Raw genomic sequence first — 109479 nt, 5'->3', positions numbered from 1 at the left:
GCTGCCTCGGCCGGCGCCATCGGCGCGTGGGCCACCATCCATCGTCTGACCGGATTGCGGGTGGCGGGCGACCGCCGGACGATCTTTTGGGACGATGGACACAGATGAAGAACAGGATTTCTGGCGCCCTGCTGGGCGCGATGCTTGCGACGGCCAGCAGCCCGGCTTTGGCGCATGTCACGCTGGAACAGCCCGAGGCGGCGGCGGGTGGCGGCTATAAGGCCGTGCTGCGGGTCGGGCATGGTTGCGGCGACAAGGCCACGCGCACGCTGCGCGTCACCATTCCCGATGGGTTCTATGACGCCAAGCCCATGCCCAAGCCGGGCTGGCAGCTGCAAACCACGACCGGCGCATATGCCAAGCCATTCAACAATCACGGCACGCAGATGACCGAAGGCGTGCGCGAGATTGTCTGGACCGGGGGCGAATTGCCTGACGAATGGTATGACGAGTTCACCTTTCGCGGCACTGTCGGACCCGAGCTTGCGGCGGGCAGCACGATCTTTTTCCCGACCGTGCAGGAATGCGATGGCGCAAAGGAAAAATGGGTGGACGTGACCGGGGCCGCAGCCGTGCCGAACCCTGCGCCCGCGCTGGTGATCACGCAGGCAAAGGGCGATCAGCACGCGCATGGTGGCCATGACGCGCCGGGCGCGGTCATGCTGGGTGATATTGGCATTTCGGGGCAGTTCACCCGCGCGACGCCGCCGGGGGCCAGGATCGCGGGCGGCTTCATGGTGCTGAAGAATGACGGGGACACGGATGACCGTCTTGTCTCGGCCACCAGCCCCATCGCCGGAAGTGTCGAAATCCACGAGATGACGATGCAGGGCGACGTGATGAAGATGCGGCAACTGCCCGATGGTGTGCCGCTGCGCGCGGGCCAGACGGTCGAATTGAAACCGGGCGGCTATCACCTGATGCTGATGGACCTGACACAACCGCTGGCCCAAGGGGAAACCGTGCCCCTGACGCTGGTGTTCGAACAGGCCGGGCAAGTCGATGTGACGCTGCCCGTCGGCCCGATCAACGCGAAAGGAGCGGAACATGCCCACCACTAACGATCCCAAGGGCGGCAATCCGCTGCGCATGATCCGTCTGCTGCTGTGGTCGCTGGTCGCGCTGGCATTGATGGCGGCGGCGTGGTTCCTGCTGATCTCACCACGCCTGCAGACGCTTTCCGAATCGGGCATCGACAGCCTTGGCCGCGGTGATTATCAGCTTGTCGCCTCGGACGGGACGCCTTTCACGCAAGACACGCTGAAAGGTGCGGCCTCGGCTGTGTTCTTCGGCTTTACGCATTGCCCCGATGTCTGCCCCACGACGCTGGGCGACATCGCTGGCTGGCAAGAGGAGCTGGGCGAACAGGGCAAAAGCCTGCGCGTCTTTTTCGTCACCGTCGATCCCGAACGCGATACACCCGAAACGCTGGGCGAATACGTCTCATGGGTGCCGGGCGTGACGGGTGTTTCCGGCTCGGCCGAGGAAGTCGCCAAGGCCACGCGTGCCTTTCGCATCTATGCCAAGAAAGTCCCGACCGAAGGCGGCGATTACACCATGGACCATTCCGCAATGGTTCTGCTGTTCGACGCCAACGGCAACTACGCGGGTCTGATCGGCTATCAGGAAGACCCGGAGAGGGTGCGCGACAGCCTGAACCGCCTGCTGGCAAGCTGAAACAGGAAACGCCGCCCGAATGGGGCGGCGTTTTCCATGAAGGGCTGGGGACAATGGCGACCGGGCCTGTGGCTGGGTGGCGATGTGCCGGGCTTTTCATTGCGCGGTCTTGGTGGCTGGGAAATGACCCATGGCTGCCTTGTCGCGCGGAAATGTCAGAGATGACGGAGGGCTGGCTGGCGTGATCGCTTGCTTGCTGTTCCGTTGCAGCCTGAATATCGGCCACAAGCAGGGGCGTCAAGGAAAATCCTTGCAAATCAAATAGTTGATATTATTTGTCGGAAATTAAGTGCTGATTTTTCCGCATCTGACATTTTACAGCGTTCCCGCATACTTGACCCGCCGCGCCCCATCGCTAGCCTTTGCGCAACCAGCGGAGGACGGCAGATGGATTTGATGGCAAAGGCGGTGCAGGCGGTGGGTGCGGTGATGGTCGCGCTGCGCAAAAGGCACCTTCCGCCGCAGCAGGCGATGGGCGATTCGCCCTCGATCCCGCAGGCGCGGGAACAGGGGATCATGACGCTGAAGATGCCGACAGCGCGGGGATGGGCCTTGGGCGAAAAGCCCAAAGCCGCCGCCGGGTTGCAGGTCAACGCCTTTGCCACCGAATTGCAGCACCCCCGCTGGATCGAGGTGCTGCCCAATGGCGACGTGCTGGTGGCCGAGGCATTGCAGCAGGAACGCAAGCCCCGCGACCTGATGGATCACGCCATGGTCGCCACCATGCGTCGTGCCAAAGCCACAGGCCACAGCGCCAACCGCGTGACCCTGTGGCGCGACAGCGATGGTGACGGTGTGGCCGAAACACGCGAGGTTTTTGTCGAGAACCAGCACCAGCCCTTTGGCATGGCTTTGGTCGGCGACACCTTTTATCTGGGCAATACCGATGGGATCGTGTCGTTTCCCTATGTTCCGGGCGCGGTGCGGCTGGAAGGGGCGGGCAAGCGTCTGGTCGAATTCAAACCCGGCGGGCATTGGACGCGCAGTCTGCTGGCGTCCCCCGACGGCAAGCGCATCTATGCGGGCGTCGGCTCGCTTTCGAATATCGGTGACAGCGGGATGGAGGTCGAAAAGGGCCGCGCCGCCATCTGGGAACTGGATCTGGAAACCGGCAATGCGCGCATCTTTGCGGGCGGTCTTCGCAACCCCGTGGGCCTTGCATGGGAGCCGCAGACAGGCGCGCTGTGGACCGTCGTGAACGAACGCGACGGGCTGGGCGATGAAACGCCGCCCGACTATCTGACTTCGGTCAAGGATGGCGGTTTCTATGGTTGGCCCTATTGCTATTGGGGCCAGACCGTTGATGACCGCGTGCCGCAGGATGCCGGGCTGGTCGCATCGGCGTTGCAGCCCGACTACGCATTGGGCGGGCATACCGCGTCGCTGGGGCTGTGCTGGATGCCTGCAGGGACGCTGCCCGGATTTGGCGATGGGATGGTGATCGGTCAGCATGGCTCGTGGAACCGTTCGGTCCTTAGCGGCTACAAGCTGATCTTCGTGCCCTTTGCGAATGGCCGCCCCTCGGGTCCGCCGCGCGACATCCTTTCGGGCTTCCTGTCCGAGGATGAGAAGTTTTCGCGGGGCCGCCCGGTCGGTGTCGCGATCGGACCGGACGGCAAGTCGCTGCTGATGGCCGATGACGTGGGCGATGTCATCTGGCGGGTGTCTGCGGCCTAAAAGCTTAGCGTGAAATGTTCGCCGATGTCGGGCTTGGCGCCGGTGATATTGGCCTTGGCGACCTGATACAGGAAGCCCAGGCCGCCCGTCGTAGACCAGACCTCGGCCCCGGTCAGGGTGAATTTCAGCAGGCGGACATCGGAATCCTGCTCACCGTCCTCGAACCAGGCCGATGCGACGGCACCCCAGATTTCGTCCAGCTTTTCGCGGTCGTCGGACAGTTCGATCTGCCCCTCGATCCGCGCCCAAAGCTTGCCCGAGGCATCGCCCACAATGTGCATCGCGTCATAAGGGCCGGCAGTGGCCAGCTTTTCCAGATCGGTGCCATGCGCGGTGATGAACCACAACGCGCCCTGATCGGGGTCGGCATAATGTGACATGGGCACGAAGTTCAGATGTTGGGTGCTGCCCAGCATTCCGGCGTTGATTCCGTCAAGGCGCTTCCAGAAGGTCTGTTGGTCGGTCATCTTGATCCTCCGTATCGACCTAGGCCAACGTGGCGGGGTGGGCGCGGTTCCGGGATTTGACATTTGTCAGCCGCGCAGGTTCAAGCGTCCGAAATGACGAAGGAGCGCGGCATGACAGATTTTCCCGAACTGGCGCAATTGCGCGCGCTGGCAGAGCCCGAGAAAGCCGCGCAGGCTGCCGATTATCACAAGACGCCCCGCGAATATCTGGGCGTCGCGGTCCCGGTGATCGACGAGCTGGCGCGCGGCTGGCGGGACGGGCTGGACCTGCCCGCGCGGCTGGATCTGGCATCGCGCCTGTGGGACAGCGACATCCACGAAGGCCGGGTCGCTGCGGCCAAGCTGCTGACGCAGGCGCGGATCCGCCCCGATGATGCGGTCTGGCAGCTGATCGCCGGATGGGTGCCGCAATTCGATGGCTGGGCGATTGCCGATCACGTGATGAAGGCCGGGGAAAAGCGGCTGGTCGCCGATCCAGCGCGTCTGGATGAGGTTCAGGGCTGGCTGGAGCACCCCGATTTCTGGGTGCGTCGCGCGGCTTTGGTCGGAACCTTACCCTGGACCCGCATCCGCAATCCCAAGCCCGCCGATCTGGCGCAGCGCGAACAAGTGCTGGGCTGGCTGTCGCGCCTGGCCGATGACCGAGAGAATTTCATTCAGAAGGCCATCGGCTGGTGGTTGCGCGACCTGTCCAAGCACGATCCGCAGCGCGTGCGCGACTGGCTGGCGGCGGACGGTGCGCGGTTGAAACCCTATGCCCGGCGCGAGGCATCGCGCTGGTTGCCGGAAAACCGCAAGGATCAGCCGGAATAAACCTCAAGCGTGGGCAGGTCAGTCAGGCTGACGCCCAGCATTTGCAGGGCGGGCAGCGATACCTGACTGCCGCCACTGGCCGGACCACCCAGCGGGATAAGCTGCACATTGGCCGATTTACCAGTGGCGGGGTTCACGATCCGGCCGTTGGTTTCGGACTGCACCAGGGGCGTCTTCATCCAGAATCCGGCCTGCGAAGGATCGCCCAGCGATGCGACAGTGGTGCCCAGACGCTGGCCGCCGGTTTTTGGTGCCGCCGCCTCGGCCTTTTCGGTGCGGGTGGTGGTGTCCAGATTGGCCACCGTCTGCGCCGCCGAAGCCCCGATGGTCGAGGCGGATACGACTTTGCCCGGCGTGCGCGGCGCAGTTCCCGTCAGATCCGGCCCGGCAATCACCGGCTGGCCGGTCGCGGGATCAGTCTTGGGCGCGGATTGAGTGGCGCTGTTCGTGCCGGTCTGGTTGCAGGCCGCCATCGCAAGCAGTGCTAATGCACCCAGAAACCGCGGAAACGAATTGATCATGACGGCTGCCCCCTGATTGGTCTGCCGACAGGCTAAGGGTGGGCGCGGGGCGATGTCCACCGCAACCACGCAACTTGGTTACGACACTATTAACCTTTCGGCTGGCTTGTGCCGATGCGGGCGCGGTCTTACATTCCAAGGATGGATGCGCTGGCCCCCCTTGTCGATCCCTTCCACCGCCCGATCAGCTATCTGCGGGTTTCGGTGACGGATCGTTGCGATTTCCGCTGCACCTATTGCATGGCCGAACATATGCAATTCCTGCCCAAACGCGACTTGCTGACGCTTGAGGAGCTGGACCGGCTGTGCAGCGCCTTTGTCGGCCTTGGCGTGCGCAAGCTGCGCGTGACCGGGGGCGAGCCGCTGGTGCGGCGTAATATCATGGAGTTCTTCCGCGCCATGTCGCGCCATCTGGGGCAGGGGCTAGACGAGCTGACGCTGACCACGAACGGCAGCCAACTGGCGCGTTTTGCCCGCGAACTGGCCGATTGCGGGGTGCGGCGGGTCAATGTGTCGTTGGATACGCTGGACGCGGACCGTTTCGCGCAGATCACGCGCTGGGGCCGCCTGCCGCAGGTGCTGGAAGGTATCGCCGCCGCCAAGGCTGCGGGCCTGCAGGTCAAGATCAACACCGTCGCGTTGAAGGGCTTTAACGAAGATGAGCTTTTCGGCCTGCTGGACTGGTGCGCGGGCGGAGGCCACGACCTGACCTTTATCGAGGTCATGCCCATGGGTGACATGGGCGAGGAGCAGCGGCTTGACCAGTATTGGGCGCTGTCCGACCTGCGCCGCCGGATCGAGGAACGCCACGCCCTGACGCCATTGGCCGAGCGGACAGGCGGCCCCGCCCGCTATGTCCGCGTGAACGATACCGGGCAAAAGATCGGCTTCATCACGCCCTTGACGCATAATTTCTGCGAAAGCTGCAACCGCGTCCGGCTGACCTGCACGGGTGAGCTGTTCATGTGTCTGGGGCAGGAGGACCGCGCCGACCTGCGCGCGCCCTTGCGCGCCAGTGCCGATGATGGCGTGGTCCGCGATGCGATCCGCGAGGCGATCACCCGAAAGCCCAAGGGCCATGATTTCGACTATTCGCGCCGCCATGTCGCGGGTCAGGTCACGCGCTTCATGAGCCATACCGGCGGCTAGCGGTAGTCCAGCGTCACGATGTCCTTGATGTGACGCGCCCCGCGCATGTCGCCGGGCACCACCATGCGCAGCCCGTCGGGAATGGGCTTGCCGTTCATCTCATAGGCCAGCAGGATCGGGCGGGCGCCGAATTCCGGGGCGATTTCGCCGACCGAAAAGGCGATCTGGTGGCCGTCGCCGGCACTGACCAGGATCGTGTGGCGCATCGCTGCCTTGGGATCATCGACCAGCCCCTTGGCCGAGAGCAAATCCCACAGCAGCACGCCCTTGTAGACCCCTGTCTCGATCCCCTTGGAACTGCGAAAGGCCGAGGCAACTTCGGTCACAGGCAATTGTGACAGCGCGGCCATGTCAATCACTTCGGCCTCGTGACCGGGGACCGTCAGTTGCGCGGTTTCGGCCGCGGCGGCGGGCATGGCCAGCAGAGCGGCCAGAAAGACAGGAGCGATTCGATATGACCAGCTTTGCATATCGCAAACCTAGCATCGCCCCGCCCGACCGCAAAGCCCTAGTAGCTGGCGCCGTCCACTGCCTGACTGGAAAGCGCGCGCGGGTTCACGCCCGACAGGCAATTGACGTTCACCGCCACCATATCCGCCCCGTCCTTGCCCTTGCCAAGCGCATAGGATTCGACGCCGCAGGTCGGACAGAAGCGATGCTGGATGGCCTTGCGGTTGAACAGATATTCCGTCACCGGCCCGTCGCTGGTGAGGTGAAATTCGGCCCGCGGCACCATGGTCAGCACGAAACCCATGCGCTGGCAGCGCGAGCAGTTGCAGGTGAAGGTCTGGTCCAGATCCGCCTGAACCTCATATGCGATGCTGCCGCATTGGCAGCTGCCGGTGTAATGCGCCTTGGTCATGCCATGCTCTCCTGACGACTCAACGGGCATCGTCTAATGGCGTGGCGCGGCGCGCAAGCGGAAATGTTCGCATTTTGTCCCATTGGCGGTTGCCATTTTACCGTCAATGCCTATCTGATGCGCTTGGCGGAATCAGAACGTGATCGGGCAAGATGGAACAGAAGTTCATCGAGGTTCGCGGTGCGCGCGAACATAATCTGAAGAACGTGGATATGGACATTCCGCGCGACCAGTTGGTGGTGATCACCGGCCTGTCGGGCAGTGGCAAGTCCAGCCTTGCCTTTGATACCATCTATGCCGAAGGCCAGCGGCGCTATGTCGAAAGTCTGTCGGCCTATGCCCGGCAGTTCCTGGACATGATGGGCAAGCCGGATGTGGACCACATCAGCGGCCTGTCCCCGGCGATCTCCATCGAGCAGAAGACGACCTCGAAGAACCCGCGTTCAACCGTCGGCACCGTGACCGAGATCTATGACTATCTGCGCCTGCTGTTCGCACGGGCGGGCACGCCCTATTCGCCCGCGACCGGCCTGCCGATCGAGGCGCAGCAGGTTCAGGACATGGTGGACCGCGTGATGGAGATGCCCGAGGGCACGCGCGCCTATCTGCTGGCCCCCATCGTCCGCGACCGCAAGGGCGAATATAAAAAGGAATTCCTTGAGCTGCGGAAGCAGGGCTTCCAGCGCGTCAAGGTGAACGGTGAATTCCACGAGTTGGATGAGCCGCCGACATTGGACAAGAAGTTCCGGCACAACATTGATGTGGTGGTGGACCGTATCGTCGTGCGCGAGGGGATGGAGACGCGGCTGGCCGACAGTTTCCGCACCGCGCTGGATTTGGCCGACGGCATCGCCTTGCTGGAAACCACCGACGAGGAACCGCAGCGCATCACCTTCAGCGAAAAATTCGCCTGCCCTGTCAGCGGTTTCACCATTCCTGAAATTGAGCCTCGGCTGTTTTCGTTCAACGCGCCTTTCGGGGCCTGTCCGGTCTGCGACGGTCTGGGGGTCGAACTTTTCTTTGACGAACGCCTGATCGTGCCCGACAGCGCGCTTTCGGTCGCGCAGGGGGCGCTGGCGCCTTGGGCCAAGTCGAAATCGGCCTATCTGACGCAGACGGTCAACGCGCTGGCAAAGCATTACGCTTTTGACAAGAAGACGCCCTGGAAAGACCTGCCCAAAGAGGTGCAGGACATGTTCCTGCACGGCTCGGGCGCCGAGGAGATTCCCTTTCGCTTCGACGATGCGGGCCGCGTCTATGAAATCGCGCGCACCTTCGAGGGCATCGTTCCGAACATGGAACGGCGCCTGCGCGAAAGCGACAGCCAATGGGTCCGCGAGGAGTTCGAGAAATATCAGAACAACCGCCCCTGCGGTGCCTGCGCCGGCTATCGCCTGAAACCCGAAGCCTTGGCGGTGAAGATCGCAGGCACCCATATCGGCAACGTCACCGAGCTTTCGATCCGTGAGGCGCTGGCCTGGGCCGAAGCCGCGCCGGAACACCTGACCAAGCAGAAGAATGAAATCGCCGCCGCAATCCTCAAGGAAATCCGCGAACGGCTGGGCTTTCTTGTGAATGTGGGTCTGGATTACCTGACGCTTTCCCGCGCGGCAGGGACGCTTTCGGGCGGGGAAAGCCAGCGCATCCGGCTGGCGTCGCAGATCGGCAGCGGCCTGACCGGGGTGCTTTACGTGCTGGACGAACCCAGCATCGGCCTGCATCAGCGTGACAACGACCGCTTGCTGGACACGCTGAAAGGGCTGCGCGATCAGGGCAATTCGGTCATTGTGGTCGAACATGATGAGGACGCGATCCGCCATGCGGATTATGTGTTTGACATGGGGCCGGGGGCAGGGGTGCATGGCGGCCAGATCGTCGCCAAGGGCACGCCCGCCGAGATTGCATCGGGCGGCAGTCTGACGGGGCAATATCTTTCGGGTGAGCGTGAGATCTCGGTCCCGCGCAATCGCCGCAAGGGCAATGGCAAGGCGATCAAGGTCGTCGGCGCCACCGGCAACAACCTGAAGGACGTCACCGCCGAGTTTCCCTTGGGCAAGTTCGTCTGTGTCACGGGCGTTTCGGGCGGCGGCAAGTCCACGCTGACGATTGAAACCCTGTTCAAGACTGCCAGCCTGCGCCTAAACGGTGCCCGCCAGACCCCCGCGCCCTGCGAGACGATCAAGGGTCTGGAGCTGCTGGACAAGGTCATCGACATCGACCAGCGCCCCATCGGCCGCACGCCGCGGTCGAACCCCGCGACCTATACCGGCGCCTATACCCATATCCGCGACTGGTATGCGGGCCTGCCGGAATCCAAGGCGCGGGGCTACAAGCCCGGCCGCTTCAGTTTCAACGTCAAGGGCGGCCGTTGCGAGGCGTGTCAGGGCGATGGCGTCATCAAGATTGAGATGCACTTTCTGCCCGATGTCTATGTCACCTGCGAGACCTGCAAGGGCAAACGCTATAACCGCGAAACGCTGGAAGTGCAGTTCAAGGGCAAGTCCATCGCCGACGTGCTGGACATGACGGTCGAGGATGCGCAGGAGTTCTTCAAGGCCGTGCCTTCGATCCGCGACAAGATGGACGCGCTGCTTGAAGTGGGGCTGGGCTATATCAAGGTCGGCCAGCAGGCCACCACGCTTTCGGGCGGCGAGGCGCAGCGCGTCAAGCTGTCCAAGGAGCTGTCGCGCCGCGCGACCGGCAAGACACTGTATATTCTGGACGAACCGACGACCGGCCTGCATTTCGAAGATGTGCGCAAACTGCTTGAGGTGCTGCACAGCCTTGTAGATCAGGGCAATACGGTCGTGGTCATCGAACACAATCTGGATGTCATCAAGACTGCCGACTGGATCATCGACATCGGTCCCGAAGGTGGCGATGGCGGTGGGCGGATTGTGGCGACCGGCACGCCCGAGGACGTGGCCAAGGTCAAGGAAAGCCATACGGGACGCTATCTTGCGCCCATGCTGGACGCGGCGCGCAAACGGGCGGCGGAATGACGCAAGGTCGTGGCGATGCCCCCGCACGCGGCTGGCAGCAGCTGGAAGGGGCGGGCATGGCGATTGGCGGTCTTGCCATTGCTGGCATCGCGGCGCCGGGCGGACCGTGGTGGGCATGGATCATCGCGCTGATCGCCCCGGATATTGGATTGCTGGGCTATCTGGTGGGGCGCCGTGTCGGCGCGCTGACCTATAATATGCTTCACATTTATGCGACCCCATTCCTGCTGATGATGATCGGCGTAGGTGCGGGATCGACGGTGTTGATCGCGGGCGGGGCATTGTGGCTTGCGCGCGTCGGTCTGGACCGCGCATTTGGGCTGGGCCTGAAGCTGCGCGGGGGGTATCGCGAAAACCATCTGGGGCAGATCGGTCGCGAATAAGCTGCGATTTGTGCCGCAACGCCGCATCGAAGCGAAATGCTCGGAATTTCCCATGAGCAGCATCGCTGCGGTGCAGCAATAATACAATGCGTTACATCGTCGCACCTACCGTTGACCCCGCCGCCCGGCAGGGATAAACGGGCGGCAGCCAAACCCATCGCGGGCGCCACAAGGGTTCCCGCGAGCGAAAGGGAGCCCAACTCCAGTGGAATACCTGCTGCAAGAATACCTGCCGATCCTGGTCTTTCTGGGAATGGCCTCGGGTCTCGCCATTGTGCTGATTCTGGCCGCTGCAATTGTCGCCATCCGCAACCCGGATCCCGAGAAGGTCAGTGCCTACGAATGCGGCTTCAACGCCTTCGACGACGCGCGGATGAAATTCGATGTGCGATTCTATCTCGTCTCGATCCTGTTCATCATCTTCGACCTTGAGGTGGCGTTCCTGTTCCCTTGGGCCGTGGCCTTTGGCGGGCTGTCGGAAGTGGCCTTCTGGTCGATGATGGTCTTCCTGGGTGTCCTGACCGTTGGCTTTGCCTATGAATGGAAGAAGGGGGCACTGGAATGGGCGTGATGACCGGAGCCAATACCGCTGGTCCCGACCGTGAATTCGCCACGGCCGAGCTGAACCGCGAATTGCAGGACAAGGGCTTCCTGCTGACCACGACCGAAGACATCATCAACTGGGCGCGGAACGGTTCGCTGCACTGGATGACCTTCGGCCTGGCCTGCTGCGCGGTCGAGATGATGCAAGTTTCCATGCCGCGCTATGACGTGGAGCGCTTCGGGACCGCGCCGCGCGCCTCTCCGCGCCAGTCGGACCTGATGATCGTTGCGGGCACCCTGACCAACAAGATGGCCCCGGCGCTGCGCAAGGTCTATGACCAGATGCCAGAGCCGCGCTATGTCATCAGCATGGGCAGCTGTGCGAATGGCGGCGGGTATTACCACTATTCCTATTCCGTTGTGCGTGGCTGCGACCGTATCGTTCCGGTGGACATCTACGTCCCCGGCTGCCCGCCCACGGCCGAGGCATTGCTTTATGGCATCCTGCAACTTCAGCGCCGCATCCGGCGCACCGGCACGTTGGTGAGGTAAGCCATGACCGATACCGCCGCCCTTTCGGAACTTGCCGAACACATCACCCTGCGCCGCGAAAGCGACGTCGTTTCGACCGAGATCGCCTTTGGCGAGCTGACGGTGAACGTCACGCTGTCGGGCCTGATCGGCATGATCGAGTTTCTGCGCAATGATGCGACCTGCCGTTTTTCGACGCTGATCGACATCACGGCAGTGGACAACCCGCAGCGCCCGGCGCGCTTCGATCTGGTCTATCACTTCCTGTCGATGTATCAGAACCACCGCATCCGCGTTAAGGCCCAGATCCGCGAGGATGAGGTCGCGCCCAGTCTGACCGGCGTGTTCCCCGGCGCGAACTGGTATGAGCGCGAGGTTTTCGACATGTTCGGGATCCTGTTCTCGGGGCACCCGGACCTGCGCCGCATCATCACGGATTACGGTTTCCGCGGCCATCCGCTGCGCAAGGACTTCCCGACCACCGGCTATGTCGAGGTGCGTTGGAACGACGTCGAAAAGCGCGTGGTCTATGAGCCGGTGAAGCTGGTTCAGGAATACCGCCAATTCGACTTCCTGTCCCCGTGGGAAGGCGCGAAATACGTGCTTCCGGGCGATGAGAAAGCCCCGGAGGCGAAGAAGTGAGCGCCCGGACGCAGCGCGCCCGTGCCACGCAGCGCAGTGAGGGATGACCATGGACGGCGACATCCGCAAGAACAGCTATGATGACCGCTCGCAGGACTTCCTGACGGGCGAACAAAGCATCCGCAACTTCAACATCAACTTCGGTCCCCAGCACCCGGCAGCGCATGGTGTGCTGCGCATGGTTCTGGAACTGGACGGCGAGGTGGTGGAACGCGCCGACCCGCATATCGGCCTGCTGCATCGCGGCACCGAAAAGCTGATGGAAAGCCGGACCTATCTGCAGAACCTGCCCTATCTGGACCGGCTGGATTACGTCGCGCCGATGAACCAGGAGCATGCCTGGTGTCTGGCGATCGAGCGGCTGACCGGCACGGTCATCCCGCGCCGCGCCAGCCTGATCCGGGTGCTGTATTCGGAAATCGGCCGCATCCTGAACCACCTGATGGGCCTGACCACCGGGATGCTGGACATCGGCGCACTAACGCCTCCGCTTTGGGGCTTCGAGGCGCGCGAGCAGTTGATGGTGTTCTATGAACGCGCCTGCGGAGCGCGGCTGCACGCCGCCTATTTCCGTCCCGGCGGCGTTCATCAGGACCTGCCGCCCGATCTGCTGGACGATATCGAGGAATGGTGCGAGCAGTTCCCGAAACTGGTCGATGACCTGAACACGCTGCTGACCGAAAACCGCATCGTCAAGCAGCGTCTGGTCGATATCGCCATCGTCACCGAAGAAAACTGCCTTGAATGGGGCTATAGCGGCGTGATGCTGCGTGGCTCGGGTCTGGCATGGGATCTGCGGCGGGCGCAGCCTTACGAATGCTATGACGAATTCGACTTTCAGATTCCGGTCGGCAAGAATGGCGACTGTTATGACCGCTACCTGATCCGTATGCAGGAAATGCGCGAATCGACCCGGATCATGCAGCAGGCCATCCAGAAACTGCGCGCGGAACCCGCGGGCGACGTTTTGGCGCGAGGCAAGCTGACCCCGCCCAAACGCGGCGAGATGAAGCGCGACATGGAAAGCCTGATCCATCACTTCAAGCTTTACACCGAAGGCTTCAAGGTTCCGGCAGGCGAGGTTTATGCCGCCGTCGAAGCGCCCAAGGGTGAATTCGGCGTCTATCTTGTCGCGGATGGCACCAACAAGCCGTGGCGCGCCAAGCTGCGCGCCCCCGGTTTCGCGCATTTGCAGTCGATCGACTGGATGTCCAAGGGCCACTTGCTGGCGGACGTTCCGGCCATCATCGCGACCCTTGATATTGTTTTCGGAGAGGTTGACCGCTGATGTTGCGCCGTCTGTCCCCCATCCAGCCGGAATCCTTTGAATTCCTGCCTGCGAACCTTGAATGGGCGCGTGCCCAGATGACCAAATATCCCGAAGGTCGCCAGCAATCGGCGATCATCCCGGTGCTTTGGCGCGCGCAGGAACAGGAAGGCTGGCTTAGCCGTCCCGCCATCGAATATTGCGCGACGCTGCTGGGCATGCCCTATATCCGCGCGCTGGAAGTGGCGACCTTCTACTTCATGTTCCAGCTTCATCCCGTTGGAACGGTTGCACATATCCAGATTTGCGGCACCACGACCTGCATGATCTGCGGGGCTGAGGATCTGATCCGCGTCTGCAAGGAAAAGATCGCCAACGCACCGCACACCCTGTCCGCCGATGGGCGTTTTTCGTGGGAAGAGGTCGAATGCCTTGGCGCCTGCACCAACGCGCCCATGGCCCAGATCGGCAAGGATTTCTACGAAGACCTGACGGTCGAGAAACTGGCCGCGCTGATCGACAGCTTTGCGGCTGGCGAAGTGCCTGTGCCGGGTCCGCAGAACGGCCGCTTCTCGGTCGAGGCTTTGGGCGGTCCGACCGCGCTGGCCGATCTGAAAGGCACGGACGAACAGTATAATGGCAGTGTCGGTCTGGCGGTTCGCCTGAATGACACGATCAAGCGCATTGATGGCACCGAGGTTCCGATCACCACGCCCTGGCTGGGCAAGCAGGACGGGACCGGGACGGCAAAGGATGGTATCAACGGCTAAGGGATAGCCGAGGTTTGGGAGCTGGTTACGATGGAACAATCGGTCTGCAACAGAAACTGCTGGATCTCGGGGGCGATCGCCGGGGTCGTGGTCCTGCTCTTTACCTCGGGGATCGGGGAACGGGGCTGGGCGGCAGGTTTGTTTCTGGGGCTTGTGACCTTTGTTCTGTTCGGCGCGCTGATGTCGTGGCTGGTCTGCCATGAACGGCCCCAGCTTGCTGCAACGGGCGATGGGATGACCTCGTCTGACTGGGAACGTCAGGTGGTCGAGCGTCAGCCCGAAGCTCTGCTGGTCTCGGCCCCGCTGGGCGGTCCAGAAGGTTACAGCTCGGGGGCGCAGATGCCGATCGTCGCGGGCGCGCTGCCCAGCACACCTGCCAGTATCTCGCCGCGCGAAGCCGAGCCGCAGCCCAAGCCGGTGGCAAAGATCGCCGCAACTGCCGACGCCGGGACCGCCGAAGACGATCTGCGCCGCATCAAGGGCGTCGGTCCCAAGCTGGCCGATTGGCTGAAGGAAAACGGCGTGACGCGCTTTGCGCAGATCGCAGCCTGGCAACAGGCGGATATTGCCGATTTCGCCCAGCGTCTGGGCCGGATGGGCAGCCGGATCGAGGCGGATGATTGGGTCGGTCAGGCCCGCATCCTCGCCTCTGGCGGCGAGACGGAACATTCGCTCAGAGTTGAGCGGGGCGAGTCGACCTGATGACCCGCCCGAACGGGAACAATGCGCCCGCAGGGGCCGATACGGGGCAGATGCGGCTGGTGGCGGTGGTGATCACGGCGACCATGCTGCTCTGGCTTGGAGTGCAGTGGTTGGGGGGTCAGCAGGGCTGGCCCACGAAATACGTCTTTCTCGCCGATCTTGTGGCGATGGGGGCATTGATCTGGTCGCTTCTGGTGACCTGGCGGATCTGGCGGCGGCGCAATGCGTCGTCGCGGGGACAAGGATAAGACGACGATGCTGAACGATCAGGACCGGATCTTTACGAACATCTACGGCATGGGCGACCGCAGCCTTGCCGGGGCCAAGAAGCGCGGCCATTGGGATGGCACGGCCAGCATCATCCAGCGCGGCCGCGACAGCATCATCAATGAGATGAAGGCCTCGGGGCTGCGCGGTCGTGGCGGCGCGGGCTTCCCGACCGGCATGAAATGGTCGTTCATGCCCAAGGAATCCGACGGTCGCCCGGCCTATCTGGTCATCAACGCCGACGAATCCGAACCCGCGACCTGCAAAGACCGCGAAATCATGCGCCACGATCCGCATACGCTGATCGAAGGCGCGCTGATTGCCAGTTTCGCGATGGGCGCCCATGCGGCCTATATCTATATCCGCGGCGAATTCATCCGCGAGCGCGAGGCGCTGCAAGCCGCCATCGACGAATGCTATGACGATGGGCTTCTGGGCCGGAACGCCGCCGGTTCGGGCTGGGATTTCGACCTGTATCTGCATCACGGCGCCGGCGCCTATATCTGCGGCGAAGAAACCGCGCTGCTGGAATCGCTGGAAGGCAAAAAGGGTATGCCCCGCATGAAGCCGCCTTTCCCGGCGGGCGCGGGTCTGTATGGCTGCCCGACCACGGTGAACAACGTCGAATCCATTGCCGTCGTCCCGACCATCCTGCGTCGCGGCGGTGAATGGTTCGCGGGCTTCGGTCGTCCGAACAATGCGGGCGTCAAGCTGTTCGGCCTGACCGGCCACGTCAACACGCCCTGCGTCGTCGAAGAAGCCATGTCGATCCCCATGCGCGAGCTGATCGAAAAGCATGGCGGCGGCATCCGCGGCGGCTGGAAGAACCTGAAAGCCGTCATCCCCGGCGGCGCGTCCTGCCCGGTCCTGACCGCAGAGCAGTGCGAAAACGCCATCATGGACTATGACGGGATGCGCGAGCTGCGCTCCAGCTTTGGCACTGCGTGCATGATCGTGATGGATCAGGACACCGACATCATCAAGGCGATCTGGCGTCTGTCCAAGTTCTTCAAGCATGAAAGCTGCGGCCAATGCACGCCCTGCCGCGAAGGCACCGGCTGGATGATGCGCGTCATGGACCGTCTGGTCCGGGGCGAGGCCGAGGTCGAAGAAATCGACATGCTGTTCGACGTGACCAAGCAGGTCGAAGGCCACACCATCTGCGCGCTTGGCGACGCGGCGGCCTGGCCGATCCAAGGGTTGATCCGCAACTTCCGCGAAGAAATCGAAGACCGTATCAAGGCCAAACGCACCGGGCGCATGGGCGCCATGGCGGCGGAGTAATCAGGCATGACGCAGGCGCTGACCCATCTGGCACGGCAGACCCCCACGGGGGTTGCCCGCGCTTGCGCGCGCCGGGTCACGCGTCGCTCACCCTTTGGTGTCGAACCCAGCCATCAGCCCGGTGTTATGAATTGGACCCTGCAGAAGGAGACCAATACCATGAAACCGATCTGTTTTGCACTGGCACTAGCGACGCTGGCCACGCCTGCCGCCGCGCTTGAGCCGCTGGCTCAGGAAAAATACATCAACGACCGTCTGGTTGCGGCGCGGGTCGCAGACCGGATCCGGCGGACCTGCCCCTCGATCGACGCGCGGCTGCTTTACGCCTATGGCGAGGCGCGCAAGCTGAAGCGTTATGCCCAGCAAAAGGGCTATTCCAACGCCCAGATCGACGCCTTTCTTGACAGCAAGGAAGACAAGAAGCGCATCTATGCCGTGGCCGAGGATTATTTGACCCGTAACGGCGCGCGCAAAGGTGATGCGGAAAGTTTTTGCCGCCTCGGCCGGGCCGAAATTGCCAAAAAGAACGTGATCGGCAGCTTGTTGGTGGCGAAATGAAAAAGTGGATGAACCGTATCGGTCTTGCGCTGCTGGCCGCCGCAGCCTTCGCGATGGTCGCAGGCGATCTGCTGGCCGGAGAGCCGTCGCGCGACACGCAGGGCACGCCACAAAAATTCTATCTGACCTTCGACATCTTTTCGCCCGCCGACATCACCTGCGATGCGACCGGGCCGGGGGTGCGGACAAGGTTCCAGCGCAATCTGGCGGGACGTCCGATCCTGCGCGTGACAGGCAATGCCGAAGCGGCGCAGATCACCTGCGCGCGGCCCGATGGCAGCCGTTTCACCACGACCGCCAATCGCAGCGAATTCTACAACACCGCCGAGCCGCTGCATGCGACCGTCCTGTTCCGCGAGGGACTGGACGCGATGCAGGTGCTGCTGACGCGGGGCGACCGCGACATCGGCACGCCGCAACGCAATTTCGTCCGGGTGCAGTGATGATCGCATCCGGGGCATCGAAACAAAGGCCAGCCTTCGGCCAGCAATCGCATCGCGCCGGTCGTTCCGGCATGGGCGCGAAATAAGGGAAGACAAGATGGCAGATCTTCGCAAGATCAAGATCGACGACAAGATTATCGAAGTCGATCCGAACATGACCCTGATCCAGGCCTGCGAGCAGGCCGGGATCGAGGTGCCGCGCTTCTGCTATCACGAGCGGTTGTCCATCGCGGGCAACTGCCGCATGTGTCTGGTCGAGGTCGTGGGCGGCCCGCCGAAGCCCGCCGCATCCTGCGCCATGCAGGTCAAGGATCTGCGTCCGGGGCCGGAAGGTGCGCCGTCCGAGATCAAGACCAACTCGCCCATGGTCAAGAAGGCCCGCGAGGGCGTGATGGAATTCCTGCTGATCAACCACCCGCTGGATTGCCCGATCTGCGATCAGGGTGGCGAATGCGACCTGCAGGATCAGGCCGTGGCTTACGGCGTGGATTTCAGCCGCTACCGCGAACCCAAGCGCGCCTCCGAGGATCTGAACCTTGGCCCGCTGGTCGAAACCCACATGACGCGCTGCATTTCCTGCACCCGCTGCGTCCGCTTCACCACCGAGGTCGCGGGCATCACGCAGATGGGCCAGACCGGCCGCGGCGAAGACAGCGAGATCACCAGCTACCTGAACGAGACTCTGGCCTCGAACATGCAGGGCAACATCATCGACCTGTGCCCGGTCGGCGCGCTGGTCAGCAAGCCCTATGCCTTTACTGCCCGTCCGTGGGAGCTGACCAAGACGGAATCGATCGACGTGATGGATGCGCTGGGGTCGAACATCCGCATCGACACCAAGGGCCGCGAAGTCATGCGCATCCTGCCGCGCAACAATGACGGCGTGAACGAGGAATGGATTTCCGACAAGACCCGCTTCGTCTGGGACGGTCTGCGTCGCCAGCGTCTTGACCGCCCCTATCTGCGCGTGGACGGCAAGCTGCGTGCTGTGACCTGGCCCGAGGCGCTGGACGCCGCCGCCAAGGCGATGAAGGGCAAGAAGGTCGCCGGTCTGATCGGTGATCTGGTCCCGGTCGAGGCCGCGTTCAGCCTGAAGCAGTTGATCGAGGGGCTGGGCGGCCGCGTCGAATGCCGCACCGATGGCGCGCGCCTGCCTGCTGGCAACCGCTCGGCCTATGTCGGCAATGCGACCATCGAAGACATCGACAATGCCGCGATGATCCAGCTGATCGGCACCAACCCGCGCGAAGAGGCGCCGGTGCTGAATTCGCGTATCCGCCGTGCCTGGGCACGGGGCGCACAGATCGGTCTGCTGGGCGAAGCGGTCGATCTGACCTATGATTACGCCCATGTCGGCAATGACCGCGCGGCGCTGGAAAGCCTGTCCTCGCGCGAGATTTCGGACGAGATGAAGGCCAAGCCGTCGCTGGTGATCGTGGGGCAGGGCGCGCTGCGCGAAGCCGATGGCGAAGCCGTGCTGGCCCATGCCATGAAGCTGGCCGAAAACAGCAACTCCAAGCTGCTGGTCCTGCATTCGGCAGCCGGCCGCGTGGGTGCGATGGATGTGGGTGCGGTAACCGAAGGCGGGCTGAGTGCTGCCATCGACGGCGCGGAAACCATCTACAACCTTGGTGCGGATGAGGTCGAGATCGCCGCCGGTGCCTTTGTCATCTATCAGGGCAGCCATGGGGATCGCGGTGCGCATCGCGCCGACCTGATCCTGCCGGGTGCCTGCTATACCGAAGAAAACGGCCTGTTCGTGAATACCGAAGGCCGTCCCCAGCTTGCCATGCGCGCCAATTTCGCGCCGGGCGAGGGGAAAGAGAACTGGGCTATCCTGCGTGCGCTGTCCGCCGAACTGGGCGCGACGCAGCCGTGGGACAGCCTTGCCGCGCTGCGTCGCGCGCTGGTCACTGCCGTGCCGCATCTGGCCCAGATCGACCGAGTGCCGGAAAACGAATGGCAGCCGCTGACCCGCCTTGATCTTGGGCAGGCCAGCTTCCGCTATGCGGTCAAGGATTTCTACCTGACCAACCCGATCGCGCGTTCCTCGCCGCTGATGGGCGAGCTTTCGGCAATGGCTGCGGCGCGGCGGGCGCCGGCGATGGCGGCGGAGTGACACGCATGGGGCAAACCCTCTGGAAACTGATCGGACTGGGTCTGATGACCGCAACCCTTAGCGGCTGCTTCATGGGCGACCCGGCGCCGCCGACCGATCCACGACCCAGGGAAAAGCCCCAGGCGCTGAATGTGGGCGTGCTGCAAAGCGATGCCGGCTCTCCCGGCAAGAAAGTGCTGTCGCGCGGCCGGATTTCCACCAAGTCGGGCGACATCCTGATCCTAGAACCCGATGGCTCCGTGACCGAGATGAGCCTGGACTCGCAAAGCGGCCGCGATGCCTGGGCGGTCAGCGAGGCCGACCTGGCGGCGCTGAACGACAATCTGGGGCTGGACCTGTCGGGCGTGCGCACCATGGGGCCGGTCACGCGCCGCGCGCCCACCGCGCAGGAAAAGGCCTTGGCCGATTTCCGGGCCCGCACCAAGCCGATGCGGCTGAACCTGCCGGCGGCCTACGTCGCCGATCCCCAGGATTTTCAGGGCGCTGCTGTGAAAAGCTATGAAAGCCCGCGCCACAAGGGCGAAAGTCTGGTCGAAGTGACAGCGGCCATGCGCGGCGGGGTGGACGCGGACACGAGCTTCGCCTATGCCACCTGCGCATTGGCAAACTGGGCCGAGTCGAAAGGCGCGCCCTATGCCCGCCACATCCGCACGCTGAGCGACAAGAACAACGGCAGAATGGTCGTCGGATCGGTCTTTACCCTCTCGCAGGAAAAGCCGATGGGCCTGACGGTAATGACAACGAAAGACACCTTGCAGGAATGCAAGGCACGCGGCATTCCCGCGGCGTGAGGAAGGGGACGAAGGATCATGGCTGAATTCTGGGGCTCGCCCTATGGTTTCGCTCTCAGCCTGCTTTTGCAGGGGCTGGCCGTCATTGCGTTCGTCATGGGGTCGCTGATCTTCATGGTCTATGGCGACCGCAAGATCTGGGCGGCCGTGCAGATGCGGCGCGGACCGAACGTGGTGGGGCCGTGGGGCCTGCTGCAGACATTCGCCGATGCCGCGAAATACATCTTCAAGGAAATCGTGATCCCGGCGGGGGCGGATAAGTTCGTCTTTTTCCTGGCGCCGTTCCTGTCGATGATGCTGGCGCTGTTCGCCTTTGTTGTGATCCCCTTTGACGAAGGCTGGGTCATGGCGAACATCAACGTGGGCATCCTGTTCGTTTTTGCCGCCTCGTCGCTGGAAGTTTACGGCGCGATCATGGGCGGCTGGGCCTCGAACTCGAAATACCCGTTCCTTGCCTCGCTGCGGTCGGCCGCGCAGATGATCTCCTACGAAGTGTCGATGGGTCTGATCATCATCGGTATCATCATCTCGTCGGGGTCGATGAACCTGACCGAGATCGTGAATGCGCAGAAAGGCGACTGGGGCCTGCTGAACTGGTATTGGCTGCCGCACCTGCCGATGGTCGTGCTGTTCTTCGTCTCGGCGCTGGCTGAAACGAACCGCCCGCCCTTCGACCTTGCCGAAGCTGAATCGGAACTGGTCGCGGGCCACATGGTCGAATATTCCTCGACCCCCTACCTGCTGTTCATGGCGGGCGAATACATCGCCATCTACCTGATGTGCGCGCTGCTTTCGCTGCTGTTCATGGGCGGTTGGCTGTCGCCGGTGCCGTTCATCGCCGACGGCTGGTGGTGGATGGTCCTGAAGATGTGGTTCTGGTTCTACATGTTCGCCATGGTCAAGGCGATCGTGCCCCGCTATCGCTACGACCAACTGATGCGGATCGGCTGGAAAGTCTTCCTGCCGCTGTCGCTGGGTTGGGTCGTTCTGGTCGCCATCCTTGCCCGTTACGAAGTCCTGGGCGGCTTCTGGGCGCGGTTCACGGTCGGGGGGTAATCCATGTATTCCAACAAGCTAGCTGAGGCTTTTGCCAAAGCCAGTGAGACCGACAAGGTGGAACTGGCGCATTTCCTCGCCAACAATCTGGACGATGCGGAACATGCGCATGACAGCGCCCGCGTCCGGGAATATGTCGCCGCGTTCGACCGGTTCGCGGCTCCCAAAAACGGGGAGCGTTTCTGATGGCCTTCGATTTCGCGCGGGCGACCAAGTATTTTCTGATGTGGGATTTCATCAAGGGTTTCGGCCTTGGGATGCGCTATTTCGTGTCGCCCAAGCCGACCCTGAACTATCCGCATGAAAAAGGCCCGCTGTCCCCGCGTTTCCGTGGCGAACACGCGCTGCGCCGCTATCCGAATGGCGAAGAACGCTGCATCGCCTGCAAACTGTGCGAGGCGATCTGCCCCGCGCAGGCGATCACCATCGACGCCGAGCCGCGCGAAGACGGCTCGCGCCGCACGACGCGCTATGACATCGACATGACCAAGTGCATCTATTGCGGCTTTTGTCAGGAAGCCTGCCCGGTCGATGCCATCGTCGAAGGTCCGAACTTCGAATACGCCACCGAAACCCGCGAGGAGTTGTTCTATGACAAGAACAAGCTGCTGGCGAATGGCGAGCGTTGGGAAGCCGAGATTGCCCGCAACCTTTCGATGGATGCGCCCTACAGATGAGCGATCCGTTCACCAAGCTTTTCGCGCAAATGATGACCTCGGGTCAGGAGATGGCTCGGGCGTGGAACCCCGCGCTTGAGCATTTCGACATGCGCGCGATGGAAAAGCTGGTGCCGATCATGCCGGCGGACATGCTTGAAATGTGGTTCGGCAAGACTTTCAACCGTGAGGGGCTGGACGCCAAGACGCGCCTGCTTCTGACAATCGGCGCGATTACCGTTCAGGGCGCGCTGGCCGAGCCGCAACTGCGCATGACCATCCGTCAGGCGCTTGCGGCAGGTGCAACCCAACGCGAGATCGCCGAGACGATCTTTCAGATGAGTATGTTCGGCGGGCTGCCTGCGATGCAGAAGGCGCTGGAAATCGCCCAAGGCGTCTATGCCGAGGAGGACAAGCAATGATGACCTTCGCTTTCTACCTGTTCGCGATCAGTGCCTGCGTCGCGGGCTTCATGGTCGTGATCGGCCGCAACCCGGTGCATTCGGTGTTGTGGCTTATCCTTGCCTTCTTTGCGGCGGCGGGGCTGTTCATCCTTCAGGGTGCGGAATTCGTGGCCCTGCTGCTGGTGGTCGTCTATGTCGGCGCCGTCGCGGTGCTGTTCCTGTTCGTCGTCATGATGCTGGACGTGGACTTTGCCGCGCTGAAGGGCGAGCTGGCGCGTTATTTGCCGCTGGCGCTGATCATCGCAGTCGTGCTGCTGGCGCAGCTTGGCATCGCGTTTTCCGGGTGGGAGCCTTCGCAAAGCGCCGAAGGTCTGCGTGCCGCCCCGATTGCGGCGGATGTGCAGAACACGGCGGGTCTGGGCCTGGTCATCTATGACCGCTACCTGCTGAATTTCCAGATCGCGGGTCTGATCCTGCTGGTTGCGATGATCGGGGCGATCGTCCTGACCATGCGCCACCGTCGCGACATCAAGCGCCAGAACGTGCTGGAACAGATGTGGCGCGACCCCGCCAAGACGATGGAAATGAAAGACGTGAAACCGGGGCAGGGGCTTTAGGCCCGGCTGCCCAAGCCACAACCGGGACCGCGCGCCGTGCGGTCCATGTAGCGAACGGATATTCAACGGGCGAAGGCCCGGAGGGACGAGAACGATGATCGGATTGACACACTATCTTGTCGTGGGGGCGATATTATTCGTCACCGGCATTTTCGGGATCTTCGTGAACCGAAAGAACGTCATCGTCATCCTGATGTCGATCGAACTGATGTTGTTGGCGGTGAACATCAACTTCGTCGCCTTCTCGACCCATCTGGGCGATCTGGCGGGGCAGGTTTTCACGCTGTTCATCCTGACCGTCGCCGCAGCCGAGGCCGCCATCGGCCTTGCGATCCTGGTGGTCTTCTTCCGCAACCGCGGCTCGATCGCGGTGGAAGACGTGAACGTGATGAAGGGCTAAGCCGAGCATGGAAAAGATCGTCCTTTTCGCGCCTCTGATCGGGGCGCTGATCGCCGGCTTCGGCTGGCGCATGATCGGCGAAAAAGCCGCGCAATACCTGACGACGGGGCTGCTTTACCTTGCGGCGCTGCTTAGCTGGTATCTGTTCCTGTCGTTCGACGGCGTGACGCGGCACATCCCGGTTCTGGATTGGGTCGTCGTCGGCGATTTCCATTCGGAATGGGCCATCCGCATCGACCGCCTGACCGTCATCATGCTGATCGTCGTGAATTCGGTTTCGGCGCTCGTGCATACCTATTCGCTGGGCTACATGGCCCATGACGACAATTTCGGTCATCACGAACACTACAAGGCGCGGTTCTTTGCCTATCTGTCGTTCTTCACCTTTGCCATGCTGATGCTGGTGACGGCGGACAACCTGCTGCAGATGTTCTTTGGCTGGGAGGGCGTGGGCGTCGCGTCCTATCTGCTGATCGGCTTTTATTACAAGAAGCAGTCGGCGGGCGCTGCCGCGATGAAGGCGTTCATCGTCAACCGCGTCGGCGATTTCGGCTTCCTGCTGGGCATCTTCGGCATCTACTGGCTGACCGGCTCGATCCAGTTCGACGAAATCTTCCGCCAGGTTCCCGAGATCGCCACCGCAAATATCCATTTCCTGTGGACCGAGTGGAACGCGGCGAACCTGCTGGCCTTCCTGCTGTTCGTCGGCGCCATGGGCAAGTCGGCGCAACTGCTGCTGCACACCTGGCTGCCGGACGCGATGGAAGGCCCGACCCCGGTGTCGGCGCTGATCCACGCCGCGACCATGGTGACTGCGGGCGTCTTCCTGGTCTGCCGCATGTCGCCGCTGATCGAATTCGCCCCCGAGACCAAGCATTTCATCGTCATCATCGGCGCGACCACCGCGTTCTTTGCCGCGACGGTCGGTCTGGTGCAGAACGACATCAAGCGCGTCATCGCCTATTCGACCTGTTCGCAACTGGGCTATATGTTCGTTGCGGCCGGCACGGGCGTCTATTCGGTCGCGATGTTCCACCTGCTGACGCACGCCTTTTTCAAGGCGATGCTGTTCCTTGGTGCCGGTTCGGTCATCCATGCGATGCACCACGAACAGGATATGCGGAACTATGGCAACCTGCGCAAAAAGATCCCGCTGACCTTCTGGGCGATGATGATCGGCACTTTCGCCATTACCGGCGTGGGCATCCCTTTGACCCATATCGGCTTTGCGGGCTTCCTGTCGAAAGACGCCGTGATCGAAAGCGCATGGGCGGGCAACACCTATGCCTTCTGGATGCTGGTCATCGCGGCCTGCTTCACCAGCTTCTATTCGTGGCGCCTGATCTTCCTGACCTTCTTCGGCAAGGAACGCGGCGATCATCATACGCATGAACATGCGCATGAAAGCCCGCCGATCATGACGGTGCCGCTGGGCATTCTGGCCGTCGGCGCGGTGTTCGCGGGTATGGTCTGGTATGGTCCCTTCTTTGGCGACCACCACAAGGTCACCGAATATTTCCACATCGCCGGCGCTTCGCATGAGGCCGTCGAGGGTGAGGGCGAAGGCCACGGCACTGCCCCGGTCGAACATGCCGCGACCGAAGCCACCACCGCAGATGCCGGTCACGCGACCGCACCTGCCGAAGGCGAACATGCCCCCGCAGATGCGGAACATGCCGCCATCGTCGCACCTGTGGGCGGCGCGATCTACATGGCGCCCGACAACCATACGCTGGACGAGGCGCACCACGCCCCGAAATGGGTCAAGGTATCGCCCTTCATCGCGATGCTGCTGGGATTGTTCACGGCATGGATCTTCTACATCCGCAGCCCGGAAACTCCGGCGCGGCTGGCGCGGGCACAACCGGCGCTTTACCAGTTCCTGCTGAACAAGTGGTATTTCGACGAAATCTACAACTTCATCTTTGTCCGTCCCGCTTTGTGGATCGGCCGCTTCTTCTGGAAGAAGGGCGACGGTTCGACCATCGACGGGGCGATCAACGGGGTTGCCCTTGGGCTGGTGCCGCGCCTGACGCGGGCGGCGGTCCGGGTGCAATCGGGCTATCTGTTCCACTACGCCTTCGCGATGGTTCTGGGCATCGTGGGCTTGCTGATCTGGGTGATGATGCGGGGCGCGCACTGATATGACGAACCTTCTTTCCATCATCACCTTCCTGCCCATCGTCGCGGCAGGGATCATGGCGCTGTTCCTGCGCGGACAGGACGCGGCAGCAGCGCGCAATGCCAAATGGCTGGCGCTGCTGGCGACCACGGCGACCTTTCTGATTTCGCTTTTCGTGCTGTTCGGGTTCGACAGCGGTAATACCGGCTTCCAGTTCGTCGAAGATCACGCCTGGATCATGGGTCTGCGCTACAAGATGGGCGTGGACGGCATCTCGGTCCTGTTCGTGATGCTGACGACTTTCATGATGCCCTTGACGATCCTGTCCTGCTGGACGGTGGACAACAAGGTCAAGGAATACATGATCGCCTTCCTGGTGCTGGAGGGGCTGATGATCGGCGTCTTCACCGCGCTGGATCTGGTGCTGTTCTACCTGTTCTTTGAAGCGGGCCTGATCCCGATGTTCCTGATCATCGGCATCTGGGGCGGCAAGGATCGCATCTACGCCTCCTTCAAGTTCTTCCTTTATACCTTCCTCGGCTCGGTGCTGATGCTGGTCGCCATGATCGCGATGTATCGCATTTCCGGCACGACCGACATTCCGACGCTGCTCACCTTCGACTTCCCGTCCGAGACCTATCGCCTGCTGGGCATCACGGTGCTGGGCGGCACGCAGATGCTGATGTTCCTGGCCTTCTTTGCCAGCTTCGCGGTCAAGATGCCGATGTGGCCCGTCCACACCTGGCTGCCCGACGCGCACGTTCAGGCCCCGACTGCCGGTTCGGTCCTGCTGGCCGCCGTGCTGCTGAAAATGGGCGGCTATGGCTTCCTGCGCTTCAGCCTGCCGATGTTCCCGGTCGCGTCCGAGATCATGCAGCCGGTCATCTTCTGGATGTCGGCCATCGCCATCGTCTACACCTCGCTGGTCGCGCTGGTGCAGTCGGACATCAAAAAGGTCATCGCCTATTCGTCGGTCGCCCATATGGGTTACGTGACGATGGGTATCTTCACGATGAACCAGATCGGTATCGACGGTGCTATCTTCCAGATGCTGTCGCACGGCTTCATCTCGGGGGCGCTGTTTCTTTGCGTGGGCGTGATCTATGACCGGATGCACACCCGCGAAATCGACGCCTATGGCGGCCTAGTGAACCGGATGCCCGCTTATGCGACGGTGTTCATGTTCTTCACCATGGCCAATGTCGGCCTGCCGGGCACCTCGGGCTTTGTCGGGGAATTCCTGACGCTGATGGGCGTGTTCCGTGAAAACACCTGGGTCGCGCTGATCGCGACGACGGGCGTGATCTTCTCGGCTGCCTATGCGCTGTGGCTGTATCGCCGCGTCACCTTTGGTGAGCTGATCAAGGAAAGCCTGAAGTCGATCACCGACATGACCGCCCGTGAAAAGTGGATCTTCGTGCCGCTGATCGCCATGACCCTGATCCTTGGTGTCTATCCGCGTCTGGTGACCGATGTCACCGGCCCGGCCGTCGCCAGCCTGATCGACCACTACAACCAAAGCCAGCCCGAGGCGCCTGTCGCCGCGGCTCAGGCCAGCCACTAGGGGGCGGATATGACCTCGCTCGATTTTTCGACCATTCTGCCCGAAGCGCTGCTGGCCGCCTATGCCTTGGCTGCGCTGATGGCCGGGGCTTATCTGGGTAAGGACAAGCTGGCAAAGACGCTGCTTTGGACCACCGTCATCGTGCTTCTTATCGTGGCTGCGATGGTGGGCATGGGCGGGCGCAGCGATGTGACCGGCTTCTATGGCATGTTCATCGACGACGCCTTTTCGCGCTTTGCCAAGGTGGTGATGCTGGTCGGTGCCGCCGCCGTCATGGCGATGAGCGCGGATTACATGCAGCGTCGCGACATGCTGCGGTTCGAATATCCCATCGTCGTCACGCTTTCCGTCATCGGGATGATGCTGATGGTGTCGGCGGGCGACCTGCTGACGCTTTACATGGGGCTTGAGCTGCAATCGCTGGCGCTTTACGTCGTCGCCGCTATGCGCCGCGACTCGGCCCGTTCGTCCGAGGCGGGTCTGAAATACTTCGTCCTTGGCTCGCTTTCCTCGGGTCTGCTGCTTTACGGCGCCTCGCTGGTCTACGGCTTTGCCGGGACCACCACCTTCTCGGGGATCATCACCACGATGCAGGGCGGGCAGCTTTCGCTGGGCGTGCTGTTCGGTCTGGTGTTCATGCTGGTCGGTCTGGCGTTCAAGGTATCCGCCGTGCCGTTCCACATGTGGACCCCCGATGTCTACGAAGGCGCACCGACGCCCGTGACCGCGTTCTTTGCGACCGCGCCGAAGCTGGCTGCAATGGCGCTGATCGCGCGACTGGTCTTTGACGCGTTCGGCAATGTCATCGGCGATTGGAGCCAGATCATCGCGGCGCTGGCCGTCATGTCGATGTTCCTTGGCTCGATCGCGGGGATCGGACAAACCAACGTCAAGCGCCTGATGGCCTATTCCTCCATCGCGCATATGGGCTTTGCGCTGGTCGGTCTGGCAGCGGGTTCGGCGCTGGGTGTGCAGAACATGCTGATCTACATGACCATCTACACGATCATGAATGTCGGCACCTTCGCCTTTATCCTGTCGCTGGAACGTGACGGCGTGCCGGTCACCGATCTCGCCTCGCTGAACCGTTTTGCGTGGAGCGAGCCGACCAAGGCGCTGGCCGTTCTGGTCCTGATGTTCAGCCTTGCCGGTGTGCCGCCAACCTTGGGCTTTTTTGCCAAGTTCGGCGTGCTGAACGCGGCGGTTGATGCCGGTCTGGGCTGGCTGGCGGTGGCGGGCGTGATCGCCTCGGTCATCGGGGCGTTCTATTACCTGCGCATCGTCTTTTACATGTATTTCGGGTCCGAGGGTGAGGGCGTGACCTCGCGCATGGGCGCGGTGCAGTATCTGGGCCTGATGGTTCCTGCCGCCGCGATGCTGATCGGTGCGATCAGTATGTTCGGGATGGACGGCGCCGCAGGTCGTGCCGCCGAAACGCTGGTGGGCCAACCGGCAGCTGAAACGGCCAGCGCCGAAATGCCCGCACCTGCGACCGAGCCGCAACCCGTTGAGTGATCCGTGGCCCGAAGGCGTGGGGCGGTTCGTGCTGCCCCGCACCGACAGCACAAATGCGCAAGCCATGCGGCTTGGCCCTACGCTAAGCGGTCCGACATGGATCGCGGCGCATGAACAGGCGGCAGGGCGCGGCAGGCGCGGCAGGGAATGGGTGATGCCGGCGGGTAACTTCGCCGGCACGCTTTACCTGCGACCCAAGGGGGGCGTCGCCGCGGCCGCACAGCTGTCATTCGTGGCGGCGCTGGCGCTTTACGATGCGCTTGGGGCGGCTTGCGGTCCTGCGGCGCGGTTGGCGATCAAATGGCCCAATGATGTGCTGCTGAATGGCGGCAAGGTCGCGGGCATCCTGCTGGAAAGCGCGGGCACAGGTGCCGAGACGCAGGCGGTCTGCGTGGGCATCGGCGTCAATCTGGCCGCCGCACCTGATATTGGCGCGGTCGAAACCGGCGCGGTGACACCCGTGTCGGTCAAGGGCGAGACCGGCTTTACCGTCACGCTTGAGGATTTCCTTGATCTGCTGGCCCCTGCATTCGCACGCTGGCAGGCGCAGCTGGACACCTATGGCTTCGCGTCGATCCGCAACGCCTGGCTGGCGCGCGCGGCCCGCTTGGGCGAAACGATCATCGCCCGCACCGGCAAATCCGAAACGCGCGGCATTTTCGAAGGCATCGACGACACCGGCGCGCTGATCCTGCAGACGCCTTCGGGGCGGCAGGTTCTGCCCGCCGCCGACGTATTTTTCGGAGGCTGAGCCATGCTGCTTTGCATCGATACCGGCAACACCAACACCGTCTTTTCGGTCTGGGATGGCAAGCGTTTTCTGGCGATGTGGCGCATCTCGACCGACCATCGCCGGACGGCGGATGAATATTTCACCTGGCTGTCCACGCTGATGTCGCTGCAAAAGTTCAAGCTGGACATCACGGATTGCATCATCAGCGCGACGGCCCCGCGCGTGGTGTTCAACCTGCGTGTGCTGTGCAATCGCTATTTCGACACGCGCCCGCTGGTGGTGGGCAAGCCCGACTGCCTGCTGCCTGTGGCGCCCCGCGTCGATGGCGGCACGACGGTCGGGCCCGACCGGCTGGTGAATACCGTCGGCGCGTTCGATCGCCATGGTCCTGACCTGATCGTGGTCGATTTCGGCACTGCGACCACGTTCGATGTCGTGGATACGGACGGGGCCTATGTCGGGGGGGTGATCTCTCCCGGCGTGAACCTGTCGCTTGAGGCGCTGCATATGGGCGCGGCCAGCCTGCCGCATGTCGATGTGACCAAGCCCGCCAGTGTCATCGGAACGAATACTGTCGCCTGTATCCAATCAGGTATCTTCTGGGGCTATATCGGGCTTGTGCAGGGCATCGTTGACAAGATACGGCAAGAACGCGCCCGTCCGATGAAAGTCATCGCGACCGGCGGGCTTGCGCCTTTGTTCGATCAAGGGTTTGATCTTTTCGACGCGATCGAGGACGACTTGACCATGCACGGCCTGCGCCTGATCCACGACTATAACAAGGAGATGGCCAATGGCTGAACGCCTGATCTATCTGCCGCTGGGCGGCGCGGGCGAAATCGGCATGAACGCCTATGTCTACGGCTACGGAGAGCCGGGGCGGGAACGGCTGATCGTCGTCGATCTGGGCGTGACCTTCGGCGACATGGACAGTGCGCCGGGCATCGACCTGATCATGGCTGATGTCGCCTGGCTGGAAGCGAACCGTGACCGGATCGAGGCGATCTTTATCACCCACGGTCACGAAGATCACGTTGGCGCGCTTGGCCTGTTGTGGCCCAAGATCCAGAAGCCGATCCATTGCCGCCGCTTCACCGGCGCGCTGGCCCGGCTGAAGATGGAAGAGCTGGGCCAACCGGCTGAGCATATCCACATCCACGCCCCGCGCCCGGAGGTGATCCAGGCGGGACCGTTCCAGGTGCAGTTCGTGCCGATCAGCCATTCGATCCCCGAAAGCTCGGCGCTGATCATCGACACGCCCGCGGGGCGAATCGTGCATACCGGCGATTTCAAACTGGATGGCACCCCCGTCGTGGGCGAAGCCTTCGATCCCGTGATGTGGCATGAGATTGCGAACGAAGGGCAGGGGATCAAGGTCCTGACCTGCGATTCCACCAACGTATTCGTCAAGCATCCGGGCCGGTCCGAAGCCGTTCTTGCCGATCCGCTGCGCGAATTCATCGCGGGCCAGAACCAGATGGTCGTCGCGACCACCTTTGCCAGCAATATCGCGCGTCTGCGCACGCTGGCCGAGGCGGCGATTGCCTCGGGCCGTCAGATCTGCCTTTTGGGCCGCGCCATGCGCCGCATGGTGACCGTGGGGATCGAGACGGGCATCCTGACGAATTTCCCCCCCGTCATCAGCCCCGAGGACGCCGCCGAGATGCCGCGCGACAAGGTGATGCTGATCGTCACCGGCAGTCAGGGTGAACGCCGCGCCGCCAGCGCGCAGCTGTCGCGCGGCCGCTATCTGGGGATCGAGCTGAAGGAAGGGGACAGCTTCCTGTTCTCCTCACGCACCATTCCGGGCAATGAACGCGGCGTGATCCGCATCCAGAACTCGCTATCGGAACTGGGCGTGGACCTGTTCGATGCCGATGACGGGCTTTACCACGTCTCGGGCCATGCCAACCGCCCGGATATTGAGGCGGTGCATGATCTGCTGAAACCGCAGATCGTCATTCCCATGCATGGCGAACACATGCACTTGCGCGAACATGCCAAACTGGCCGAAGCCAAGGGCATCCCTGCGGCCATCGCGACTAATGGTACGATGCTGGAACTGTCGGGCGAAAAACCCCGTGTCGTCGATCGCATCGACACCGGGCGGCTGTATCTGGACGGCAACGTCCTGATCGGCGCGATGGACGGCGTGGTGCGGGACCGCATCCGCATGGCGCTGAACGGCCATGCGCTGGTCACCGTCATCGTGGACGAAGACGACCGTCCGATCCCCGACGCCTGGGTCGAATTGTCGGGCCTGCCGGAACGTGGCCGCGCCGGCGTGCCACTGGCCGACAATATCGAAGGCGAGCTGGCCGAATTCCTTGACCGCGCCGACGACCGCACGGTGATGAACGACGACCGGCTGGAGGAGGCGATCCGCAAGATCACCCGCCAGGTCTCGATGGAGGAGATCGGCAAGAAACCCGAAGTGACCGTGATGATCTCACGCCTCGCTGCGGAATGACTTGACGCGGGCCGCGCCAGACGGCATGGCCCGCGCATGAGCGAATTCGACCCCAATCCTCCGCGCCGCAATTTTTACGGCCGCCGTCACGGCAAGACCCTGCGCCAAAGCCAAAAGGGCTATCTGTCCGAGGATTTGGGCGATCTGCGCCCGCGCGGCATCACCGTGCAGGACAATCCCGATCGCCAACCGGTCGATCCCGCCAGCATCTTTGGCGACGATCGCCCGATCTGGCTGGAGGTCGGCTTTGGCGGCGGCGAACACATGGTCCACATGGCCGCCCGCTATCCCGAAATGGGCATCATCGGGTGTGAGCCGTTCATCAACGGCGTCGCCATGCTTTTGGGCAAGATCCGCGCGGCGGGCGTGGAAAATGTCAGCGTCCATCCCGGCGATGCGCGCGACCTGATGGATGTGTTTCCTGCCGCCAGCATCGACAAGGCCTTCCTGAATTATCCCGACCCTTGGCCCAAGGCGCGCCATCACCGCCGCCGCTTCGTCACGCCCGAACACCTGATCCCGCTGGCCCGGATCATGAAGCCCGGCGCCGAATTCCGCGTGGCCTCGGACATTCCCGACTATATCCGCCAAACGCTTGAGGAAGTGCCGCCCGCAGGCTTCGATCTGCTCTATGAAGGCCCGGACGCGCCCGAAGACTGGCTTTCGACCCGCTACGAACAAAAGGCGCTCCGCGAAGGCCGGGTGCCGCATTACTGCAGCTTCCGCCGCCAAGGCTGATTGCAAGCCCCCCCTGTGACCGCTATCACAAGCGCGACCAGCCAAGGGGGGCTTTCATGTCACATTCCGCCGCACCGCAACCCATGATCGCCCGCCGCAGCGGCCCGCTGCAGGGCGAGGCGCGCGTCCCCGGCGACAAGTCGATCAGCCACCGCGCATTGATCCTTGGCGCGCTGTCGGTCGGCGAAACCCATATCACCGGCCTTCTCGAAGGTCAGGACGTGCTGGACACCGCATCCGCGATGCAGGCTTTCGGTGCGCAGGTCGAACGTCTGGGGATCGGCGAATGGAAGGTCAACGGCGTCGGCGTCGGCGGCTTTGCCGAGCCTGCGGGCGTGATTGATTGCGGCAATTCCGGCACCGGCGTGCGGCTGATCATGGGCGCGATGGCCACGACGCCGATCACGGCGACTTTCACCGGCGATGCCAGCCTGTCACGCCGCCCCATGGGCCGCATCACCGACCCGCTGGAACTGTTCGGCTGCGAAGTGACCGCCCGCGAAGGCAAGCGCCTGCCGGTCACGATCAAGGGCACGGCGGATGCGGTCCCCGTCCGCTACAAGACCCCCATGGCCAGCGCGCAGGTGAAATCCGCGGTGCTGCTGGCGGGCCTGAACAGCCCCGGCGAAACCGTGGTGATCGAGGCCGAGCCGACCCGCGACCACACCGAACGCATGTTGGCAGGCTTCGGCGCGACCATCACGACTGAAAAGACCGACCAGGGCTATGTCATCACCCTGCAAGGCCGCCCCGAGCTGAAACCGCAGCCGGTCGCCGTGCCGCGTGATCCCTCCAGCGCGGCATTCCCGGTCGCGGCGGCGCTGATTGTGCCGGGGTCCGAAATCCGCGTGCCGGGCGTCAGCCGCAACCCGACCCGCGACGGGCTATATGTCACGCTGCTGGAAATGGGTGCCGACATCACATTCGAAAACGAACGGGTCGAGGGGGGCGAGCCTGTGGCCGACCTGCTGGTCCGTCACGGCCCCCTGAAAGGCGTCACCACGCCCGAAGACCGCGCCGCCAGCATGATCGACGAATTCCCGATTCTGTCGGTCATCGCCTGTTTCGCGACCGGCACCACCGTCATGCAGGGGGTCAAGGAACTCCGCGTCAAGGAAAGCGACCGCATCGCCGCCATGGTCGCGGGCCTGCGCGCCAATGGCGCTTCGGTCGACGAGACCGAGGACACGATGACCGTCCACGGCACCGGCGCGTTGGCAGGTGGCGGCACGGCGGTCACGCATCTGGACCACCGCATCGCAATGTCCTTCCTTGTGGGCGGGCTTGCCTCGGAACAGCCGATCGGCGTCGATGACGGCCGCCCGATCGCAACCTCATTCCCGGATTTCCTGCCGCTGATGACGGCGCTGGGTGCGCAGATCGCCTGAAAGATTTCTTAGTTCTTCAAATACCCAAACGGGGCGCCCATGACAGGCGCCCCGTTCGCATTTCCAGCCCTTGCCGCGCCGATCAGCCGTAATGGCCGACCGGCGTGCCTGCGACGGCGCTCATGTTCAAAAGACCGCGCGTAGTGATCGAAGGTGTCACGATATGCGCCCGGTTCCCCATGCCCATCAGCAGCGGCCCGACTTCCAGCCCATTCGCTTTCAGCTTCAGCGCGTTACGCACGCCGGACGCCGCATCGGTGCCGCCAAAGATCAGCACATTGGCGGCGCCTTCCAGCCGCGACTGCGGCATCAGGCGTTCGCGCACCTCGGGGTCCAGCGCCGCATCGACATGCATTTCACCATCGAACATGAAATCCACGTCGCGGGCGTGCAGGATCTCCAGCGCGGCCCGCATCTTGCGACCAGACGCGGTGTCGAGATTGCCGAATTGCGAATGGCTGCACAGTGCGATCTTGGGCGTCACGCCAAAGCGGCGGACGTGCCGCGCCGCGCCGATCGTGGCGATGGCAATCTGCTCGGGCGTCGGATCGTGATGGACCTGCGTATCGGCGATGAACAGCGGCCCGTCTTCCAGAATCATCAGCGACAGCGCGCCCATCGGCTCCAACCCGTTCCGGCCCAGCACCTGCTGGATATAGTTCAGGTGCCAGCTGAACTGACCAAAGGTGCCGCAGATCAGGCTGTCTGCCTCATTGCGATGGACCATGACCGCGCCGATGGCGGTGGTGTTGGTGCGCATGACCGCGCGGGCCACTTCGGGCGTGACGCCGCGTCGGGCCATCAACTCGTGATAGGTGCCCCAATAGTCGCGGTAGCGCGGGTCGTTTTCAGGGTTCACGATCTCGAAATCGCGGCCCGGACGGATCGGCAGGCCAGCGCGTTCGGCGCGCATCTCGATGACCTCGGGGCGGCCGATCAGAATCGGCGTATCGGTCATTTCCTCCAGCATGGCGTTGGCCGCGCGCAGCACGCGCTCATCCTCACCCTCGGCAAAGACGATGCGGCGTCTTGCGGTTGCTGCCGCCTCAAAGACCGGGCGCATGATCATGGCCGACCGGAAGACCGAGCCGTCAAGCTTGCGCTTATAGGCGTTGATGTCGTCCAGCGGGCGGGTGGCCACGCCGGTCTCCATCGCGGCCTTGGCCACGGCGGTCGAAACGACGCCGATCAGGCGTGGGTCGAACGGTTTCGGGATCAGGTAATCCGCACCAAAGGTCAACGTCTCACCGCGGTAAGCCATCGCCGCCTCGGCGCTGGTGGTGGCGCGGGCCAGCGCTGCGATCCCTTCGATGCAGGCCAGCTGCATTTCGTCGTTGATCGTGGTCGCGCCCACATCCAGCGCGCCGCGGAAGATAAAGGGGAAGCACAGCACGTTGTTGACCTGGTTCGGATAATCCGAACGGCCCGTCGCGATGATCGCGTTCGGGGCCACGGTGCGCACATCCTCGGGGGTGATTTCCGGGGTGGGGTTCGCCAGCGCAAAGATGATCGGACGCTCGGCCATGCGGGCGACCATCTCGGGTTTAAGAACGCCGGGGCCAGACAGGCCAAGGAACAGGTCCGCGCCGTCGATCACCTCGTCCAGCGTCCGTTTGTCGGAGTTTTGCGCGTATTCGGCTTTCTGCGGCGTCATCTGGTCCGTCCGGCCTTCGTAGACCAGGCCGGCAATGTCGCACAGCCAGACGTTTTCACGCTTCACGCCCAGTTTCAGCAGCATGTTCAGGCAGGCGATGCCCGCAGCCCCGCCGCCGGTCGAGACGACCTTGATGTCTTCGAATTTCTTCTGCGCAATCAGCAGCGCGTTGGTGGCCGCTGCACCGACCACGATGGCCGTGCCGTGCTGGTCGTCATGAAAGACCGGAATGTTCATCCGCTCGCGGCAGATCTTTTCGACGATGAAGCAGTCGGGTGCCTTGATGTCTTCAAGGTTGATCGCGCCAAAGCTGGGTTCCAGCGCGCAGACGATCTCGGCCAGTTTTTCGGGATCTGGCTGGTCCAGCTCGATGTCGAAACAGTCGATATTGGCGAATTTCTTGAACAGAACCGCCTTGCCTTCCATGACGGGCTTTGACGCCAAGGCGCCGATATTGCCCAGCCCCAGCACCGCCGTCCCGTTTGAGACGACGGCGACCAGATTGCCCCGCGCGGTATAGCGGGCGGCGGTCGCCGGATCGGCCTTGATTTCAAGACAGGCTTCGGCCACGCCGGGGGAATAGGCACGGCTTAGGTCGCGGCCGTTGGCAAGCGGTTTGGTGGCGCGGATTTCCAGCTTTCCGGGTCGCGGAAATTCGTGGTAATCCAGTGCTGCCTGCTTTGCGGTGTCCTGCCTGCGTTCTTCCATGGGCCGCCTCCTCTTAAGATGGTTCAGCGTTAAACTATTTTTTCCCCGACGAACAGGGGGTCCGTCCTTGCCCTTGGACTTGCATCGCAAAGGGGCCGGGCGCAATGATGCACAGGCGAATGACGACTATGCGAAAGGCAGGGCGATGACGCTTCTGGATGCAGCGCGCGAGGTGCGCGAACGGGCTTATGCGCCCTATTCCCGGTTCAAGGTGGGCGCGGCGGTGCGGGGTGCATCGGGCGCGGTCTATCACGGCTGCAACGTGGAAAACGTGGCCTATCCCGAAGGCACCTGCGCCGAGGCCGGGGCCATCGCCCTGATGATCGCCAGCGGAGAGACGCGCCTGACCGAGGTCGCGGTCATCGCAGACAGCCCATCGCCCGTGCCCCCCTGCGGCGGCTGCCGCCAGAAGCTGGCCGAGTTCGGCGATGCCGATACCCCGGTCCTGCTGGCCACCACGGCGGGTAAGACGCTGCACACCACCATCGGCGCATTGTTGCCGGGCCGGTTCGACGCCTCGCATATGTCGGAGGTCGAATGACCCAAGACCCCCGTCCCGTCATCGCCGCCGTTCGCGACGGTCGCGGGCTGGACAGGGCGGGGGCGGTCCTGATTGCCAAGGGGCTGGCCGATGGTTCGGTCAGTGACGCGCAGGCCGGGGCTTTCGCGATGGCCGTGCTGATGGGCGGTCTGGACGAAGGCGGGCGGGTCGCGCTGACCCGTGCCATGCGCGATTCAGGTCGCGTCATGCGCTGGGATCTGCCGGGACCGGTGCTGGACAAGCATTCGACCGGCGGCATCGGCGATACGGTCAGTCTGGTGCTGGCGCCGGTGCTGGCGGCCTGCGGGGCCTATGTCCCGATGATCTCGGGGCGCGGTCTGGGCCATACCGGCGGCACGCTGGACAAGCTTGAGGCGATCCCCGGTTTCCGCTGTGCCCTGCCAGATGCCGAGTTTCGCCGCGTCGTGGCCGATGTCGGCTGCGCCATCGTTGCCGCCGGACCGGATCTGGCCCCCGCCGATGCGCGGCTTTACGCGATCCGCGATGAAAGCGCGACGGTGGGGTCGGTCGATCTGATCACAGCCTCGATCCTGTCGAAAAAGCTGGCGGCGGGGCTGGACGGGCTGGTGCTGGACGTCAAGCAGGGCAGCGGCGCATTCCTGAGCCGTGCAGATGACGCGCAGGCTTTGGCCCGTGCGCTGGTCGATACGGCGAACGGCGCGGGCTGCCGGACGCTTGCTTATGTCACCGATATGGACCAGCCCTTGGCCCGCGCCGCCGGAAATGCGCTGGAACTGCACGAGGCAATCGCCGTGCTGCGTGGCGCGAAGGGGGCTTTGCGCGATTTGACGCTGGCGCTGTCAGACGCCGTTCTGGCGCTGGGGGGGCTGGCCGGGGCCGCGCAGGCGCTGGACAGCGGCGCCGCGGCCGAGGCGTTTGCGCGCATGATCGTGGCGCAGGGCGGGCCTTTGGACATGCTGGAAAATCCCGACCGCCATTTGTCGCCCGCCCCCGTGATCCGCCCCATTCCCGCGCGGGGCCGCGTGGCGGCCATCGACACGGCGGCGCTGGGTCATGCGGTGGTGGCGCTTGGCGGCGGACGGCTTCATGCGGGCGACCGGATCGACCCGCGCGTGGGGCTTGCGCATCTGGCCCGGATCGGCGATGAGGCTGGCCCCGATCGTCCGCTGGGCTTCGTCCATGCAACCAGCGAAGGGCAGGCCGACGCCGCCATCGCGACCGTGCAGGCGGCCTATCTGATGGGGGAGGGTCCCGCGCCGGGGCCGTTGATCAAAACCGAGGTATTGCCCCGATGACCGCCAACCGCGCCTTTCTGATCGTCATGGACTCAGTCGGTATCGGCGGGGCGCCGGATGCGGACCAGTATTTCAACGGCGATCTGCCCGATACCGGCGCCAACACGCTGGCCCATATCGCGCAGGCGCGGGGGCTACGGATGCCCCATCTGGACGCGCTTGGCCTTGGGGCTGCGTTGGCGCTGGCCAGCGGCGATACCGCGCCGGGGCTGGGTGCCACGCCACAGGGGCTGTGGGGGGCTGCGACCGAAACCTCACGCGGGAAGGACACGCCTTCGGGGCATTGGGAGATTGCGGGCGTGCCCGTGCCCTGGGACTGGCATTATTTCCCCGACACGCGCCCCAGCTTTCCGCCCGATCTGTCGGCCCGCATCGCGCAAGCCGCGGGGACGGCGGGGATATTGGGCGACGAACATGCATCGGGAACCGACATCATCGCGCGGCTGGGGGCCGAACATCTGCGGACCGGCTGGCCGATCTGCTACACCTCGGCCGACAGCGTATTGCAGATTGCCGCACATGAGGACGCCTTTGGGCTGGAGCGGCTGTATCAACTGTGCCGCGATGTGGCGGCTATGGTCCATCCCCTGCGCGTGGGACGCGTGATCGCGCGGCCATTCATCGGGACCGACAGCTTTACCCGCACCACCAACCGCCGAGACTATGCCATCGCGCCCCCCGGCCAGACCATTCTGGACGCGGCACAGGCAGCCGGGCGGCAGACCTATGGCGTGGGCAAGATCGGCGACATCTTCTCGCATCGCGGGATCGGGGAATTGCACAAGGGCAGCGATGCGCAACTGGCCGAGGCGCTGATCGGGCTGACGCAAACCGCCGCGCCGGGTAGCCTGACATTCGCCAATTTCGTCGAGTTCGACAGCCTTTACGGCCATCGCCGCGACGTTCTTGGCTATGGCACGGCGCTGGAATGGTTCGACAGCGTGGCGGGTCAGGTCATGGCCCGCCTGCGCCCCGGCGATCTGGCGATATTCACCGCCGATCACGGCAATGATCCAAGCTGGCCGGGGACCGACCACACCCGCGAACGGGTGCCGGTGCTGGGCTGGGGCTATGGCGCGCGGCCTATCGGGCAGGTGGGCTTTGCCGATATTGCGGCCTCGGTCGCGGTGCATCTGGGGCTTGGTCCCGTGGGGCCGGGAGGGTCGTTTCTGTGAAAAAGATCGAACTGCACCTGCATCTGGAAGGGGCCGCGCCGCCCGCGCTGATCCGGGGGCTTGCCGCCGAAAAGCATCAGGACCTGCACGGCATGTTCGACGAACGCGGCGGCTATGCCTATCAGGGTTTCAAGGATTTCCTGAAGGTGTATGAAGCCGCCACCGCCATGATCCAGGGCCCGCGCGATTATGCCCGCCTGCTTGAGGCGGTGCTGGCCGAATGCGCCGAACATGGCGCAATCTATGTCGAGCTTTTCATCTCGCCCGAGTTTTGCGGCGGCGCGGATCTGCCCGCATGGCGCGACCATCTGGGCGCGATGGAGGAGGTGGCGCACGCCGCCGCCGCGCAGGGGCTGGACAGCCGTGCCATCCTGACCTGCATCCGCCATTTCGGCCCTGAACGCGCCCGCAAGACCGCGATCTGTGCTGCGGAAACCAGCGGCGGCTGGGTCACGGGATTTGGCATGGGCGGGGCCGAGGATGCGGGCGAGGCCAGCGATTTCGCATGGTCCTTTGATTGCGCGCGCGAAGCGGGGCTGGGCCTGACCAACCATGCCGGCGAATGGCGCGGGGCTGAATCGATCCGCGATTCCCTGACCTTGGGCGTCACGCGCATCGGCCACGGCATCCGCGCGATCGAGGATGCGGCGCTGGTCCGGGAACTGGCCGAACGCGGCGTGACGCTGGAGGTCTGCCCCGGCTCGAACGTGGCGCTGGGGATCACCGACTGGCGCAGGCATCCCATCGCGCGGCTGGCCGATGCCGGGGTGCGCGTCACGGTCTCGACCGACGATCCGCCGTTCTTTCACACCACGCTTTCGCATGAATACCAGATGCTTGCAGAAAGTTTCGGTTGGGCGGAAAGCGAATTTCGCCAGATGAACCAATGGGCCGCCGAGGCGGCATTTTGCGACGACACCACACGGACACGCCTGATAAAGGAACTGCAATGACCCAGCACCTGACCATCGTTGACCACCCGCTGGTGCAGCACAAGCTGACCATCATGCGCGACAAAACGACCTCGACCGCCGGGTTCCGGCGGCTGTTGCGCGAAATCAGCCTGCTGCTGGCCTATGAGGTCACGCGCGAGCTTGAGATGACCACCACCACAATCGAAACCCCCATGCAGACGATGGAGGCGCCGACGCTTGAGGGCAAAAAGCTGGCGCTGATCTCCATCCTGCGCGCCGGAAACGGCCTGATGGACGGCATTCTTGAGATGATCCCCGGCGCGCGCGTGGGCTTTGTCGGCATGTATCGCGATCCCGAAACGCTGCAGCCCGTGCAATATTACTGCAAGGTTCCCAATGAGTTGGACGCACGCATGACCATCGTGGTCGATCCGATGCTGGCGACCGGAAACTCGTCCGTGGCCGCAATCGACCTGCTGAAAAAGCAGGGCGCGCGCAATCTGCGTTTCCTGTGCCTGCTGGCGACGCCCGAAGGCGTGGCCCGTATGCTTGAGGCGCATCCCGATGTGCCGATTGTCACCGCCGCGCTGGATGCGGGGCTGGATGATCACGGCTATATCCTGCCCGGTCTGGGCGATGCGGGCGACCGTATGTTCGGCACGAAATAAGGGCTGCGTTAACCCGATCTTCAGCCCTTGGCGGCTATCCCCAAGACAAATGCGATTCCTTGGGGGTGGCCGATGGGGCTGGTGCGTTGCGTGATCTTGTGGCTGCTGGTGCCCATTGCGGTGCTGGCCGATCCGCGCCCGGCGGAATTGCCGCCCGGTGATTTCACCGCGCGGCAATATATCGACAGCAAGGGCTGCGTGTTCCTGCGCGATGGCGCGGGGTGGCAGCCCCGGCTGGCGCGGGATGGCGCGGCGATCTGTGGCTATCCTCCGTCGCTTTCCCTGCGCGGGTTGGACGGCAAGGCGCGTCTGGCCGCACTTGACCCCGATGCCGGGAAAAGCCGCGCCCAGCGGTTGGAGGAGGCGCTGACCCCTGCCGTCGTCCCCAACCTGCAACCGGGCGAATTGACCAGCGATCCACGCCCGCTGACCACTTTACCCGATATGGGACCGGAACCCGCGCCGACCGCGCCGCTGGAAAACCTCAAGGCCGCGCTCCGAGCCGCGCCTGCGATCCGGCAGGGCATGAGCCGCGATCTGAAACCCAACAGGCGGCTGTGCGAATTGCTGGGCCATGACGCGCAGCCCGTGCCTGCGCGGTTGGGGCGCGACCCAAGCCACGGCTATTGCGGCAACCTGTCCGAAAGCGATCTGGCGCGGCTGGCCTTTGCGCGACCTTTGGAGGCTGCGACACAGGGGGCAAAGCCCGCGCCGGTCAGAAAAGTCGCAACCAGTGTTACCAAACCTAAAAGCGTCGCCACACCCAGGACCGCGATCTCAAAGGTTGCAGTCCCCGCACCTGCCGCACCGCTAAAGGTGGAACGGCTTGTGCCGCCCGGTGCGCGCTATGTGCAGGTGGGAAGCTATGCCAATGCGGGAAATGCCGATCGCGCAGCGCAGCGTGTGATGCGACTGGGCTATCCGGTGTCGCGCGGGCGGGAAGGCAAAGGCAAAGTGCAGTTCATCATGGCAGGCCCCTTTGACACCCGAGAGGGGATCGTGCGGGCCTTGGACGGTTTGCGTCGTGGCGGGTTTGCCGATGCCTATCCGCGTTGACGCGTCGTCACTGGTCGCAGATTTCCTGCAGGGCCACCCAGTCGCGATTGCCCAGCACAGATTTTGGTTCGGCGGTGCGATAGGGGTCGGCTTCGATCAGGCCCAGCGTCGCCTCTCCGGTCGGGTCAAGCGAGCGGGCATAGGGATCGCTGGAAACCCCGGCACGGGCGAAATAACCCAACAAAGATTCGTCATCGGCGCGCGGCACAGGTTCGGCCAGCAGCGTTTCTCCATATCCGGCCAAGGCTGCAGCGGGTAACGAACCCTTGGTCAGCAGATGAAATGTCGCGCGCGGCCCGGCATAGCGCAGCGCTGCCAGCAGCGGATCATTCGCCGACGCTGCGGCCTGTGCCGACAGAATGTGACCCGCCGCGACCTCGGGGGTGACCTGACCTTCGATCAGGTCTTCGCCGATGATGGTGATCGGGCCGGGCAGGCGGCGCGCCCCGCGCAAGGTGGTCGGCAGAACCGCGATTTCCGCATCCGGGCCGATGAGCCGATGCGCCAGTTTCAGCCGCACCAGATCGCCTGCCGGGCGCGAACATGCGCCGCCGGTGGTCTTTTCGATCTCGGCCAGGACCAGACGGCCGATTTCGGCGCGCTGCGCGGGGGGCGCGATGTCTGCGGCATGACGCACCAACGCGGGCGGCACCCAAAAGGCGGCAAGCCCGGCCATCGCTACGGCCGCCGCGGCCATCAGCCCACGCCGCAACCGACCCGATCCGGGCTTGCTGGATTCGATGGCCACATGAACCTTTTCGATTGCCGAAATCATCAGCGCATCGTCCAGTTCCAGCAACTCGGCATCGTCCAGTCCCGGCGCGTATTGCGCAGGCAGCTTGCCGGGGTTCAGACGCAGGACGGCAGGCAGCGACCAATGCGCCAGCGGCGTATCGGATTTCGGATCGCTCAGGATAAGGGTTGCGTCCCCGAACGAGACGATGACTTCGCGATGCTTGCCGCCCGGCGTCTCGCGCCAGTGCCCTGCGGCCTCAAGCCGCTGATATTGGTTAAGCGCGGTCATTCTTGCGCCTGCGGCCCCCGCTGCACGGATCTAAGCATATGCCTCGGCCCGCGACCGTCAACGGATGCACTCGGGACTAGGGGCCGTTTTACCCGGCTTTGCAGCACAAGGAAGGGGCTATTTGCAGGCAGTTGCGGGCTGGTGGGACGAAAAGTCGTGGGCGATTGTCGCGGAAGCGAAAAGGTGAGAGATGCGCTGCAACCATGGGGAGAAATACCAGCAGCACCTGCGCCTTGAGCGCTGTGGGGGCGTGGATGTCCCACCTTGGTGCTTCGGCTGGCCTCATTGCAAGTCTGGCTTGATTGCAGTGTGCGAATTTTATAGAAGCCCGCTTCAGACATCATGGGGAATGTCCCTAGCGGTGAAACGGGCCGAAGCGGTTTCGGCCTTGCCCCGCTAGCCATATGGCGACCAATTCCGCTATTGACCAAAGCGTCAGCACCAAGCAGGCATTTCGCCGATCCCGCCGATCCCGCCGATCCCGCCGATCCCGCCGATCCCGCCGATCCCGCCGATCCCGCCGATCCCGCCGATCCCGCCGATCCCGCCCAAATGCTGCCGCAGTTCGAGCGGGGCGGGAATGGCGGTGCGGGGGGCAGGGGCGCGCGGTTCACCTTGCGCAGATCAGGCGTTTTCGGGGACCGACATACCGCGTTCGCGCGCAAGGTCGCGGATGCGGTTCTGCAGCTTTTCAAAAGCCCGCACCTCGATCTGGCGAATACGCTCGCGCGAGACGTCGTAGCGCGTGGAAAGGTCTTCCAGCGTCATCGGGTCGTCGCGCAGGCGACGCTCCATCAGGATGTCCTTTTCGCGGTCGTTCAGCACATCCATCGCCGCGATCAGCATTTCGCGGCGGGCCGACAACTCGTCGGTTTCGGCGAAAGCCTCGGCCTGATTGGCGTTTTCGTCCTCCAGCCAATCCTGCCATTGCGCGGTGGACTCCCCCTCGCTTGAGCCGACGGTGGCGTTCAACGACGCATCACCACCCGACAGGCGGCGGTTCATGTCGATCACTTCCTGTTCCGAGACGTTCAGGTCATTGGCGATCTGGCGCACGTTTTCGGGACGCAGATCGCCTTCCTCCAGCGCGCCCAGTTTCGACTTGGCCTTGCGCAGATTGAAGAACAGCTTTTTCTGCGCGCTGGTCGTGCCCATCTTCACCAAAGACCACGACCGCAGGATGTATTCCTGAATCGAGGCGCGGATCCACCACATCGCATAGGTCGCAAGCCGGAAGCCCTTTTCCGGGTCGAAGCGTTTCACGGCCTGCATCAGACCCACATTCGCTTCAGAGATCACTTCGGCCTGCGGCAGGCCATAGCCGCGATAACCCATGGCGATCTTGGCCGCCAAGCGCAGGTGGCTGGTGACAAGACGCTGCGCCGCCTCGGGGTCTTCGTGATCCACCCAAGCCTTGGCCAGCATGTATTCCTCCTCGGGCTCCAGCAGGGGGAACTTGCGGATTTCCTGAAGGTAACGGTTCAGGCCCTGTTCGGGGCTGGGGGCCGGGAGGTTGGTGTAATTCGCCATGTGACTATCCTTGCCCGCACTCTGGCGGGTAGATGGGAACGCTGGTTTGGCGTTCCCGGTTCCCGTTAGGAAGGTCCGTCGGGACCTGTCCGCAATATTTCCAGAAGCGCTGCCATGTCAGGTGGCAGGGGGCTGGCAAAGGTCAGCATCTGACCGCTGACCGGATGTTCAAAACCAAGCTCGGCCGCGTGCAGCGCCTGACGCGGAAAGGCCAGCATCGCCGCCGCCGCCTGTGCGCCCAGTGCCTTGGCCGAGGGCCGTCTTGCCCCACCATAGACCGGGTCGCCGACCAGACCCAGACCGGCATGGGCCATATGCACGCGGATTTGATGCGTGCGCCCGGTTTCCAGCCGACATTCGACCAGCATGGCGGAGGGCGGTGCGCCGAACGCCTCGACCAGCCGTGCGCGGGTCACGGCATGGCGGCCCCGGTCGAAACTGACGGCCTGACGCTGGCGGTCGCTGGGGTGGCGGCCCAGCATGGTGGTGATGCGCAGGATGCCGCCCGCCTCAAACGCCAGTCCGGGCAGGCCGCGCAGCCGGGCATCTGCCGGGTCGATCAGCCCATGTGCCAGTGCCAGGTAGCGGCGATGCGCCGAATGGTCGGCGAATTGCTTGGCCAATCCCTGATGCGCGCGGTCGGTCTTGGCCACGACCAGCAGCCCCGATGTTTCCTTGTCGATGCGATGCACGATCCCCGGTCGGGCCGCGCCGCCGATGCCCGACAGGCTGTCGGCGCAATGATGCAGCAGCGCGTTGACCAGCGTGCCGTTGGGTGCGCCGGGGGCGGGATGGACGACCATGCCCGCAGGCTTGTCGATGACGATCAGGTCGGCATCTTCATGGACGATGACCAGCGGGATGTCCTCGGGCTGCGCCTCAAGCGGTTCGGGTTCGCCGATGTCGATGGCGTATTCGCCGGGTTCGACCTTGGACTTGCCGTCGGTCACGGCACCCGAAGGGCCGAAGACCGCGCCTTCGGCGATTAGTTTCGCAAGGCGCGAGCGTGAAAGCGCCGCTTCCTCTGGTGCGAGGGCGGCAAGCGCCTTATCAAGCCGGTCGGACAGTCCCTCGGGGACGTGGATAAGGATTTCGGGCATGGCACGGGATGATAGGGCGGAACCGGGGCCAGAGGAAGCGCTGCCGATGCTGCGCTGGCTGCGCCTTCTGGTCACCTCGCTTGCCGCGGTGATGGGATTGGGGGTGATCGCGATCACCGTCCTGTTGTGGATGCGCCTGTCCGAAGCGCCGCTGCCGCAGCTTCCCGAACATATCGCGCTGCCCGATGGGGCAAAGCCCGCCGCCCTGACATTTGCCCGCGACTGGATCGTCGTGGTGACCGAAGGCGGCGAGGTGCTGCTTTACGACCATCAGGGTCGCTTGCGTCAGGAAGTCAGGCCTTAGTCTTCAACGCTTCGATCTCGGCGCGCAGTTCGGCGTTTTCGGCGCGGGCCTTGATCGCCATTTCGCGGACGGATTCGAATTCTTCGCGCGTCACGAAATCGCGGTCGGCCAGCCAGCGGTCGATCCAGCTGTTGAAGGCGGTCTGCGCCTCGTCCTTGGCGCCCTGGGCCACACCCACGGCATTGGTCATCAATTTCGAGAGATCGTCGAAGAAACGGTTATTTGCGGTCATGGCGGGCCTTTCGGTTTCGCGTTGCGCTCTATATGGCCCCTGATGCGGCGCGGTTCAATCGGGGCGCGCGCATGTTGACACCCCCTGACGCGCGGATACGCTCGCGCCCGCCAGAGAAGGACGCCCATGATCCCTTTCCCCGACATCTCGCCCGAAATCTTTACGCTGCACCTGTTCGGCCTGTCGTTGTCGCTGCGCTGGTATGCGCTAGCCTATCTGGTCGGCCTTCTGGTCGGCTGGCGCATTCTGGTCATGCTGGCCCGTCGCCCCGCGCTCTGGGGCGGTCGCGCGCCGTTCCGCCCCGAACAGCCCGAGGAGTTGCTGACATGGGTGATCCTTGGTGTCGTGCTGGGCGGACGGCTTGGCTTTGTGCTGTTCTATGAGCCCGCCTATTACATGGCCAACCCGTCGCAGATCCTGCAGGTCTGGAATGGCGGCATGTCGTTTCATGGCGGCTTTCTGGGCGTGGTCATCGTGTCGTGGCTGTATTGCCGCGCGAATGGCATCCCGGCGCTGCGGCTGGCCGATGCGCTTGGGGTCGCGACCCCCATCGGGCTGGGCCTTGGGCGGCTGGCGAATTTCATCAATGCCGAGCTTTGGGGCCGTCCGACAGACCTGCCCTGGGGCGTGATATTCCCCGGAGAGGCCGCGCAGATGTGTCCCGGCGTCACGGGCCTTTGCGCCCGCCATCCCAGCCAGCTTTACGAAGCCGCGCTGGAGGGCGTCCTGCTGGCGCTGGTCCTGTTCGTCATGGTCCGCCGTGGCGCGCTGCGCTGGCCGGGGCTGTGCCTCGGCGTCTTTGTCATGGGCTACGGGCTGTCACGCTTTGTCGTCGAGTTCTTCCGTCAGGCCGATGCGCAGTTCATCACGCCCGACAACCCGCTGGGCCATGTGATCGGCGGCGCGGTCTGGGGCGTGACGATGGGGCAATTGCTGTCCCTGCCGATGGTGCTGATCGGGCTGGTCTTTATCCTGCGGGCGCGCAGCCGGGCGCCCGTCGCCGCATGACCCCGCTGGGCCGCATCATCGCGGCACGCATCGCCCTGACCGGGCCGATGGGCCTGGATGAATATATGCAGCTTTGCCTGCTGCACCCCGAACACGGCTATTACGCGACCCGCGATCCCTTTGGCACGCAGGGGGATTTCACCACCTCCCCCGAGATCAGCCAGATGTTCGGGGAAATGGTGGGGCTGGCGCTGGCGCAGTCATGGCTGGACCAAGGCAGTCCCGCGCCCTTCGTGCTGGCCGAAATCGGGCCGGGGCGCGGCACGCTGATGGCCGATATTCTGCGCACCATCCGCATCGTGCCCGGAATGTCAGAGGCCGCGCAGATCACTCTGATCGAGGCATCGGCCCATCTGCGCAAGGTCCAACGCGACAAGCTGGGCGATGTGCGGCATCTGGGTCGTGCCGAAGAATTGCCCGAGCTGCCGCTGTTTCTGGTCGCCAACGAATTCTTTGACGCGCTACCGATCCGCCAGATGCAGCGCGTGGCGGATGGCTGGTCGCATCGGCTGGTCGCGCTGGCGGGCGACGAGCTGGGCTTTGCGCTTGGCCCGCCGGTGCCGGGGCCGGACGCGCCCATGGATGAGATCCGCGAAAGCTGCCCCGCAGCGGGACCGATCGTCACCGCAATCGCCGGGCGGATCGCGCGGCATGGCGGCTGCGCCATTGCCATCGACTATGGCGACTGGGCGGGGCATGGCGACACGTTTCAAGCGCTGCGCCAGCATCGCCCGGAAAGCCCCTTTGCGCATCCGGGCGATGCCGATCTGACTGCGCATGTCGATTTCGAACCCTTGGCCCGTGCGGCGCGTGCCGCGGGGGCGCAGGTGTCGCGCATGGTGACGCAAGGCGAATGGCTGCTGCGTCTGGGGATCGAACAACGCGCAGCGCGCCTTGCCAGGTCAGGGGACGGGGGCGCGATGACTGCGCTTCGCCGCTTGACCGCAGCGGATGAAATGGGCCAGCTATTCAAGACCATCGCCATCTGGGGCCAGTCGGCCCCGGTTCCGCCCGGTTTCGACGCTTTGGAGCCTTATGCACACGACGCTTGAGATTCTGACACATCCGCTGCTGCAACCTGTGCGGCACGGGTTCTTCACGCGGCGCGGTGGCGCCTCATCGGGGCTGTTTGCGGGGCTGAATTGCGGCTTCGGCTCCAGCGATCAGGCCGAGATCGTGGCGATCAATCGCGGTCGCGTCTCGGACGCGATGGGGGTGGGGCGCGACCGGCTTGCGACCGTGCATCAGGTCCATTCGGCCGATGTGGCCGTGCTGCGGGCAGGCGATCAGGCCACCGATTTCGCCAAGATCCGCGCAGATGGGATCGTGACCGATCAGCCCGGCGTGGCGCTGGCGGTGCTGACCGCTGATTGCCAGCCCATCCTGCTGGCCGACCCGCAGGCGGGCGTGATCGGCGCGGTCCATGCGGGCTGGCGCGGTGCGCTGTCGGGCGTGATCGAGGCGGCGGTGGGCGCGATGAACGATCTGGGCGCAACCCGCATCCGCGCTGTCATCGGCCCGTCGATCAGCCAGCGCGCCTATGAGGTCGGCGAGGAGTTCATGGACGAATTCCTGACCGAAGACACTGATCTGCAACGGTTCTTTTCTGGCGGGCCGAGCGGCAAGCCGATGTTTGATCTGCCGGGCTTTGGCCTGATGCGGCTGCGGGATGCGGGGGTGACGGCGGAATGGACCGGCCATTGCACCTATTCCGACCCGGACCGCTTCTATTCCTATCGCCGCACCATGCATCAGCATGAGGCCGATTATGGCCGGCTGATCTCGGCCATCGCGCTTTGATCGCCCGGCTTCAGTCGCCCGAGGCGTAAAGCAGCGCAATATCGCGGTGGTGCAATTCGCAGGCCCCGGTTTCGGATTTCACCACGGCGCGGCGCGGCTCGACCACGATCCTGCATCCGCTGGCGAAACCATATTGCCGGTCGCCATTGGCCAGCAAATTCTGCTGTGGCACTTCGTCCATCGGACGGGCGGGCGATTCGGGCGAGACGGAAAGGGTCGTGGTGCTGGCAACGACTGTCGGCGGCGCGGGCGGTGCGGTTTCGCAAGCAGCCAGCAGCGGCAGGATCAGGACAGGCAGCAATCGGATCATCATGGCGTCACCCCCTTGGTTGGTTGCGGGGACAACGCCGGAAATCCGGGCCGGGTTCAGCCAAGCGCGGCGATCCGATCCTCGACCACCTCGAACGGGACACCGGGTTCATCCTTGGCGCAACGGATCACAAGGCTGGTCTTGACCGACGCGACGTTCGGGGCCGAGGTCAGGCATTCGGTCAAGAACCGCTGAAAACTGGGCAGGTCCGGCGCGGTGCATTTCAGGATAAAGTCGATCTCGCCGTTCAGCATGTGGCATTCGCGGACCAGCGGCCAGCCACGGGCCAGCGTCTCGAACGCGGACAGGTCACGCTCGGATTGGCTCAGCAGGCGCACCATGGCAAAGACCTGCACCTCGAAACCCAGTTCGCGGGCATTGATGTCGGCGTGGTAGCCGCCGATATAGCCCAGCTCCTCAAGCGCGCGGACGCGGCGCAGACAGGGTGGGGCCGATATGCCCACACGCCGCGCCAACTCGACATTGGTCATTCGACCGTCCGCTTGCAATTCGGCAAGGATCTTGCGGTCGATTTCGTCTAGTCGGGCGCCTGTCATACATTTCCTCTTGGGCCAATCTTTCGGCCAAAAACATGCCGGAAGCTACCTTGCCGGGCAGGTTTGCGCAATATTATTTCCGCCTTCGCGGGGCGTCCGGGGTGGATTGCATGACGGGGCAGGGGTGATTACGTAGCCTTGGAAACGCGAAAGGTCCAGACCCATGTCCCATGTTCCGAACGATGCCCAAGACGCCACTTTGCCCGGTCATACCCGTGTGCTGATCGTGGGTTCGGGGCCTGCGGGGTATACTGCCGCCGTCTATGCCAGCCGCGCCATGCTGTCGCCGGTGCTGATCCAGGGGATGCAGCCGGGCGGCCAGCTGACCATCACCACCGAGGTCGAGAACTGGCCCGGCGAGACCGAGATCCAGGGCCCCGACCTGATGATCAAGATGGAGGCCCATGCCCGCGCGATGGGGGCACGCATCTTCATCGACACGGTGACCAGACTGGACCTGTCCAAGCGCCCCTTTACCGCGCATCTTGATTCGGGCGCGACCATCACGGCGGATGCGGTGATCTTGGCGACCGGGGCACAGGCCCGCTGGCTGGGGCTGGAGTCGGAAGAAAAGTTCAAAGGCTTCGGCGTTTCGGCCTGCGCGACCTGCGACGGCTTTTTCTATCGCAACCGTCAGGTCGCGGTGATCGGCGGCGGCAATACCGCCGTCGAGGAGGCACTGTTTCTGACCAATTTCGCCAGCAAGGTGACGCTGGTGCATCGCCGCGACAGCCTGCGCGCCGAAAAGATCCTGCAGGACCGCCTGTTCAAGCATCCCAAGATCGAGGTGATCTGGGACCACGAACTGCTTGAGGTTCAGGGCGACAGCGACCCCTTGGGCGTCACCGGCGTGCGCCTGCGCCACGTGGCCACAGGGGCCGAGCAGGTCGTGGCGGCGGATGGCGTCTTCATCGCCATCGGGCATTCGCCTGCCTCGGAATTGGTCAAGGATCAGCTTGAGCTGCATGACGGCGGCTATGTGAAGGTCGAGGCGGGCAGCACCCGCACCTCGATCCCCGGCGTGTTCGCGGCGGGCGATCTGACTGACCACATCTATCGTCAGGCCGTGACCAGCGCGGGCATGGGCTGCATGGCGGCGCTGGATGCGGAACGCTGGCTGGCCGAACATGACATGGCGGGCCAGCCCAACACCCACGCGGCGGAAATCGCCTACGAGGCCTAAGGGCTTGCGCGGGAAAAGGTCGGCGGCTTAGCCTGATCTTTTCCCCAGCCCGAGGCCGCCGATGACCCAGCCGAACCACGCGCCCATCCCCGAGCTTTACGTCAGTTCCGAAGCCGCCGAGAGCCTGAAACACGAGGCGGGCAAGCTGCCGTCATGGGATCTGTCGCCGCGGCAGGTCTGCGATCTGGAACTGCTGATGAATGGCGGCTTTCTGCCGCTAAAGGGGTTTCTGACGCAGGCGGATTACGACAGCGTCGTGGATAACATGCGTCTGGCCTCGGGGTTGCTGTGGCCGATGCCGGTGACGCTGGACGTCTCGCAGGATTTCGCGGACTGGGTTGAGCCGGGCGATGACGTGGCGCTGCGCGACGCCGAGGGCGTGATCCTTGCGATCCTGTCCGTCACCGACAAATGGACCCCCGACAAATCGCGCGAGGCGACGGGCGTTTACGGCGCGGATGATCAGGCGCATCCGGCGGTCCATTACCTGCACCACGTCGCGGGTCCGGTCTATCTGGGCGGGCGGGTCAAGGGTCTGCAGGCGCCCATGCATTACGATTTCCGGGCGCGGCGTGACACGCCCAACGAATTGCGCGCGCATTTCCGCAAGCTGGGCTGGCGGCGCGTTGTCGCCTTCCAGACCCGCAACCCGCTGCATCGCGCCCATCAGGAACTGACCTTTCGCGCCGCGCGCGAGGCCGAGGCGAACCTGCTGATCCATCCCGTCGTCGGCATGACCAAGCCCGGCGACGTGGACCATTTCACCCGCGTCCGCTGCTACGAGGCGGTCTTGGACAAATATCCCGCAGCCACCACGCATCTGTCGCTTTTGAACCTTGCCATGCGCATGGGCGGCCCGCGCGAGGCGGTCTGGCATGGCATCATCCGCCGCAATCACGGGCTGACGCATATGATCGTGGGCCGCGACCATGCCGGGCCGGGCAAGAACAGCGCCGATCAGGATTTTTACGACCCCTATGCCGCGCAGGAACTGTTCCGGCAGTTGCAGGACGAAATCGGCGTGGAAATGGTCGATTTCAAGCAGATGGTCTATGTGCAGGAACGCGCGCAATACGAACCAAGGGATGAGGTCGAGGAAGGCGCGACCATCCTTGACATCTCGGGGACCGAACTCCGCAGACGACTGCGCGAGGGGTTGGACATTCCCGAATGGTTCAGCTTCCCCGAGGTGGTGACGCAACTGCGCCGCACCTCTCCTCCGCGTAACCGGCAGGGGTTCACGGTGTTCTTCACCGGGTTTTCGGGGTCGGGCAAATCCACCATCGCAAACGCATTGATGGTCAAGCTGATGGAGATGGGCGGCCGGCCGGTGTCGCTTCTGGACGGGGATGTGGTCCGCAAGCACCTGTCCAGCGAACTGGGATTCAGCAAGGAACACCGCGACATCAATATCCGCCGCATCGGCTATGTCGCATCCGAGATCACCAAGAACGGTGGCATCGCCATCTGCGCGCCCATCGCGCCCTATGCCGCGACCCGCCGTGCCGTGCGCGATATGGTCGAGGCGGGCGGTGCCTTTGTCGAAATCCACGTCGCGACCAGCCTTGAGGAATGCGAACGCCGCGACCGCAAGGGGCTATACAAACTTGCGCGCGAGGGGAAGATCAAGGAATTCACCGGCATCTCGGACCCTTACGAAGAACCCGCAGCGCCGGAACTGCGCATCCAGACCGAAGGTTTCGACGTGGATTACGCCGCCCAGCAGGTGCTGCTGAAACTGGAACAGATGGGTCTGATCGGGCTTGGTTGACCGCCAGCGGCCCTTGGCATATCGCAGGGCGCAAGCGCCACGGAAGGAAACCCGATGACCCAGCCGGTCCTGATCCTGACCATGAAATGGGGCACGCTTTACAGCGCCGAGGATGTGAACCGCCTTTACCGTCAGGTGCGCCGCCATCTGGCCCGGCCCTTCCGCTTCGTCTGCTTTACCGAGGATGGCGTGGGCGTCGATCCCGGCGTCGAGGTGCTGCCTCTGCCGGAACTGGGGCTGCCCAAGGGGCATGGCGACACGCGCTGGCGCAAGCTGGCGCTGCACCGCCCTGATCTGGGCGGCTTTCAGGGCATGACGGCGTTGTTTCTGGATCTGGATCTGGTGGTGGTGGATGATCTGTCGCCGCTGTTCGATCTGCCGGGCGAATTCTTCATCATCCGCGACGACGACCTGTTCCGCCCCAAGCCGCTGCGCAAGATCAATCCCGAGCGCGACCGTTTCCTGCATTCGGTCGGCAATTCCTCGGTCTTTCGCTACACGGTGGGGGCGCATAGCTATATCCTTGACGCGTATCTGGCCGACCCCAAAGCCGCGACCCAAGGGTATGAGATCAGCCAGCAGTTCCAAAGTGCGCAACTGGAAAAGCACGGGCACCTGCATTACTGGCCACGCGGCTGGTGCGTCAGTTTCAAGAACGATTGCGTGCCGCGCAATTTCCGCAGCTTCCTTGCGGACCCGACCCTGCCCGATAATGCCAAGATCGTGCTGTTCGCAGGTGCGCCCAAGATGGAAGACGTTTTCGCCGGGCGTGGCAACAAATGGTATCGCCGCATCGGCAATATCGACTGGCTGCGCCGGGCATGGCAGGGGACCGAACGGGCATGATCGGCGACATGCTGCGGCGCTGGAAACAGTCGCGCCGCGTCGCGCAGGCGACGGCCGAGATCATGGCGCGCCAGACCGACCCGCGCCCGCATGGCCTGCCCGCGCCGCTGATCGTCAGCCTGACCAGTTACGGCCCGCGTTTTGCCAGCCTGCATCTGGTGCTGCGATCGCTGCTGAACCAGACGGTCCGCGCGGATCGGGTCATCCTGTGGCTGGATGCCTGCGACGAAGCAAGCCTGCCCGAAAGCGCCCGCTTGCCGCGATTGGAGATACGCACCTGCCCGGATTGGCGCAGCTACAAAAAGATCATCCCGACACTTATCGAGGCCCCCGATGCCTTTATCGCCACCGCAGATGACGACATTTATTATCGCCCCGACTGGCTTGAGCGGCTGGTGGCCCATGCCGATGCGGGCGTGGTCAGTCATCGCGCGCACCGCGTCACGCTGACGGATGGCGCACCGCGCAGCTACGACGATTGGCAGCGCAATATCCCGACACCCGATGCCGGGCCTTTGATCTTTCCGACCGGGGTGGGGGGCGTGTTATATGCGCCCGGCGTGTTTCATCCCGATACCTGCCGCCCGGAATTGTTCACCAAGCTTGCGCCATCGGCGGATGATGTCTGGCTTTACTGGATGCACCGGCTGGCAGGATCGCGCCCGGAAAAAATCGGCGGGCGGTTCCGCATCACCGAATGGCCCGGCTCGCAGGTCCAAAACCTGCGCGGCGGCAATCTGGGTGGCGACGGCAATGACCGCGCTGTCCGGGCCATGATCGAGGCCTACGGCTTTCCCGCCTAGTCCAGCAGCCGCGACGCCTCCAGCCGGGTCGCGTCTATGACGCGGATGACGCCGCGGCCCATTTCGATGATGCCTTGGGCGCGCAGATCGTTCAGCGTGCGGTTCACGGTCTGGCGCGAACAACCCGACAGAATGGCAAGCTGGCCTTGGCTGATCAGCGCCTCGGGCTGGTCTTCGTTGGTCAGGTTCATCAGGTGCAGACAGATCCGCGCCTCGGCCGGATAGAACTGGGCGATGGATTGCAGCCGGTTGTCGCGCATCAGGCGGCTGTGCAGGATGCCCGCGAAATTGCGCAGCAGCATCTCGGTCGGGACGTGTTTGGTCAGCAGCGCGGCGCTAAAGACCAAAAGCGTGGTGTTGGGCAGCGTAGTGCAGGTCGCAGCGCAGGTCTTGCCCGACAAAAGCTCGATCTCTCCGACGACCTCGCCGGGGCAAGCGACGTGGGCGATCACCAGATTGCCGTCGCAATCGACAAACGTGATCTGGATCCGCCCCTCGATGATCAGAAAGCCCGAGGGTGCGGGTTCGTCCTGACGCAGAATTTCGGTGGCGGTGCGACAAATCCGGGGCGTGCATTCGGCGTAAAACGCCATTCGCTCGGCCTCGGTCAGGCCTTTCAGCAGATCCGGCAGCAGTGTGCGGACCCCTATGGCGCGGGCGGTAACAGGCGCAACAGGGCGCTTGGCCCGCCCGGCCGCAGGGCCGGGAACGTAATCGATCCCGTTCGACATGAAAAAGTTTCCCCATCGCATCTGATGCAAGGGAAATAACACCAATAACGTGCAAATCGCAAATGGATCAGTTGTTGAAAATGCTTCTACGAAGCTCCGGCGCTGCACGCGGCCAGGGGATCCGCAACTTGTCAACCAAAGCACATCACCTTGGATTCCCCGGACTGCCCGGACAAATTAGCGAAACGGGTCAGCGCTTGTGTCTAAAACCCGACAGTTTAATCATCTTTTGGTGGGGTTTTTGTTGCAGCCTGGTATGGAAGCGGGGCAATTTGCCCCGCCATTTTAATGGACGCTGACCGGCTCCAGCTCATTCTGGCGGGCCAGCATGAATGCCATGCTGCGGTCCTTGACCAGCGCCAGACGTTCGCCATCGGGTCCGTGAACCGCGTATAGCGCATCCGCATCCGGGACCTGCGCACGCACTTCCTCGGGCAGGGTCTCCATCGCGACGCGGCGGATATAGACGGTGTTGCCCGAAGCCTCCGGGCTGAAATCGAATTTCTCGTTCATGTGCGATCCCCTTTCACTTGCGGCTGATCGGTATGGTTTGCACGATGCTGTCAGGCACCGAACGGCGCAGGTCGATGTTCAGAAGGCCGTTTTCCAACCCCGCAGCCACCACCTCGACCCCGTCGGCCAGCACGAAGTTGCGCTGGAACGCGCGGGCGGCGATGCCCCGGTGCAGGAAGACGCGGCTTTCATCCGGTTCCGCTTGCCGGCCGCGCACGACCAACTGGCGGTCCTCCAGCGTGATGGCCAGATCGTCGTCGGAAAAGCCCGCGACGGCCAAAGTGATGCGGAAGCCGTTCGGCCCCTGATGTTCGATATTATAGGGCGGATACCCTTCGGCACCCTTGGCGGCCCTTTCGGCCAGACGTTCAAGCTGGTCGAAACCCAGCAGGAACGGATGTGCGGCCAGACTGATCTTGGTCATCTCCCAAGCCCTTTTCATCAAAGCGACTGTCGGCTGGACCCCGATGTGATGCGGCGATCCGGCAAGTCCAATATGTGGGCAGGGGGGACGCGAAACAAGATGCAGCGTTCCCCGCCTTTCCCGTGCAAAGCCATTAACAGCGTGGAAACGGTAGGATATAAGAGCCTCAAGTCCAGCCCGAGGCCCGACATGAACGCCCAATACGAAATGTCCTCAGACGATATTGCCCGCGCGCGCCTTGAGGTGCTGCGCCGGGAACATCGCGATCTGGATGACGCCATCGCCGCACTTTCGGAACAAAGCCTGACGCATTCGCTGGGCCTGCTGCGGCTGAAAAAGCAAAAGCTGCTGCTGAAAGACCGCATCGCGCGGCTGGAAGATGACCTGACGCCCGATATCATCGCGTGATTGCATCACCCGCCCCGGCGCTATAGGGCAGGGCAAAAAGGGGCGTGATTCATGGAAAAACCCGTCGGAATCATCATGGGCAGCCAGTCGGACTGGCCCACCATGCGCGAAGCCGCCGTCCTGCTGGACGAGCTGGGCATCGCCTATGAAACCAAGATCGTCAGCGCGCATCGCACGCCGGACCGGTTGTGGGAATACGGCAAGACAGCCGTGTCGCGCGGCCTTAAGGTCATCATCGCGGGCGCGGGCGGTGCGGCGCATCTGCCGGGCATGATGGCGTCCAAGACCCGCGTGCCGGTGATCGGCGTGCCAGTCCAGACCAAGGCGCTGTCGGGGGTCGATTCGCTTTACTCGATCCTGCAGATGCCCAAGGGCTATCCGGTCGCGACCATGGCGATCGGGGCTGCGGGCGCGGCGAATGCCGGGCTGATGGCGGCGGGCATCCTTGCGATCAACGATCCCGCCTTGGCCGAGCGTCTGGACGCATGGCGTCAGGCCTTGTCCGATTCCATTCCGCAGGAGCCGAAAGATGACTGAACTGCCCGCAGGATCCGTGATCGGCATTCTGGGCGGCGGCCAGCTGGGCCGGATGCTTTCCGTCGCGGCCAGCCGTCTGGGTTATCGCACGCACATCTATGAACCCGGCGCTGCCCCTGCCGGGGACGTGGCCCATGCCGTGACCACCGCGCCGTATGAGGATGAGGCGGCTTTGCGGTCCTTTGCCCAGTCTGTCGATGTCATCACCTATGAATTCGAGAACGTGCCGACGGCGGCACTGGATTTGCTGGAATCGATCCGGCCCATCCGCCCCAATCGCCGTGCCTTGGCCGTGTCGCAGGACCGGCTGACCGAAAAGGATTTCCTGTCGGAAATCGGTCTGCGCACCGCCCCCTATCGCAATGTCGAAACCGAAGCCGACCTGCCGCAGGCGCTGGCAGATCTGGGCGCGCCCGCGATCCTGAAGACCCGGCGCATGGGCTATGACGGCAAGGGGCAGATCCGCTTTGCCGACACCGCGCAGCGCGACTGGACCGGCGCCCCTTCGGTGCTGGAGGGCTTTGTCGCGTTCTCGGCCGAGGTCAGCGTCATCGTCGCGCGGGGCGCCGATGGGCAGGTCGCGGCCTTTGATCCCGGCCTGAACGTGCATCGCGAAGGCATCCTGCGCACCACGACCGTGCCCTGCGGGTTGTCAAACACGCTGTTGATGGATGCGGTGCTGATTGCCGCCAAGATCGTCAATGCGCTTGATTATGTCGGCGTCATGGGGGTCGAGCTTTTCGTGACGCCCGGTGGGCTGATCGTCAACGAAGTCGCGCCGCGGGTCCATAACTCGGGTCACTGGACGCAGGCAGGCTGCGCCGTGGATCAGTTCGAGCAGCATATCCGCGCCGTCGCGGGCCTGCCCCTTGGCGACGGCCAGCGTTACGCCGATGTCGAGATGGAGAACCTGATCGGCGACGACATCGACCGTGTGCCCGCGCTGCTGAAACAGCCGCGCACGCAGGTCCATCTTTACGGCAAGGGCGCTGCGCGTCCCGGCCGCAAGATGGGTCACGTCAACCGGGTGCTGTAAGCGCCGCCTGAACGCGGTCGAATTCCGCGCGATTGCCGGGAATGCCAAGGCGGATCCATGTCGGATGCCAGGGGAAAATCCGGCTCCAGATACCGGCGCGGGCCAGTTGGGCCTGCGCCGCTTTCGCATCCGGCGTGTCATAAAGGCGAAACAGATGCGTGCCGCCCGTCAACTGCCAGCCCGCCGCCCCGGCGATCTGGTCCAGATGCAGCGCGGCTTCGGCCAGCCATGTCACCGCCGCCTCGGCCCATGCGTCATCCGACAGGGCCTGCGTCCCGATCTCCAGCGCGGGGCCGCTGACCGACCAAGGGCCCGCGCGTTCGGCCATATGCGCCAGCAGGGCAGGCTGGCCGATGGCGAAGCCCAGCCGCAATCCGGCCAGCCCCCAGAACTTTCCGAAACTGCGCAGCACGGTGACATTTTCGGGGCGCAGCGCGACCACCGACAGATCGGGGCGCGGATCGGCAAAGCTTTCGTCCACGACCAGATGCCCGACCCTTGCCGCGATCTGCACGATTTCGGTCGGGGCGAAACTGCGCCCGTCGGGATTGTTCGGGTTCACGATGACCGCCAGATCGCCGCCAAGCGATTCGGCGTCCGTCACCTCATCGACCTGCCAGCCCGCCGCCCGCAGGCTGGCCGCATGTTCGTTATAGGTCGGCGACAGGACCGTCGCGCGTTGCCCCGCGACCACATGCGGCATCAGCTGGATCGCTGCCGAGGCCCCCGCCAGCGGCAGGATATGTTCGGGCGATGCACCGTAACGGGCCGAGGCGGCAGCGATCAGCCGCGCCTGATCCGCCTGCGTGGGCAGGGCTTGAAACGCATGAGGCGAAAGCGGGGCTGGGTTGTACGGCCTGCGGTTGATCCCTGTGGACAGGTCGATCCAGTCGGTCCCGCCATGGCCAAGGGCCGCAAGGTCGATATCTCCGCCATGATCGCGCATGTCCATATCCCCCAAAACCCTTTGCTGCGGATGCAGGTTTAACCGAATGCAGTTGCAGCGAAACCGGCGATTGTCACTCAATTTTCTCTTTACACCCTCGTGGAACCGGAACACGATATGTTGTAGGCACATTCGGGAAACTACGCCGGGTGTAGTCGGGGCCCACCAAGATTTGTGGGCTGGCCCTACTCTGGAAAGGCAGGGGGAACATGGCGCAGCTTGATTTTATCCACAGTGACGAGATCCATCCCATCGACATCGTCGAGACGGTCGCGACCCATCACGAATGGGACTTTGACCGGCTGGCCGAAGATCAGATCGCCATGGCCGTCGAAGGTCAGTGGCGCAATTACTCGATCACGCTGGCATGGTCCGGGCGCGAGGAAGTGCTGCGGCTGATCTGCACCTTTGACATGGACCCGCCCGAAGAAAAGCTGCCCGCGCTTTACGAAGTGCTGAACCTTGCCAATGATCAGGTCTGGGATGGCGGCTTCACCTTTTGGGGCCCGCAAAAGCTGATGGTCTGGCGTTACGGGCTGGTGCTGTCGGGTGACGCGATGGCCAGCCCCGAACAGATCGACCAGATGATCCGCAACGCGATCGAGAATGCGGAACGCTTCTATCCTTGCTTCCAGCTGGCCTGCTGGGGCGATGCTACGCCCGAAGCCGCAATGGACATCGCAATGTCCGAGGCTTACGGTCGCGCCTGATAAACCACCCTCTGCGGTGGCAAGGCAGGGGGAATGCATGGATTTTTCGACGTTGAACGCCCGCGGGCTGGTGCTGATCGGCTGCGGGCGCATGGGTGGGGCGCTGCTGGACGGCTGGCTGAAGAACGGCCTGAATGCCCGCGCCGTCCACGTCGTTGACCCCAACCCGCGCCCGGAACTTTCGGATCTGGGCGTGTCGGTCAACGGGGCATTGCCGGAAGACCCCGCCGTTCTGGTGATCGCGGTCAAACCCCAGATGATGGCCGATGTGCTGCCGCGCCTGTCGGTGGGGGCGGATACGCTGGTCATCTCGGTCGCGGCGGGGGTGACGCTGGCGGCCTATCAGGCGGCGTTCCCGGCGGCGCCGATCGTGCGCTCCATGCCCAACACCCCCGCGGCGATCGGGCAGGGGATTACCGCGATCATCGGCAATGACAAGGCGGGTGAGCCGCAGCTTGCGCTGGCTCAGGCCCTGCTGTCTGCCGTGGGCCGTGTCGTCCGGCTTGAGGCCGAGGAGCAGATGGATGCCGTCACCGCGCTTTCGGGTTCAGGTCCCGCCTATGTGTTCCACATGATCGAAGCGATGGCCGCCGCGGGTGAGGCCGAGGGGCTGTCCCCCGCGCTGGCCCTGGAACTGGCGCGCGTGACGGTGGCGGGCGCGGGCGCGCTTGCGGTGTCTGCTGACGAAGACCCGGCCAAGCTGCGGGAAAACGTCACCTCTCCGGGTGGGACGACGGCTGCGGGCTTGCGTCAGTTGATGGACGTTGATGTCGGATTGCCGCCCCTGATGCGCCGCACGATTGCGGCGGCTGCCGAACGCGGGCGGGAACTGGGAAAATGATCGAATACGCCGATTTCGAAAAGGTCGATATTCGCGTCGGCCGCATCATCCGCGCCGAACCATTCCCCGAAGCCCGCCGCCCGGCGATCAAGCTGTGGATGGATTTCGGAGGAGAGATCGGCGAGCGCAGATCCTCGGCCCAGATCACCCGTCACTACACGCCCGAGGAATTGGTCGGGCGGCAGGTTCTGGCCGTGGTGAATTTTCCGCCGCGCCAGATCGGCAAGTTCATGTCCGAAGTTCTGGTCCTTGGCGTCCCTGATGCCGGGGGTGAGGTGGTGCTGATCGGTCCGGGCCATGAGGTGCCGGAAGGGGGGAGACTTTACTGATGCAATTGCTGCCGACCTGTTCGCGCGCCGCGTCGCCGCGCCTTGATGCATGGGTGGGCTGATGCAGCCCGCAGAACGCGCCATGGCGCTGATCCGTGCGGGCATCGCCGCAGCCGATCCCGCCAGCGCCGTGCGCCGCGGCATGGCGCAGGCACTGGAAAGCCCGCCCGAAGCCGGGGGCCGGTGGCAGATCATCGCGCTTGGCAAGGCCGCGCGCAGCATGGCCGAAGCCGCGCTCGCGGCGCTGCCGGGCGCCGAAACGCTGGTCGTGACCAATGCCGGAAACGACACGCCCCTGACCGGGGCCAAGGTGATGCGCGCAGGCCATCCCCAACCCGATGACGAAGGCGCTGCGGCAGCAGATGAGGTCGAGGCGCGCCTGCGTGCCGTGGGGGCCGAGGATCGGGTGCTGGCGCTGATTTCCGGCGGCGGCTCGGCCATGCTGCCCGCGCCGGCGGCGGGGATGACGCTGGCCGACAAACAGGCGGTGAACAAGCTGCTGCTGGCCTCGGGTGCGGATATTGCGCAGGTCAACCTGATCCGACAGGGCCTGTCGCGGCTGAAAGGTGGCGGTTGGCTGCGCGTGTCGCAGGCCCCCGTCACGGCGCTGATCCTGTCCGATGTGCCGGGCGACGATCTGCGTGTGATTGCCTCGGGGCCGACCGTGGCGCCCGTCGGCAGCCGCGCGCAAGCCGCCGATCTGGCGCGGGAGCTGGGTATCTGGGACCGGATGCCCGACAGCGCCTGCAAAGCGTTGCTGACCCCCGAAGACCGCCGTGCCTTGCCGCAGGCACGCAACATCCTTGTCGGTTCGAACGGCATTTCGGTGGCCGCGATGCTGGCGCAAGGGGCCGATGCCGGTCCTGATCTGGATGGCGACGTGCAGGATTGCGCGCGCCGCATCTGGAGCCTTGCGCGCGATCTCCGCCCCGGTCAGGCGCTGGCGATGGGCGGGGAAACCACGGTCAAGCTGACCGGCAGCGGTATGGGCGGGCGAAACCAGGAATTGGCGCTGCGACTGGCCATGCTGGCCGAGGCTGAGCCTGTGGATTTCGACTGGGCCTTTGCTTCGGTCGGCAGCGACGGGCGCGATGGGCCGGGCGATGCGGCAGGCGGGCTGGTCGGCCCTGCTACGCTGGCCGCGATCCGTGCAGGCGGGATCGATCCTGCGGCTGCGCTGGCTGACAACGATTCGACCCCGGCCTTGGCTGCGGGCGATGCACTGGTGATGACGGGGGCGACAGGCACGAACGTGGCCGATCTGGCGGTGCTTGCGCGGGCCTGACCCGCGCAACCAACCTTATGCGGCCTGCCTTATTCGGCGGCAATCCGTAGCATGTCGCCGCCGCGCACAGGCGAAAGCGAGGCTTGCAGAAAGCGTTCGCGCGCCTCGCCGCTAAGATGCGTCAGTTGGCCGTCGCTGATCGTGACCTCGACCGCGCCGGTGCTGCGCGACACGATGACCAGATCGGCGCGGCAGCCGTGATCCAGCCTGCCGCGATCGGCCAGCCGCATGATATCTGCGGGACGCGACGACAGCAGGGACCAGATGCGCGGCAGACCGGCCAGATCGGGACCGGCCAGCGACATGGCCAGCGGCACCAGCCGATCAGGCGCACCGTCCGAGACGATGGCATCGCCCAGACCGCCGCGCAGCAGATCGCGCAGCCGGTCCTCTTGCTGGGCGGAAAGCAGCACCGGGTCGCCCATGGCGCGCGCAGCGGCGGCGGCGGAATGGGCGATGGGGCAGGCGGCAAGGCCCGCGCCGATCATCGAATGGGTTTCGCGCATGGCGCCGCCCGTGTCGCCGATGCTGCCGTAACGGGCGCGGATGTCATCGAACCCCTCGGCCAGCCTGCACAGGTGGCGCGGCACTTCGCGGCGCCGTTCGGCAGCGCCCTCCAATGCCTGCGACAGCACTTCGGGATCGACCCCCAGCTGCGCGGCTTCGGTCTGAAACTGATCCGAGTCGTGACGCTGCAATTCCTGCAGCCGGGCGAAATCACTTTCGAACCATGCCAGTTCCAGCCGCAGCGACTGCGCCAGATCGACCAGCGCCTGCGTGCTGTCGGTGCGATAGCTTTCGATGCGCAGGCCCATGCGCAGGTCGGGCGCACGGCCCGGACGAACGGCACGCAGCAGGGCTTCTGCCGCTTCGGGGCTGTTATGGCTGGCGTCCCAACCCCATGAGGGCGTGATCCATGCGGTGGTGATACCCGCCCGCGCGGCCGTCGTTGTGGCATTGCGCAGGCGCAGCGCGGGTTCGGTCCCGGCGGGGGCAGCGAAAAGCAGATCGACGATGCCCGGCAGGATCAGGTATCCATCCATATCCACGCCCGGCAGCGGCCCTTTGCTGATCCGCCCGCGCGAAATCGCCACCGAGCGCTGGCGCAACTCGCCCTCGCGAAGAATGGTGGCGCCTGTCAGGCGCATGGGGGGCAAATATGGCATCGAACAACCTAAGGCCGGTGGATATTCACATCTTGCCCGTGACGTGTGAAACGCAAGTGACATTTCGGACGGATCGCATCGCGAACGCCTGCGGGGTTGACGATTTGCAACAGTCTGCGCAGGGTCACGCGCGACCGCCAGCGATAAGGGGACGGCATGCTTTACGCCTATGTCAGCGCCGGTGCGGGGCTTGCCCCGCTGGCCAACGATCAGGATCTGGCGCAGGCCATCTGGATCGACCTGTATCGTCCGCTGGATTCGCAGGTTCAGGCCGTTTCGGCGCTTGGCTACGAAGTGCCGACGCTGGACGACATGGAAGAGATCGAGATCTCGAACCGGCTTTATACCGAAAGCGGCAAGATCTACATGACGGGCGTCCTGCCCGGCCAGTTACCCAATGGCGAAAGTGCGGCGATGCCGGTGACATTCATCCTTGGCCCAACGCAACTGATCACCGTGCGCCACCATGCCCCGCGCCCGTTCGAGACGTTTCCAACGCGCGCAGACCGATCCAGCAGCGGCTGCGCTTCGCCCGAGCGGGTGTTTCTGGGATTGGTCGAGGAGATCGTGGGCCGTCTGGCCGACATCTCGGAAAACGTCAGCAAGGTTCTGGACACCACGGCCGCGCGCGTGTTGCGCAAGACGTCGCCCAGCAATTCGGATTTTCTGGAAACCGCGTTGATGACGATCGGCCAGCAGGCCGAGCTGATGGGCCGTATCCGCATGGGGCTTTTGTCGATGGACCGCATTCTGGTCTATCATGCCAGCAACACCGCGTCTCGCCCGGATGCGCACGGCACGCGCGCGCTGCGCACCGCCCTGCAGCGCGACATTCAGGCGCTTGAGGTTCATGCGGACTTTCTGACCTCGCGCATCGGCATGACCATCGACGCCACGATGGGGATGATCGGGCTGCAGCAAAACGAACGGGTCCGCATCCTGTCGGTGATGACGGCGCTGTTCCTGCCGCCCACGTTGATCGCCAGCATCTACGGCATGAACTTCGACCGCATTCCGGCCCTGCAATGGAGCCTTGGCTTCCCCATGGCGCTGGCGCTGATGGTCTGTTCGGTCGCCGCCGTTCTGGTGTTGCTGAAATGGAAGGACTGGCTTTAACCTCGCAGCGGCACATCCGCGATGTGGTGAAAACGGCCTTCCTCATCCTCGCCGACCAGTGCGATGTCGGTAACAGGCATGGGCTGGGCAATCAGCGCAGCCAGGGCAGGGGTCAGGGCCAGCCTCAGATCCTGCGCGCGGTCGGCGGGCATGTTGCTTGACAGCGTCAGGTGATAGTTGAACAGGTCCAGCACCCAAGGATAGCCCCAGTGATCCAGATGCGCGCGGGCCTTGCCGGGCAGGGCGTCAGGCTTGCGACGTTCGTATTCCGCAGGTGTCAGCGGCGCGCGCAGATCGTCCAGCCGCGTCACCAATGCCTGTTCCAGCGCCATCAACTCGGGCGGCTGAACCACGGGGCGCAGCGCGACGAAGCCGTGATCGCAGCGCAGTTCCAGCGGCAGGGCAAAGGGTGCCAGATGGTCGCAGATCATCTCGGCCCGACGGATCACGTCGGCGGCCTCATGCCCCTCCGCCAGCCGGAAGGGCGCCTTGATCGTGGCGTGAAAGCCATAGCGCATGGGGGGCGCGGTCATTGCTGCCGCGTCCCCCGGCAGGCCCGGCACATCGGGACGGGATGGCGTGGTTCCGGCGCGAACATCCCAGCCCAGCCATGCCGCGCCGAACGCCCCCAGATCGCCGCCCGGCAGGTGATAGATCGCATAACGCCGGAAATTCATCGCTCGCTCCTTGGCCATCGCATGGCTGCATCCCGCCTGAAATGCGCGGCTTTGGCTTGCCCGCGCTGTGCCGCGACCTTATGGCTGACGCAGCAGGTCCACAATCCAGGGACGCCCAGATGAAATCCACAATCCGCTACATGACATGGCCCTTCATTGTGACAGGGCTGGGGCTGGCGCTTGCCGCCTTTATCGGCTGGCAATATTCCGGCACGCAGGCGGGCGCGCTTTCCTTTTTCCTGATCGCTGCCGTGCTGGCGGTGCTGGAAATCTCGCTGTCATTCGACAATGCCATCGTCAACGCCAACAAGCTCAAGCAGATGACCCCCGTCTGGCAGCGGCGCTTCCTGACATGGGGCATCATCATCGCGGTCTTCGGGATGCGAGTGCTTTTCCCGCTGCTGATCGTGGTCATCGCAGCGCGGCTTGGCCCCATCGAGGCCGTGCGCCTTGCCGCCACCCAGCCGCAGGAATACGCCTCGATCATCCACGAAGCGCATCTGCCCATCGCGGGCTTCGGCGGCGCTTTCCTGATGCTGGTGGCGCTGAACTACTTCTTCGACCAAAGCAAGGACGTCCACTGGATCGGCTGGATCGAACAGGCCCTGCTCAAGATCGGCGAGATCCGCGGAATGGAAGTCGGCTTCGTGCTGGTCTGCATGATGGTGATCCTGCATTTCCTGCCCGATGAAAAGGAACATACCTTCATCGTCGCGGCCACATGGGGCGTCATCACCTATCTGCTGGTCGATGCGCTCGGCCATGTGCTGGACCGCTGGGGCGGGGGCGACATCTCTGCGGGTGACATGGCGCGCGGCGGCTTCGGCGCGTTCCTGTATCTGGAAGTGCTGGACGCTTCGTTCAGCTTTGACGGCGTGATCGGGGCATTCGCCCTGACCCAGAACCTGTTTCTGATCGCCATCGGCCTGGGCATCGGCGCGATGTATGTGCGCTCGATGACGGTGATGCTGGTGGAAAAGGGCACCTTGGCGCAGTTCCGCTTTCTGGAACATGGCGCGTTCTGGTCGATCTTCGTGCTGTCGATCATCATGTTCGTCCAAACCCTGCGCCCCATCCCGGAATACATCACCGGGCTTCTGGGCGCGTGCTTCATCGGCGTGGCCTTCGTGAACTCATTGGCATGGCGCCGCGCCCACCCCGAGGAAGCCGAGACGCATACCGATTGACCACCGCCCAAACAGCAAAGGGCCGCATTCCGCGCGGCCCTTTGTGACTTCTTAGTTCTAAAAATACCCAAAACGGAACGCGGAAACCCTTGCGGCGCCGGGCGTCTGGCTCAGACCGTCAACGGCTGCGTAGCCGCAACCAGCCATTCCCGCGCCTCGGACGAAACCAGCGGGCCGATCTCGTCACGCACCCGCGCATGATAGGCGTCCAACCAGTCGCGTTCGCTTGCCGACATCAGGCCAGGCTCGATCAGGCGCTGGTCGATCGGGGCAAGGGTCAGTGTCTCGAAGCCCAGCATATCGCGTCCATCCGGGTTGCCCGCTTCGCGCACGACGATCAGGTTTTCGATGCGGATGCCGAATTCGCCTTCGCGGTAATATCCCGGCTCATTGGACAGGATCATGCCGGCACGCAAGGGGATGTCCGACACGCGCGACAGCCGCACCGGGCCTTCATGCACCGACAGCCCGGCACCGACGCCATGTCCCGTGCCGTGGTCGTAATCCATGCCGTCCGACCACAGCGGCGCGCGCGCCAGTGCGTCGATGTGACAGCCCGCCACGCCATGGGGAAACCGCGCCCGCGACATGGCGATCATGCCCTGCAGCACGCGCGTATAGGGATGACGCACCTTGGCATCGACCGGCCCCATCGGCAGCGTGCGGGTAATATCGGTGGTTCCGTCTCCATATTGCCCGCCGGAATCGACCAGCAGCACGTCGCCGGGCCGGATGCGGCGGTCGGTGGCATCGGTCACGCGGTAATGCACGATGGCGCCGTTCGGACCCGATCCAAGGATCGTGTCGAAGCTGATATCCAGAATGCCTTGCGCGGCGCGCAACGCCTCCAGCTTTCTGGCGACGGCGATCTCGGTCAGTGGTTGGGCATCAAGCTCTGCCGCGCGGGCGTCCAGCCAGCAAAGCAGCTCGACGATGGCCGCGCCGTCGCGCAGATGGGCGGCACGCATGCCGCCGATCTCGGCCTCGTTCTTGACGGCCTTGGGCATGATCACCGGATCGACCTCTTCCGAGATCGGGGTGCTCATGCTTTCGATCAGGCGAAACACCTGTTCCGGCGCGGTGGCCGGATCGACGCGGACGGGGCCACCCAGATTGGTCAGCGCGACCGTCAATGCGTCGAATGGCAGGATCGAAACTTCGTTACCAAGCGCGGCCCGCACCTCGGGTCCGAATTTCGCGGGGTTGGTGAAGACGGCGACGCGGCCGTCTTCCTCGATGATGGCAAAGGCTTGCACGACCGGGTTCTTGGGCACATCCGCCCCCCGGATGTTCAAAAGCCACGAAATCGAATCCGGCAGCGTCAGCACGGCGGCCTGCTGATCGGCATCGCGCAACATCGCGGCGATGCGGGCGCGCTTTTCCGCCGCTGTCTCGCCCGCCAGCGCATCGGACCATAGCCGCACCGCACCGATCGGCGCATCGGGCTGGTCGGCCCAGATCGCATCGACGGGATTGCCTTGCACCGGATGCAGGCCAATCCCCGAGCCCGCAAGCGCCTTTTCCAGCTCGCGAATTTCGCGACGGGTATGCAGCCACGGATCAAAGCCGATGCGCCCGCCTTCGGCCAGGGCTTCGCGCAGCCATTCGGCCGCCTTCACCTCGGGCCATGCGACGGGGGTGAAATGCGTCAGATCGACCTCGGCCTTGACCTGCACGCGATAGCGCCCGTCGATGAACACCCCGGCGCGTTCCGCCGTCACGATGCAGAAACCCGCGCTGCCGGTAAAGCCGGTCAGCCATGCCAGGCGGGCATCGCGGGCGCTGACATATTCGCCCTGATGCGCGTCGGCGCGGGGCACAAGAAAACCGTCCAGCTTGCGCGCGGTCAGCGCGCTGCGCAAAGCCTGCAGGCGCGGCACATGGCGGGCAGGGTCGGATTGGCTGTCATAGGTCTGGAACATGGGTCTGCTTTCAGGCGGTATTTGCCAGCGCGGCCTGGGCGCCGGGCAGGGTGTGGCGCAGCCCCTCGGCGACGGCCTCGGCGCTGCGGCGGTGGTGAAATTCTGCGGCGATACGCGCGCGTGACGCCTGCGCCAGCCGTGCGGCATGGTCAGGATCAGCGATCAGCGCGGCAATGGCCTCGGTCATCACGGCAGGCTGTTCGGGCGGCACCAGAACGGCGTCGCGCCCGCTTTCGATCAGTTCGTGATTGCCGCCGACATCGGTGACGACGACCGGCATCTCCATCGCCATCGCCTCCATGATCGCGACCGAGATGCCTTCGTTCAGGCTGGCCAGCGCGAAAATATGCGCCCGCTCAAGCGCGTCGCGCACGGCGGTTTCATTGATTGCGCCCAGCAAGGTCACTGCGTCCGACAGTCCCTTGGCGCGGATGATGCCCTCAAGATGCTGGCGATAGCCGCTGCCGCCCTGTTCGTCCTCTCCGGCGATTTCCAGCCGTGCGTCGATGCCGCGGGCGCGCAATTGTCCGATCGTCTCGATCAGGTGATCATGGCCCTTGACCGCGTTCAGCCGCCCGCAGGAAAAGATGCGGACCGGGCCACCGGCGGCGGGCGGTTGCCAGGGCGTGGATCGCTTGATCTGCGACAAATCCACGCCCATCGGCGCAAGGTTCACGAAGCCCGGCAGATCGGTGCCGATCTCCTGCTGCGCCACGCGCGTCAGCAACCGCGATATGATGGTCGCGAACCGCGCATGTCGCCATTTCTGGCGTTGGTTCGGTCCATATCCTTCCAGCGTCGGGCCGTGCAGGGTCAGGCTGTAGCTGGGCCCGCCCAGCCTTTCGGCCAGCATGGCGATGTTCAGACTGTCCGCGCAGCTATGGACATGCACGTGATGCCAGCCCTGTTCGCGCGCGATCCGCTTCAGCCGGGCACCCATCAGCAAAAGCCCCAGCATCCGCGCGCGGCCTTTGGCACCGCCATGCGTTTCGGCCGTCATCGCCGCCGACAGTCCCCGCAGCGTCCCGGTTGGCGAGCGCAGCATTTCGCCCACCGCTTTTGCCGCATCGCCTGCCGAAATCGGCGTCAGATAGCGGGTGCGGCCCTGCGCCTCGGCAGTCCAGCTGTGCGAGGCGACCTTGCGCGGCGGCGGGCGGGTCGAGATCAGGTCGGCATCGACGCCCAGTTCGGCCAATGCCTGCCGTTCGCGCCATAAAAAGATATGGGTCTGGCCCGGAAATTCGGGAATGAAGAAACCAATGCGCAACAAGTCCGAGCCTCCAAAACGGGTCGTCCGATTGGTCGCACGAGGCGGACGGCCAATCAAGCGATCCCGTCAGGTCTGCCTTATCCCGCGCGGCGACTGGAATTGCCCATGGCCCGCGCGCGCTTGCGTGCATCGCTTTCGAACAACGCGGCAAGCTGTTCGGTCATGGCGCCCGCAAGCTGTTCGGCATCGGTGATGGTAACGGCGCGCTGGTAATAGCGCGTCACGTCATGGCCGATGCCGATGGCCAGCAGTTCCACCTGCTTGCGCTTTTCGATCATGGCGATCACGTCGCGCAGGTGCTTTTCCAGATAGTTCGCCGGATTGACCGACAGCGTGCTGTCATCGACCGGCGCCCCGTCCGAGATCACCATCAGGATGCGGCGCTGTTCGGGGCGCTTGACCAGACGCTTATGCGCCCATTCCAGCGCCTCGCCGTCGATGTTTTCTTTCAGCAGCCCTTCCTTCATCATCAGGCCAAGGTTGGGGCGCACGCGCCGCCACGGCGCATCCGCCGCCTTGTAGATGATGTGGCGCAGGTCGTTCAGCCGCCCCGGATGGGCCTGACGCCCTTCGGTCAGCCATTTCTCGCGGCTCATGCCGCCTTTCCACGCGCGGGTGGTAAAGCCAAGGATTTCGACCTTGACCTGCGACCGTTCCAGCGTGCGCGCCAGAACATCGGCGCAGATCGCCGCGATGCTGATCGGACGTCCGCGCATCGAACCCGAGTTGTCCAGCAGCAGCGTCACCACCGTATCGCGGAACTCGGTATCCTTCTCGACCTTGAAGGACAGGGGCGTGGTCGGGTTCGCGACGACGCGGGCAAGGCGGCCTGCATCCAGCACGCCCTCCTCCTTGTCGAATTCCCAGCTGCGGTTCTGCTGGGCCTGCAAGCGGCGCTGCAATTTGTTGGCCAGCCGCGACACGGCCCCGCGCAAGGGCTCAAGCTGCTTGTCCAGATAGGCGCGCAGCCGTTCCAGTTCGGCGGGATCGGCAAGGTCTTCGGCGCGGATCTCCTCGTCGAATTCCTGCGTATAGACCTTGTAATCCGCGCTGGCTTCGCTGACCGGAGGCGGCATGTCGGGGGGCGTGTCGGCCTCGGACATCTCGGCCTCATCGGCCATTTCCTCGTCGGCCATGTCATCCATGCTGACCTGAGCCTGACGTTCGTCCTGCGTCTGTTCCTGCGTGCGCTCGGGCGAGGCTTCGGCGTCTTCGCCCTGTTCCTGATCGTTGGACTGGTTGTCGCCCGCTTCCTCATCTTGCTCGGCGTTGTCCTCGGCCTCGTCTTCCTGCGGCTGGTCGGGGTCTTCGCCCAACTGATCGCCATAGCCAAGGTCCGAGATTACCTGCCGCGCCAGCCGCGCGAACGCCGCCTGATCGGTCAGCGAATGGGCCAGATTGTCCAGCGTGCCGCCCGCCTGTTCCTCGACGAAGGGCTGCCACAGATCGGCGACATGCTGGGCCGAGGGTGGCAGTTTCCGCCCCGTCGCTGCCTGCCGCAGCAGATAGCCCGCCGCGACCGACAGCGGCGCATCGGTGGCCGACTTGATCTGGCCGTAACCCTTGCGGTCGGCTTCCTGTCCCAGCTTGGCGTCGATATTGGACAGCGCGCCGGGCATGTCGCGGGCCCCCAGCGCCTCGCAACGCGCGGTTTCCATCGCTTCGTAAAGGTCGCGCGCCATCGGGCCGGTGGGGGCGTATTTCAGATGCGTCGCGGTGTCGTGGTGGCGGCGCTTCATCGCCAGCGCATCCGCCGTGCCCCGCGCCATCAGCACCTCGTCCCGCGTCATGCGGCGGCTGACCTGCGGCAGGCGCATGGTATCGCCCGAGACGCCCGAGGGGTCGGCGCTGAAGGTCACGTTCAGTTCGTGGTCCTGAGACAGGGCACGCGTGGCCTCGGTCAGGGCTTTCTTGAACGGATCGGCGGGGTTGTCGGATTTTTTCATGGCTATTTTTCGATTGCAGGAGCCGGTTGCGCTATTGCAGCCACCTGATCCCAATTTTCAAGATACCGGTCCAGCCATCCCAGTCGATAGGGTGTTTCGGGACCCATTAGCCTTTCGTAGTCGGGCAAAAGGCGACGAATACTTGAATCGTTACGCTTTTGCCCGCGCGCTCCGGGCTTGGAAAGCCAAGTTGCATGGCTGATCTGAACCACATCGGCGACAGTCGCGCTTGGAATAACATGCACCGACGCAGATGCAGATGCAGTTTTGCCAAGATCGACGAAGCAATAGAAAATCCGAGGGTTTCTCAGGCTTTCATGCTTCTGCCTCATATGCCAGCCGCCATCGCTGCCCTTGTCCCACCGCGTTTTTACCTGAAAGGCACAAAGCTGTGTGCCTTCCACCGAGGTAACCACGATGTCAAAGTTGGGGACGCCCTGAGGTGCCAGAGCGGCGATATATCCGCGCGATAGAAGCCGCGACATGACCAGATGCTCGCCTGCGGCACCAGTCATTGTTGTGGCATCTATCGCGTTCATCACCCCGCCTTGACCGCCGCGCTTTCCGGCAGTTCCTCGTCGAACAGGCGCTGATAGAACTCGGCGACCGTCTGGCGCTCCAGCTCATCACACTTGTTCAGGAAGGTCAGGCGGAAGGCATAGCCCACATTGTCGCCAAAGATGCGCGAGTTCTGCGCCCATGCGATCACCGTGCGCGGCGACATGACCGTGGACAAGTCGCCCTGCATGAAGGCAGTGCGGGTCAGGTCGGCCAAGGTCACCATCTGGTTGATGATCTTGCGGCCCTTTTCGGTGTTGTAGGTCGGGTTCTTGGCCAGAACGATCGCGGCCTCGGCGTCATGCGACAGATAGTTCAGCGTCGAGACCAGCGACCAGCGGTCCATCTGGCCTTGGTTGATCTGCTGCGTGCCGTGGTAAAGGCCGGTCGTGTCGCCCAGACCCACGGTGTTGGCGGTCGCGAACAGGCGGAAATAGGGGTTCGGCGTGATGACCTCGTTCTGGTCCAGCAGGGTCAGCTTGCCGTCGGCCTCCAGCACGCGCTGGATCACGAACATCACGTCGGCGCGGCCCGCGTCATATTCGTCGAAGACGATGGCGGTCGGGTTGCGCAGCGCCCAAGGCAGGATGCCCTCGTGGAATGTCGTGACCTGCTTGCCATCGACCAGCTTGATCGCGTCCTTGCCGATCAGGTCGATCCGGCTGACATGGCTGTCAAGGTTCACCCGCACGCAGGGCCAGTTCAGGCGCGCGGCGATCTGTTCGATATGCGTGGATTTCCCCGTGCCGTGATAGCCCTGGATCATCACGCGGCGGTTATAGGCAAAGCCCGCCAGAATCGCCATCGTGGTGTCGGGGTCGAACTTATAGGTGGTGTCGATCTCGGGGACACGTTCGGTTCGGTCGGCAAAGCCCTTCACCTTCATGTCGCTGTCGAGGCCGAAAACCTCGCGCAGGTCGATCTCTTCGGTGGGTTTGGCGTTCACGTCCAGCATCCTCGGGGCCCTTTCCTCGCAACGAAAGACTTGTTCGCGCATTTGCGGGTGACGTGCAAGCGTCTCGGGCGTGGGCGGAATACCGCCGTGCGGTTTCGTTGACCCGCCCAAAGGTGGCGCCTAGATTGAACCGACCACCGGAAAGAAAGGACCGCGCCCCATTGTCTGATGCCCGGCTGATCGAACTGGACGAGCTGATCGCGCGTGCCGCACAAGGCGACCGGCCCGCATTTGATGGGCTTTACGACCTGACCTCGGCCCGGCTTTACGCGCTGATCCTGTCGCTTTTGCCCAACCGGCCCGAGGCCGAGGATGTGCTGGCGCAGTCCTTCGTCGCGGTCTGGCGTCAGGCAGGGCAGTATCCTGCAAGCGGATTGACGCCGATGGCGTGGCTGATGACGCAGGCACGCGGGCAGGCGGTCGAGCGGCTGCGCGCGCGGGGCGAACAACTGCCCGAAGCCAGGGTGACATCCAGCGATGATGACGCGCTGGCTGCGGATTTCGCGCTGGCGGCGCTGGCAGGCGACGCGGCAACAGCTGCGGCGGCGCGCCATGATAGCGACGCCGATTTCGCCCGCCGCGTTCGGGATAGTCAGGAACAGCTTGCCCGGAACGCCTTGGCGCTGACCCCTGTGATGCCGCCCGCCCGTGCCCGCCAGCGGATGCGCGAGGCTTTGGGCCATGCCCAGCCCCCCTTTGCCGAGGTGCTGGACGCCCGCATCCGCTGGTGGCAGCGCCCGCTGCCGCTGCTAGGGGCCATTGCCGTCGTGATCGCGGTCGCGGCAGTGCTGCTGGTGCCTTTGCTGCGTCCGGCCTCGGGCAAGGATTACCAGACGCAGATCGTGTCACAGCCCGCCGGTTTGCGCGTCGATTTCAGCCTGAACGACCGCAGGATGCATGTCGCGCTGCAAAGCGGGGCCGCGCCGGTCGGGCGGGATTGGGAAATCTGGTGGATGCCGCCGGGCGACGCCCCCCCGGTGTCGCTGGGCCTTGTTCCCCAGCAAGAGGGCGAGGTCAGTCGCGACCTGCCCCGCACCATCAACCCCGAGGATGGCGTCCAGATCGCACTGTCCGACGAACCCGAGGGCGGATCGCCCAACGGGCAGGCAACGGGACCGATCATGGCCATCTCTCCGTTGAATTTGCCCAATTCGCCCTAGAAACGTGGGCAAGGCGTTGAACCGTCTTGCTCTTGTCGCGTTCCTTGCCCAAATCTCCGGTTCAACGGATCGTGAATGAAAGGCCTTGGGACATGAGCGGATTGCTGGCGCTTTTGGATGACGTGGCGGGCATCGCCAAGATCGCCGCCGCGTCGGTGGACGATGTGGCGGGGCAGGCGGCCAAGGCGGGGGCCAAGGCTGCGGGGGCAGTGATCGACGATGCCGCCGTGACGCCGAAATATGTCCACGGCTTTTCCGCCAAGCGCGAGCTGCCCATCGTGATGAAGATCGCGCGCGGCTCGATGTTCAACAAGCTGGTGATCCTGCTGCCCATCGCGCTGCTGCTTTCGGCCTTTGCGCCTTGGGCGATTTCGCCCTTGCTGATGCTGGGCGGTGCCTATCTGTGCTTTGAAGGCGCGGAAAAGGTCGCGCATGTGTTTGGTCATCACGAAGTCAACGAACCCCAGTTGCAGACCACGCCCGACGGTGGCGCCGGGCTGGAGGAGGAGCGCGTGGCGGGCGCGATCAAGACCGACTTCATCCTGTCGGCCGAAATCATGACGATCGCGCTGGCCGCGATCCCCGACGGCGACCCCCTATGGAAAGAGGCGCTGATCCTTGCCATCGTCGGCATCGGCATCACCGTCGCCGTTTACGGCTTTGTCGCGCTGATCGTGAAGGCGGATGACTTTGGCCTGCATCTTGCCGAACGCGGCGGGGTGCTGGCGGGGCTGGGGCGCGGTATCGTGCATGTCATGCCGGGCTTCATGAAGGTGCTGACCATCGTGGGCACTGCCGCGATGATCTGGGTCGGCGGTCAGATCGTGGTTCACGGGCTGCACGAACTGGGCCAGCACCAGCCTTACGAATGGGTGCATCACATGGCGCAGGCCGCAGCCGCCGCGCTGCCTGCCGCGCCGGGTCTGGCCGAATGGGCGACCACGGCATTCTTTGACGGTATCTTTGGCCTGCTGCTGGGGTTCCTGCTGATCCCGATTGCGAATTACGTCATCTCTCCGGCGATCGGGATGGCCAAGGGGATGTTCGGCAAGGCGTGACGCTTGCCCTTGGCGGCGTGGCGCGGTTTAACTGCCATACCGCCAAGGAGACTGCCCATGACCATCCCCGCCAACGCTGCCGAAGCCCTGTCGCAACTGCTGGGCCCGCGCTTTTCCCAGTCGCAGGCCGATCGCGACCTGCATGGCCAGTCGGAAACGTTCCACACTGCCCCTCCACCCGATGCGGTCGTCTGGCCGCTGACCACCGCCGAGGTGTCGCAGGTCATGGCGATATGCCAACAGCACCTGATCCCGGTGATCGGCTGGGGCACGGGCACCTCGCTTGAAGGGCACGCGCTGGCGATCCATGGCGGCATCGTGATCGACCTGATGAAGATGGACCGCGTGCTGGACATCCGGTCCGAAGATTTGCAGGTCAGCGTCCAGCCCGGCGTCACGCGCGAGGCATTGAACACCGAACTGCGCGCCACCGGCCTGTTCTTTCCCGTCGATCCCGGCGCGAATGCCAGCCTTGGCGGCATGGCTGCAACGCGGGCCAGCGGCACGACCGCCGTGCGCTACGGCACGATGCGCGACAATGTCCTGGCGCTGGAGGTGGTTCTGGCCGATGGCCGCATCATCCGCACAGGCACCCGCGCCGCGAAATCGTCTGCGGGCTATGACCTGACCGGCCTGTTCGTCGGGTCCGAAGGCACGCTGGGCATCATCACCGAGCTGACCCTGCGCCTGCATGGCCAGCCCGAGGAAGTGGCCAGCGCCGTCTGCGCCTTTCCCAACCTTGAGGCGGCGGTGGAATGCGTCACGGCCACCATCCAGTCGGGCATCCCGATGGCACGGATCGAATTCGTCGATGCCGATGCCGCGCGGGCCTTTAATCAGGCATCAGGCAGCCAGATGCGGGAACAGCCGCATCTGATGGTGGAATTCAACGGCTCGCCCGTATCGGTCAGGGAGGATGCCGAAAAGTTCGGCGAGCTTGCGACCGATTTCGGCGGACAGGGCTTCGACTGGGCCACCACCCCCGAGGAACGCGCCGCGCTTTGGCGGATGCGCCACGGTGCCTATCGCGCCTGCCTTGCGCTGCGCCCCGGCGCAACGGCCGTGGTCACCGATGTCTGCGTGCCCATGTCGCATCTGGCCGCGCAGGTGGCGGCGGCCGCCGCCGACATCAGGGCCGAAGGGCTGGTCGGTCCCATGGTCGGCCATGTCGGCGATGGCAATTTCCATTCGCAACTGCTTGTCATGCCGGGCGATGCCGATGAACTGGCTGCCGCCAAGCGCGTGGCAGGACGCATGGCCGAACGTGCGCTGTCGGTCGGCGGCACGATCACCGGAGAACATGGCGTGGGTATCGGCAAACGCCCCCTGATGCGCGCCCAGCATGGCGACGCGGTTGATGTGATGGCCGCGATCAAGGCGGCGCTTGATCCGCAGGGCATCATGAATCCGGGCAAGGTGATCCCGGATTAAGGGCGTTGACCTTGCTTTGGCGGGCCGCGATCATCGGCGCCGTTCACCATTGCCAAGGTCATCCCCCGTGTCGCGCATTGCCCGCTATCTGACGCATCCGCAGGTTCAGGTGGACCCGCTGGTCCCGGTCCCCGAATGGTCGCTGAACGCCGTGGGCCATGCCCGCGTCGCAGCACTTGCCGCGACCCCCGCCGCGCTGGGACGGACAAACCGCATCATCTCCAGCGCCGAGGTCAAGGCGCTGCAGACCGCACACCCACTGGCCGACGCGCTGGGGCTGGCGGTCGAGACGCGGCCTGCCATGCACGAAAACGACCGCAGCGCCACGGGCTTCCTGCCCCCCGATGAATTTGAGCGGGTGGCCGACCAGTTCTTTGCCCATCCGACGCAAAGCGTGCGGGGCTGGGAAACCGCGCAGGCCGCGCAGGCGCGCATCTTGGCCGAGGTCGATGCCTGCCTTGCCGGTCACGCGCAGGGCGATGTGCTGTTCGTCGGGCATGGCGGCGTCGGCACGCTGCTTTATTGCGCGTTGGCGGGCCAGCCTATCGACCGCCGTTTCGATCAGGGGCCGGGCGGCGGGGGCTGCTGGTTCGAATTCGACATCGCGACGCGCAAACCGGCGTCCGGCTGGCAGCCGATCGAGACGCTGCTGCCGTCCCTGACACATTCGTGACTGTCACGCCATCGTGACAGAACTCTGCGCCTTTGCGATAAAGGCCGAAAGCGCCGGAGGACAGGCGCGAGGGCAGAGGGCAGTCATGAAGTTTATTACACGCATTCTGTCGGTGCTTATGCTGGTCGCGCTTGCGGCTTGCGGCGGCGCACCGACGCAACAGCGCGCCGTCATGGTCGGGCAGGGGCTTGGCCCCAAATTCGGCGACAGCCAACCGCATCCGTGGGTCGGCGGTCATCCCTATGACCACCCGGTCCATGGCATCGACGTGTCGCGCTATCAGGGCGATATCGACTGGAGCCGGGTGCGCAGCTCGGGCGTCAGCTTCGCCTTTATTAAGGCGACCGAGGGGGGCGACCATTCGGATCCGAACTTCCGCCGTTACTGGTATGAAGCGGGGCAGGCGCGCATTCCACGCGGCGCCTATCATTATTTCTACTTCTGCCGCTCCGGTGCGCAGCAGGCGGCGTGGTTCATCCAGAACGTGCCGCGCGAACGCGGTGCGCTGCCGCCGGTGCTGGATCTGGAATGGACGGCATCCAAGACCTGTCCGCATCGCCCGCCAAGCCACGAAGTCCTGCGCGAGGCCAAGATTTTCAAGGACATCCTGCATCAGTATTACGGGCAGCGTCCGATCATCTACACCACCGTGGACTTCTACCGTGACAACAATCTGGGCTCGTGGCCCGAGGAGTTCTGGCTGCGCTCGGTCGCGGGCCATCCGCGCATCGTCTATCCGGGCCAGCGTTATTCGTTCTGGCAATATACTGGCACGGGAATCGTGCCGGGTATCCGGGGCAATGTAGACCTGAACGTGTTCGCCGGAGATCCTGTGCAATGGCGCCAATGGCTGAGCCGACGCTTGCAGTAACCAGACGACGCACCCTGCTATGGGTGGAGTTCGGGGCGCTCTATATCGGGGCGCCCTTGGGCATCGCGCTGTTCATGCCCGGCAACCTGCTATTCGAGGCGCTGGCCGTCTTCAGCGCCGCGGGCCTTGCGTTGCTGTGGTTCACCGGCGGGTTCCGCTGGCGCAGCCTGATCAGGGGCTGGAGCCGGGTTCCCCTGCTGGAGTTGGCGGGCATCGCGCTGATCACGCTGGTCGCGGGCGTCCTGATCCTGTGGCTGACCCGCCCCGAGTCGCTTTTCTCCATGGCGCGGTCCCATCCCGAACGGGTGCTGCTGATCTGGGCGTTCTACCCGCTTCTGTCGGCCCTGCCGCAAGAGCTGATCTTTCGCCCGCTGTTCTTTCATCGCTATGCCGCGCTGCTGCCCGAAGGGCGGGGGGCCATCGCGCTGAATGCCGCGATCTTTTCATTCGCGCATCTGATGTATTGGTCTTGGGTCGTGGCGCTGATGACGTTTCTGGGGGGCTGGGCCTTTGCCCGCGCCTATCTGAACCGGGGCTTTCCGGCGGCTTGGTTGCTGCACGCGGTGGCGGGAAATGTGCTGTTCGCCGTGGGAATGGGGGCATACTTCTATTCCGGCAATGTGGTCCGACCGTTCTGAACGCTTGACTTCCCCCGCCCGTCACGGTTCATGCGTGGCCTGATACGCAAGGGGAAAAACGATGAGCGCCTATCGCAGCCATACCTGCGGCCAGCTGACTGCCGCAGCCGCCGGGTCCGAAATCCGTCTGTCGGGTTGGGTCCATCGCGTCCGCGACCACGGCGGCGTGCTGTTCATCGACCTGCGCGACCATTACGGCATCACGCAGGTCATCGCCGACAGCGACAGCCCCGCCTTTTCGGCGCTGGAAAAACTGCGCGCCGAAACCGTGATCCGCATCGACGGCCGCGTGAAACTGCGCGATGCGTCGCTGGTGAACCCCAAGCTGCCGACCGGCGAGATCGAGGTCTATGCCACGGATGTCGAGGTTCTGGGTGCCTCGGATGACCTGCCGCTGCCGGTCTTTGGCGATCAGGACTATCCCGAAGAAACCCGCCTGACCTATCGTTTCCTGGATCTGCGCCGCGAAACGCTGCACAACAACATCATGCTGCGTTCGCAGGTTGTGCGTTCGATCCGCAACCGGATGTGGGATCAGGGTTTCACCGAATTCCAGACGCCGATCATCACCGCGTCCAGCCCCGAAGGCGCGCGCGATTTTCTGGTTCCCTCGCGTCTGCATCCGGGCAAGTTCTATGCACTGCCGCAGGCGCCGCAGCAGTTCAAGCAGCTGATCATGGTCGCGGGCTTCGACAAGTATTTCCAGATCGCGCCCTGCTTCCGCGACGAAGACCCGCGCGCCGACCGCAGCCCCACCGATTTCTACCAGCTTGACCTTGAGATGTCGTTTGTCGAGCAGGAAGACATCTTCGCCACCATCCAGCCGGTCATTCAGGGCCTGTTCGAGGAATTCGGCAAGGGCCGTCCGGTCGATACCAACTGGCCGCGCATCGCTTATGCGGAATCGATGCTGAAATACGGCAGCGACAAGCCCGACCTGCGCAACCCGATCGAGATGCAGATCGTCAGCGACCATTTCCGCGGCTCGGGCTTTGCGATCTTTGCCAAGCTGCTGGAGCAGGACGGCACCGAGGTTCGCGCCATTCCCGCGCCCAAGGGCGGCAGCCGCAAATTCGCCGACCGCATGAACGCCTTTGCCCAACAGCAGGGTCTGCCGGGCATGGGCTATATCTTCTGGCGCAAGGCCGAGGATGGCAGCACCGAAGCCGCCGGTCCTATCGCCAAAGCCCTTGGCGCTGAACCCACCGAGGCGCTGCGCCTGCAACTGGGTCTGGGTGAGGGCGATGCCGCCTTCTTCCTGGGCGGCAAGCCGGAACAGTTCGAGGCCGTCGCGGGCCGCGCCCGCAACGTGATCGGGCAGGAACTGGGTCTGACCGACGAAAACCAGTTCAAATTCGCCTGGATCGTCGATTTCCCGATGTATGAGAAAACCGACGACGGCAAGATCGACTTCAGCCACAACCCCTTCAGCATGCCGCAGGGCGGGCTTGAGGCGCTGTCGGGCGATCCGCTGGCGGTCAAGGGCTATCAGTACGACCTGGCCTGCAACGGCTATGAGCTGATCTCGGGTGCGATCCGTAACCACAAGCCGGAAATCATGTTCAAGGCGTTTGAACTGGCAGGCTACGGCGCGGATGAGGTCGAGAAACGCTTTGGCGGCATGGTCAAGGCCTTCCGCTATGGCGCTCCGCCCCACGGCGGTTGTGCGGCTGGTATCGACCGGATCGTGATGCTGCTGGCGGACGAACAGAACATCCGCGAAGTCATCATGTTCCCGATGAACCAGCGCGCCGAAGACCTGATGATGGGCGCGCCCAGCGAACCCACCAACGAACAGATGCGCGAATTGCGCCTGCGTGCGCTGCCCAAGGAATAAGGCGCGCGCCCTGACGATTGCCGAAAGCCCAAGCGGCTTTCGGCGAATGCTTGCTGCAATGCGGCATCCCCCCAAAAGCGTGAACTGACCTTTCCGGCTGGCCGTGCGATAAGCGTGGCAGACGACCTTCCCGGCTGGACAGGTGATTTGCATGACTTTTGGATTTCCCGAACTTGCGGCGATCCGCCTTGGCTATGGGCTTTCGCCGCTGATGCCGCCGCCCAAGGATGCCGCGGCCGTGCTGGCTGCCGTCGATACCGCTGGCCCCGGCCCCGAGGCGGTGACGACCGACAAAGCCCGCGAAATGAGCCTGCGCCTTGCCGATCTGACCAAGGCCCGCAAGGACGGCGGCGAGGCGGAAAAGCTGGAATATCAGGTATATAACCGCGAACTTAGCCGGATGCTGGTGCGTGACCTGCAGCGCCGCATGGTGCGCGCGGTCGATGATCCGGTGGGCTTTGGCGAACGGCTGGTGCAGTTCTGGGCCGACCATTTCACCGTCGCTCCGATGAGTTCGGGCAACCAGCCGCTTGCCATGGCCTTTGTGGACGAAGCGATCCGCCCGCATGTGAATGGCCGCTTTGAAGACATGTTCTTTGCCGCCGACACGCATCCGATGATGTTGCTGTATCTGAACCAGAACAGCAGCCGTGGTCCCAACTCTCCGTTTGCCAAGCGTCGCCCCGAAAAGGATTTCGGCCTGAACGAAAACCTTGCCCGTGAGGCGATGGAGCTGCATTCGCTGGGCGTTGGTGCGCCCTATACGCAGGACGACGTGCGACAACTGGCCGAGCTGCTGACCGGGCTGGGCTATACCTCGCGCGAGGGATTCACCTTCAAGCCGCAGATGGCCGAGCCGGGGGCGGAAACCGTGCTGGGCAAAAGCTATGGCGGGCAACGCCGTGGCGGGCTGCAGGATATTCAGGCCGCGTTTCGCGACATTGCCCGTCGCCCCGAAACGGCGCAATTCGTGTCGCGCAAACTGGCGGTGCATTTCATTTCGGACGACCCGTCCGATGCGCTGGTGCAGGCGATGGCCGCGACCTGGCGCGACACGGGCGGAGATCTGCCGCAAGTCTATCGCGTGATGGTGACCCATGCCGATCTGGCAAGCGACATGCGCAAAAAGGTGCGTCAGCCCTTTGATCTGCTGGTGTCGGGCTATCGCGCCCTTGGGATCACCGGGGACGACCTGATGGCGCTGGATTTTCCGCAACTGCCCAGCCAGACCTTCGACACGATGAACCGCATGGGCCAGCCATGGTCGCGCCAGACCGGCCCGGACGGCTGGCCCGAACATGCCGATGCGTGGATCGCGCCGCAGATGCTGGCCGCGCGTATCAACTGGTCGCTGCAGATGCCCAGCAGGATGCTGAAACGACAGCTGCCCGACCCGCGCGAATTCCTGCAGACCGCCTTGGGCGGCACGCATTCCGAACAGTTGGCCTGGGCGGTGCCCAAGGCCGAAAGCGAAGTCGAGGGGGTGGCGCTTGTGCTGGCCTCGACCGATTTCAACCGGCGATAGGAGGCGATGATGATCGAACTGGACCGGCGCCTGTTTCTGAAAAGCGCAGCCCTGATCGGCTGCTCGGCAGCAGCGCATCCGCTGATGACGTCGATGACCTTCGCCTCGGTCCCGTCGGACAACCGGCTGGTGGTGATCATCCTGCGCGGCGCGATGGACGGGTTGGACGTGATCCAGCCCTACGGCGATCCGATGCTGGCCAAGCTGCGCCAGCAGATTTCGACCGGCCCGGACAATGGCGCGCTGGATCTGGACGGATTTTACGCGCTGCACCCCAAGCTGCAGCCGCTGATGCCCCTTTGGCAGAAGGGCGAACTGGCCTTTGCCCATGCCGTTTCGACCCCCTATCGCGACAAGCGCAGTCATTTCGATGGTCAGGACTTGCTTGAGGCGGGGACCGGCAACGACCTGCCGGTGGATAATCAGGTCGGCGGCTGGCTGAACCGCTTGCTGCAAAGTATGCCCCAGACTTCGGCAGAGACAGCCTATGCGGTGGGTGTGGAGCAGATGCGCATTCTGTCGGGACAGGCCGCGCATCTCAGCTGGGCGCCACGCGCCTCGCTCACGCTGTCGCCTCAGGCGCAGATGCTGCTTGAGCATGTCTATCACGACGATCCGCTGTTTCGGGACGCGGCGCGTGATGCCGTCCGCATCGGGTCCGAGACCGAAATGGGCGAACGCGCGCAGGGCCCGACCGGCGATGCTGTCGCCTTGGGGAATTTCGCGGCGAACCGGCTGAACGGGGAATCGCGCATCGCGGCTTTTTCGATTGCCGGCTGGGATACCCATGCCAACCAGTCGCAGACCTTGGGTCGGTCGCTGGACCGGCTTGCGGCGGCCATTCTGGCGCTGCGCGACGGGCTGGGCCAGAACTGGCAGCGCACGACCGTGCTGGCCATGACCGAATTCGGCCGCACCGTGCGCGAAAACGGCTCGGCCGGGACCGATCACGGCACGGGCGGGGCGATGCTGATGGCGGGCGGGGCCATTCGCGGCGGTCGCGCTTTTGGCGATTGGCCGGGGCTGGGTGACGGCCAGCTTTATGCGGATCGCGACCTGATGCCCACGCGCGACATCCGCGCCTATGCCGCATGGGCGATGCGCGGGTTGTTCGGCACCGACCGCGAGATGCTGGAGCGCAGCATCTTTCCGGGACTTGACCTTGGCGGCGATCCGAAGATGCTGGCCTGACAGTTATAAAGACGCATCAGGACAGCATGACCGACAGACCCATTGGCCCACTGGTGCAGGGCTTTGTCACCCCGCCCGCGCCCGGTCCAGACCGGATCGCGGGTATCCACGTCACGCTTGAGCGGCTGGACCCTGCCCGTCACGCGGACGACCTGTTCCACGCCAATCAGGGGCAGGACTGGGTATGGGATTACATGCCCTATGGCCCCTTTGCGACGCTGCAGGATTATCGCGACTGGCAGGCGCAGGCGGCTGCCAAATCCGATCCGTTCTTTTACGCGTTGCGCGACAATCGCAGCGGTGCGGTTGGCGGTGTCGCATCATACCTGCGCATCGACCCGGCCAATGGCGTGATTGAGATTGGCCATATCGAGATTGCGCCCACACTTCAGCGCAGCCCCGCCGCGACCGAGGCGATTTCGCTGATGATCCGCTGGGCATTCGAGGCGGGCTATCGCCGCGTCGAATGGAAATGCAACGCGCTGAACGCGCCGTCAATGGCTGCGGCGCGACGCTATGGTTTTACCTACGAAGGCACGTTCCGCCAGCATATGCTGGTCCGGGGCCGTAACCGCGATTCCGCGTGGTTCGCGATCATGGATCACGAATGGGCACGGCTGGGTCCGGCCCATGCCGCTTGGCTGGCTCCTTCGAATTTCGCCCCCGATGGCAACCAGCGCCAGCGCCTGTCAGACCTGACCAGCCGCGCGCGTCAGGAAGAGTGAGCGGCGGCCAGACGGTCCTGCACCATGTCGCCGATGCGGGTCAGGTCCATGGCCAGAACACGTCCCCTTGCCCCGTCGCGGGCCAGCGCGGTTGCGGCATCCTCCAGCGGGCGGTCGTGGGATGCGCGGGCAATGCCTGCAAGGAACCGCGCAATATAGTCGATGGCGGCATCGTCATTGGCGACGGCCAGCACCTCGGCCACATGGGCCAGATCGTCGCGCAGCGCAGCCTGATCCGGCACGATCACATCGTCGGCCAGGATCACCGGGTCTTGCGGGCGGGCCTGCGGGGGCAGGGCGTCCAGAATGGCCTGTTGAAATCGGGCAAGGCTTTCGATGGGCTTGGTGATGAACCCGTCCGCCCCCGCCGCCATGGCCGCATCGCGATTGTCGGCATCGCCCGAGGTGCCAAGGATCACCGGAACGCGCGGGACGGCCTGCGCGACGGTGCGGATCATGTCGGCCCCGTCGCCATCGGGCAGGCCCATGTCGATGATGACCGCGACGGGGCGATAGGTCTGCAGATGCCGCAGCGCCGCCCGGATCGTATCCGCCCGCCTGATCCGCGCACCCGAACGAAGGCATAAAAGCCGCACCGCCTCGGACGCGACGCGGGAATCTTCGACCACCAGCACTGTCAGCCCGGTCAGGGGCCGGGCCGATGATGCGGCGGTCCAAGGCGGAATGTCGTCAACGGCGGTGTCGTTCATCACATGGTTCCCCGAATGGATCGCCCCCTTGATGCAGGTTCCGCCGATTCGGCTAATAAGTGGTTAACGCCCGCAGGAATTGATTTGTGCTTTCCCCACATGCCCCGCCGTCCTAGAACTGCATGAACGGAGGAGCAGATGATCGGACGCCTGAACCATATCGCCATTGCCGTGCCCGACCTTGAGGCAGCGGCGGCGCAATATCGCGACACGCTGGGCGCTGCGGTGGGCCAGCCGCAGGACGAACCGGACCACGGCGTCACGGTGATCTTTATCCAGCTGCCCAATACCAAGCTGGAGCTGCTGTATCCGCTGGGTGATGACAGCCCGATCAGGGGCTTTCTGGAAAAGAACCCCTCGGGCGGTATCCATCATATGTGCTTCGAGGTGGATGACATCCTTGCTGCGCGCGACCGCCTGAAATCCGAAGGCGCCCGCGTCCTTGGCAGCGGAGAGCCGAAGATCGGCGCCCACGGCAAGCCCGTGCTGTTCCTGCACCCCAAGGACTTCAACGGCTGCCTGATCGAGCTGGAGCAGATCTGATGAACCTGACCGGCGGCATCGTGCTGTATTCCGTCCTGTGGTTTCTGGTCATGTTCGTGCTGTTGCCCATCGGCCAGCGCAGTCAGGCTGATATGGGAGAGGTGACGATGGGCACCCCTCCGGGTGCCCCGCATGAACCAAAGCTGAAAAAGAAGATGCTTTGGGCCACGATCATCACCACCGTCCTGTGGGGTGTGATCGCCTATATCATCCTTGGCGGTGTCATCACCCGCGCCGACCTTGAGGCGTGGACGCGCTGACATGGTACAGGTGGGTGAACCCCACCGCCGCCAGCACCGGAACAAAGACGTTCAGGAACGGCACGGTCGCCAGCAGCGCGATGATGACCCCCATCGCCGTGGCCTGTTTGAACAGGCGCTTGCGCAGCGCGCGGGTATCATTCGCGCTAAGGTGCCGCCGCGCCGCCATCTGCAGGAATTCGCGGCCCAGCAGCCAGCCGTTCAGCCCGTAAAACAGCAGCGATGCCAGCGGCCCCAGAAACGGCGTCATCACCAAGGTGACCAGCGTAACCAGAAGCACCGCGCCCATCACCGCCAGCGATTCCAGCAGCCCCTCGCGGAAGCGGACGGATTTGCCCTGAACGCCGGGATAGTGGATATCCTCGACCGCCTTGGCCAGATGTTCGGCGAACAGACCGGCAAAGCCTGCGGTGACCGGGGCCATCAGGAAGACCGACATGATCGGGAACAGGATCAGCGAACCCCATGACAGCGCGCCGTTGATGTGGATGTCCCCGATCAGCGGCAGCGTCAGCACATCGGGACCAAAGGCGCGGATCGCCCAGATCGCTGCTGCCTGCAGCAGCGCAAACAGCACCAGCGACAACAGCACCCCCAACGCCACCACACCGAAGATGCGGGGGCGGGGCAGATCGCCCATGGCACGAAACAGCGCGGTCGGAACGATCACAGGAACACCGTCTTGGCGGCGATGTCCGGGCGTGGACGTTCGGGCGGGGCGTTGCCGCGTTGGCCGATATGGATCAGGCCCACCACACGCTCGCCCGTGCTGACGCCCAGATGTGCGTTTGCAAATTCCGGCTGCGCTGCGGGGCCGGTCAGCCATGCCGCGCCATAGCCCGCCGCCAAGGCCGCGTTGACCAGCTCAAGGCATACCGCCCCCGCCGACAGGAACTGTTCCCATTCCGGGATCTTGGGGCTGTCCACCGGGGCCGAAACCACCGCCACGATCACGGGCGAGCCGAACGCCGAGCGCGCCTTGTCCACCGCCGCATCGTCGCCGCCGGTCGCCGCGACATGATCGCCCAGCATCGGAGCCAGCCTGTCCAGTGTCTCGCGGCCCAGCACGATGAAACGCCACGGCTCCAGCTTGCCGTGGTCGGGGACGCGGGCGGCCAGTTCCAGCAGGTCCATCAGTTCACGGTCGGAAGGCGCCGGGCCGGACAGCAGTTTCGGTGGATGCGAACGGCGGTGGCGCAGGAAGTAAAGCGTCTGTGGATCGGTATGTTGCACTTCAGACCTCGAAAAATTCTGCAAGCTCGCGCAGATGCGCCGAGACGTTGTTGACCCAACGCGCGTCGGGCTGGCGGGTTGCGATCGTCTGGGCCAGCGGATCGGGCACGTCGATGCCTGATCCGGCTAGCCGGGCGATGGCGGCATGGCCGCAGAACGGCACATAGGCCTCGGAATAGCCGCCTTCATGGACCAGCACCAGACGGCCCTTGCACAGATCGGCAGCGGCCTGCTGCAACTGCCCCGTCATCGCCCCGAACCCCGCAGCCGAGACCAGCATCCGTCCCAATGGGTCCATGGCCGAGGCGTCGAAGCCGCAGGCCACGATGATGATCTCGGGGCGATGGCGGGTCAGGGCGGGGATGACGATCCGCTCCAGCGTTTCGGTATAGCTTGCATCCCCGCAGCCGGGGGGCAGGGGGATGTTGATGTTGCTGCCCGCCGCGCCGCGCGTGCTGGCCGCGCCGGTATCCAGCGGGTAGTTCCGGTCCTGATGCAGCGAGACGGTCAGCACGTCGGGATCGTCCAGAAAGATCGCCTCAGTTCCGTTGCCGTGATGCACGTCCCAATCGACCACCGCGAACCGCTGCGCCAGCCCGGCTGCGCGGGCGGCGTGGATGGCGATGGCGATATTGGCCAGCAGGCAAAAGCCGTTCGGATCGTCGGGCAGGCAATGATGACCCGGCGGGCGCGACAGGGCATAGGCGCTGGTCAGATCGCCGCGCAGGACCGCACCGACCGCCGCCTTGGCCAGCCCCGCCGACAGGGCTGCAATCTCATACCCGCCGCGCAGAAAGGGGGCGTGGTGGCCCAATTCGCCGCCGCCTGCATCCGACGCGGCCTTGAAGCGGTCCAGGTAACGCGCCGGATGCACGCGCAGCAGATCGTCGCGCGTGGCAGGCGGGGCCGAAGTTAGCCGCAGTTCCGCCATCAGCCCGCTGACCTGCATCAGATTGACCAGCCGCCGCTTGCTTTCCGGGCTTTCGGGCATGCCCGCGCCGGGCTGGACAAAGCCGCCCACGGGCAGGGTCAGGGCGTAATCACCGCCGCCATGCCACAGAGTCAGTTCATCATGCAAAAACCCGGTCGCCATTGCTTTCCCGCCCCCTTGCCGCTTGAAGGGGAAGATGACCGATCTAAGCCATCTTGCGCAACCCGGTGCCGAAATCGCCGTTTGTGTGACGCCCCGCGCGTCGCGCAACGCGGTCGCGCTGGACGGTCAGACCATCCGCGTGACCGTCACCGCCGTTCCCGAAGACGGCAAGGCCAATGCCGCCGTTATCAAGCTGCTGGCGAAATCGCTGGGCGTCGCGAAATCGCGGCTGGTTCTGGTGCGCGGCGCCACCGCGCGCGACAAGCTGTTCCGGCTGGATTAGCGGCGTTCCAGCCGGTAATTCCCTTCGGGCAGGTTCAGCGCGGCGCGCAACTCCTCAAGCTGCTCGATGGTCATCACGATCTGCGCCAGTTCGCCGGTATCGGGATCGAACTGTTCGACCACCACTCGGTCGTCAAAGGTCTGGATCACCACATCTTCGTTCAGGGGCCGCGTTTCGGCATTCGGGCCGCGGGGCAGTTCATCGACCAATGTGATCACGGTCGCGTCGAAATCGTGTTCGATGGTGAACATCGCGGGCCTTTCCTTGCGTTTGCGCCCCAACTTTCGCGTGAACTGCGCGCAGGGGCAAGAGCGGGGCTTGGCGCGGTATGTCATGGACGGATAAGGTGGCCCGAATATCCCGGCCGCACCGTGCCGGAGACAGCGGGCAGGGGGCGACAGAATGATCCGGGCATGGCAGATGGCGGCAATGGCGGCGCTGGTCCTTGCGGGCTGCGCGACACAGCCCATCGCGCCATCGCAGGGCGCCGAGATCGCGTTGCCCGCATCCCAGATCCGCCCGTCGCCCGACACGCCTTCGGGCGCGCGCGCATCGGCCCGCGCCTTTGTGCAGGTCATCAGCCGGATGGAACCCGCGGTCGAGCGTGAATGCATGCAGCGCCGCCAGCAGCCGATCAACTGCGATTTCCAGTTCATCGTCGATGATCGTTCGGGGCTGGAGCCGAACGCCTTTCAGACCGTGGACGACAATGGTCGCCCGATCATCGGCTTCACGCTGTCCCTGATCGGAGAGGCGCGCAATCCTGATGAACTGGCCTTTGTGGTCGGGCATGAGGCCAGCCACCACATCCTTGGCCACATCAACCGCAAAAGCAGCGCCGCCGCCATGGGGGCGGTGATTCTGGGCGGATTGGCCAGCGCCTATGGCGGCAACCCCGACGCGATCGAAAGTGCCCAGCAAATGGGCGCACAATTCGGCGCACGCTATTACTCCAAGGACTGGGAGCTGGAAGCGGATTATCTGGGCGCGATTATCACCATGAATGCAGGCTATGACCCTGAACATGGCGCGCAATTCTTTGCCCGCATTCCCGATCCGGGTGATAAAATTTTAGGCACACACCCCTCGCGGGCGTCGCGCATGGCTCAAGTTGCGCGCGCGGTCGCGGATTATCGTTCCGGGCGCACCAGATAAAAGTCATGCGCTGTGGCAGTCTTGCCGCAGAAGAGCTTTCGGGTGTTAGTGGGCTGATTTCCCTTGGGTTTATAAAAACTGGTCAGTCCAGTTTTTCACCAGAGCTGACAAATGCGTCAAAATGCTGGACTGCGCATGGGTGGGTCATATTGCTGTTACGAAAAATCACTTTCGTAGGCGAGAGTTCGCCTATAACTTCCCCCAGTGATTGAGACGGTGGCCCGCCGTTCTGGGGCTCAATTTTCGGGGGCTATTTTATGATTGGCGTCATTTTGTGGAGCAGCCTTGCCAAGGAAAAGGCTGTCATATGGTGCGAAGATCACGGCGCATTGGCCTATCTTCAGGGGCATGGGAATCTGGTTCCGGGCAATGACTGGCCCGAAGCCGGTGATCTGGTCGAACTTGAGTTCGAGACGATCCGTGAATTGCGTCATGCCCGCAGCGTGTCGCTGGTCAATAATGGCAATCGTTCAGAATTGCCGGGATTGCTGCGCGATATGGGGCGCACCTCTGGCCGAAGCCAGCCGGTGCTGCGCGTCATTTCCAACAATTCCTATCCGGGTGGCAACCTGACGCCGCGCAAGGTTGCGGCGGCAGGCTGATTTCGATCAGGCGCCGCGCGCCAGCGCAGCCACGCCCGTGCGGGCCAGGTCGATCAGGCCCAGCGGTCGCATCAGATCGGCGAATGCGTCAAGTTTCTCGGGCGTGCCGGTCATCTCAAACACAAAGCTTTCCAGCGTCGAATCGACCACATTCGCACGGAAGATTTCTGCGATACGCAGCGCCTCGACGCGCTTTTCGCCTTTGCCCGAGACTTTGAACAAGCCCAGTTCACGCTCGACGCTTGGCCCTTCGACGGTCAGGTCGTGGACTTCGTGGACCGGAACGATGCGGCCAAGCTGCGCCTTGATCTGCACGATCACCGCAGGGGTGCCGCGCGTCACGATGGTGATGCGCGAACGGTGGCCCAGATGGTCCACCTCGGCGACGGTCAGGCTGTCGATGTTGAAGCCGCGGCCCGAAAACAGCCCGATCACTCGGGCCAGAACCCCCGGTTCGTTTTCGACCAGCACCGCAAGAGTGTGGCTTTCGATGATTTCGGCATTCGGATCGCGCAGGTCATAGGCCGAATGGCTGGACGCGCCTTTCTGAAGTTTCAGTGCTGCCATTTTCTTGTTCCTAATCAGACCAGAGCCGCGCCGGCGCCGGTGATGGCACCCTCGGTCGAGGCTTCGCCCAAAAGCATTTCGTTATGCGGCTTGCCCGACGGGATCATCGGGAAGCAGTTTTCATGCTTCTCGACCATCACGTCCAGAATGAACGGGCCGTCGTAATCCAGCATTTCCTGAATCGCGGCGTCCAGATCGGCGGGGTCGCTGACAAGACGGCCCTTGCAGCCGAACGCCTCGGCCAGCTTGACGAAATCGGGCAGGCTGTCGGACCACGACTGGCTGTAACGCTCGCCATGCAGCAATTGCTGCCATTGCCGCACCATGCCCAGCCGTTCGTTGTTCAGGATGAACTGCTTGACGGGCGCGCGGAACTGCACCGCCGTGCCCATTTCCTGCATGTTCATCAGCCATGACGCTTCGCCGGCGACGTTGATGACCAGCGCATCGGGATGGGCCACCTGAACGCCCACGGATGCAGGCAGACCATAGCCCATGGTCCCCAACCCGCCCGAGGTCATCCAGCGGTTCGGATCTTCGAAATGCAGGTATTGCGCGGCCCACATCTGATGCTGGCCCACCTCGGTCGTGATGTAGCGGTCCTTGCGATGCGCGGTCAGCGCCTGCAGGCGTTCCAGCGCGTGCTGCGGTTTGATGGTCTTGTCAGAGTTCCTGTATTTCAGGCAATCGACCGATTTCCAGGCCTCGACCTGCGCCCACCATTGGGTCAGGCCCGCCTGGTTCAGCTTGCGTCCGCGCGATTTCCAGACGTTCAGCACGTCCTCCAGCACATGGGCGATGTCGCCGACGATGGGCAGATCCACATGGATCACCTTGTTGATCGAGCTGGGATCGATGTCGATCTGCGCCTTGACCGAGCCGGGGCTGAAATCGGCCACGCGGCCCGTGATGCGGTCGTCGAAACGCGCACCGACGGCGATCATCAGGTCACAATCATGCATCGCCATATTGGCTTCATACAGGCCATGCATTCCCAGCATCCCGATCCAGTTTTTCCCGGATGCGGGATATGCGCCAAGACCCATCAGGGTCGAGGTCAGCGGAAAGCCCGTCGCGTCAGCCAATTCGCGCAGCAGCGCGCTGGCCTGCGGGCCCGAGTTGATGACGCCGCCGCCGGTATAAAGGATCGGACGCTCGGCCTTTTCCATCAGTTCGACCAGATGGGTGATCGCGTCGATATTGCCCTTTTTCACCGGCTGGTAGCTGGGCGTGGCGATCTGATCGGGGCCGACATATTCGCCGGTCGCGAATTGCACATCCTTGGGAATATCGACCAGCACCGGCCCCGGACGCCCCGAGGTCGCGACGTGGAACGCCTTGTGGATGGTTCCGGCCAGTTGATCGGTATCCTTGACCAGCCAGTTATGCTTTGTGCAGGGGCGGGTGATGCCGACGGTATCGGCCTCTTGGAAGCCATCCGTGCCGATCAGGAAGGTCGGGACCTGACCCGACAGCACGACCAACGGGATCGAATCCAGCAGCGCATCGGTCAGCCCGGTGACCGCATTGGTTGCGCCCGGACCGGAAGTGACCAACACCACGCCCGGTTTGCCCGTCGAACGCGCATAACCTTCGGCCATGTGGACCGCGCCCTGTTCATGGCGGACCAGAATGTGCTTGATGTCGTTTTGCTGGAAAATCTCGTCATAGATGGGTAGTACCGCGCCGCCCGGATAGCCGAATACGGTATCGACGCCCTGATCGCGCAGAGCTTCGATAACCATCCTTGCACCCGTCATGCTTCGGGACATGCCCATTCTCCATAGCTTTGATACACGTCGCGGCACGGTCCTCCCGCCGCCGCGTCGCCGGAAACTATGGGGCTTGCCGGGCAGGGTCAATGGCGATTTTCAAATAAAATGACGCCGCTTTGCAAATTCTTGAAATTTTATTACCGTAATTGACGGCGCAGGCTAATTAACGCTGCTTTTGCGGCAATGTGATGCGGGCAACCTGCTCTACGATCGGATCGACCGACAGGGGGTGGATGTCCGAAGAATGCTGCGCGGGATCGCCGATGGGCTGCCATACGCCGCCCTTATAGATCTCAAGCGCCGAGAACTTGGCCTTGTAATCCATCTTGCGGCTGCCCGGCACCCAATAGCCCAGATAAATAAAGGGCAGGCCCGCGCTGCGCGCCAGCTCGATATGGTCAAGGATCATGTATGTGCCTAGGCTGGATGCCTCCAGCGCAGGGTCATAGAAGCTGTAGACAAGGCTCAGCCCGTCATCCAGCACATCGGTCAGGCAGACGGCGGCAAGGCGATCATCGTCGGAAATCGGGCTGCCCGGCTCGGTCTGGCGATATTCTATGACGCGGGTGCGGACGGGGGTTTCCTCGATCATGGCGGCGAATTCGAAGATGTCCATGTCGGCCATCCCGCCATCGGCGTGGCGTTCGTCCAGATAGCGGCGGAACAGTTCATACTGCTCCTCGGTCGCCCAGGCGCTGGTGGGCAGGCGACGCAGATGCGTGCTTTTGCGCTGCACCCGGCGCTGTGTGCGCGAGGGCTGGAATTCCGACACCCGGATTCGTGCCGACATGCAGGCCACGCAGCTTTCGCAGCTTGGCCTGTAAAGCACGTTCTGCGAACGGCGAAAGCCTTGGCGCGACAGCGCGTTGTTCAGTTCATTCGCGCTATCGCCCGCCAGCGCGGTGAACAGCTTGCGTTCGGCGCGGCCATGCAGATAAGGGCACGGCTGCGGCGCCGTCACATAAAACTGCGGCGCATGCGGCAGACTGTGACGCATCAGAAAAGCCCCGCTGGGACAGGCCCGCAGGTGCGGCAGGGCGGGGGCTGCGTCGGTCTGATCCTGATTGCGCGCATCTTCGGCGGGCGGCTCATCTGCTATCATCGGGTATGCGGGTGCGGCAAAGCCTAGCAACAGTTCACCCCCTCGCCAAGCGGGGAAACCGCCTGTTCACCGCATGGTGCCCGGATGCGCGGAAGGCGGGCGATTTCATGCCATTGACGCGGCACGGCGCGCAGATAGGCTTCCCGGCATGAGCTTTGCGACCCAGATCACCCGCCAGCCGATTCCCATGGACCCAAGCCGCGGACAATCCGCGCTGGCGCTGACGGGAATCACCGATCCCGCCCTGGCCGACCTGATCCGGGGGGCCGCCGGGTCCAGCCCCTATATCGCCGGGCTGATCGGGCACGAAGCCGAATGGCTGGCCGATACGCTGGCCGATCCGACGTCCCCAGACGCCGATATGGTGGCGCGCGTGACGCAGGGGTTCGGCGATCTGTCCGCGGATGCGCTTGGCCCTGCGCTTCGGCTTGCCAAGCGGCGCGTGGCGCTGTGGACCGCCCTGGCCGATCTGGGCGGCGTCTGGACGCTTGAACGCGTGACGGGCGCGCTGACCGATCTGGCCGATCGTGCCACCGATCTGGCCCTGCGCGTCCATGTCGCGCATGAGGCGGCGCGCGGCAAGCTGCCCGACACCGACGCGGATGCGGGCGGCATCACCGCGCTGGCCATGGGCAAGATGGGTGCCGGAGAGCTGAATTATTCGTCCGACATCGACCTGATCGTCTATTACGACGACACGGCCTATGCCCCCGCTGACCAGTATGAGGCCCGCGCCGCCCTGATCCGGGCCACGCGCAAGGCTGCGGCCACGATTTCGGACAATACCGCACAGGGTTACGTCTTTCGCACCGATCTGCGGCTGCGGCCCGACGCTGCGGTGACGCCTGTCTGCATCTCGGTCTCGGCCGCGCTGGCCTATTACGAGGCCGAGGGGCGGACCTGGGAACGCGGGGCCTATATCAAGGCGCGGGCCTGTGCGGGCAATATCGCCGTGGGGGAACGCTTCCTGCATGAGATGCGCCCCTTTGTCTGGCGCAGGCATCTGGATTTCGCGACGATTCAGGACACCGACGACATGCGCCGCCGCATCCGCGATCACAAAGGCCTGCATGGCCGGATCGAGGTGCCGGGCCACAATATGAAGCTGGGGCAGGGCGGCATCCGCGAAATCGAATTTTTCACCCAGACCCGCCAGTTGATTGCCGGGGGCCGTGACCCCGACCTGCGGGTGCGCGGCACCGTCGAAGGTCTGGCGCGTCTGGCCGAAAAAGGCTGGGTTCCGCCCGATGTCGCAGCCGAACTGACCCGGCATTACCGCGAACACCGCGACATCGAACATCGCATCCAGATGGTCAATGACGCGCAAACCCACCAGATTCCCCCGCAACCCGAAGGGGTCGCAACCATCGCGCATCTGATGGGAGAGGCGGACGTGCAGGTCTGGTCCGCCCGCCTTGCCGAACGGTTGGCGCGGGTCGAGGCGCTGACGGCGGATTTCTTTACGCCCACCGATCACGGCCAGCGCCCCAAGCTGTCCTCGGAGGCCGAGGGGATGGTCGAACGCTGGCGGGCCTATCCCGCCCTGCGTTCCGAACGGGCCCGTCAGGTTTTTGCCCGGATCGAGCCGGAATTGCTGACCCGCCTGACCGCCGCCGCGCATTCGCACGAAGCCCTGTCCAGTTTCGACGCTTTTCTGGCCGGTTTGCCCGCTGGCGTGCAGCTTTTTTCGCTGTTCGAGGCCAATCCGCAGCTGATCGACCTGATCGTGGATATTTGCGGCACCTCTCCGGGGCTTTCGGCGCATCTGGCGCGGCATCCCGATGTGCTGGACGCGGTGCTGGGGGGCAGCTTCTTTTCGGAATGGCCCGGTGCGGCGGGCCTGCGCGACGATCTGGAACGGGTGCTGCGGCAGGTGCTTTCCGGGCCGGATGGCAGCTATGAACGCGCGCTGGATGCAGCGCGGCGCTGGACGCATGAATGGGAGTTCCGCACCGGCGTGCATCACCTTCGCGCCCTGATCGGCGCCGAGGAGGCGGGCGGGCAATATGCAGATATCGCCGATGCCGTCGTGGCGACGCTGTTCCCGGTCGTGACCGATGAATTCGCCCGCCGTCACGGTCCACCGCCGGGGCGCGGCGCGGTCGTTCTGGGCATGGGTTCGCTGGGGGCACGGCAACTGAACGCGGCATCCGATCTGGACTTGATCGTGATCTATGATGCGGATGGGTCCGAAGGATCGGACGGGCCGAAGCCGCTGGCACCCCGCGCCTATTACGCGCGGCTGACGCAGGCGATGATCACGGCGATTTCCGCCCCCACATCGGCCGGGCGACTGTATGAGGTGGACATGCGGCTGCGCCCTTCGGGTCGGCAGGGGCCGGTCGCGACCTCGGTGCAAAGTTTCCGCGACTATCAACTGACCGAGGCGTGGACATGGGAGCATCTGGCCCTGACCCGCGCCCGCGTGATCGGGCAATGCGGCACGGATGCGCAGGCATTGGCCCAGCAGGTCGAAACCCTGCGGGTCGAGATCCTGACGACGCGCGGCAGCGCCCCGCAGGTCATGCGCGATCTGGCCGAAATGCGCGCCCGCATCTTCGCGGCCAAAGCCGCCGATGGTCGGTGGGAAGCAAAGATTGGGCGGGGTCGTCTGCAAGACATTGAATTGCTGGCGCAATCCTGCGCCCTGCGTGCCGCCAGCCCCGCGCGTGCCGCCTTGGCGCAGTTGCGTGCGGGTCTGCGCGCCGGTCTTTTGTCGCGCGAGGATGCCGATGCACTGGCCTCGGCCCGGCGGTTCTTGTGGAGCCTGCAATGCGCGGGTCGGCTGTTGACGGAACGCCCGCTGGATATGGATCACATTGGGCGCGGCGGTCAGGCATTCCTTTTGCGCGAAACCGATACCCCGACGCTTGAGGCATTGCAGCAGCGGCTGGAACAGGTGGTGGCCGAGGCCGGGCGGATCATCGACGCATCCCTGGCCGTGTCGGACGCCTGACGGATGCGCCCATCGGCGCCTTTAGGCCCGCCTTTCGATGATCCGCGCCTGCGGGTCGTTCGGCAAGCCTGCGGCGTCATCGGTGCTGTCGAACAGCCCGTGCTGGGTCTTGTCCCAATAGAATGGTTTCATCACCACTTCATATACCGCTTTCCACGCGGCAAGGCAGCCCAGCGGGAAATACAGGTGCAGCGTCGGAACCCAAGGCATCAGGTGGCGATGCCCTTGCCCGCGCACGGCCCATAGCGCGACGGACCAGTTCAGCAGTTCCGATGCCAGAAACACCGTGAACAGCAGCGGGATTGCATTGCCGCCCATCTGGCCGGTCAGCATTTCGCGCATCGGGTGGGGCAGGCCCAGCGTCAGCAGCCAAAAGCTCCACAACACGGGCGCCAGCAGGTATTGCGAGACCGAGGCGGCAAGCTGCACCTGCAAGGCCAGAAAGCGGCGCGGCCCCAGATCGCGCCACAACGCCACCGGGTCGCGCATATGCACCCCCCATGTCATCATGAACCCCTTGAGCCAGCGGGACCGTTGCTTGACCCACGGGATCAGGCGGCAATTCGCCTCCTCATGCGTCACGGTGTCCAGCATTTGGGTGCGATAGCCGTGCCGGGTCAGGCGCACGCCCAGATCGGCATCTTCGGTCACGTTCCAGGCGTCCCATGCACCGATATTTTCCAGAATCTCGCGGCGAAAGAACAGCGTCGTGCCACCCAGCGGCACCACCAGATCCAGCGCGGCGGCCCCTGCCAGCGTCGCACGGAACCATGCGGCGTATTCGATGGTGAATACCCGCGCCAGCCAGTTGCTGCGGGGGTTGTAGTAATCCAGCACGCCTTGCAGGCAGGCCACGTCCGGCGCAGCCTGCTGAAAACCCCGCGCGACCTTATGCAACTGGTCCGGTTCGGGGCGATCTTCGGCATCCCAGACCCCGATGATCTGGCCACGACAGAAATTCAGCGCATAGTTCAACGCGCGCGGCTTGGTGCGGACCGGACCGTCGGGCACCTTCACCACGCGTATCCAGCGCGGCAATCTGGCCGTGGCCAGCGCGGCGCAGGTGATGTGGTCGGATTCCTCGACCACGATCAGAATGTCCATCAGCTCACGCGGGTAATCCAGACGCGACAACCGCCCGATCAGGCGGTCCGCGATATCCGCCTCGGCAAACATCGGCACCATGACCGAGATGACGGGCAGCGGTGCATGAGCAGTGGCAGGGGCCGTATCGCGGTTTTGTCGGTTCTGGCGCAGCACCGCCTGAAACGACGCGATTTTCAGGCACATCGAGGCGATCAGCGTCAGCACCGCCCAGCCTGTCAGCGTGGCGATGACGGCGACCGGGGCGATCAGCAGACCCAGAACGGCCAACACGATCAGCAGGACCGCGATGCGTCCGGTGCGGCGTTCGTTGCGGGTGCGGCAGCTTTGGGTGGCAGGCACCCGCGCCTCGGCCAACCGGATCATCTGGGTCTTGCGGGTTTTTTCCACCGCGTTGCGGGCGGCGTTTTCAGAGCAGAGCAGCATTCGCACCGTGCCCCAGTCGCGGGGCAGGCGGTTTTGCAAGGCATCGAAGGCTTCGGGTCGGGCAGTCGCGACAAAGGTGATGCCACCTACACGACGCCAGGGCACGATCCCTTCGGCAAGACAGATTTCCGCGCCCAGATCGTCAAGCAGACGCGGATCGGGCGGGTCAGAGTTGAGATCGACGATCGTCGCACGCCATTGCTGCGCCAACGCGCGGGTCAGCGCATCTTCCTTGACCCAGCCATGTGCCAAAAGGATCTCGCCCAGCCGCATCTGCTGGCGCTGGCGGATCACCAAGGCGCGAAACAGGTTTGCCGGCTGAACCGCGCCATCCTGCATCAGGATCTGGCCAAGCGGGCGCAAGTCGCGTTCGGCCACGACCGGCAAAGGCCGTTCCTGCCTTGGCTTGATGGCTGCTGCGCTTGTTGCCACGGTCGGTCCCCGGTTCATCCCCTTCGTGTTGCACGAAAGGAGTTAAGAACCGGTTAACCAACACGCGCCTTAGCGGCGGGCGCGCATCGCCTCGGCAAAGCGGTCGAACAGATAGGCGCTGTCCTGCGGGCCGGGGCTGGCTTCGGGGTGGTATTGCACCGAAAAGACCGGGCGGTCCGCCATCCGCAAGCCGCAGTTCGAGCCGTCGAACAGGCTGACATGGGTTTCGATCACGCCTTCGGGAAGGGTCTGTGCATCGACGGCAAAACCGTGGTTCATCGAGGTGATCTCGACCTTGCCGGTTTCCACGTCGCGCACCGGATGATTCGCGCCGTGATGGCCGTGACCCATCTTCACGGTCTTTGCACCCAGCGCCAAAGCGAGCATCTGGTGGCCAAGGCAGATGCCAAAGATCGGCAGATCGCGTGTCAGAAGTTCGCGGATCATCGGCACGGCATACGTGCCGGTGGCCGCCGGATCGCCGGGGCCGTTCGACAGGAAGACGCCTTCGGGCTCGTGGGCCATCACCTCGTCGGCGGTGGCGGTGGCGGGAAGCACGATCACCTCGGCCCCGCTTCCGGCAAGCGAGCGCAGGATGTTGCGTTTCGCGCCGTAATCCAGCGCCACGACCTTGAAAGGCTTGGCTTCGGTCGCTGCGCCGAACTGGCCCGGCCATTCCCACAGCCCTTCGTCCCAGCGATAGCTTTGCCGGGTCGTCACGTCTTTCGCGAGGTCCAGACCGACCAGACCCTGCCAGTCGCGCGCGCGGGCGACCATGGCGGCGATGTCGAAATTCCCTTGCGGATCATGGGCCAGCACCACATGGGGCGAACCTTGCTGACGGATCGCGCGGGTCAGGCGGCGGGTGTCGATGCCGCCGATGCCGATGCGGCCGCGCCGCTCCATCCAGGCGACCAGATCGCTGGTGGCGCGCCAGTTCGACGGCTCGGTCGGGTCCCATTTGACGACGATGCCCGAGGCGACGGGATCGGCCGCTTCGTCATCCTGTTCGGTGACGCCGGTATTGCCGATATGGGGAAAGGTGAAGGTGACGATCTGGCTGGCATAGCTGGGATCGGTCATGATCTCCTGATAGCCGGTCATGGCGGTGTTGAAGACCAGTTCGGCCACAACCTCGCCCGTGGCGCCGAAGCCCTGGCCATGGAAAACGGTGCCGTCGGCAAGTGCTAGACATGCGGTCGGTTTCTGGGCCATCGTCATTTCTCCGGGAATAAATCGGCGGGAAACTAGAAGCAGTGCCCGCAGGCGTCAAGGCCGCATCCGGGGAACTTTGCCCATATGGCTTGGGTTGACGCCAAAGGCGAAGCAAGAAACAACGCCGCTGAACTTAGCCCACGAGGATATGATGGCACTGCGCGAACGGATCTCGGCCGACACCAAAGAAGCGATGAAGGCCAAGGATAGCGCACGGCTGTCAACGCTGCGGCTGATTTCCGCAGCCATCAAGGATCGCGAAATCGCGGCACGTGGCGACGGCGGCGATGAGGCGGGGCTGACCGATGCCGACCTGACAGCAATCCTGTCGAAGATGGTCAAGCAACGTCAGGAATCCGCCAAAGCCTATGAGGAAGGCGGACGTCTGGAACTGGCCGAGCGCGAACAGGCCGAAATCGCGGTCATCCAGTCCTATCTGCCGCGTCAGCTTGACGAGGCCGAGACGCAGGCCGCCATCGACGCGGTGGTTGCCGATCTGGGCGCAAGTTCGATCCGCGACATGGGCCGCGTCATGGCCGAGCTTCGCAACCGTCACGCGGGCCAGATGGATTTCGGCGCCGTCGGTCCGATGATCAAGGATCGGTTGATGACATGAAGGCAACCAGCAAGGCACAGCAAAAGGCCGCAGGCGCGGCCCTGTCGGCCAAACGCGGCGATACCAAGGTCAAGGATCTGCAAGGCGCGTCGCAGGACATGTATAAGTCGATGAGCGAGAGCGAGCTGGAAGAGCTTGCCTCGACCAAGCGCAAGGGATTGCCGACGAAAAAGGACTAAGGGCCTAGCGGTGTCGTCCGTTCAGGGGGCAGGGTGGCAAAGTTCATCGACCCATTGCGGAACGATTAGCGTGGCCGGTCCGATCAGATGTTCCATGAAGTCGCGGCTGGCGGCGGTCTGGGCCAGATTCAGCTCGACCGTCTGCGCCCCCGCGCGTCTGGCGTGCTGGGCAAGACCCGCCGCCGGATAGACCTGACCCGAGGTGCCGATGGCGGCAAACAGGTCCGCGTCTTCGACGGCCTGCCAGATCTGCTCCATGTGATAGGGGATTTCGCCAAACCACACGATGTCGGGGCGTGTGGCGGGTTTGGTGCAGGACGGGCAGCGATCCTGCGAACGCATGACCAAAGTGGCGGGCCAGCGATGGCCACAGGTCGCGCATAGCGCGCCCAGCAGGCGGCCATGCATGTGGATCACATTGGGCGAGCCGCCGCGTTCGTGCAGATCATCGACGTTTTGCGTGATCAGGGTCACGTCATGCTGCTTTGCCAACCGGGCCAGCGCCCGATGCGCGGCATTCGGCTGGGCGCGGGCCGCATCGGCGCGGCGCATGTTATAAAAGCGATGCACCAGCGCGGGGTCGGCGCGAAATCCCGCAGGGGTTGCGACATCTTCGATGCGATGGTCTTCCCAAAGCCCGTCCGTGGCGCGGAAGGTTCGGATGCCGCTTTCGGCCGAAATGCCGGCCCCCGTCAGAATGGCGATGCGCATGATCGCCTCAGTTCGCGCAATATGCCTCGGCAGAATCCGCGAAATTCTTGTAGCGCGCCCAGAATGCGTTGTCGGCGTTGCTTTTCGACATGCGCACTTCCTGAGCCGAGTCGGCATCCTTGAAGAATGCGGCGGCGCGGCGCTGGTCACCGCGCGACAGCGTCATGTCGGCAACCTGCTGGATGCAGCCGCAAAGCTGGCGGCTGCTGGCCGAGCGTTCGGACCGGATGCAGGCGGAATCGATGGGGCCTGCAACGGCAAGCGGCGCAGTCAGCACCACCGCGGCTGCGGCGATCATCAGGCGATTGATCATCACTGTCTCCTTGGGCATTTGCCTGGTCGCGGCAAGGCTAGGCACCCTTATGCAGCCGCATGTTATAGGGGGCAGCCTATCAGAAAGCCCGATCACGCTCAATCGCGGGGGCGTGACAAGTGATGGCGCGCAGGTCCGGGCGCGGCGCAAGATATGCCGTCAGGCGGGTTCCGGGGTGTAACCGGCGTCGCGAATCACCTGCTCGGCGCGGCCGGGTGCCAGCCCCTCGATCTCGACCAGATGCAGGGACAGATCGGGGCGTGCCGTGCCGCCGGCCTTGGCCACCGCTTGTTCGATCGTGGCGGTGCAATGGTTGCAGGTCATGTCCATGACGCGGAATTTCATCGGCTCACCTTCCTTCCCGGTCACAATGTGCCTATGATTGAGGCAAGGAGCGGTCTGCCGCAATTCCCCAACACATCCAATTTGCGGTCAGGATCGACTGATGGTCAGCGAAAATTTTCGTGCGGCGATGCTCATGGTCGTCTCAATGGTGCTGTTCGCCTTTGAGGACATGTTTATCAAACTGCTTTCCGCAGAGTTGCCCTATGCCCAGGTGCTGGGGCTGATCGGACTGATCGGTGGGATGGGGTTCTGGATCGGGCTGCGATTGCAGGGCGGGCGCCTGTTCACCCGTGATCTGTGGTATCCGGCGCTGATACTGCGCAATCTGGGCGAGGCGGGCGGCTCGGTCCTGTTCGTGGCGGCGCTGGCATTGGGGGAGTTGGCCCCCACGGCCGCGATCATGCAGGCGCAGCCCTTGGCCATCGTGCTGGGCGCTGCACTTTTTCTGGGCGAGCCGGTGGGCTGGCGACGGTGGAGCGCGATCGGGCTGGGCTTTCTGGGCGTATTGCTGGTGATCCGGCCCGGCATCGACGGCTTTTCGGTGACGTCGCTGATCGCTTTGCTGGCAGTCATCTGCTTTGCCGCCCGCGACATCGTTACGCGCCGCGTTCCCGCCCGCATCCCGTCGCTGCAACTTGCCGCATCGGCGTTTCTGGGGCTGGCGGTGGTCGCGGTGCCCATGGCTTTGGTCCTGGGGCAGCGCCCTGTGATGCCAGATGCCGGGCAATGGTTGCGCGTCGCGGCCTGTCTGACGGTCGGTATTCTGGGCTATGCGCTGCTGGTCACCGCCACCCGATTGGGCGAGGCGGCGGCGCTGGCCCCCTTTCGCTATGTCCGTCTGGTCTTTGCCATCGTTCTGGCGCTTGTGGTGTTCGACGAGCGGCCCGATATGCTGACCTTGCTGGGTGCTGCGGTCATCGTCGGTTCAGGCTGTTATGCCATGTGGCGCGAAGCACAGTTGCGCCGCCGCAAGCTTCGCGCAGCGGGTTTCACGACCTGACGGCCCGAACGCGCGAAATCTCTGGCGAGAACGCGAAACCCCCTGTATAGCCCGCCCATCATGACCGACCTTGACCTCATCCGTAATTTTTCCATCGTGGCGCATATCGACCACGGCAAATCCACCTTGGCCGACAGGCTGATCCAGATGACGGGCACGGTCGCCGAACGCGACATGAAAGCCCAGCTTCTGGACAGCATGGATATCGAGCGTGAGCGCGGTATCACCATCAAGGCCAACACCGTGCGGATCGATTATCCGGCCAAGGACGGCAAGCGCTATGTCCTGAACCTGATCGACACACCCGGCCACGTGGACTTTGCCTATGAAGTCAGCCGTTCGATGCGCGCCGTCGAAGGTTCGCTGCTGGTCGTCGATGCCTCGCAGGGTGTCGAGGCGCAGACGCTGGCCAACGTCTATCAGGCGATTGACGCGGGCCATGAAATCGTGCCGGTCCTGAACAAGATCGACCTGCCCGCCGCAGAACCCGAGCGGGTCAAGGCGAATATCGAGGAAGTCATCGGCATCGACGCGCAGGACGCGATCCCGATTTCCGCGAAAACCGGCCTTGGCATTCCCGACGTGCTGGAAGCCATCGTCACCCGTCTGCCCGCCCCCAAGGGCGACCGCAACGCGCCGCTGAAAGCGATGCTGGTCGATTCATGGTATGACGCCTATCTGGGCGTCGTCGTCATGATCCGCGTCATGGACGGCGTGGTGAAAAAGGGCGAACGCATCAAGATGATGCAGACCGGCGCGGTTTACGGCATCGACAAGCTGGCCGTTCTGCGCCCGCAGATGCAGGACATCGCCGAACTTGGACCGGGTGAGATCGGCGTCTTCACCGCCTCGATCAAGCAGGTTCGCGACACGCGCGTGGGCGATACCATCACGCATGAGAAAAAGGGCACGGATACGCCTTTGCCGGGCTTCAAACCCGCGCAACCGGTGGTGTTCTGCGGCCTGTTCCCGGTGGACGCCAACGATTTCGAGGCGCTTCGCGATGCCATCGAAAAGCTGGCACTGAATGACGCAAGCTTCAGCTATGAGATGGAGACCTCGGCCGCGCTTGGCTTTGGTTTCCGTTGCGGCTTCCTTGGGCTTTTGCACCTTGAGGTGATCCGCGACCGTCTGGAACGCGAATATGATCTGGACCTGATCACGACTGCGCCCAGCGTGGTCTTCAAGCTGCACATGAAGGACGGCGAAGTGCGCGACCTGCACAATCCCGCCGACATGCCCGACCTGACCTATGTGGACCATATCGAAGAGCCGCGCATCAAGGCCACGATCATGGTGCCCGACGAATATCTGGGCGACGTGCTGAAGCTGTGCCAGGATCGCCGCGGCATCCAGATGGACCTGACCTATGCGGGCAACCGCGCCATGGTTGTCTATGATCTACCGCTGGCCGAAGTGGTCTTCGACTTCTACGACCGTCTGAAATCGGTGACCAAGGGCTATGCCAGTTTCGACTATCAGATCAGCGAATACCGCGAGGATTTTCTGGTCAAGATGTCGATCCTTGTGAACGACGAGCCGGTGGATGCGCTGTCGATCATGGTCCACCGTGACCGTGCGGAATCGCGTGGCCGGGTCATGGTGGAAAAGCTGAAAGAGCTGATCCCGCGCCATATGTTCAAGATCCCGATTCAGGCGGCCATCGGCGCCCGCGTCATTGCGCGTGAAACTTTGTCTGCGATGCGCAAGGACGTGACCGCGAAATGCTATGGCGGCGACGCGACGCGCAAGAAGAAGCTGCTGGAAAAGCAGAAGGCCGGGAAAAAGAAGATGCGGCAGTTCGGCAAGGTCGAAATCCCGCAGACAGCCTTTATCCAGGCGCTCAAGATGGACAACTAAGACAAGGGGCGCTTCGGCGCCCCTTCGCTTTTCCGGCCCGCGTGGTCGGATTGCCACGTCGGGCCAGCGCGTGCCGGGCCTCCTGGCATTTGCTTGACTTGTCTGCCCGCCGTTTGGTTCACTTTCCAAGCCGCAGATTTCTGACACGGCGTTTTTTAGTTACATGTTTTCGTTTTCCACGATCAGCTTTGTTCCCCATATTTGGATATGCCCGTGCCCGAACCTGCTGCGTTCTTGCCAGACACCGATCTGAAGCCCGCCTTGCTGATTTTCACCTATGGTCAGTCCAACGCGGATGGCTTCGTTACGGCAGGTCGCCCGCAATCGCCACTGCTGGAAAATCCCGAGGTGCTGACCCCTTCGGCCAGCAACGCGCGCGAGGTTTCGGGTCAGCGCAAACAGGCGCGACAAGTGTTCTGGCAGGACGGACGCCGCCTGCGCCCCGAACATCTGCAGCGTATCATGCCCACAGCATGGCGCGCGATCGGTTCGACCTCGATCCTGCATGTGGCGGGCAGCGTGCTGATGGCGTCCGGGGGGTATGACGGGATCTATGTGCAGTCAGCGGCCAAGGGTGGAATGCGTCTGGTCGGCCTGCCGCCGCCGCACCAGTATCTGACCGGGATTTTCCGGCTGGCGGATGGCTCGGTTTCGCCGATCCTGCAGGATATGCTGGACGACGCGGCGGAATTGCTGGCCGCGGCGCGGGCGAATGGCCGCGATGCCTCGCGCTGCTATATCCTGTTCATCCACGGCGAGGCGGACCGCGCCACACCCGTCGATGCCTATGTCGAGGCGTTCCATCAGGCCAAGACGATGATCGATGAAAGCCTGATCCGGCTGGGCTGCCGCCCGCATTGGCTGGTCACGCAGATTGCCGGGACAACGGGCGAGTTTTCGGGCAATGACTGGCACAGCCGTCAGGCGATCCTGCGTATCGCGCAGCAGGGCGGTGCGAACCTGACCTTTCTTGGCCCGCTTTACCCCTATTCGCTGCAAGACAGCATCCATCACGGTCCCGAAGGCAAGACACTGATCGGCGAACTTTCAGCCCTGGCCATTTCCGCGCTGGAGGCCGGGCAGGCATGGCACGCGCCACGGCCCCTAAGCTGGCGGCGACTGGACGACCGGCGCATCCAGATAGATGTCTTCGCGGATGGTCCCCTGATGACCGACCATGATGCGCCCGCCTATCCGAATTTCGGCTTCTCATTGCCGGCGCGTATTCCGAACAGGATTTCCGACGTCGCGTTGACAGGCCCCGACCGTATCGTCGTCGAACTGGAAAGCCCGGCACGGGGCGGGCTGGTGTTGGACTATGCGTTCCGGCGCAGCGATCCGGCCAGCCGTGGCGAACCGCGCCCGCTGCCCTTTGGCGGCGGCCAGATCCGCACCGGATTTTCCAGCCCGTCGCGCATCTATCCGGGCAAGCATCTGCATCACTGGCTGCCGGGCTTTCGACTGGCCATCCCGCCGGGGCAGGCGGCGGGGCCTTTCACACCCTGAACGACCGAAAGGCCCCGCAAGGCGGAGCCGTGCCACATAGCGGTGGTCGATCTGTCAGTAAGGCGCGGGCGTCGGCGAATAAGGTGCCGGAGACGCGCCACCATAAGGCGTCGTCGCGCTATACGAAGGCGAGGTGCCCAAGGTCGTCTGGCCCATCTGCGTCTGCGCGTTGGCGCTTTGCTCGGTCAGCATTGCCCCGGCGCTTTGCATGTCGCGTCCTGCCCCTTGCATCGTCTCGCAGGCGGAAATCGCCATCAGACCCAGCAACGGCGCGAATTGAAGCATCCGTCCCATTATCGTTCCTTTCTTGTCTGCTCGTTTTTTCAGGGAATCTAATGCACCCTGCTGCCGATCACCCCTCACGGAAACGCGAGGAATGCAAATTTCGGACATATCGGCGGAAATCCTCTCATTCCGGGCGGGAATTGCCTGTGGCGTGGGTTGTGCTTTGGCTGCATCCGCACGGCATGAGCGAATCGCATGTAAAAAGGCGGCCTGGCAGGGCCGCCTTTGGTCACGCGCCGGAAACGGGGATCACATCCCCATCTGGGCTTCCTGGCTTTCGCGCGACACCGCCTGACCGGCGGCCTGCATGTCCCGTCCCGCGCCCTGCACGGTTTCGCAGGCGGCCAGCGCCAGCAGGGCAAGGATCGGGGTCAGTTTCAGAACTTGGCGCATGATGCACTCCTGCATGAATTGTCGGACGGATAACGCACTGAAACCCCGGCAGGTTCCGCCGGATGTTAGCAGTTGCTTAACGCTTTCGTGCAACGATGCGGGTCATGCATATGATCGTTTTCCTGCTACTGCTTCTGCTTGCCGCCTGTGCTTCGCCCTCGGTGGGGTTCATGGGGGCTGTGCGTCATGACGTCACCGTCGATGGCGTGGATTTCGCGGTGTTTCAGAACCCCACACGGGCGCAGGTGATCCGGCTGGGCTATCTGTCCCGGTCAAACCGCGCGCGTGTTCCCGGCCTGATGGTGACCGCTGCAGCGCAAGCCACGGGCTGCACGCCGATTCCGAACAGCATGGTAACGAAAATCCCCGGCGATACAGGTGTCGCCGAAATCGCTTTGCGTTGCTAGCCTAGAAATTCCGCGGCCATTTCAGCTACTTCCGCAGGACGGTCGGCGTGAAGCCAATGTCCGGCACCAGCCAGAAACTTGATGCGTGCTTCGGGGAAATATTCGCGGATGGCCTGCACCTGCGGTTCGCGGCAGTAATCCGATGCCGCGCCCGCCAGAAACAGCGCCGGACCGTGAAAGGCGGCTTTCGGCGTGTCGGTGGGCCAGCCGACCAGATTGGACATCTGGTCACGCAGCGCGGTCAGGTTGAAACGCCAGCGCGGCGGCTGCGATTTCAGGTCCAGCGATTGCAGCAGAAATGCCCGCACGCCCGGTTCGGTCACATGCCGGGCCAGCCGCGCATCGGCTTCCGACCGCAGGCGCAGGTCGGTCAGCTCGACCGCCTCCATCGCGTCGATCAGCGGGGTCTGGCTGTGGCCATAGGCATGGGGGGCGATGTCCATGACCAGCAGTTTGCGCACCAGATCCGGGTGGGTCAGCGCCAGCATCATCGCGGCCTTGCCGCCCATGGAATGGCCCAGCACATCCGCCTGACCGCCCTGCGCGGCGATGATCTGCGCCAGATCATCCGCCAGCGCCGGATAACTGTGATCGGGATCATGGAAGCTGTCGCCGTGATTGCGCATGTCCAGCATGATGACGCGGCGCGACTGTGCCAGCCTGCGCGCGATCCCGCCAAGGTTCTTGCCCGATCCAAGCAGCCCATGTGCCAAAAGCACCGGAGGCTGGCCCGAATCCTCTCCGATTTCGGTCATGTTCAGCATCATGGCGCGACCCTAGCGCCACTGGCGAAGCAGCGCCAGAGGCGGTAGCCTTGCGCCAAAAGGGGACGGTGCGATGGGTATCGAAGACATCCGGCCGATGGCCGATGAGGTGGCTAGCCTGATGGCGTCGCGCTATGGCGGGGCCAAGCGCGGACAGCAGCCCGATCTGGAGGCGATGATGCACAAGCGCGGCGGCGCTTTGCCACGTCGTCTGCGGCGCGAGGCGATGTTTCTGACGCAGGCCGATCGCATGTCGGGCAACCCCAAGCTGGCCCGGCAGGTCGATTTCACCAGGCTTGAGCGCGCGCACAAGGCGCTGACCACCTATCTGCGCCCTCTGGGACAGGGCGCGCGGCTACAGGGCGGTTTTATCAGCTGGGCCTCGGGCGTCGTGCTGGGGCTGTTGGTGCTGGCCGCGCTGGCCGTCTGGATCATGCTGCAACGCGGGCTTATCTAAGCCGATGCCACGCCTGCTGGCCAGCGTCACGGTGACAAAGCTGACGTAAAGCAGCAGATACCACGACCCGATCTTGCTGAAGGACACATGGTCCAGCGTCATCTGGCCAGCATAAAGCCAAGTGCCGGTGCTGGTCCCGACATTCTCTGCGATCCACAGAAACAGGCTGGTCAGGAACGCGGCCAGTGGCAAGGGCATCGCATACCAGCGACCTGGCCGGAACCAGATCATGGTGCGGCCATAGATGATCACGGTGGCTGCGAACAGTGCCAGCCGGATGTCCGGTAGAAAGTGATGCGCAAAGAAATTGCAGTAGATCAGCACCGCCAGCAGAACCGTCAGCCAGAAAGGCGGATAGGGGGTAAATCGCATGTCGAAGATGCGGATGACCCGCGCCATATATGACCCGACACTGGCATACATGAAGCCCGAAAACAGCGGCACGCCCATCAGCTTCATGATGCCGGGTTCGGGATAGGACCATGATCCGGCATGGATCTTGAAGATTTCCATCGCGGTGCCGGTCAGATGGAACAGCGCGATGACCCGCGCCTCGGCCCAAGTTTCCAGTCGCAGGATCAGGAACAGCGTCTGCGTGGAGATCGCAAAGACGAAAAGCGCGTCATAGCGCCGGATGGGCCAGTCGGGCTGCCACAGCCGATGGCTCAGCATGATCGCGGCCAGCATCAGCGCGCCGAACAGGCAGGCCCAGCCTTGTTTCAGAACGAACAAGACCAGATCGACGATGGGACGGGGCACACGCTTGCGCGCCCAGTCACCAAGTCGTCGTTCAAGCGCGCGGGTGGACCCGCGCGCCGATGGGGGCATAGCCCCGCTCACATCCCGCTATATAGCGGGAACTTCGCGCAAAGTGCCTCGACCTCGGCCTTGACCTTGGCTTCGACGGCGGCGTTGCCCTCGTCGCCATG

At 63.9% G+C, this 109479-nt stretch carries 119 protein-coding genes (1 of these 119 only partly in view); 80 read left to right on the top strand and 39 right to left on the bottom strand.

Annotated elements, in window-relative coordinates; all coding sequences use genetic code 11:
- The 4 genes from FN835_RS00595 to FN835_RS00580 all read left to right on the top strand — a co-directional run.
- Window positions 1-49 carry the 3' portion of a hypothetical protein gene (locus FN835_RS00595; protein WP_246098613.1) on the top strand. Its footprint begins 386 nt before the window's first position, so the window shows 49 of its 435 coding nt (coding positions 387-435); its start codon lies beyond the left edge, outside the window; its stop codon occupies window positions 47-49.
- A gap of 55 nt (window positions 50-104) precedes the next feature.
- The gene (locus tag FN835_RS00590) at window positions 105-1061 is read left to right on the top strand and encodes a copper chaperone PCu(A)C domain-containing protein (protein WP_142661248.1); all 957 of its coding nucleotides are present in this window, start codon (window positions 105-107) and stop codon (window positions 1059-1061) included.
- Window positions 1048-1677 carry an SCO family protein gene (locus FN835_RS00585; RefSeq protein WP_142661247.1) on the top strand — a complete coding sequence of 210 codons (630 nt, stop codon included), beginning with the start codon at window positions 1048-1050 and terminating at the stop codon, window positions 1675-1677. Before FN835_RS00590 ends, FN835_RS00585 begins: the two co-directional genes overlap by 14 nt.
- A gap of 387 nt (window positions 1678-2064) precedes the next feature.
- On the top strand, window positions 2065-3354 hold the full coding sequence (locus FN835_RS00580) for a PQQ-dependent sugar dehydrogenase (RefSeq protein ID WP_142661246.1): 1290 nt from the start codon (window positions 2065-2067) through the stop codon (window positions 3352-3354).
- Here FN835_RS00580 and FN835_RS00575 read toward each other — a convergent pair.
- Entirely contained in the window at window positions 3351-3821 is a 471-nt protein-coding gene (locus FN835_RS00575) for a pyridoxamine 5'-phosphate oxidase family protein (RefSeq protein WP_142661245.1), read from the bottom strand. The genes FN835_RS00580 and FN835_RS00575 overlap by 4 nt on opposite strands.
- A 111-nt stretch (window positions 3822-3932) precedes the next feature.
- On the opposite strand from FN835_RS00575, the gene FN835_RS00570 reads away from it, so the two are divergent.
- Entirely contained in the window at window positions 3933-4634 is a 702-nt protein-coding gene (locus FN835_RS00570) for a DNA alkylation repair protein (RefSeq protein ID WP_142661244.1), read from the top strand.
- Here the strand turns inward: FN835_RS00570 and FN835_RS00565 are convergent.
- Window positions 4622-5155, bottom strand: a complete 534-nt coding sequence (locus tag FN835_RS00565) for a hypothetical protein (protein ID WP_142661243.1) — start codon at window positions 5153-5155, stop codon at window positions 4622-4624. The two genes, FN835_RS00570 and FN835_RS00565, sit on opposite strands and share 13 nt — an antisense overlap.
- 114 nt (window positions 5156-5269) lie before the next feature.
- Here FN835_RS00565 and moaA point away from each other — a divergent pair, with 114 nt between their 5' ends.
- Window positions 5270-6304 (top strand): GTP 3',8-cyclase MoaA, encoded by a 1035-nt coding sequence (gene moaA, locus FN835_RS00560; protein ID WP_185958535.1) that lies wholly within the window; start codon window positions 5270-5272, stop codon window positions 6302-6304.
- Here moaA and FN835_RS00555 read toward each other — a convergent pair.
- Together FN835_RS00555 and FN835_RS00550 are read right to left on the bottom strand one after the other, a co-directional pair.
- Window positions 6301-6774 carry a molybdopterin-dependent oxidoreductase gene (locus FN835_RS00555; RefSeq protein WP_142661242.1) on the bottom strand — a complete coding sequence of 158 codons (474 nt, stop codon included), beginning with the start codon at window positions 6772-6774 and terminating at the stop codon, window positions 6301-6303. The two genes, moaA and FN835_RS00555, sit on opposite strands and share 4 nt — an antisense overlap.
- Window positions 6775-6812: 38 nt before the next feature.
- Window positions 6813-7166: a GFA family protein gene (locus FN835_RS00550; RefSeq protein WP_142661241.1), complete on the bottom strand. Its 354-nt coding sequence runs from the start codon at window positions 7164-7166 to the stop codon at window positions 6813-6815.
- A 152-nt stretch (window positions 7167-7318) separates the two neighbouring features.
- On the opposite strand from FN835_RS00550, the gene uvrA reads away from it, so the two are divergent.
- From uvrA to aroA, 28 genes are all read left to right on the top strand, one after another.
- A complete protein-coding gene (gene uvrA / locus FN835_RS00545) occupies window positions 7319-10168 on the top strand; it encodes an excinuclease ABC subunit UvrA (RefSeq protein WP_142661240.1) in 2850 nt (949 codons plus the stop codon).
- Window positions 10165-10551: a DUF4260 domain-containing protein gene (locus FN835_RS00540; protein ID WP_142661239.1), complete on the top strand. Its 387-nt coding sequence runs from the start codon at window positions 10165-10167 to the stop codon at window positions 10549-10551. Before uvrA ends, FN835_RS00540 begins: the two co-directional genes overlap by 4 nt.
- 205 nt (window positions 10552-10756) lie before the next feature.
- A complete protein-coding gene (locus FN835_RS00535) occupies window positions 10757-11122 on the top strand; it encodes an NADH-quinone oxidoreductase subunit A (protein ID WP_142661238.1) in 366 nt (121 codons plus the stop codon).
- Window positions 11122-11646: a NuoB/complex I 20 kDa subunit family protein gene (locus FN835_RS00530; protein ID WP_142661528.1), complete on the top strand. Its 525-nt coding sequence runs from the start codon at window positions 11122-11124 to the stop codon at window positions 11644-11646. Before FN835_RS00535 ends, FN835_RS00530 begins: the two co-directional genes overlap by 1 nt.
- 3 nt (window positions 11647-11649) lie before the next feature.
- Window positions 11650-12267 (top strand): NADH-quinone oxidoreductase subunit C, encoded by a 618-nt coding sequence (locus FN835_RS00525; RefSeq protein WP_142661237.1) that lies wholly within the window; start codon window positions 11650-11652, stop codon window positions 12265-12267.
- Between the two features lie 49 nt (window positions 12268-12316).
- Complete coding sequence (locus FN835_RS00520; protein WP_142661236.1) at window positions 12317-13555, top strand: NADH-quinone oxidoreductase subunit D; 1239 nt, start codon at window positions 12317-12319, stop codon at window positions 13553-13555.
- A complete protein-coding gene (gene nuoE / locus FN835_RS00515) occupies window positions 13555-14304 on the top strand; it encodes an NADH-quinone oxidoreductase subunit NuoE (RefSeq protein WP_142661235.1) in 750 nt (249 codons plus the stop codon). The genes FN835_RS00520 and nuoE overlap by 1 nt, the downstream gene beginning before the upstream one ends.
- A gap of 30 nt (window positions 14305-14334) precedes the next feature.
- Window positions 14335-15006 (top strand): hypothetical protein, encoded by a 672-nt coding sequence (locus tag FN835_RS00510; RefSeq protein WP_142661234.1) that lies wholly within the window; start codon window positions 14335-14337, stop codon window positions 15004-15006.
- The gene (locus FN835_RS00505) at window positions 15006-15254 is read left to right on the top strand and encodes a DUF5337 domain-containing protein (RefSeq protein ID WP_142661233.1); all 249 of its coding nucleotides are present in this window, start codon (window positions 15006-15008) and stop codon (window positions 15252-15254) included. Before FN835_RS00510 ends, FN835_RS00505 begins: the two co-directional genes overlap by 1 nt.
- A 7-nt stretch (window positions 15255-15261) precedes the next feature.
- On the top strand, window positions 15262-16557 hold the full coding sequence (gene nuoF / locus FN835_RS00500) for an NADH-quinone oxidoreductase subunit NuoF (RefSeq protein ID WP_142661232.1): 1296 nt from the start codon (window positions 15262-15264) through the stop codon (window positions 16555-16557).
- Between the two features lie 159 nt (window positions 16558-16716).
- A complete protein-coding gene (locus FN835_RS00495) occupies window positions 16717-17115 on the top strand; it encodes a DUF5333 domain-containing protein (RefSeq protein ID WP_142661231.1) in 399 nt (132 codons plus the stop codon).
- Between the two features lie 8 nt (window positions 17116-17123).
- Window positions 17124-17558, top strand: coding sequence for a hypothetical protein (locus tag FN835_RS00490; RefSeq protein ID WP_142661230.1), 435 nt, complete (start codon window positions 17124-17126; stop codon window positions 17556-17558).
- 97 nt (window positions 17559-17655) lie between these two features.
- Entirely contained in the window at window positions 17656-19677 is a 2022-nt protein-coding gene (gene nuoG / locus FN835_RS00485; protein ID WP_142661229.1) for an NADH-quinone oxidoreductase subunit NuoG, read from the top strand.
- A 5-nt stretch (window positions 19678-19682) separates the two neighbouring features.
- Window positions 19683-20468: a hypothetical protein gene (locus FN835_RS00480; RefSeq protein ID WP_142661228.1), complete on the top strand. Its 786-nt coding sequence runs from the start codon at window positions 19683-19685 to the stop codon at window positions 20466-20468.
- Window positions 20469-20486: 18 nt separating this feature from the next.
- Window positions 20487-21524: an NADH-quinone oxidoreductase subunit NuoH gene (nuoH, locus tag FN835_RS00475; protein ID WP_142661227.1), complete on the top strand. Its 1038-nt coding sequence runs from the start codon at window positions 20487-20489 to the stop codon at window positions 21522-21524.
- A 3-nt stretch (window positions 21525-21527) separates the two neighbouring features.
- The gene (locus FN835_RS00470) at window positions 21528-21710 is read left to right on the top strand and encodes a hypothetical protein (protein ID WP_142661226.1); all 183 of its coding nucleotides are present in this window, start codon (window positions 21528-21530) and stop codon (window positions 21708-21710) included.
- Window positions 21710-22201 (top strand): NADH-quinone oxidoreductase subunit NuoI, encoded by a 492-nt coding sequence (gene nuoI, locus FN835_RS00465; RefSeq protein ID WP_142661225.1) that lies wholly within the window; start codon window positions 21710-21712, stop codon window positions 22199-22201. Before FN835_RS00470 ends, nuoI begins: the two co-directional genes overlap by 1 nt.
- Window positions 22198-22602 carry a carboxymuconolactone decarboxylase family protein gene (locus FN835_RS00460; RefSeq protein ID WP_142661224.1) on the top strand — a complete coding sequence of 135 codons (405 nt, stop codon included), beginning with the start codon at window positions 22198-22200 and terminating at the stop codon, window positions 22600-22602. The genes nuoI and FN835_RS00460 overlap by 4 nt, the downstream gene beginning before the upstream one ends.
- A complete protein-coding gene (locus tag FN835_RS00455) occupies window positions 22599-23201 on the top strand; it encodes an NADH-quinone oxidoreductase subunit J (RefSeq protein WP_142661223.1) in 603 nt (200 codons plus the stop codon). Before FN835_RS00460 ends, FN835_RS00455 begins: the two co-directional genes overlap by 4 nt.
- 94 nt (window positions 23202-23295) lie before the next feature.
- Window positions 23296-23601 (top strand): NADH-quinone oxidoreductase subunit NuoK, encoded by a 306-nt coding sequence (nuoK, locus tag FN835_RS00450; protein ID WP_142661222.1) that lies wholly within the window; start codon window positions 23296-23298, stop codon window positions 23599-23601.
- Between the two features lie 7 nt (window positions 23602-23608).
- Window positions 23609-25744, top strand: a complete 2136-nt coding sequence (gene nuoL / locus FN835_RS00445) for an NADH-quinone oxidoreductase subunit L (protein WP_142661221.1) — start codon at window positions 23609-23611, stop codon at window positions 25742-25744.
- A gap of 1 nt (window position 25745) precedes the next feature.
- Entirely contained in the window at window positions 25746-27287 is a 1542-nt protein-coding gene (locus FN835_RS00440) for an NADH-quinone oxidoreductase subunit M (protein WP_142661220.1), read from the top strand.
- Window positions 27288-27296: 9 nt separating this feature from the next.
- Window positions 27297-28802, top strand: coding sequence for an NADH-quinone oxidoreductase subunit NuoN (gene nuoN / locus FN835_RS00435; RefSeq protein ID WP_142661219.1), 1506 nt, complete (start codon window positions 27297-27299; stop codon window positions 28800-28802).
- The gene (locus FN835_RS00430) at window positions 28795-29553 is read left to right on the top strand and encodes a biotin--[acetyl-CoA-carboxylase] ligase (RefSeq protein WP_142661218.1); all 759 of its coding nucleotides are present in this window, start codon (window positions 28795-28797) and stop codon (window positions 29551-29553) included. The genes nuoN and FN835_RS00430 overlap by 8 nt, the downstream gene beginning before the upstream one ends.
- Window positions 29554-29556: 3 nt before the next feature.
- Window positions 29557-30336, top strand: a complete 780-nt coding sequence (locus FN835_RS00425) for a type III pantothenate kinase (RefSeq protein ID WP_142661217.1) — start codon at window positions 29557-29559, stop codon at window positions 30334-30336.
- Window positions 30329-32005, top strand: coding sequence for a ribonuclease J (locus FN835_RS00420; protein WP_142661216.1), 1677 nt, complete (start codon window positions 30329-30331; stop codon window positions 32003-32005). Before FN835_RS00425 ends, FN835_RS00420 begins: the two co-directional genes overlap by 8 nt.
- Window positions 32006-32041: 36 nt before the next feature.
- Window positions 32042-32743, top strand: coding sequence for a tRNA (guanine(46)-N(7))-methyltransferase TrmB (trmB, locus tag FN835_RS00415; RefSeq protein WP_142661215.1), 702 nt, complete (start codon window positions 32042-32044; stop codon window positions 32741-32743).
- Between the two features lie 56 nt (window positions 32744-32799).
- Complete coding sequence (gene aroA / locus FN835_RS00410) at window positions 32800-34131, top strand: 3-phosphoshikimate 1-carboxyvinyltransferase (protein ID WP_142661214.1); 1332 nt, start codon at window positions 32800-32802, stop codon at window positions 34129-34131.
- An 82-nt stretch (window positions 34132-34213) separates the two neighbouring features.
- On the opposite strand, the gene FN835_RS00405 is transcribed toward aroA, so the two are convergent.
- Entirely contained in the window at window positions 34214-36493 is a 2280-nt protein-coding gene (locus FN835_RS00405; protein ID WP_142661213.1) for an NADP-dependent malic enzyme, read from the bottom strand.
- 79 nt (window positions 36494-36572) lie between these two features.
- Between FN835_RS00405 and FN835_RS00400 the strand changes: the two genes are divergently transcribed.
- The 6 genes from FN835_RS00400 to FN835_RS00375 all read left to right on the top strand — a co-directional run bounded on the left by FN835_RS00400 (window position 36573) and on the right by FN835_RS00375 (window position 42124).
- Window positions 36573-37034, top strand: coding sequence for a cytidine deaminase (locus tag FN835_RS00400; protein ID WP_425467444.1), 462 nt, complete (start codon window positions 36573-36575; stop codon window positions 37032-37034).
- The gene (locus FN835_RS00395) at window positions 37031-38311 is read left to right on the top strand and encodes a thymidine phosphorylase (protein ID WP_142661212.1); all 1281 of its coding nucleotides are present in this window, start codon (window positions 37031-37033) and stop codon (window positions 38309-38311) included. Before FN835_RS00400 ends, FN835_RS00395 begins: the two co-directional genes overlap by 4 nt.
- Window positions 38308-39486, top strand: a complete 1179-nt coding sequence (locus tag FN835_RS00390) for a phosphopentomutase (protein ID WP_142661211.1) — start codon at window positions 38308-38310, stop codon at window positions 39484-39486. The genes FN835_RS00395 and FN835_RS00390 overlap by 4 nt, the downstream gene beginning before the upstream one ends.
- Window positions 39483-40439, top strand: a complete 957-nt coding sequence (locus tag FN835_RS00385) for an adenosine deaminase (protein WP_142661210.1) — start codon at window positions 39483-39485, stop codon at window positions 40437-40439. Before FN835_RS00390 ends, FN835_RS00385 begins: the two co-directional genes overlap by 4 nt.
- Window positions 40436-41068: a uracil phosphoribosyltransferase gene (gene upp / locus FN835_RS00380; protein WP_142661209.1), complete on the top strand. Its 633-nt coding sequence runs from the start codon at window positions 40436-40438 to the stop codon at window positions 41066-41068. Before FN835_RS00385 ends, upp begins: the two co-directional genes overlap by 4 nt.
- 72 nt (window positions 41069-41140) lie before the next feature.
- Window positions 41141-42124 carry an SPOR domain-containing protein gene (locus FN835_RS00375; protein ID WP_142661208.1) on the top strand — a complete coding sequence of 328 codons (984 nt, stop codon included), beginning with the start codon at window positions 41141-41143 and terminating at the stop codon, window positions 42122-42124.
- 7 nt (window positions 42125-42131) lie between these two features.
- On the opposite strand, the gene FN835_RS00370 is transcribed toward FN835_RS00375, so the two are convergent.
- The 3 genes from FN835_RS00370 to FN835_RS00360 form a co-directional block, all read right to left on the bottom strand.
- Window positions 42132-43148, bottom strand: a complete 1017-nt coding sequence (locus tag FN835_RS00370; RefSeq protein WP_142661207.1) for a hypothetical protein — start codon at window positions 43146-43148, stop codon at window positions 42132-42134.
- 624 nt (window positions 43149-43772) lie between these two features.
- A complete protein-coding gene (rpoH, locus tag FN835_RS00365) occupies window positions 43773-44678 on the bottom strand; it encodes an RNA polymerase sigma factor RpoH (RefSeq protein WP_142661206.1) in 906 nt (301 codons plus the stop codon).
- Window positions 44679-44743: 65 nt separating this feature from the next.
- Window positions 44744-45778 (bottom strand): RluA family pseudouridine synthase, encoded by a 1035-nt coding sequence (locus FN835_RS00360; RefSeq protein ID WP_142661205.1) that lies wholly within the window; start codon window positions 45776-45778, stop codon window positions 44744-44746.
- Between FN835_RS00360 and FN835_RS00355 the strand changes: the two genes are divergently transcribed.
- Window positions 45777-46082 (top strand): DUF6476 family protein, encoded by a 306-nt coding sequence (locus FN835_RS00355; RefSeq protein WP_246098611.1) that lies wholly within the window; start codon window positions 45777-45779, stop codon window positions 46080-46082. The genes FN835_RS00360 and FN835_RS00355 overlap by 2 nt on opposite strands.
- On the opposite strand, the gene FN835_RS00350 is transcribed toward FN835_RS00355, so the two are convergent.
- Window positions 46072-46314 (bottom strand): accessory factor UbiK family protein, encoded by a 243-nt coding sequence (locus tag FN835_RS00350; RefSeq protein WP_142661204.1) that lies wholly within the window; start codon window positions 46312-46314, stop codon window positions 46072-46074. The genes FN835_RS00355 and FN835_RS00350 overlap by 11 nt on opposite strands.
- Window positions 46315-46440: 126 nt before the next feature.
- Here FN835_RS00350 and lgt point away from each other — a divergent pair, with 126 nt between their 5' ends.
- Genes lgt through pgeF form a run of 3 tightly spaced genes read left to right on the top strand, consistent with a single transcriptional unit; the run spans window position 46441 to window position 49122 of the window.
- Window positions 46441-47322 carry a prolipoprotein diacylglyceryl transferase gene (gene lgt, locus FN835_RS00345; RefSeq protein ID WP_142661203.1) on the top strand — a complete coding sequence of 294 codons (882 nt, stop codon included), beginning with the start codon at window positions 46441-46443 and terminating at the stop codon, window positions 47320-47322.
- Complete coding sequence (locus tag FN835_RS00340; protein WP_142661202.1) at window positions 47319-48374, top strand: class I SAM-dependent methyltransferase; 1056 nt, start codon at window positions 47319-47321, stop codon at window positions 48372-48374. The genes lgt and FN835_RS00340 overlap by 4 nt, the downstream gene beginning before the upstream one ends.
- The gene (gene pgeF / locus FN835_RS00335; protein ID WP_142661201.1) at window positions 48358-49122 is read left to right on the top strand and encodes a peptidoglycan editing factor PgeF; all 765 of its coding nucleotides are present in this window, start codon (window positions 48358-48360) and stop codon (window positions 49120-49122) included. The genes FN835_RS00340 and pgeF overlap by 17 nt, the downstream gene beginning before the upstream one ends.
- 10 nt (window positions 49123-49132) lie before the next feature.
- Here the strand turns inward: pgeF and FN835_RS00330 are convergent, their stop codons facing one another.
- Together FN835_RS00330 and FN835_RS00325 are read right to left on the bottom strand one after the other, a co-directional pair.
- Window positions 49133-49435: a hypothetical protein gene (locus FN835_RS00330; RefSeq protein WP_142661200.1), complete on the bottom strand. Its 303-nt coding sequence runs from the start codon at window positions 49433-49435 to the stop codon at window positions 49133-49135.
- Window positions 49436-49488: 53 nt separating this feature from the next.
- Window positions 49489-49989 (bottom strand): Lrp/AsnC family transcriptional regulator, encoded by a 501-nt coding sequence (locus FN835_RS00325; RefSeq protein WP_142661199.1) that lies wholly within the window; start codon window positions 49987-49989, stop codon window positions 49489-49491.
- A gap of 163 nt (window positions 49990-50152) precedes the next feature.
- On the opposite strand from FN835_RS00325, the gene trxB reads away from it, so the two are divergent.
- The 4 genes from trxB (at window position 50153) to FN835_RS00305 (ending at window position 54592) form a co-directional block, all read left to right on the top strand.
- On the top strand, window positions 50153-51172 hold the full coding sequence (gene trxB / locus FN835_RS00320) for a thioredoxin-disulfide reductase (RefSeq protein WP_142661198.1): 1020 nt from the start codon (window positions 50153-50155) through the stop codon (window positions 51170-51172).
- Between the two features lie 61 nt (window positions 51173-51233).
- On the top strand, window positions 51234-52943 hold the full coding sequence (locus FN835_RS00315; RefSeq protein ID WP_142661197.1) for a bifunctional sulfate adenylyltransferase/adenylylsulfate kinase: 1710 nt from the start codon (window positions 51234-51236) through the stop codon (window positions 52941-52943).
- 54 nt (window positions 52944-52997) lie between these two features.
- Window positions 52998-53789 (top strand): hypothetical protein, encoded by a 792-nt coding sequence (locus FN835_RS00310; protein WP_142661196.1) that lies wholly within the window; start codon window positions 52998-53000, stop codon window positions 53787-53789.
- The gene (locus tag FN835_RS00305) at window positions 53765-54592 is read left to right on the top strand and encodes a glycosyltransferase family 2 protein (protein WP_246098610.1); all 828 of its coding nucleotides are present in this window, start codon (window positions 53765-53767) and stop codon (window positions 54590-54592) included. Before FN835_RS00310 ends, FN835_RS00305 begins: the two co-directional genes overlap by 25 nt.
- On the opposite strand, the gene FN835_RS00300 is transcribed toward FN835_RS00305, so the two are convergent.
- The 3 genes from FN835_RS00300 to FN835_RS00290 all read right to left on the bottom strand — a co-directional run bounded on the left by FN835_RS00300 (window position 54589) and on the right by FN835_RS00290 (window position 56260).
- Window positions 54589-55323: a Crp/Fnr family transcriptional regulator gene (locus tag FN835_RS00300; RefSeq protein ID WP_185958534.1), complete on the bottom strand. Its 735-nt coding sequence runs from the start codon at window positions 55321-55323 to the stop codon at window positions 54589-54591. The genes FN835_RS00305 and FN835_RS00300 overlap by 4 nt on opposite strands.
- 285 nt (window positions 55324-55608) lie before the next feature.
- A complete protein-coding gene (locus FN835_RS00295; protein ID WP_142661194.1) occupies window positions 55609-55836 on the bottom strand; it encodes a DUF1150 family protein in 228 nt (75 codons plus the stop codon).
- 13 nt (window positions 55837-55849) lie between these two features.
- Window positions 55850-56260, bottom strand: coding sequence for an Hsp20 family protein (locus tag FN835_RS00290; RefSeq protein WP_142661193.1), 411 nt, complete (start codon window positions 56258-56260; stop codon window positions 55850-55852).
- A 189-nt stretch (window positions 56261-56449) separates the two neighbouring features.
- Here FN835_RS00290 and FN835_RS00285 point away from each other — a divergent pair, with 189 nt between their 5' ends.
- From FN835_RS00285 to FN835_RS00275, 3 genes are read left to right on the top strand one after another with little or no spacing between them, the layout of a single operon-like run.
- Window positions 56450-56668 (top strand): YdcH family protein, encoded by a 219-nt coding sequence (locus FN835_RS00285; RefSeq protein WP_142661192.1) that lies wholly within the window; start codon window positions 56450-56452, stop codon window positions 56666-56668.
- A 51-nt stretch (window positions 56669-56719) separates the two neighbouring features.
- Window positions 56720-57205 (top strand): 5-(carboxyamino)imidazole ribonucleotide mutase, encoded by a 486-nt coding sequence (gene purE / locus FN835_RS00280; RefSeq protein ID WP_142661191.1) that lies wholly within the window; start codon window positions 56720-56722, stop codon window positions 57203-57205.
- On the top strand, window positions 57198-58241 hold the full coding sequence (locus tag FN835_RS00275) for a 5-(carboxyamino)imidazole ribonucleotide synthase (RefSeq protein WP_142661190.1): 1044 nt from the start codon (window positions 57198-57200) through the stop codon (window positions 58239-58241). The genes purE and FN835_RS00275 overlap by 8 nt, the downstream gene beginning before the upstream one ends.
- Here the strand turns inward: FN835_RS00275 and cobD are convergent.
- Window positions 58225-59187: a threonine-phosphate decarboxylase CobD gene (cobD, locus tag FN835_RS00270; protein WP_142661189.1), complete on the bottom strand. Its 963-nt coding sequence runs from the start codon at window positions 59185-59187 to the stop codon at window positions 58225-58227. The two genes, FN835_RS00275 and cobD, sit on opposite strands and share 17 nt — an antisense overlap.
- Window positions 59188-59396: 209 nt before the next feature.
- On the opposite strand from cobD, the gene FN835_RS00265 reads away from it, so the two are divergent.
- The 4 genes from FN835_RS00265 (at window position 59397) to FN835_RS00250 (ending at window position 62352) form a co-directional block, all read left to right on the top strand.
- Complete coding sequence (locus tag FN835_RS00265; RefSeq protein WP_142661188.1) at window positions 59397-59897, top strand: type III secretion system chaperone family protein; 501 nt, start codon at window positions 59397-59399, stop codon at window positions 59895-59897.
- Window positions 59898-59934: 37 nt separating this feature from the next.
- The gene (gene proC, locus FN835_RS00260) at window positions 59935-60738 is read left to right on the top strand and encodes a pyrroline-5-carboxylate reductase (RefSeq protein ID WP_142661187.1); all 804 of its coding nucleotides are present in this window, start codon (window positions 59935-59937) and stop codon (window positions 60736-60738) included.
- The gene (locus tag FN835_RS00255; protein WP_142661186.1) at window positions 60735-61067 is read left to right on the top strand and encodes a tRNA-binding protein; all 333 of its coding nucleotides are present in this window, start codon (window positions 60735-60737) and stop codon (window positions 61065-61067) included. The genes proC and FN835_RS00255 overlap by 4 nt, the downstream gene beginning before the upstream one ends.
- Window positions 61068-61128: 61 nt before the next feature.
- Complete coding sequence (locus FN835_RS00250; RefSeq protein WP_142661185.1) at window positions 61129-62352, top strand: glycerate kinase type-2 family protein; 1224 nt, start codon at window positions 61129-61131, stop codon at window positions 62350-62352.
- Window positions 62353-62381: 29 nt separating this feature from the next.
- Here the strand turns inward: FN835_RS00250 and FN835_RS00245 are convergent, their stop codons facing one another.
- Window positions 62382-63518 carry an amidohydrolase family protein gene (locus FN835_RS00245; protein ID WP_185958533.1) on the bottom strand — a complete coding sequence of 379 codons (1137 nt, stop codon included), beginning with the start codon at window positions 63516-63518 and terminating at the stop codon, window positions 62382-62384.
- Between the two features lie 156 nt (window positions 63519-63674).
- Here FN835_RS00245 and FN835_RS00240 point away from each other — a divergent pair, with 156 nt between their 5' ends.
- The gene (locus FN835_RS00240) at window positions 63675-64634 is read left to right on the top strand and encodes a magnesium transporter CorA family protein (protein ID WP_142661183.1); all 960 of its coding nucleotides are present in this window, start codon (window positions 63675-63677) and stop codon (window positions 64632-64634) included.
- Here the strand turns inward: FN835_RS00240 and FN835_RS00235 are convergent.
- Entirely contained in the window at window positions 64631-65311 is a 681-nt protein-coding gene (locus FN835_RS00235) for a DUF1045 domain-containing protein (protein WP_185958532.1), read from the bottom strand. The two genes, FN835_RS00240 and FN835_RS00235, sit on opposite strands and share 4 nt — an antisense overlap.
- Before the next feature lie 119 nt (window positions 65312-65430).
- Between FN835_RS00235 and FN835_RS00230 the strand changes: the two genes are divergently transcribed.
- A complete protein-coding gene (locus FN835_RS00230) occupies window positions 65431-66498 on the top strand; it encodes a DUF475 domain-containing protein (RefSeq protein WP_142661181.1) in 1068 nt (355 codons plus the stop codon).
- A gap of 110 nt (window positions 66499-66608) precedes the next feature.
- On the opposite strand, the gene FN835_RS00225 is transcribed toward FN835_RS00230, so the two are convergent.
- From FN835_RS00225 to cobS, 5 genes are all read right to left on the bottom strand, one after another.
- Window positions 66609-68420, bottom strand: a complete 1812-nt coding sequence (locus tag FN835_RS00225) for an aminopeptidase P family protein (RefSeq protein WP_142661180.1) — start codon at window positions 68418-68420, stop codon at window positions 66609-66611.
- A gap of 10 nt (window positions 68421-68430) precedes the next feature.
- Window positions 68431-69690: an exopolysaccharide biosynthesis GT4 family glycosyltransferase EpsE gene (gene epsE, locus FN835_RS00220; protein WP_142661179.1), complete on the bottom strand. Its 1260-nt coding sequence runs from the start codon at window positions 69688-69690 to the stop codon at window positions 68431-68433.
- A gap of 77 nt (window positions 69691-69767) precedes the next feature.
- Window positions 69768-71636, bottom strand: a complete 1869-nt coding sequence (gene cobT / locus FN835_RS00215; RefSeq protein WP_142661178.1) for a cobaltochelatase subunit CobT — start codon at window positions 71634-71636, stop codon at window positions 69768-69770.
- 2 nt (window positions 71637-71638) lie between these two features.
- A complete protein-coding gene (locus tag FN835_RS00210; RefSeq protein ID WP_221930376.1) occupies window positions 71639-72175 on the bottom strand; it encodes a hypothetical protein in 537 nt (178 codons plus the stop codon).
- Entirely contained in the window at window positions 72175-73149 is a 975-nt protein-coding gene (cobS, locus tag FN835_RS00205) for a cobaltochelatase subunit CobS (RefSeq protein ID WP_142661177.1), read from the bottom strand. The genes FN835_RS00210 and cobS overlap by 1 nt, the downstream gene beginning before the upstream one ends.
- 161 nt (window positions 73150-73310) lie before the next feature.
- Here cobS and FN835_RS00200 point away from each other — a divergent pair, with 161 nt between their 5' ends.
- From FN835_RS00200 to FN835_RS00155, 10 genes are all read left to right on the top strand, one after another.
- Window positions 73311-74309: an anti-sigma factor domain-containing protein gene (locus FN835_RS00200; RefSeq protein WP_185958531.1), complete on the top strand. Its 999-nt coding sequence runs from the start codon at window positions 73311-73313 to the stop codon at window positions 74307-74309.
- Between the two features lie 92 nt (window positions 74310-74401).
- Complete coding sequence (locus tag FN835_RS00195) at window positions 74402-75367, top strand: DUF808 domain-containing protein (RefSeq protein ID WP_142661175.1); 966 nt, start codon at window positions 74402-74404, stop codon at window positions 75365-75367.
- Between the two features lie 57 nt (window positions 75368-75424).
- Window positions 75425-76798, top strand: a complete 1374-nt coding sequence (locus tag FN835_RS00190; RefSeq protein ID WP_142661174.1) for an FAD-binding oxidoreductase — start codon at window positions 75425-75427, stop codon at window positions 76796-76798.
- A 67-nt stretch (window positions 76799-76865) separates the two neighbouring features.
- Complete coding sequence (locus FN835_RS00185) at window positions 76866-77471, top strand: histidine phosphatase family protein (RefSeq protein WP_142661173.1); 606 nt, start codon at window positions 76866-76868, stop codon at window positions 77469-77471.
- 85 nt (window positions 77472-77556) lie between these two features.
- Window positions 77557-78342 (top strand): glycoside hydrolase family 25 protein, encoded by a 786-nt coding sequence (locus FN835_RS00180; RefSeq protein WP_142661172.1) that lies wholly within the window; start codon window positions 77557-77559, stop codon window positions 78340-78342.
- The gene (locus FN835_RS00175; RefSeq protein ID WP_142661171.1) at window positions 78318-78980 is read left to right on the top strand and encodes a CPBP family glutamic-type intramembrane protease; all 663 of its coding nucleotides are present in this window, start codon (window positions 78318-78320) and stop codon (window positions 78978-78980) included. Before FN835_RS00180 ends, FN835_RS00175 begins: the two co-directional genes overlap by 25 nt.
- Window positions 78981-79041: 61 nt before the next feature.
- On the top strand, window positions 79042-80817 hold the full coding sequence (gene aspS, locus FN835_RS00170) for an aspartate--tRNA ligase (RefSeq protein ID WP_142661170.1): 1776 nt from the start codon (window positions 79042-79044) through the stop codon (window positions 80815-80817).
- Window positions 80818-80968: 151 nt separating this feature from the next.
- On the top strand, window positions 80969-82342 hold the full coding sequence (locus tag FN835_RS00165; RefSeq protein WP_142661169.1) for a DUF1800 domain-containing protein: 1374 nt from the start codon (window positions 80969-80971) through the stop codon (window positions 82340-82342).
- Between the two features lie 9 nt (window positions 82343-82351).
- Window positions 82352-83533 carry a DUF1501 domain-containing protein gene (locus tag FN835_RS00160; protein WP_142661168.1) on the top strand — a complete coding sequence of 394 codons (1182 nt, stop codon included), beginning with the start codon at window positions 82352-82354 and terminating at the stop codon, window positions 83531-83533.
- Between the two features lie 26 nt (window positions 83534-83559).
- A complete protein-coding gene (locus FN835_RS00155) occupies window positions 83560-84258 on the top strand; it encodes a GNAT family N-acetyltransferase (protein ID WP_142661167.1) in 699 nt (232 codons plus the stop codon).
- On the opposite strand, the gene FN835_RS00150 is transcribed toward FN835_RS00155, so the two are convergent.
- The gene (locus FN835_RS00150; protein WP_142661166.1) at window positions 84246-84968 is read right to left on the bottom strand and encodes a response regulator; all 723 of its coding nucleotides are present in this window, start codon (window positions 84966-84968) and stop codon (window positions 84246-84248) included. The two genes, FN835_RS00155 and FN835_RS00150, sit on opposite strands and share 13 nt — an antisense overlap.
- Before the next feature lie 138 nt (window positions 84969-85106).
- Here FN835_RS00150 and mce point away from each other — a divergent pair, with 138 nt between their 5' ends.
- Together mce and FN835_RS00140 are read left to right on the top strand one after the other, a co-directional pair.
- Window positions 85107-85511, top strand: coding sequence for a methylmalonyl-CoA epimerase (mce, locus tag FN835_RS00145; RefSeq protein ID WP_142661165.1), 405 nt, complete (start codon window positions 85107-85109; stop codon window positions 85509-85511).
- Complete coding sequence (locus FN835_RS00140; protein ID WP_142661164.1) at window positions 85511-85771, top strand: DUF1467 family protein; 261 nt, start codon at window positions 85511-85513, stop codon at window positions 85769-85771. The genes mce and FN835_RS00140 overlap by 1 nt, the downstream gene beginning before the upstream one ends.
- On the opposite strand, the gene FN835_RS00135 is transcribed toward FN835_RS00140, so the two are convergent.
- Genes FN835_RS00135 through FN835_RS00125 form a run of 3 tightly spaced genes read right to left on the bottom strand, consistent with a single transcriptional unit; the run spans window position 85737 to window position 88097 of the window.
- Window positions 85737-86441 (bottom strand): EI24 domain-containing protein, encoded by a 705-nt coding sequence (locus FN835_RS00135; protein WP_246098609.1) that lies wholly within the window; start codon window positions 86439-86441, stop codon window positions 85737-85739. The genes FN835_RS00140 and FN835_RS00135 overlap by 35 nt on opposite strands.
- Window positions 86438-87004 (bottom strand): nitroreductase family protein, encoded by a 567-nt coding sequence (locus FN835_RS00130; RefSeq protein ID WP_142661163.1) that lies wholly within the window; start codon window positions 87002-87004, stop codon window positions 86438-86440. The genes FN835_RS00135 and FN835_RS00130 overlap by 4 nt, the downstream gene beginning before the upstream one ends.
- 1 nt (window position 87005) lies before the next feature.
- On the bottom strand, window positions 87006-88097 hold the full coding sequence (locus FN835_RS00125) for a class II histone deacetylase (RefSeq protein WP_142661162.1): 1092 nt from the start codon (window positions 88095-88097) through the stop codon (window positions 87006-87008).
- Between the two features lie 34 nt (window positions 88098-88131).
- Between FN835_RS00125 and FN835_RS00120 the strand changes: the two genes are divergently transcribed.
- Complete coding sequence (locus FN835_RS00120; RefSeq protein ID WP_142661161.1) at window positions 88132-88380, top strand: DUF167 domain-containing protein; 249 nt, start codon at window positions 88132-88134, stop codon at window positions 88378-88380.
- Here FN835_RS00120 and FN835_RS00115 read toward each other — a convergent pair.
- Window positions 88377-88631: a hypothetical protein gene (locus tag FN835_RS00115; protein ID WP_142661160.1), complete on the bottom strand. Its 255-nt coding sequence runs from the start codon at window positions 88629-88631 to the stop codon at window positions 88377-88379. The two genes, FN835_RS00120 and FN835_RS00115, sit on opposite strands and share 4 nt — an antisense overlap.
- A 151-nt stretch (window positions 88632-88782) precedes the next feature.
- Between FN835_RS00115 and FN835_RS00110 the strand changes: the two genes are divergently transcribed.
- Window positions 88783-89535 carry a M48 family metalloprotease gene (locus FN835_RS00110; RefSeq protein WP_142661159.1) on the top strand — a complete coding sequence of 251 codons (753 nt, stop codon included), beginning with the start codon at window positions 88783-88785 and terminating at the stop codon, window positions 89533-89535.
- Window positions 89536-89792: 257 nt separating this feature from the next.
- Window positions 89793-90137: a hypothetical protein gene (locus FN835_RS00105; protein WP_142661158.1), complete on the top strand. Its 345-nt coding sequence runs from the start codon at window positions 89793-89795 to the stop codon at window positions 90135-90137.
- Window positions 90138-90143: 6 nt separating this feature from the next.
- Here FN835_RS00105 and ilvN read toward each other — a convergent pair whose 3' ends face one another.
- The 3 genes from ilvN to FN835_RS00090 all read right to left on the bottom strand — a co-directional run bounded on the left by ilvN (window position 90144) and on the right by FN835_RS00090 (window position 93476).
- Entirely contained in the window at window positions 90144-90704 is a 561-nt protein-coding gene (gene ilvN / locus FN835_RS00100) for an acetolactate synthase small subunit (protein ID WP_142661157.1), read from the bottom strand.
- A 14-nt stretch (window positions 90705-90718) separates the two neighbouring features.
- A complete protein-coding gene (locus FN835_RS00095) occupies window positions 90719-92476 on the bottom strand; it encodes an acetolactate synthase 3 large subunit (protein WP_142661156.1) in 1758 nt (585 codons plus the stop codon).
- Between the two features lie 166 nt (window positions 92477-92642).
- Window positions 92643-93476, bottom strand: coding sequence for an arginyltransferase (locus FN835_RS00090; RefSeq protein WP_142661522.1), 834 nt, complete (start codon window positions 93474-93476; stop codon window positions 92643-92645).
- A gap of 253 nt (window positions 93477-93729) precedes the next feature.
- Between FN835_RS00090 and FN835_RS00085 the strand changes: the two genes are divergently transcribed.
- Complete coding sequence (locus tag FN835_RS00085; protein WP_142661155.1) at window positions 93730-96537, top strand: [protein-PII] uridylyltransferase family protein; 2808 nt, start codon at window positions 93730-93732, stop codon at window positions 96535-96537.
- 21 nt (window positions 96538-96558) lie between these two features.
- Here FN835_RS00085 and FN835_RS00080 read toward each other — a convergent pair whose 3' ends face one another.
- Window positions 96559-98499, bottom strand: coding sequence for a glycosyltransferase (locus FN835_RS00080; protein ID WP_246098608.1), 1941 nt, complete (start codon window positions 98497-98499; stop codon window positions 96559-96561).
- A gap of 69 nt (window positions 98500-98568) precedes the next feature.
- Window positions 98569-99714: a glutamine-hydrolyzing carbamoyl-phosphate synthase small subunit gene (carA, locus tag FN835_RS00075; RefSeq protein ID WP_185958530.1), complete on the bottom strand. Its 1146-nt coding sequence runs from the start codon at window positions 99712-99714 to the stop codon at window positions 98569-98571.
- Between the two features lie 151 nt (window positions 99715-99865).
- Between carA and FN835_RS00070 the strand changes: the two genes are divergently transcribed.
- On the top strand, window positions 99866-100330 hold the full coding sequence (locus FN835_RS00070; protein WP_142661152.1) for a GatB/YqeY domain-containing protein: 465 nt from the start codon (window positions 99866-99868) through the stop codon (window positions 100328-100330).
- The gene (locus tag FN835_RS00065; RefSeq protein WP_142661151.1) at window positions 100327-100509 is read left to right on the top strand and encodes a DUF3008 family protein; all 183 of its coding nucleotides are present in this window, start codon (window positions 100327-100329) and stop codon (window positions 100507-100509) included. The genes FN835_RS00070 and FN835_RS00065 overlap by 4 nt, the downstream gene beginning before the upstream one ends.
- A 21-nt stretch (window positions 100510-100530) precedes the next feature.
- On the opposite strand, the gene FN835_RS00060 is transcribed toward FN835_RS00065, so the two are convergent.
- From FN835_RS00060 to FN835_RS00050, 3 genes are all read right to left on the bottom strand, one after another.
- Window positions 100531-101220: an NAD-dependent deacylase gene (locus FN835_RS00060; protein ID WP_185958529.1), complete on the bottom strand. Its 690-nt coding sequence runs from the start codon at window positions 101218-101220 to the stop codon at window positions 100531-100533.
- Window positions 101221-101227: 7 nt separating this feature from the next.
- Window positions 101228-101533, bottom strand: coding sequence for a hypothetical protein (locus FN835_RS00055; RefSeq protein ID WP_142661150.1), 306 nt, complete (start codon window positions 101531-101533; stop codon window positions 101228-101230).
- Between the two features lie 159 nt (window positions 101534-101692).
- Entirely contained in the window at window positions 101693-101878 is a 186-nt protein-coding gene (locus FN835_RS00050; RefSeq protein ID WP_142661149.1) for a heavy-metal-associated domain-containing protein, read from the bottom strand.
- Window positions 101879-101978: 100 nt separating this feature from the next.
- Between FN835_RS00050 and FN835_RS00045 the strand changes: the two genes are divergently transcribed.
- The 3 genes from FN835_RS00045 (at window position 101979) to FN835_RS00035 (ending at window position 106244) form a co-directional block, all read left to right on the top strand.
- Window positions 101979-102878, top strand: a complete 900-nt coding sequence (locus FN835_RS00045) for a DMT family transporter (RefSeq protein ID WP_142661148.1) — start codon at window positions 101979-101981, stop codon at window positions 102876-102878.
- Window positions 102879-102938: 60 nt separating this feature from the next.
- Complete coding sequence (lepA, locus tag FN835_RS00040; protein ID WP_142661147.1) at window positions 102939-104738, top strand: translation elongation factor 4; 1800 nt, start codon at window positions 102939-102941, stop codon at window positions 104736-104738.
- A 213-nt stretch (window positions 104739-104951) separates the two neighbouring features.
- Window positions 104952-106244 carry a hypothetical protein gene (locus FN835_RS00035; protein WP_142661146.1) on the top strand — a complete coding sequence of 431 codons (1293 nt, stop codon included), beginning with the start codon at window positions 104952-104954 and terminating at the stop codon, window positions 106242-106244.
- A gap of 54 nt (window positions 106245-106298) precedes the next feature.
- Here the strand turns inward: FN835_RS00035 and FN835_RS00030 are convergent, their stop codons facing one another.
- Both FN835_RS00030 and FN835_RS00025 read right to left on the bottom strand, forming a co-directional pair.
- A complete protein-coding gene (locus FN835_RS00030) occupies window positions 106299-106538 on the bottom strand; it encodes an entericidin A/B family lipoprotein (RefSeq protein WP_185958528.1) in 240 nt (79 codons plus the stop codon).
- 240 nt (window positions 106539-106778) lie between these two features.
- Window positions 106779-106922: an entericidin A/B family lipoprotein gene (locus tag FN835_RS00025; protein ID WP_142661145.1), complete on the bottom strand. Its 144-nt coding sequence runs from the start codon at window positions 106920-106922 to the stop codon at window positions 106779-106781.
- Window positions 106923-107026: 104 nt separating this feature from the next.
- Here FN835_RS00025 and FN835_RS00020 point away from each other — a divergent pair, with 104 nt between their 5' ends.
- Complete coding sequence (locus FN835_RS00020) at window positions 107027-107329, top strand: hypothetical protein (RefSeq protein ID WP_142661144.1); 303 nt, start codon at window positions 107027-107029, stop codon at window positions 107327-107329.
- Here FN835_RS00020 and FN835_RS00015 read toward each other — a convergent pair.
- Window positions 107326-108096, bottom strand: coding sequence for an alpha/beta fold hydrolase (locus tag FN835_RS00015; protein ID WP_142661143.1), 771 nt, complete (start codon window positions 108094-108096; stop codon window positions 107326-107328). The genes FN835_RS00020 and FN835_RS00015 overlap by 4 nt on opposite strands.
- A gap of 70 nt (window positions 108097-108166) precedes the next feature.
- On the opposite strand from FN835_RS00015, the gene FN835_RS00010 reads away from it, so the two are divergent.
- On the top strand, window positions 108167-108550 hold the full coding sequence (locus tag FN835_RS00010; protein ID WP_142661142.1) for a hypothetical protein: 384 nt from the start codon (window positions 108167-108169) through the stop codon (window positions 108548-108550).
- Here FN835_RS00010 and FN835_RS00005 read toward each other — a convergent pair.
- Complete coding sequence (locus FN835_RS00005; protein WP_142661141.1) at window positions 108449-109378, bottom strand: DUF817 domain-containing protein; 930 nt, start codon at window positions 109376-109378, stop codon at window positions 108449-108451. The two genes, FN835_RS00010 and FN835_RS00005, sit on opposite strands and share 102 nt — an antisense overlap.
- Between the last annotated feature and the right edge of the window lie 101 nt (window positions 109379-109479).

It is taken from the genome of Paracoccus laeviglucosivorans, assembly GCF_900182695.1.
GTDB lineage: Bacteria > Pseudomonadota > Alphaproteobacteria > Rhodobacterales > Rhodobacteraceae > Paracoccus > Paracoccus laeviglucosivorans.
The sequence above is the reverse complement of the archived record's forward strand: the minus strand, read 5'-3'. Positions and strand labels throughout refer to the sequence as shown.

What these genes read in the sequence shown, in the direction of transcription:
- FN835_RS00580 (WP_142661246.1), top strand. Translation starts at nt 2,065, where the DNA reads ATGGATTTGATGGCAAAGGCGGTGCAGGCGGTGGGTGCGGTGATGGTC.
- FN835_RS00350 (WP_142661204.1), bottom strand. Translation starts at nt 46,314, where the DNA reads ATGACCGCAAATAACCGTTTCTTCGACGATCTCTCGAAATTGATGACC.
- FN835_RS00375 (WP_142661208.1), top strand. Translation starts at nt 41,141, where the DNA reads ATGGGGCTGGTGCGTTGCGTGATCTTGTGGCTGCTGGTGCCCATTGCG.
- FN835_RS00265 (WP_142661188.1), top strand. Translation starts at nt 59,397, where the DNA reads ATGGCGCAGCTTGATTTTATCCACAGTGACGAGATCCATCCCATCGAC.
- FN835_RS00105 (WP_142661158.1), top strand. Translation starts at nt 89,793, where the DNA reads ATGATTGGCGTCATTTTGTGGAGCAGCCTTGCCAAGGAAAAGGCTGTC.
- FN835_RS00305 (WP_246098610.1), top strand. Translation starts at nt 53,765, where the DNA reads ATGGCAGGGGACCGAACGGGCATGATCGGCGACATGCTGCGGCGCTGG.
- uvrA (WP_142661240.1), top strand. Translation starts at nt 7,319, where the DNA reads ATGGAACAGAAGTTCATCGAGGTTCGCGGTGCGCGCGAACATAATCTG.
- FN835_RS00180 (WP_142661172.1), top strand. Translation starts at nt 77,557, where the DNA reads ATGAAGTTTATTACACGCATTCTGTCGGTGCTTATGCTGGTCGCGCTT.
- FN835_RS00030 (WP_185958528.1), bottom strand. Translation starts at nt 106,538, where the DNA reads ATGGGACGGATGCTTCAATTCGCGCCGTTGCTGGGTCTGATGGCGATT.
- FN835_RS00275 (WP_142661190.1), top strand. Translation starts at nt 57,198, where the DNA reads ATGACTGAACTGCCCGCAGGATCCGTGATCGGCATTCTGGGCGGCGGC.
- FN835_RS00065 (WP_142661151.1), top strand. Translation starts at nt 100,327, where the DNA reads ATGAAGGCAACCAGCAAGGCACAGCAAAAGGCCGCAGGCGCGGCCCTG.
- FN835_RS00255 (WP_142661186.1), top strand. Translation starts at nt 60,735, where the DNA reads ATGATCGAATACGCCGATTTCGAAAAGGTCGATATTCGCGTCGGCCGC.
- FN835_RS00250 (WP_142661185.1), top strand. Translation starts at nt 61,129, where the DNA reads ATGCAGCCCGCAGAACGCGCCATGGCGCTGATCCGTGCGGGCATCGCC.
- FN835_RS00590 (WP_142661248.1), top strand. Translation starts at nt 105, where the DNA reads ATGAAGAACAGGATTTCTGGCGCCCTGCTGGGCGCGATGCTTGCGACG.
- FN835_RS00045 (WP_142661148.1), top strand. Translation starts at nt 101,979, where the DNA reads ATGGTCAGCGAAAATTTTCGTGCGGCGATGCTCATGGTCGTCTCAATG.
- FN835_RS00480 (WP_142661228.1), top strand. Translation starts at nt 19,683, where the DNA reads ATGGGGCAAACCCTCTGGAAACTGATCGGACTGGGTCTGATGACCGCA.
- FN835_RS00325 (WP_142661199.1), bottom strand. Translation starts at nt 49,989, where the DNA reads ATGACAGGCGCCCGACTAGACGAAATCGACCGCAAGATCCTTGCCGAA.
- FN835_RS00010 (WP_142661142.1), top strand. Translation starts at nt 108,167, where the DNA reads ATGGGTATCGAAGACATCCGGCCGATGGCCGATGAGGTGGCTAGCCTG.
- FN835_RS00085 (WP_142661155.1), top strand. Translation starts at nt 93,730, where the DNA reads ATGAGCTTTGCGACCCAGATCACCCGCCAGCCGATTCCCATGGACCCA.
- FN835_RS00530 (WP_142661528.1), top strand. Translation starts at nt 11,122, where the DNA reads ATGACCGGAGCCAATACCGCTGGTCCCGACCGTGAATTCGCCACGGCC.
- FN835_RS00140 (WP_142661164.1), top strand. Translation starts at nt 85,511, where the DNA reads ATGAACCTGACCGGCGGCATCGTGCTGTATTCCGTCCTGTGGTTTCTG.
- nuoH (WP_142661227.1), top strand. Translation starts at nt 20,487, where the DNA reads ATGGCTGAATTCTGGGGCTCGCCCTATGGTTTCGCTCTCAGCCTGCTT.
- FN835_RS00020 (WP_142661144.1), top strand. Translation starts at nt 107,027, where the DNA reads ATGCATATGATCGTTTTCCTGCTACTGCTTCTGCTTGCCGCCTGTGCT.
- FN835_RS00120 (WP_142661161.1), top strand. Translation starts at nt 88,132, where the DNA reads ATGACCGATCTAAGCCATCTTGCGCAACCCGGTGCCGAAATCGCCGTT.
- FN835_RS00015 (WP_142661143.1), bottom strand. Translation starts at nt 108,096, where the DNA reads ATGATGCTGAACATGACCGAAATCGGAGAGGATTCGGGCCAGCCTCCG.
- nuoI (WP_142661225.1), top strand. Translation starts at nt 21,710, where the DNA reads ATGGCCTTCGATTTCGCGCGGGCGACCAAGTATTTTCTGATGTGGGAT.
- FN835_RS00095 (WP_142661156.1), bottom strand. Translation starts at nt 92,476, where the DNA reads ATGTCCCGAAGCATGACGGGTGCAAGGATGGTTATCGAAGCTCTGCGC.
- FN835_RS00285 (WP_142661192.1), top strand. Translation starts at nt 56,450, where the DNA reads ATGAACGCCCAATACGAAATGTCCTCAGACGATATTGCCCGCGCGCGC.
- FN835_RS00505 (WP_142661233.1), top strand. Translation starts at nt 15,006, where the DNA reads ATGACCCGCCCGAACGGGAACAATGCGCCCGCAGGGGCCGATACGGGG.
- FN835_RS00315 (WP_142661197.1), top strand. Translation starts at nt 51,234, where the DNA reads ATGACCCAGCCGAACCACGCGCCCATCCCCGAGCTTTACGTCAGTTCC.
- nuoL (WP_142661221.1), top strand. Translation starts at nt 23,609, where the DNA reads ATGGAAAAGATCGTCCTTTTCGCGCCTCTGATCGGGGCGCTGATCGCC.
- nuoK (WP_142661222.1), top strand. Translation starts at nt 23,296, where the DNA reads ATGATCGGATTGACACACTATCTTGTCGTGGGGGCGATATTATTCGTC.
- FN835_RS00060 (WP_185958529.1), bottom strand. Translation starts at nt 101,220, where the DNA reads ATGCGCATCGCCATTCTGACGGGGGCCGGCATTTCGGCCGAAAGCGGC.
- FN835_RS00585 (WP_142661247.1), top strand. Translation starts at nt 1,048, where the DNA reads ATGCCCACCACTAACGATCCCAAGGGCGGCAATCCGCTGCGCATGATC.
- moaA (WP_185958535.1), top strand. Translation starts at nt 5,270, where the DNA reads ATGCGGGCGCGGTCTTACATTCCAAGGATGGATGCGCTGGCCCCCCTT.
- FN835_RS00295 (WP_142661194.1), bottom strand. Translation starts at nt 55,836, where the DNA reads ATGAACGAGAAATTCGATTTCAGCCCGGAGGCTTCGGGCAACACCGTC.
- FN835_RS00390 (WP_142661211.1), top strand. Translation starts at nt 38,308, where the DNA reads ATGACCGCCAACCGCGCCTTTCTGATCGTCATGGACTCAGTCGGTATC.
- FN835_RS00160 (WP_142661168.1), top strand. Translation starts at nt 82,352, where the DNA reads ATGATCGAACTGGACCGGCGCCTGTTTCTGAAAAGCGCAGCCCTGATC.
- FN835_RS00230 (WP_142661181.1), top strand. Translation starts at nt 65,431, where the DNA reads ATGAAATCCACAATCCGCTACATGACATGGCCCTTCATTGTGACAGGG.
- FN835_RS00300 (WP_185958534.1), bottom strand. Translation starts at nt 55,323, where the DNA reads ATGTCGAACGGGATCGATTACGTTCCCGGCCCTGCGGCCGGGCGGGCC.
- FN835_RS00520 (WP_142661236.1), top strand. Translation starts at nt 12,317, where the DNA reads ATGGACGGCGACATCCGCAAGAACAGCTATGATGACCGCTCGCAGGAC.
- FN835_RS00195 (WP_142661175.1), top strand. Translation starts at nt 74,402, where the DNA reads ATGAGCGGATTGCTGGCGCTTTTGGATGACGTGGCGGGCATCGCCAAG.
- nuoF (WP_142661232.1), top strand. Translation starts at nt 15,262, where the DNA reads ATGCTGAACGATCAGGACCGGATCTTTACGAACATCTACGGCATGGGC.
- FN835_RS00240 (WP_142661183.1), top strand. Translation starts at nt 63,675, where the DNA reads ATGCTTTACGCCTATGTCAGCGCCGGTGCGGGGCTTGCCCCGCTGGCC.
- FN835_RS00550 (WP_142661241.1), bottom strand. Translation starts at nt 7,166, where the DNA reads ATGACCAAGGCGCATTACACCGGCAGCTGCCAATGCGGCAGCATCGCA.
- FN835_RS00245 (WP_185958533.1), bottom strand. Translation starts at nt 63,518, where the DNA reads ATGCCATATTTGCCCCCCATGCGCCTGACAGGCGCCACCATTCTTCGC.
- FN835_RS00495 (WP_142661231.1), top strand. Translation starts at nt 16,717, where the DNA reads ATGAAACCGATCTGTTTTGCACTGGCACTAGCGACGCTGGCCACGCCT.
- FN835_RS00425 (WP_142661217.1), top strand. Translation starts at nt 29,557, where the DNA reads ATGCTGCTTTGCATCGATACCGGCAACACCAACACCGTCTTTTCGGTC.
- trmB (WP_142661215.1), top strand. Translation starts at nt 32,042, where the DNA reads ATGAGCGAATTCGACCCCAATCCTCCGCGCCGCAATTTTTACGGCCGC.
- FN835_RS00575 (WP_142661245.1), bottom strand. Translation starts at nt 3,821, where the DNA reads ATGACCGACCAACAGACCTTCTGGAAGCGCCTTGACGGAATCAACGCC.
- FN835_RS00360 (WP_142661205.1), bottom strand. Translation starts at nt 45,778, where the DNA reads ATGCCCGAAATCCTTATCCACGTCCCCGAGGGACTGTCCGACCGGCTT.
- FN835_RS00565 (WP_142661243.1), bottom strand. Translation starts at nt 5,155, where the DNA reads ATGATCAATTCGTTTCCGCGGTTTCTGGGTGCATTAGCACTGCTTGCG.
- FN835_RS00570 (WP_142661244.1), top strand. Translation starts at nt 3,933, where the DNA reads ATGACAGATTTTCCCGAACTGGCGCAATTGCGCGCGCTGGCAGAGCCC.
- FN835_RS00175 (WP_142661171.1), top strand. Translation starts at nt 78,318, where the DNA reads ATGGCTGAGCCGACGCTTGCAGTAACCAGACGACGCACCCTGCTATGG.
- FN835_RS00235 (WP_185958532.1), bottom strand. Translation starts at nt 65,311, where the DNA reads ATGAATTTCCGGCGTTATGCGATCTATCACCTGCCGGGCGGCGATCTG.
- FN835_RS00165 (WP_142661169.1), top strand. Translation starts at nt 80,969, where the DNA reads ATGACTTTTGGATTTCCCGAACTTGCGGCGATCCGCCTTGGCTATGGG.
- purE (WP_142661191.1), top strand. Translation starts at nt 56,720, where the DNA reads ATGGAAAAACCCGTCGGAATCATCATGGGCAGCCAGTCGGACTGGCCC.
- FN835_RS00330 (WP_142661200.1), bottom strand. Translation starts at nt 49,435, where the DNA reads ATGATGATCCGATTGCTGCCTGTCCTGATCCTGCCGCTGCTGGCTGCT.
- aspS (WP_142661170.1), top strand. Translation starts at nt 79,042, where the DNA reads ATGAGCGCCTATCGCAGCCATACCTGCGGCCAGCTGACTGCCGCAGCC.
- FN835_RS00455 (WP_142661223.1), top strand. Translation starts at nt 22,599, where the DNA reads ATGATGACCTTCGCTTTCTACCTGTTCGCGATCAGTGCCTGCGTCGCG.
- FN835_RS00355 (WP_246098611.1), top strand. Translation starts at nt 45,777, where the DNA reads ATGGCACGGGATGATAGGGCGGAACCGGGGCCAGAGGAAGCGCTGCCG.
- lgt (WP_142661203.1), top strand. Translation starts at nt 46,441, where the DNA reads ATGATCCCTTTCCCCGACATCTCGCCCGAAATCTTTACGCTGCACCTG.
- FN835_RS00555 (WP_142661242.1), bottom strand. Translation starts at nt 6,774, where the DNA reads ATGCAAAGCTGGTCATATCGAATCGCTCCTGTCTTTCTGGCCGCTCTG.
- FN835_RS00490 (WP_142661230.1), top strand. Translation starts at nt 17,124, where the DNA reads ATGAACCGTATCGGTCTTGCGCTGCTGGCCGCCGCAGCCTTCGCGATG.
- cobD (WP_142661189.1), bottom strand. Translation starts at nt 59,187, where the DNA reads ATGCGCGATCATGGCGGAGATATCGACCTTGCGGCCCTTGGCCATGGC.
- FN835_RS00190 (WP_142661174.1), top strand. Translation starts at nt 75,425, where the DNA reads ATGACCATCCCCGCCAACGCTGCCGAAGCCCTGTCGCAACTGCTGGGC.
- FN835_RS00470 (WP_142661226.1), top strand. Translation starts at nt 21,528, where the DNA reads ATGTATTCCAACAAGCTAGCTGAGGCTTTTGCCAAAGCCAGTGAGACC.
- FN835_RS00440 (WP_142661220.1), top strand. Translation starts at nt 25,746, where the DNA reads ATGACGAACCTTCTTTCCATCATCACCTTCCTGCCCATCGTCGCGGCA.
- FN835_RS00210 (WP_221930376.1), bottom strand. Translation starts at nt 72,175, where the DNA reads ATGAACGCGATAGATGCCACAACAATGACTGGTGCCGCAGGCGAGCAT.
- FN835_RS00090 (WP_142661522.1), bottom strand. Translation starts at nt 93,476, where the DNA reads ATGCGTCACAGTCTGCCGCATGCGCCGCAGTTTTATGTGACGGCGCCG.
- FN835_RS00290 (WP_142661193.1), bottom strand. Translation starts at nt 56,260, where the DNA reads ATGACCAAGATCAGTCTGGCCGCACATCCGTTCCTGCTGGGTTTCGAC.
- FN835_RS00370 (WP_142661207.1), bottom strand. Translation starts at nt 43,148, where the DNA reads ATGACCGCGCTTAACCAATATCAGCGGCTTGAGGCCGCAGGGCACTGG.
- FN835_RS00460 (WP_142661224.1), top strand. Translation starts at nt 22,198, where the DNA reads ATGAGCGATCCGTTCACCAAGCTTTTCGCGCAAATGATGACCTCGGGT.
- mce (WP_142661165.1), top strand. Translation starts at nt 85,107, where the DNA reads ATGATCGGACGCCTGAACCATATCGCCATTGCCGTGCCCGACCTTGAG.
- trxB (WP_142661198.1), top strand. Translation starts at nt 50,153, where the DNA reads ATGTCCCATGTTCCGAACGATGCCCAAGACGCCACTTTGCCCGGTCAT.
- FN835_RS00150 (WP_142661166.1), bottom strand. Translation starts at nt 84,968, where the DNA reads ATGAACGACACCGCCGTTGACGACATTCCGCCTTGGACCGCCGCATCA.
- lepA (WP_142661147.1), top strand. Translation starts at nt 102,939, where the DNA reads ATGACCGACCTTGACCTCATCCGTAATTTTTCCATCGTGGCGCATATC.
- FN835_RS00115 (WP_142661160.1), bottom strand. Translation starts at nt 88,631, where the DNA reads ATGTTCACCATCGAACACGATTTCGACGCGACCGTGATCACATTGGTC.
- FN835_RS00025 (WP_142661145.1), bottom strand. Translation starts at nt 106,922, where the DNA reads ATGCGCCAAGTTCTGAAACTGACCCCGATCCTTGCCCTGCTGGCGCTG.
- pgeF (WP_142661201.1), top strand. Translation starts at nt 48,358, where the DNA reads ATGCACACGACGCTTGAGATTCTGACACATCCGCTGCTGCAACCTGTG.
- FN835_RS00525 (WP_142661237.1), top strand. Translation starts at nt 11,650, where the DNA reads ATGACCGATACCGCCGCCCTTTCGGAACTTGCCGAACACATCACCCTG.
- FN835_RS00540 (WP_142661239.1), top strand. Translation starts at nt 10,165, where the DNA reads ATGACGCAAGGTCGTGGCGATGCCCCCGCACGCGGCTGGCAGCAGCTG.
- carA (WP_185958530.1), bottom strand. Translation starts at nt 99,714, where the DNA reads ATGGCCCAGAAACCGACCGCATGTCTAGCACTTGCCGACGGCACCGTT.
- FN835_RS00050 (WP_142661149.1), bottom strand. Translation starts at nt 101,878, where the DNA reads ATGAAATTCCGCGTCATGGACATGACCTGCAACCATTGCACCGCCACG.
- aroA (WP_142661214.1), top strand. Translation starts at nt 32,800, where the DNA reads ATGTCACATTCCGCCGCACCGCAACCCATGATCGCCCGCCGCAGCGGC.
- proC (WP_142661187.1), top strand. Translation starts at nt 59,935, where the DNA reads ATGGATTTTTCGACGTTGAACGCCCGCGGGCTGGTGCTGATCGGCTGC.
- ilvN (WP_142661157.1), bottom strand. Translation starts at nt 90,704, where the DNA reads ATGGCAGCACTGAAACTTCAGAAAGGCGCGTCCAGCCATTCGGCCTAT.
- nuoN (WP_142661219.1), top strand. Translation starts at nt 27,297, where the DNA reads ATGACCTCGCTCGATTTTTCGACCATTCTGCCCGAAGCGCTGCTGGCC.
- FN835_RS00510 (WP_142661234.1), top strand. Translation starts at nt 14,335, where the DNA reads ATGGAACAATCGGTCTGCAACAGAAACTGCTGGATCTCGGGGGCGATC.
- nuoE (WP_142661235.1), top strand. Translation starts at nt 13,555, where the DNA reads ATGTTGCGCCGTCTGTCCCCCATCCAGCCGGAATCCTTTGAATTCCTG.
- FN835_RS00055 (WP_142661150.1), bottom strand. Translation starts at nt 101,533, where the DNA reads ATGATCAATCGCCTGATGATCGCCGCAGCCGCGGTGGTGCTGACTGCG.
- FN835_RS00070 (WP_142661152.1), top strand. Translation starts at nt 99,866, where the DNA reads ATGGCACTGCGCGAACGGATCTCGGCCGACACCAAAGAAGCGATGAAG.
- FN835_RS00405 (WP_142661213.1), bottom strand. Translation starts at nt 36,493, where the DNA reads ATGGAAGAACGCAGGCAGGACACCGCAAAGCAGGCAGCACTGGATTAC.
- FN835_RS00340 (WP_142661202.1), top strand. Translation starts at nt 47,319, where the DNA reads ATGACCCCGCTGGGCCGCATCATCGCGGCACGCATCGCCCTGACCGGG.
- cobT (WP_142661178.1), bottom strand. Translation starts at nt 71,636, where the DNA reads ATGAAAAAATCCGACAACCCCGCCGATCCGTTCAAGAAAGCCCTGACC.
- FN835_RS00155 (WP_142661167.1), top strand. Translation starts at nt 83,560, where the DNA reads ATGACCGACAGACCCATTGGCCCACTGGTGCAGGGCTTTGTCACCCCG.
- upp (WP_142661209.1), top strand. Translation starts at nt 40,436, where the DNA reads ATGACCCAGCACCTGACCATCGTTGACCACCCGCTGGTGCAGCACAAG.
- nuoG (WP_142661229.1), top strand. Translation starts at nt 17,656, where the DNA reads ATGGCAGATCTTCGCAAGATCAAGATCGACGACAAGATTATCGAAGTC.
- FN835_RS00420 (WP_142661216.1), top strand. Translation starts at nt 30,329, where the DNA reads ATGGCTGAACGCCTGATCTATCTGCCGCTGGGCGGCGCGGGCGAAATC.
- FN835_RS00110 (WP_142661159.1), top strand. Translation starts at nt 88,783, where the DNA reads ATGATCCGGGCATGGCAGATGGCGGCAATGGCGGCGCTGGTCCTTGCG.
- FN835_RS00395 (WP_142661212.1), top strand. Translation starts at nt 37,031, where the DNA reads ATGACCCAAGACCCCCGTCCCGTCATCGCCGCCGTTCGCGACGGTCGC.
- FN835_RS00005 (WP_142661141.1), bottom strand. Translation starts at nt 109,378, where the DNA reads ATGCCCCCATCGGCGCGCGGGTCCACCCGCGCGCTTGAACGACGACTT.
- rpoH (WP_142661206.1), bottom strand. Translation starts at nt 44,678, where the DNA reads ATGGCGAATTACACCAACCTCCCGGCCCCCAGCCCCGAACAGGGCCTG.
- FN835_RS00225 (WP_142661180.1), bottom strand. Translation starts at nt 68,420, where the DNA reads ATGTTCCAGACCTATGACAGCCAATCCGACCCTGCCCGCCATGTGCCG.
- FN835_RS00125 (WP_142661162.1), bottom strand. Translation starts at nt 88,097, where the DNA reads ATGGCGACCGGGTTTTTGCATGATGAACTGACTCTGTGGCATGGCGGC.
- FN835_RS00310 (WP_142661196.1), top strand. Translation starts at nt 52,998, where the DNA reads ATGACCCAGCCGGTCCTGATCCTGACCATGAAATGGGGCACGCTTTAC.
- cobS (WP_142661177.1), bottom strand. Translation starts at nt 73,149, where the DNA reads ATGCTGGACGTGAACGCCAAACCCACCGAAGAGATCGACCTGCGCGAG.